71 protein-coding genes and 4 pseudogenes (1 of these 75 running past the window's edge) are annotated in these 81929 nt (G+C 69.2%); 35 read left to right on the forward strand and 40 right to left on the reverse strand.

Annotation, left to right across the window (positions count from 1 at the left end):
- Nucleotides 1-515: the 5' portion of a carboxymuconolactone decarboxylase family protein gene (locus ACIRPX_RS29485; RefSeq protein ID WP_404200972.1), read on the reverse strand. 55 nt of this gene lie to the left of the window's left edge; 515 of the gene's 570 nt are visible here — the first part of the coding sequence; the start codon lies at nucleotides 513-515; its stop codon lies off the left edge, out of view.
- A gap of 232 nt (nucleotides 516-747) precedes the next feature.
- Here ACIRPX_RS29485 and ACIRPX_RS29490 point away from each other — a divergent pair, with 232 nt between their 5' ends.
- Nucleotides 748-1152 carry a cupin domain-containing protein gene (locus tag ACIRPX_RS29490; protein ID WP_404200845.1) on the forward strand — a complete coding sequence of 135 codons (405 nt, stop codon included), beginning with the start codon at nucleotides 748-750 and terminating at the stop codon, nucleotides 1150-1152.
- Nucleotides 1153-1349: 197 nt separating this feature from the next.
- Here ACIRPX_RS29490 and ACIRPX_RS29495 read toward each other — a convergent pair whose 3' ends face one another.
- A complete protein-coding gene (locus tag ACIRPX_RS29495) occupies nucleotides 1350-1541 on the reverse strand; it encodes an Lrp/AsnC ligand binding domain-containing protein (RefSeq protein WP_404200974.1) in 192 nt (63 codons plus the stop codon).
- A gap of 130 nt (nucleotides 1542-1671) precedes the next feature.
- Nucleotides 1672-2615, reverse strand: a pseudogene (locus ACIRPX_RS29500) (MFS transporter); the annotation flags it as partial.
- 556 nt (nucleotides 2616-3171) lie between these two features.
- On the opposite strand from ACIRPX_RS29500, the gene ACIRPX_RS29505 reads away from it, so the two are divergent.
- The 5 genes from ACIRPX_RS29505 (at nucleotide 3172) to ACIRPX_RS29525 (ending at nucleotide 8864) form a co-directional block, all read left to right on the forward strand.
- Complete coding sequence (locus ACIRPX_RS29505) at nucleotides 3172-3798, forward strand: TetR/AcrR family transcriptional regulator (protein WP_404200847.1); 627 nt, start codon at nucleotides 3172-3174, stop codon at nucleotides 3796-3798.
- A gap of 781 nt (nucleotides 3799-4579) precedes the next feature.
- Entirely contained in the window at nucleotides 4580-5926 is a 1347-nt protein-coding gene (locus ACIRPX_RS29510) for an aminomethyl transferase family protein (RefSeq protein ID WP_404200849.1), read from the forward strand.
- A gap of 150 nt (nucleotides 5927-6076) precedes the next feature.
- Nucleotides 6077-6682 (forward strand): GTP cyclohydrolase I FolE, encoded by a 606-nt coding sequence (gene folE / locus ACIRPX_RS29515; protein ID WP_404200851.1) that lies wholly within the window; start codon nucleotides 6077-6079, stop codon nucleotides 6680-6682.
- A 46-nt stretch (nucleotides 6683-6728) separates the two neighbouring features.
- A complete protein-coding gene (locus tag ACIRPX_RS29520; RefSeq protein ID WP_404200853.1) occupies nucleotides 6729-7760 on the forward strand; it encodes a chorismate-binding protein in 1032 nt (343 codons plus the stop codon).
- A gap of 177 nt (nucleotides 7761-7937) precedes the next feature.
- Nucleotides 7938-8864 carry a LacI family DNA-binding transcriptional regulator gene (locus tag ACIRPX_RS29525; protein WP_404200976.1) on the forward strand — a complete coding sequence of 309 codons (927 nt, stop codon included), beginning with the start codon at nucleotides 7938-7940 and terminating at the stop codon, nucleotides 8862-8864.
- 169 nt (nucleotides 8865-9033) lie between these two features.
- Here the strand turns inward: ACIRPX_RS29525 and ACIRPX_RS29530 are convergent, their stop codons facing one another.
- Entirely contained in the window at nucleotides 9034-10191 is a 1158-nt protein-coding gene (locus ACIRPX_RS29530) for an MBL fold metallo-hydrolase (RefSeq protein ID WP_404200855.1), read from the reverse strand.
- 1506 nt (nucleotides 10192-11697) lie between these two features.
- Here ACIRPX_RS29530 and ACIRPX_RS29535 point away from each other — a divergent pair.
- Genes ACIRPX_RS29535 through ACIRPX_RS29550 form a run of 4 tightly spaced genes read left to right on the forward strand, consistent with a single transcriptional unit; the run spans nucleotide 11698 to nucleotide 15518 of the window.
- Entirely contained in the window at nucleotides 11698-14103 is a 2406-nt protein-coding gene (locus ACIRPX_RS29535; protein ID WP_404200857.1) for a nitrate- and nitrite sensing domain-containing protein, read from the forward strand.
- 2 nt (nucleotides 14104-14105) lie between these two features.
- Nucleotides 14106-14540 carry a roadblock/LC7 domain-containing protein gene (locus ACIRPX_RS29540; protein ID WP_404200859.1) on the forward strand — a complete coding sequence of 145 codons (435 nt, stop codon included), beginning with the start codon at nucleotides 14106-14108 and terminating at the stop codon, nucleotides 14538-14540.
- On the forward strand, nucleotides 14537-14932 hold the full coding sequence (locus tag ACIRPX_RS29545) for a DUF742 domain-containing protein (RefSeq protein ID WP_404200861.1): 396 nt from the start codon (nucleotides 14537-14539) through the stop codon (nucleotides 14930-14932). Before ACIRPX_RS29540 ends, ACIRPX_RS29545 begins: the two co-directional genes overlap by 4 nt.
- Nucleotides 14913-15518: a GTP-binding protein gene (locus ACIRPX_RS29550; protein WP_404200863.1), complete on the forward strand. Its 606-nt coding sequence runs from the start codon at nucleotides 14913-14915 to the stop codon at nucleotides 15516-15518. The genes ACIRPX_RS29545 and ACIRPX_RS29550 overlap by 20 nt, the downstream gene beginning before the upstream one ends.
- A gap of 249 nt (nucleotides 15519-15767) precedes the next feature.
- On the opposite strand, the gene ACIRPX_RS29555 is transcribed toward ACIRPX_RS29550, so the two are convergent.
- Complete coding sequence (locus ACIRPX_RS29555; protein WP_404200865.1) at nucleotides 15768-17219, reverse strand: IS4 family transposase; 1452 nt, start codon at nucleotides 17217-17219, stop codon at nucleotides 15768-15770.
- On the opposite strand from ACIRPX_RS29555, the gene ACIRPX_RS29560 reads away from it, so the two are divergent.
- From ACIRPX_RS29560 to ACIRPX_RS29575, 4 genes are all read left to right on the forward strand, one after another.
- Nucleotides 17202-17471, forward strand: coding sequence for a DUF5372 family protein (locus ACIRPX_RS29560; RefSeq protein ID WP_404200867.1), 270 nt, complete (start codon nucleotides 17202-17204; stop codon nucleotides 17469-17471). The genes ACIRPX_RS29555 and ACIRPX_RS29560 overlap by 18 nt on opposite strands.
- Nucleotides 17472-17645: 174 nt before the next feature.
- Complete coding sequence (locus ACIRPX_RS29565) at nucleotides 17646-18140, forward strand: helix-turn-helix domain-containing protein (protein WP_404200869.1); 495 nt, start codon at nucleotides 17646-17648, stop codon at nucleotides 18138-18140.
- 16 nt (nucleotides 18141-18156) lie between these two features.
- The gene (locus ACIRPX_RS29570; protein WP_404200871.1) at nucleotides 18157-18411 is read left to right on the forward strand and encodes a hypothetical protein; all 255 of its coding nucleotides are present in this window, start codon (nucleotides 18157-18159) and stop codon (nucleotides 18409-18411) included.
- A gap of 94 nt (nucleotides 18412-18505) precedes the next feature.
- Nucleotides 18506-20605: a recombinase family protein gene (locus ACIRPX_RS29575; protein WP_404200873.1), complete on the forward strand. Its 2100-nt coding sequence runs from the start codon at nucleotides 18506-18508 to the stop codon at nucleotides 20603-20605.
- Here the strand turns inward: ACIRPX_RS29575 and ACIRPX_RS29580 are convergent.
- The 4 genes and pseudogenes from ACIRPX_RS29580 to ACIRPX_RS29595 all read right to left on the reverse strand — a co-directional run bounded on the left by ACIRPX_RS29580 (nucleotide 20573) and on the right by ACIRPX_RS29595 (nucleotide 23244).
- Nucleotides 20573-21013 (reverse strand): DDE-type integrase/transposase/recombinase, encoded by a 441-nt coding sequence (locus ACIRPX_RS29580; RefSeq protein ID WP_404200875.1) that lies wholly within the window; start codon nucleotides 21011-21013, stop codon nucleotides 20573-20575. The genes ACIRPX_RS29575 and ACIRPX_RS29580 overlap by 33 nt on opposite strands.
- 16 nt (nucleotides 21014-21029) lie before the next feature.
- A pseudogene (locus ACIRPX_RS29585) lies at nucleotides 21030-21314 on the reverse strand (IS3 family transposase); the annotation flags it as partial.
- Nucleotides 21315-21432: 118 nt separating this feature from the next.
- The gene (locus ACIRPX_RS29590) at nucleotides 21433-22683 is read right to left on the reverse strand and encodes an IS110 family transposase (protein WP_404200877.1); all 1251 of its coding nucleotides are present in this window, start codon (nucleotides 22681-22683) and stop codon (nucleotides 21433-21435) included.
- 267 nt (nucleotides 22684-22950) lie between these two features.
- Nucleotides 22951-23244: a transposase gene (locus ACIRPX_RS29595; RefSeq protein WP_404200879.1), complete on the reverse strand. Its 294-nt coding sequence runs from the start codon at nucleotides 23242-23244 to the stop codon at nucleotides 22951-22953.
- Nucleotides 23245-23412: 168 nt separating this feature from the next.
- Here ACIRPX_RS29595 and ACIRPX_RS29600 point away from each other — a divergent pair, with 168 nt between their 5' ends.
- From ACIRPX_RS29600 to ACIRPX_RS29630, 7 genes are all read left to right on the forward strand, one after another.
- Entirely contained in the window at nucleotides 23413-23760 is a 348-nt protein-coding gene (locus tag ACIRPX_RS29600; RefSeq protein ID WP_404200881.1) for a group II intron maturase-specific domain-containing protein, read from the forward strand.
- Nucleotides 23761-23807: 47 nt separating this feature from the next.
- Nucleotides 23808-24575 (forward strand): hypothetical protein, encoded by a 768-nt coding sequence (locus ACIRPX_RS29605; protein WP_404200883.1) that lies wholly within the window; start codon nucleotides 23808-23810, stop codon nucleotides 24573-24575.
- Nucleotides 24559-25812, forward strand: coding sequence for an IS256 family transposase (locus tag ACIRPX_RS29610; protein WP_404200978.1), 1254 nt, complete (start codon nucleotides 24559-24561; stop codon nucleotides 25810-25812). Before ACIRPX_RS29605 ends, ACIRPX_RS29610 begins: the two co-directional genes overlap by 17 nt.
- Before the next feature lie 1092 nt (nucleotides 25813-26904).
- Nucleotides 26905-27912: a sugar ABC transporter substrate-binding protein gene (locus ACIRPX_RS29615; RefSeq protein ID WP_404200885.1), complete on the forward strand. Its 1008-nt coding sequence runs from the start codon at nucleotides 26905-26907 to the stop codon at nucleotides 27910-27912.
- Entirely contained in the window at nucleotides 27909-29549 is a 1641-nt protein-coding gene (locus ACIRPX_RS29620) for a sugar ABC transporter ATP-binding protein (RefSeq protein WP_404200887.1), read from the forward strand. Before ACIRPX_RS29615 ends, ACIRPX_RS29620 begins: the two co-directional genes overlap by 4 nt.
- A complete protein-coding gene (locus ACIRPX_RS29625) occupies nucleotides 29549-30586 on the forward strand; it encodes an ABC transporter permease (protein ID WP_404200889.1) in 1038 nt (345 codons plus the stop codon). The genes ACIRPX_RS29620 and ACIRPX_RS29625 overlap by 1 nt, the downstream gene beginning before the upstream one ends.
- Before the next feature lie 465 nt (nucleotides 30587-31051).
- Nucleotides 31052-32407: an aminomethyl transferase family protein gene (locus tag ACIRPX_RS29630; protein ID WP_404200891.1), complete on the forward strand. Its 1356-nt coding sequence runs from the start codon at nucleotides 31052-31054 to the stop codon at nucleotides 32405-32407.
- A gap of 485 nt (nucleotides 32408-32892) precedes the next feature.
- Here the strand turns inward: ACIRPX_RS29630 and ACIRPX_RS29635 are convergent, their stop codons facing one another.
- From ACIRPX_RS29635 to ACIRPX_RS29665, 7 genes are all read right to left on the reverse strand, one after another.
- On the reverse strand, nucleotides 32893-33819 hold the full coding sequence (locus ACIRPX_RS29635) for a LacI family DNA-binding transcriptional regulator (protein ID WP_404200893.1): 927 nt from the start codon (nucleotides 33817-33819) through the stop codon (nucleotides 32893-32895).
- Nucleotides 33820-34219: 400 nt separating this feature from the next.
- Entirely contained in the window at nucleotides 34220-35077 is an 858-nt protein-coding gene (locus ACIRPX_RS29640; protein ID WP_404200895.1) for a bifunctional 5,10-methylenetetrahydrofolate dehydrogenase/5,10-methenyltetrahydrofolate cyclohydrolase, read from the reverse strand.
- 18 nt (nucleotides 35078-35095) lie between these two features.
- The gene (gene purU / locus ACIRPX_RS29645) at nucleotides 35096-36001 is read right to left on the reverse strand and encodes a formyltetrahydrofolate deformylase (protein ID WP_404200897.1); all 906 of its coding nucleotides are present in this window, start codon (nucleotides 35999-36001) and stop codon (nucleotides 35096-35098) included.
- A complete protein-coding gene (locus ACIRPX_RS29650; protein ID WP_404200899.1) occupies nucleotides 35998-36870 on the reverse strand; it encodes a methylenetetrahydrofolate reductase in 873 nt (290 codons plus the stop codon). Before ACIRPX_RS29650 ends, purU begins: the two co-directional genes overlap by 4 nt.
- Before the next feature lie 29 nt (nucleotides 36871-36899).
- Nucleotides 36900-38243 carry an aminomethyl transferase family protein gene (locus ACIRPX_RS29655; protein WP_404200901.1) on the reverse strand — a complete coding sequence of 448 codons (1344 nt, stop codon included), beginning with the start codon at nucleotides 38241-38243 and terminating at the stop codon, nucleotides 36900-36902.
- A 163-nt stretch (nucleotides 38244-38406) separates the two neighbouring features.
- Entirely contained in the window at nucleotides 38407-39291 is an 885-nt protein-coding gene (folP, locus tag ACIRPX_RS29660) for a dihydropteroate synthase (RefSeq protein ID WP_404200980.1), read from the reverse strand.
- 153 nt (nucleotides 39292-39444) lie between these two features.
- On the reverse strand, nucleotides 39445-40842 hold the full coding sequence (locus tag ACIRPX_RS29665; protein ID WP_404200903.1) for a potassium channel family protein: 1398 nt from the start codon (nucleotides 40840-40842) through the stop codon (nucleotides 39445-39447).
- A 600-nt stretch (nucleotides 40843-41442) separates the two neighbouring features.
- Between ACIRPX_RS29665 and ACIRPX_RS29670 the strand changes: the two genes are divergently transcribed.
- The 5 genes and pseudogenes from ACIRPX_RS29670 to ACIRPX_RS29690 form a co-directional block, all read left to right on the forward strand.
- Complete coding sequence (locus ACIRPX_RS29670) at nucleotides 41443-42354, forward strand: LysR family transcriptional regulator (protein WP_404200905.1); 912 nt, start codon at nucleotides 41443-41445, stop codon at nucleotides 42352-42354.
- Nucleotides 42355-42717: 363 nt separating this feature from the next.
- Nucleotides 42718-42975, forward strand: a complete 258-nt coding sequence (locus tag ACIRPX_RS29675; protein ID WP_404200907.1) for an Arc family DNA-binding protein — start codon at nucleotides 42718-42720, stop codon at nucleotides 42973-42975.
- Nucleotides 42972-43355, forward strand: a complete 384-nt coding sequence (locus ACIRPX_RS29680) for a hypothetical protein (protein ID WP_404200909.1) — start codon at nucleotides 42972-42974, stop codon at nucleotides 43353-43355. The genes ACIRPX_RS29675 and ACIRPX_RS29680 overlap by 4 nt, the downstream gene beginning before the upstream one ends.
- Before the next feature lie 266 nt (nucleotides 43356-43621).
- Nucleotides 43622-44170 carry an MFS transporter gene (locus ACIRPX_RS29685; protein ID WP_404200911.1) on the forward strand — a complete coding sequence of 183 codons (549 nt, stop codon included), beginning with the start codon at nucleotides 43622-43624 and terminating at the stop codon, nucleotides 44168-44170.
- A 133-nt stretch (nucleotides 44171-44303) separates the two neighbouring features.
- Nucleotides 44304-45512 (forward strand): annotated as a pseudogene (locus tag ACIRPX_RS29690) (NF041680 family putative transposase); the annotation flags it as partial.
- Between the two features lie 189 nt (nucleotides 45513-45701).
- On the opposite strand, the gene ACIRPX_RS29695 reads toward ACIRPX_RS29690, so the two are convergent.
- Entirely contained in the window at nucleotides 45702-46319 is a 618-nt protein-coding gene (locus ACIRPX_RS29695; protein WP_404200913.1) for a TetR/AcrR family transcriptional regulator, read from the reverse strand.
- Between the two features lie 55 nt (nucleotides 46320-46374).
- Between ACIRPX_RS29695 and ACIRPX_RS29700 the strand changes: the two are divergent.
- Nucleotides 46375-46533 (forward strand): annotated as a pseudogene (locus ACIRPX_RS29700) (NADP-dependent oxidoreductase); the annotation flags it as partial.
- Nucleotides 46534-46573: 40 nt separating this feature from the next.
- On the forward strand, nucleotides 46574-46843 hold the full coding sequence (locus tag ACIRPX_RS29705) for a hypothetical protein (RefSeq protein WP_404200915.1): 270 nt from the start codon (nucleotides 46574-46576) through the stop codon (nucleotides 46841-46843).
- Here ACIRPX_RS29705 and ACIRPX_RS29710 read toward each other — a convergent pair.
- The 16 genes from ACIRPX_RS29710 to ACIRPX_RS29785 form a co-directional block, all read right to left on the reverse strand.
- Nucleotides 46765-48480, reverse strand: coding sequence for a carboxylesterase/lipase family protein (locus ACIRPX_RS29710; protein WP_404200917.1), 1716 nt, complete (start codon nucleotides 48478-48480; stop codon nucleotides 46765-46767). The genes ACIRPX_RS29705 and ACIRPX_RS29710 overlap by 79 nt on opposite strands.
- 224 nt (nucleotides 48481-48704) lie before the next feature.
- Nucleotides 48705-49982 carry an MFS transporter gene (locus tag ACIRPX_RS29715; RefSeq protein WP_404200919.1) on the reverse strand — a complete coding sequence of 426 codons (1278 nt, stop codon included), beginning with the start codon at nucleotides 49980-49982 and terminating at the stop codon, nucleotides 48705-48707.
- A 141-nt stretch (nucleotides 49983-50123) separates the two neighbouring features.
- Nucleotides 50124-50987, reverse strand: a complete 864-nt coding sequence (locus ACIRPX_RS29720) for an ABC transporter permease (protein ID WP_404200921.1) — start codon at nucleotides 50985-50987, stop codon at nucleotides 50124-50126.
- A 44-nt stretch (nucleotides 50988-51031) separates the two neighbouring features.
- Nucleotides 51032-52126 carry an ABC transporter substrate-binding protein gene (locus ACIRPX_RS29725; protein WP_404200923.1) on the reverse strand — a complete coding sequence of 365 codons (1095 nt, stop codon included), beginning with the start codon at nucleotides 52124-52126 and terminating at the stop codon, nucleotides 51032-51034.
- 13 nt (nucleotides 52127-52139) lie between these two features.
- Nucleotides 52140-53777, reverse strand: a complete 1638-nt coding sequence (locus tag ACIRPX_RS29730) for a carboxylesterase/lipase family protein (RefSeq protein WP_404200925.1) — start codon at nucleotides 53775-53777, stop codon at nucleotides 52140-52142.
- A gap of 2 nt (nucleotides 53778-53779) precedes the next feature.
- Nucleotides 53780-54487, reverse strand: a complete 708-nt coding sequence (locus tag ACIRPX_RS29735) for a GntR family transcriptional regulator (protein ID WP_404200927.1) — start codon at nucleotides 54485-54487, stop codon at nucleotides 53780-53782.
- 46 nt (nucleotides 54488-54533) lie between these two features.
- Entirely contained in the window at nucleotides 54534-55388 is an 855-nt protein-coding gene (locus ACIRPX_RS29740) for an amidohydrolase family protein (RefSeq protein WP_404200929.1), read from the reverse strand.
- 59 nt (nucleotides 55389-55447) lie between these two features.
- A complete protein-coding gene (locus tag ACIRPX_RS29745; RefSeq protein WP_404200931.1) occupies nucleotides 55448-56431 on the reverse strand; it encodes an ABC transporter substrate-binding protein in 984 nt (327 codons plus the stop codon).
- 63 nt (nucleotides 56432-56494) lie between these two features.
- Nucleotides 56495-57373, reverse strand: coding sequence for a hypothetical protein (locus ACIRPX_RS29750; RefSeq protein ID WP_404200933.1), 879 nt, complete (start codon nucleotides 57371-57373; stop codon nucleotides 56495-56497).
- Nucleotides 57374-57408: 35 nt separating this feature from the next.
- Nucleotides 57409-58587 (reverse strand): DUF3500 domain-containing protein, encoded by a 1179-nt coding sequence (locus ACIRPX_RS29755; RefSeq protein ID WP_404200935.1) that lies wholly within the window; start codon nucleotides 58585-58587, stop codon nucleotides 57409-57411.
- A 46-nt stretch (nucleotides 58588-58633) separates the two neighbouring features.
- Nucleotides 58634-59545: an ABC transporter substrate-binding protein gene (locus tag ACIRPX_RS29760; protein WP_404200937.1), complete on the reverse strand. Its 912-nt coding sequence runs from the start codon at nucleotides 59543-59545 to the stop codon at nucleotides 58634-58636.
- Nucleotides 59546-59550: 5 nt separating this feature from the next.
- Nucleotides 59551-61206 (reverse strand): thiamine pyrophosphate-binding protein, encoded by a 1656-nt coding sequence (locus ACIRPX_RS29765; RefSeq protein WP_404200939.1) that lies wholly within the window; start codon nucleotides 61204-61206, stop codon nucleotides 59551-59553.
- Nucleotides 61203-62297 (reverse strand): amidohydrolase family protein, encoded by a 1095-nt coding sequence (locus ACIRPX_RS29770; protein ID WP_404200941.1) that lies wholly within the window; start codon nucleotides 62295-62297, stop codon nucleotides 61203-61205. Before ACIRPX_RS29770 ends, ACIRPX_RS29765 begins: the two co-directional genes overlap by 4 nt.
- Before the next feature lie 63 nt (nucleotides 62298-62360).
- Entirely contained in the window at nucleotides 62361-63221 is an 861-nt protein-coding gene (locus ACIRPX_RS29775) for an HpcH/HpaI aldolase/citrate lyase family protein (RefSeq protein WP_404200943.1), read from the reverse strand.
- Nucleotides 63218-63874: an SRPBCC domain-containing protein gene (locus tag ACIRPX_RS29780; RefSeq protein WP_404200945.1), complete on the reverse strand. Its 657-nt coding sequence runs from the start codon at nucleotides 63872-63874 to the stop codon at nucleotides 63218-63220. Before ACIRPX_RS29780 ends, ACIRPX_RS29775 begins: the two co-directional genes overlap by 4 nt.
- 145 nt (nucleotides 63875-64019) lie before the next feature.
- Complete coding sequence (locus tag ACIRPX_RS29785; protein ID WP_404200947.1) at nucleotides 64020-64814, reverse strand: ABC transporter ATP-binding protein; 795 nt, start codon at nucleotides 64812-64814, stop codon at nucleotides 64020-64022.
- A 742-nt stretch (nucleotides 64815-65556) separates the two neighbouring features.
- Between ACIRPX_RS29785 and ACIRPX_RS29790 the strand changes: the two genes are divergently transcribed.
- The 3 genes from ACIRPX_RS29790 (at nucleotide 65557) to ACIRPX_RS29800 (ending at nucleotide 67955) form a co-directional block, all read left to right on the forward strand.
- Nucleotides 65557-66705, forward strand: a complete 1149-nt coding sequence (locus ACIRPX_RS29790) for a lactonase family protein (RefSeq protein WP_404200949.1) — start codon at nucleotides 65557-65559, stop codon at nucleotides 66703-66705.
- A 321-nt stretch (nucleotides 66706-67026) separates the two neighbouring features.
- Nucleotides 67027-67710, forward strand: coding sequence for a GntR family transcriptional regulator (locus ACIRPX_RS29795; protein ID WP_404200982.1), 684 nt, complete (start codon nucleotides 67027-67029; stop codon nucleotides 67708-67710).
- A gap of 41 nt (nucleotides 67711-67751) precedes the next feature.
- A complete protein-coding gene (locus tag ACIRPX_RS29800; RefSeq protein WP_404200951.1) occupies nucleotides 67752-67955 on the forward strand; it encodes a hypothetical protein in 204 nt (67 codons plus the stop codon).
- Between the two features lie 435 nt (nucleotides 67956-68390).
- On the opposite strand, the gene ACIRPX_RS29805 is transcribed toward ACIRPX_RS29800, so the two are convergent.
- The 5 genes from ACIRPX_RS29805 to ACIRPX_RS29825 form a co-directional block, all read right to left on the reverse strand.
- Entirely contained in the window at nucleotides 68391-69905 is a 1515-nt protein-coding gene (locus tag ACIRPX_RS29805) for a long-chain fatty acid--CoA ligase (protein ID WP_404200953.1), read from the reverse strand.
- 184 nt (nucleotides 69906-70089) lie between these two features.
- Nucleotides 70090-71349 (reverse strand): ABC transporter substrate-binding protein, encoded by a 1260-nt coding sequence (locus ACIRPX_RS29810; protein ID WP_404200955.1) that lies wholly within the window; start codon nucleotides 71347-71349, stop codon nucleotides 70090-70092.
- On the reverse strand, nucleotides 71346-72515 hold the full coding sequence (locus tag ACIRPX_RS29815; RefSeq protein WP_404200957.1) for a branched-chain amino acid ABC transporter permease: 1170 nt from the start codon (nucleotides 72513-72515) through the stop codon (nucleotides 71346-71348). Before ACIRPX_RS29815 ends, ACIRPX_RS29810 begins: the two co-directional genes overlap by 4 nt.
- Complete coding sequence (locus ACIRPX_RS29820) at nucleotides 72508-73398, reverse strand: branched-chain amino acid ABC transporter permease (protein ID WP_404200959.1); 891 nt, start codon at nucleotides 73396-73398, stop codon at nucleotides 72508-72510. The genes ACIRPX_RS29815 and ACIRPX_RS29820 overlap by 8 nt, the downstream gene beginning before the upstream one ends.
- Nucleotides 73395-74975: an ATP-binding cassette domain-containing protein gene (locus tag ACIRPX_RS29825; RefSeq protein ID WP_404200961.1), complete on the reverse strand. Its 1581-nt coding sequence runs from the start codon at nucleotides 74973-74975 to the stop codon at nucleotides 73395-73397. The genes ACIRPX_RS29820 and ACIRPX_RS29825 overlap by 4 nt, the downstream gene beginning before the upstream one ends.
- A gap of 630 nt (nucleotides 74976-75605) precedes the next feature.
- On the opposite strand from ACIRPX_RS29825, the gene ACIRPX_RS29830 reads away from it, so the two are divergent.
- On the forward strand, nucleotides 75606-76997 hold the full coding sequence (locus tag ACIRPX_RS29830) for an alpha/beta hydrolase family protein (RefSeq protein WP_404200963.1): 1392 nt from the start codon (nucleotides 75606-75608) through the stop codon (nucleotides 76995-76997).
- Between the two features lie 64 nt (nucleotides 76998-77061).
- Nucleotides 77062-77934, forward strand: a complete 873-nt coding sequence (locus ACIRPX_RS29835; protein WP_404200984.1) for a PaaX family transcriptional regulator C-terminal domain-containing protein — start codon at nucleotides 77062-77064, stop codon at nucleotides 77932-77934.
- A 47-nt stretch (nucleotides 77935-77981) separates the two neighbouring features.
- Here the strand turns inward: ACIRPX_RS29835 and ACIRPX_RS29840 are convergent, their stop codons facing one another.
- On the reverse strand, nucleotides 77982-78842 hold the full coding sequence (locus tag ACIRPX_RS29840) for a PaaX family transcriptional regulator C-terminal domain-containing protein (RefSeq protein WP_404200964.1): 861 nt from the start codon (nucleotides 78840-78842) through the stop codon (nucleotides 77982-77984).
- A gap of 168 nt (nucleotides 78843-79010) precedes the next feature.
- On the opposite strand from ACIRPX_RS29840, the gene ACIRPX_RS29845 reads away from it, so the two are divergent.
- Both ACIRPX_RS29845 and ACIRPX_RS29850 read left to right on the forward strand, forming a co-directional pair.
- A complete protein-coding gene (locus ACIRPX_RS29845) occupies nucleotides 79011-80159 on the forward strand; it encodes an acyl-CoA dehydrogenase family protein (RefSeq protein WP_404200966.1) in 1149 nt (382 codons plus the stop codon).
- A 109-nt stretch (nucleotides 80160-80268) separates the two neighbouring features.
- On the forward strand, nucleotides 80269-81168 hold the full coding sequence (locus tag ACIRPX_RS29850; protein WP_404200968.1) for an alpha/beta hydrolase: 900 nt from the start codon (nucleotides 80269-80271) through the stop codon (nucleotides 81166-81168).
- A 363-nt stretch (nucleotides 81169-81531) separates the two neighbouring features.
- Here ACIRPX_RS29850 and ACIRPX_RS29855 read toward each other — a convergent pair whose 3' ends face one another.
- Nucleotides 81532-81897 (reverse strand): hypothetical protein, encoded by a 366-nt coding sequence (locus tag ACIRPX_RS29855; RefSeq protein ID WP_404200985.1) that lies wholly within the window; start codon nucleotides 81895-81897, stop codon nucleotides 81532-81534.
- Nucleotides 81898-81929 lie beyond the last annotated feature (32 nt).

Here is an 81929-nt window from a genome sequence, read left to right on the forward strand (position 1 = left end):
ATGTCCGGGAACGGGGGCTCCTTGTCGGCCTGAAGGTCCACCTGGAAGGTGTTGAGGCACATGCCGAGCATGGTGAAGTTGCCGAGCGCGCCGATGGTGTCGACCAGGCCCTTCGAACCGAAGCGCGCCAGCGCGAGGGCGAAGGTCTCGTCGGTGACGAAGTGGTGCTCCAGGACCTCGCGGCAGAACTGGTAGAACGCCTGGTCCGCCTCCTCGTCGAAGACGGCCTCGCGCTTCTCGGCGATGGCCTTGACCGCGGACTCGGGGATGCCGGCCTCGATCGCCTGGTGCACATGGGCGTTCCAGGAGTACTGCGCATCCCAGTTTCGGGCGGCCATCAGCAGGCTGAGCTCACGCAGATGCTTGGGCAGGCTGCAGTCGAAGCGGGCGAACGCCCCCAGCGACTCGGCGCGTTCGCACATCTCGGGACTGTGCAGCCAGACCCGGAACGGGCCGCGCACGGCACCGCGCCGGCCGGCGATGCGCGCGGCCAACTCCTGCTGCCGCGCGTCCATTTCCTCGTCGCTGAGTACGGGGAGCCTCATCGGACCGATACCTGCCTCTTCTTGTCCGGCACGGCTCCTGCAACCGCGCAATGCCAGCGACGGTACCGGCGGGTTCCGTGTGCTCACCCCTCTCGGAATGCAAGGTAAAACTGCACGCCAGGAGGCAGCCACCCGCCGCCGGGCGACCTAGCGTCGTACGACGCAGTACCACGAGAGCCGCGAGATCCGAGAGGAACCCCGGATGACCACGATCATCAAGGCCGATTCTGTGCCCCTCCTCGACCGGGGTGGCTCCGTGATAACGACGCCGCTCATCACCACGGCGTCGGCAGGCGGGGAGAATCGGATCACGAGCGGCATGAGCGTCTATCCGGTCGGCTCCGGCGCACCCCTGCACTCGCACAACTGCGACGAGCACGTCACGATCCTCGACGGCGCGGCGGAGGTGGTGGTGGATGGCGTGGTGACGAAACTGGAGCAGTACGACACCACATATATCCCCTCCCCGACTCCGCATCTGTTCCGCAATATCGGTGACCGGCCCCTGCGCATCCTGTGGGTCTACTCGTCGGGGCACGTGACACGGACGTTCACGGAGACGGGCAGGACGGTGGAGCATCTCTCGACCGAAGACCAAATGGGCTGAAAAGCTGCAGGGCTGCCTGAATCGCAGACCGACGCGACGGCGCCGTCGATCGCCGCCATCTGGACCGGGCGCGGGCGCTGAGACCGCGCTGGTCCTTCCCCCGGCTGCGTTGCCGACGGCGGGTGCGGCCACCGTCGGATTGTGGGTCGACCTGAGTGGCCATCTTCCGTTCCGTATCGGAGGTCGGGGAATTCGCGTCAGCGGCCCGGCTCGTAGGTGAGCTGCTTGACCTGACGCAGAACAAAGGCGGTCTCCGCGGACTGGATGCCGTCCAGGGCGCCGATCTTGTCGTTGAGATAGGCGTAGACGTGCTTGGGGCTGCGGAAGAGGGCGAAGGCGACGAGGTTGGTCTGGCCGGTGGTGGCCCGAGGCGCACTGCACTTCGGGATGGTCCGCCAAGGCCCGTCCGGCTGCCGCTATGGCGTGGGGTGCGACGGTGAGCCACAGCATGGATCCCACCTCGTGGCCCATGAGGGCGTAGTCGTACTGGACGTCGAAGTACAGGACACCCGTGGACCGCCGTGCGGAGATCCGATGCATCGGACGTCCGGCCGGGATACCCACCAGGATCGCCATCAGGGTGACCATGAGCAGCCGGTAGCCGCCGGCGAGGGTGTCCAGTTGCTGCACAAGGCCGAAGCACAGGCTCAGGACGAAGAAGAAGCCGATCAGCCCGAGGAAGGTGATCGTCGCGATGAGGGTGGTCGCGGTGAACGCGGGGCAGCTGCGAAACAGAGACAGGTCCAGCAGGGGATCGGCGCTGTGGCGCTCCACCACCACGGAGGCCACCGCACTGAGCGCGGCCACCACGAGCGATACGACGACACGGGGTTCGGTGAAGGAGACCGCGCCGCCCTCGATCACGCCTTACACCAACGCGGTGATCGCGAGGGCAGCGGTGAGCTGGCCGGGCCAGTGCAGGCGCCCGGCGCACGGGAGTCGGTCACCAGTCGGCCCGCCAGCATCATGGCGGCGAGGCAGGCAGGGATGGGCAGGAGATAGATCCAGCGCCAGGCGGCATGGTCGAGGATGACGCCGGCGATCCGCGGTCCGACGGCGAGGGCGGACATGAGCGCGGTGGCCCACAACCCGACGTAATTGCCGCGCTCGCGCGGATCCGGGACCGCGTGGCTGATCAGCGCCAGCGTGGCGGGCAGCAGCGCCGCCGTGCCCAGCCCGGCGAACGTCTGACCCAACCACAGGACCTGCACGGACTGCGAGCACAGCGCGATCGCGGCGCCGACGGCGGCGAAGGCGAGGCCGGCCTGGAAGACCTTCTTGCGGCCGTGGACGTCGCCAAAGACGCGGGCGGTCAGGAGCAGCGCGGCCATGGGCAGGACGAAGGCGTCCGAGCCCCAGGACAGTTCGGCCGTCGATGTGTCCAGAGCCCGCTGGGTCGCCGGCAGGCTCACCGACACGGTGGTCACCGGCAGACAGGCGATGGACACGCCGACACAGGCCATCACGAGTGTCGCCGTTCGTCGTTCTATGGGCGGCTTCGCTTGGGAGGGGGCATTCACAGGACTCTCCCTTGCGGCGCGGGGCACCGCGATCAGATGGTTGAGGCCGTCATTCCCGGACAGGAACCGCCGTGAAACCAGCCCCCGGCTTCAGACGCCGGAGAAGCGACGCAACTACCCACCGGACTGCGGAGTACCGACATCCCGCCGCCTGCCGCCCCGCTCACGCGGGGCGGTGAAGGGGGAGAGGAGAGGTCCACAACCCGGGAGCCGGTGGCCGCCAGCGGGAGAACTCCTGTCGGTCTGAAGCGGTGCCAGGCAGGCGCATGGTTACCGGTTGTCCGGCAAGCCGAAGCCCGCGGCGGCCACGCCGATCACCCAAGGCCGCCAGCCCTCCTGGCCCGTTGATGGACAGCACGCGTCCATTGGCCATTGCCCCTGCTGGCGCTGCCAACGGCGTGTCTGCCGCTCCGGCGAGCATCAGCCGGACCGGCCCTGTGTGCCGATGCGGTCCGAGCCGCAAGAAACCGGTGATCAGGGGTCCCATAATATCCAGGACATGGCAAGCGAGCGGAGACTGACCGCGACGGACCGGCGGCGACTCATCGTGCGGGCAGCCAGCGAGCTGTTCATCGTACGCGGCTACAGCGGTGTCTCCATGGACGATGTCCTGGCCGCGGTGGGCGGGTCGAAGGGAACGCTCTACCGGTACTTCTGCGACAAGAGCGCGCTGTTCCGCGCCGCAGTGGAGTCGCTGTGCGATGAGTGGTCAGGCCCGTTGCACGCCTTCTCACCGGGCGGCGAGAGCCTCCCCGCTACCCTGACGGCCCTCGGAGAGCACTTCGCTTCGGTTGTCCTGAACCCCCAGGCCATCGCCCTGCACCGTCTGGTGACCGCCGAGGCCGGACGCATCCCGGGAATCGGCGACGCGTTCTTCGAGCACGGGCCCGCCGCAGGCTATGCGGTACTCGGGCGCTGCCTGCGCCAAGCCCGCGACGACGGCCTGATCAAGGTGGAGGACCCGGCCCGTGCAGCGGCGCAGCTGTACCAGGCCATGCTGGGCGATGCGCAGATGAGGCTGCTCACCGATGCCCCGCGCAAGCTGACGGAAGCAGAGGTGCGCGCGTCCATCCGCGAGGCGGTGCGGGTCTTTCTCCACGGGGTCGGCGTCCCTCGCGCTGATTGACCGGCGCTGAGGTCCTCCTGGGGGCTGCCCTCTCGCGGCCGACTGCGAGGTTCCTGCGGTCGGTTCACGAAGCGGCGTCGGCCGGGGCATGACACCGAGCGGCCTGTGCCTCACCGGCGGCGTGTGTGCGGACGATCGAGCCCCCGCTGATCGCAACCCGCCCGACGTATACCGGACATTGCCCGGTGAACCTGCCGACCGGCTGCCCCGGTGGCCTTGCGCGGCGCGGCCTTGCCGAAAAGGGAACCGGCCGATCTGCTGCGGGCCCGGCAGCGGCAGTACTGCCGCTGCCGGGCCCCGGATCGACTTGGCCCGCGTCGAACGCCTTCCGGCGGGTGGGCCGTGGCACCCGCGGGCCCTCCACGCATCCCTCGCGGGCAGGGCGTGGCTTCGCGCAGCGCCCTGACGCCGACCGGGACCTTGGGCGCAGCCCCTCCGGGAGCGCAAGGTAAGCATGCGATACGCAGACGCAGCTGTATCCGGGCAGGTCAGGGCGGAAAACAGCGCCGCCGACGGCACTGGTTCGGCGAGCCGGCGCCCAGCGTCGGCGCAGATGCCTTGTGACCCCAAGAACCGTACCGTACCGTACGGTTCACCACGCTGGCGCGGACACCCGCCGTCGGCGTGCCCCGCGCGTGGACCGGCGAGACCGCAGCCGGACCCCCTCCACGCCAGTCCATGCACGACACCAGGGCGCTCTGTCGGCCGACCCAATCGCACAGCGACGGCCGCCGCCTCCTGCCGCTCTTCCAGCGCACCGCGCGACGACATGGAGAACCCGATGGCACACCTCGAAGACCAGATCCAGGCGAGCGGAGGCCCGCTGGCTCTCATGCGCAGCGGCCGCTCCGGCGCGTATCCCTTCCCGATCAGGGCCGAGTTCACCAACTGGCGTGACGAGCAGGAGTCGTGGCGTAACACGGCGGCCCTGATGGACCTGTCGCACCACATGACCGATCTGACGGTCGAGGGCCCGGACTGCTACCGGCTGCTGTCGGATGTCGGCGCCAACACCTTCGTCGGATTCGGGCCGATGAAGGCCAAGCAGTTCATCGCCGTCAACTACGACGGCCACATGGTCGGCGACTGCATCCTGTTCTGCCTCGCCGAGAACGTGGTGCGTCTGGTGGGACGGCCGCCGGCTCTGAACTGGGTCCAGTTCCACGCCGAGACCGGCGGGTACGACGTCACGCTGCGCCGCGACGAGCGCACCGCGCAGAACCCGGACGGCCGCGAGTTCTTCCGCCTCCAACTCCAGGGCCCGCATGCGGCGGCCATCTTCGAGAAGGTCAACGGCGGCCCCATGCCCGACATCCCGTTCTTCTCGATGGGGAAGTTCAACATCGGAAAGCGTGAGGTCACCGCCCTCAACCACCGGATGTCCGGCTTCCCCGGCCTGGAGTTCTTCGGCCCCTACGAGTACCTCGACGATGTCCGCGACACCATCCTGGAAGTCGGTGCGTCCTTCGGAGTCCGACAGGTCGGCGGCCGCGCCTACGCGTCGGTGGCGACGGAATCCGGCTGGATCGCCAACACCGTCCCCGCGGTCTACTCCGGCGACAGGATGAAGCCCTACCGGGAGTGGGTGAACGCCAGGAGCTTCGAGGCCAACCTCTCCCTCGGCGGCAGCTTCGTCTCGGACCGGGTCGAGGACTACTACGTCACCCCCTGGGACCTCGGTTACGGCCACATCCTCAAGTTCGACCACGACTTCATCGGCCGTGAGGCCCTGGAGGCGATGCGCGGCCAGAAGCACCGCAAGAAGGCATGGCTGTCCTGGCACCGCGATGACGTCGCCCGGGTCTTCGCCAGTCAGTACGAGCAGGGTGAGCGGCGCTTCAAGCACATCGAGATGCCCGCCGCCTTTTACGCGGCCTCGCAGTTCGACCGCATCGAGCGCAACGGCCACCTCATCGGCCTGTCGACGCTGTGCAGCTACACCTCCAACGTCCGTGGCTGGATCTCCGTCTGCATGATCGACGAGGACGAGCTCACCTACGGCCAGGAGGTCGAGCTGGTGTGGGGCGAACCGAACGGCGGCTCCGCCAACCCCACCGTCGAGCGCCACTCCCAGACGACGATCCGCGCCACTGTCTCCCGCCGGCCCTTCGCCAGCGACAAGCACTGACGTCCTTTACCCGGCCGCGGTGAACAGCGGGGAATCACCAGGCGGATGGCCTCGGCCGCCCCGGTGATCCGCCCCCGCCGTACAAGGGTCCGCGACGTAACGCGGCACGCCGTCCGGCGTCGCGGACTCGACTGCAGAGACGAGACCCACATGACCGACCTCGTAATGCCCCTCATCGGCCCCCGCACCGGCGAGTTCGACGCCCAGCGGGCCGAGAACGCCGTGCGGGAGCTGCTCCTCGCCGTCGGCGAGGACCCAGACCGCGAAGGACTGCGCGAGACCCCGGCCCGCGTGGCACAGGCCTATCGGGAATTCCTGGCAGGGCTGCGGCAGGAGCCCGAAGACGTCCTGACCACGACATTCGAACTCAGCCACGACGAGATGGTGCTGGTCAAGGACATAGAGATCGTCAGTCTCTGCGAGCACCATCTTCTGCCGTTTCGTGGCACCGCCCACATCGGCTACATCCCCGCCGCGCATGGCAGGGTCACCGGACTGTCCAAACTGGCCCGGCTGGTGGAGGTGTACGCACGCCGCCTTCAAGTCCAGGAGCGGCTCACCGGACAGATCGCCGACGCCCTGATGCGCATACTCGACGCCCGCGGCGCCATCGTGGTCGTCGAGGCAGAGCACATGTGCATGTCCGCACGGGGTATCCGCAAGCCCGGTGCACGGACGACGACATCAGCCGTACGTGGACAGCTGCGCAGACCAGCGACGCGCGCGGAGGCGATGAGCCTGATTCTGGCACGCTGACATGAAGTCGAAACCGGCCGCTCCGGCGGGGCCGGGCCGTATCAGAATGGACGATCTTCCTCCACTGGCACTGCTCGGCGGGCATCTCGCCACCGGGCTCATGGACGTCACCAGCGATCCCTCGGCGCTGGACGCCGAGGGATTCTGGGCCGTCACGGCCGACTTCGAGGGCCGTCTGACGTGCGCGCGCTTCCGCGACGTGCGTCGGATCGCGGCCGGCGGTGTTCCTGCGGCCGTCTGGCACGGACCGAGCGCCCGCACCTGGTCCACCTCGCTGGACCGGAGTGCCTACATCACGGGCGTGGCACGCATCCGCGAACACATCGCGGCCGGCGAGGTCTACCAGGCGAACCTGTGCCGCATTCTGTCGGCGCCGGTCGGTGCGGGTGCCGACGTCCTCGCCCTGGCCGGCCTTCTCGGACGGCACAATCCGGCGCCGTACGCCGGCGTCATCCGGATTCCCCGCCAGGGCGTGGAGGTGGCCTCCGCCTCGCCGGAGCTCTTCCTCCGCAGAGACGGCAAAGACGTCCAGTCGGGTCCCATCAAGGGAACCGCCCGCACCGAGGCGGAGCTGCTGGAGAAGGATTACGCCGAGAATGTGATGATCGTCGACCTGGTCCGCAACGACTTGGGGCGGGTCTGCGATCCGGGCTCCGTGACCGTGCCGGATCTGTGTGTCGTGGAGAAACATCCAGGGCTCGTCCACCTCGTGTCCACGGTGCGGGGACGGCTGCGCGATGGCGCGGGGTGGCCCGAACTGCTGGCGGCGACCTTTCCGCCCGGTTCGGTGACCGGGGCGCCGAAACGGAGCGCCCTGCGCATCATCGACGCCCTGGAAACGGCCCCTCGCGGCCCCTACTGCGGTGGAATCGGCTGGGTCGACGCCGACCGGGGGCGCGGCGAGCTGGCAGTGGGCATCCGCACCTTCTGGATCGACCGGGCCGAAGAAGCCCTGAGGTTCGGCACGGGGGCCGGCATCACCTGGGGCTCGGATCCGGAGGGGGAGTGGCAGGAGACCGAACTGAAGGCAGGCCGATTGGTGGCCATAGCGTCGGCGGGAGAGTCGTACGCCGCGTAGTCGTATGCCGCGTAGCCGTGCGTCCTTCGGCCATGGTGGTGCGCCGTGCCGAGCAGAGTCCTGTAAAGCTTGAACGATCTAGTCACGTAGGCTGGACCACGAGACTTAGACGTTCAAAGCATCGGACAACGCTTCACGCAGCCGGATGCTGTGGTGCGACAAGAGGGGGATCCCGTGATGGGCCGTTCCGGCCGGGTGACGTTGAGCGACGTGGCCAAGGCGTCCGGAGTGTCGCGGGCGACGGTGAGTTTCGTCCTCAACGACGATCCGCGGCAGACGATCTCCGTCGCGACCCGGGAGCGGGTCCTCGAAGCCGCGCAGGATCTGGGGTACGTGGTGCACGGGATCGCCCGGGCCCTGCGCGAGGGGTCCTCCCGCGTCGTGGTGCTCAACGTCGACTGGGGCATGGAGGGCAACTTCTCCCGGAGCTACGTCCGCGGCCTGGACGAGGAACTCGCCGAGCACGACCACCTCCTGCTGGTCCGGCACGGACACGCGATCCCGGAGGCGACCCAGAAGGTCCTCGACACCATCACGCCGCGGGCGGTGCTGCGGCTCGGAGAGGTGTACATGCAGGGACACGAGCCTATCGAGGAGGACTGGGAGAGCGGGTTTGCCGCCAACGCCGCGCTGCAGATCGGTCACCTCGCGGAGCGCGGGCACACCCGGATCGCGATGACCCTGCCGGACTACGATTTCCCGTTGACCGAGACCCGGCTTGCCTTTGCCCAGGAGGCGGCTCGCCGGCTCGGGCTTCCACTCCTGGAGCGCTTCGTCGTGCCCCGGCCGCGGGAGGCCGGGGCCGCTGCCGTCGAGGCGTTCCTGACGGCCCACAAGGACGTGACCGCTTTGGCCGCTTTCGACGATGACATCGCGCTGCGCAGCCTGGTGGCCCTGCGAGACCTCGGGCATCGGGTGCCCGAGGACGTGGCCGTGATCGGATTCGACGAGGCCGAGTACGGCTCCCTGGCCACACCCGCGCTCACCACCATCCACATCGATGCCGAGATCCTCGGCCGCATCGCCGCCCGCAACGCGTTGGGCATCGACAGTGGGGGACTGGCGCCCGTGGCCGGCCGAGTCGTGGTCCGCGCGTCCGTGTGAGTCTCGTCGCCGGACGTCGGCCAAAAGGATCCCGGTCGACTTGGCGGCGCCGCAGATGTGGCCCGGGCCGGAGAAGAGCAGCGGCGACCCCCACCTCCGCGGCCGACGAGTCGCCTGCGCCATCGAACCCACCCGGGGGGCCATAGGGCAGTGGAAGTGAGGGGGCCGCTCACCTCTGGCGCTGCACGGGGAGGTGCAGTAGGTCGGTGCCCAGGAGCATGTGGCCGTGGTAGTCGGCGTGGCGGGCGCTGGTGCGCAGGAGGCGCCGCCAGGTGGTGTCGGGGACGACGGCGGTGTCTCCGGGGCCGAGGTGGGTGGCGACCAGGGTGCGTGCGTCCGATTCGGCGGCGATCTCGCCGAGCTTTGCCACGTCGGTGTGGGTGGTCAGGATGTGGTCGATGAGGGTCTGGGGCAGGCCGAGGCCCGCCAGGCCTGCGGGGTAGAGCGCTTCGTGGACCAGGACGTCCGCGTTCCGGGCCAGGGCGATGATGTTGGGGGAGGGGGCGGTGTCGCCGGAGAAGACGACGCTGCCGTAGTCGGTGTCGAAGCGGTAGGCGTAGGCGGGGAACACCGCGCCGTGCGGCACCAGGATGGCGGTGACCTTGACGTCGTCGTTCTCCATGACGGTGAAGGGCTGCATGGCTGGTGCGGTGTGTGTCGCGGAGGCGCCGGCGGTGGTCGGGGGGAGGACGTCGTGGACGTTGAGCAGGGTGGCCGGGTCGATGCCGGCGTGCTCGGTCATGAAGAAGGTGGGGGAGGCAGCGTAGGCCTGTCCGGCCAGCTTGGTCATCTCGACGGTGCCCGGTAGGGGGCCGGGGGCGCCGGTCACGGTGGAGGCGATCCCGGCCGGTCCGGGGCCGTACACGTCGATGGGCTTTTGGAAGCCCTGGGCGCCGGCCGCTCCCGCGGCCAGCAGCGGGAAGGCGAAGTAGTCGACGATGTGGTCGGAGTGCAGGTGGGTCAGGAAGATCCCGGCCAGCGACGGCAGCGACAGGTCGGCGCGCAGGTACTGGGTGAGTGCTCCACGGCCGCAATCGACCACGTAGGTACGGCCGTTGACGACCAGAGCGGAGGAGATGCCGTACCGGTTCGCCAGCGGCGGCGGCCCACCGTTCGTACCCAGCAACGTCAGCGCCAGGCCGGTGCCGGAACCGCTCGAAGATGTCGCGGCCGCGGTCTGTGAAGCTCCGATCAGCGGTGTGACGGCCAGGGCCGATGCCGTCACGGCACCCAGCAGCGCCCGGCGGGACGTGTGCTGCGACTGGCCCCCCGGTGAGGAGGCCGGAATGCCTGGGGCGGATTGCTCGTTCTCGTTGGCTCCGCACATGATGGGGTGACTCCTCTGAGTTGCGCAGGACGTTGTGTGGGCGAGCAGAAACGGCACACCGCGGGGTCGACTCGCCGTTCGTCCTCGCACCGCCTTGCTGCAGCCGCAGTCGTTGCGCGGCATGCTGCCCAGCGTCCTTGGAGGATGGGTAGTGCGCGGGACGCAATCTAAGATGCCGAAACGGTTGCCTGTGCCTGGGCCGCGATCACGCCCGGCTGTGAGACAGGCCGCCCGTGCATGAGGGTGACGCCGTGTTCGAACTTGCCCCTGGCTTCTGGCCGTTGGCCGAGGCGGGGGCAGCTCCTTCGGTTTTCCCACCCCGGACGGGCTGGTGGCGCTTACGGGTTCCAGACGTGGGACAAGCCGCATGGGTGACACCACTCGTGGGTCGGCCGCGCAGTTCTTCGGCGGCGGAGACTGCGGAGCGGTCAGATCGTGGAGCGGGCGTCTATGTGACCAGGTAGCGACCGACGCCGGGCGGTGCTCCGGCGCGCATCGTCCACCAGAGGAACTCGGTGACTGGCCGTCCCTGCACAAGACCGTCTCAAGGGGGCGTCACCCTTGGACTTCCTCGCCTGGCCGGGCATGAGGGATCTGATGCGCTTCGAGCTCGGACAGACTTCGGCGCAGCCGACTCGGTGGGGCGGCCATGCGGTCTTGGAGAGATCCACTGTCTGCCGGGCCGACTCGACCACTGCCCGTTGTTCCGGTGGGACGGTCGCCGGTGCCTGGCGGCAACTGTCGGCGCGGCGCTGAGGCCGTTGCAACCACGAACGACTTCCGCCGCCCGGCGGAAGTCAGGGTGATGGGGCCGGTGGTTTCCGTGGCTCAACCTGGCTGCCAGGGGCGGCGAGACCGCACGGGTGAGCCGTCAGGTCGTACGGGAGAGCTCCTGCATCTCCAGTCCGCGCCGGGTCGACCACGGCACTGCAGCGAACGGCTGCTACGCGCCGCGAATGAAGTGAGCGGGAGGCCCACCCTTACTGCTCCAGCAGTACTTCGCGGGGGGTCGTCGCCGACAGCATGCGGGGCCGGTGACAGCATGTCGGCATCATGCCAGGTGAGGGAGACGCGGGGCTTCCGTCAACTGACGCTGCATCAGTTTGACGGGCTTCCGGAGGTGACCCTGACCTGCGAAAACGCAGAAGTACTGCTGGAGTATTAGACGTTGACTTACGACCCGGGCGGCTGGGCGCCGGTACGGGGCGCGTACCGCCGCGGCAGATCCGGCGGCTCTTACTTCGTGAAACTACCCCGCAGTGAGTATCCGAGCGGCCCTGGCGACTGTAAGGTGATGATCGGTCAAGCACTAGATCGATCTTCTACGCACATATTTACATAATCCGCGTAAGTAGTATCATCTCGCCCCATCGAACGGACCGTAACGCGTCCGTCACTCCGAGCGCGCTGGGGATATCCGTGGCTGTGCATGCACGCGCGACGAAAAGACAGGCTCGTACGTACGGTGGGGGAAGTCGGCAACTATCGCTCCGCACAGCCTTGTTGGTGCTGGCGCTGGTGCCCTGTGTGGCGCTCGTGGCGCTGTGGTCGACGACGTCCGCGCAGTTGTACGCCGACTGGCGACAGCAGAAGCAGCGCAGCGACTCGGCGCAGCAGTCCTCGGTCAAGGTCGCGCAGGTCTGGTACAGCCTTCAGGAAGAACGGCGGCTCAGCGGCGCGGCACTGGCGGATCCCGGCAGGTATCGCACGCAGTTGGCGAAGCAGCGTGAGCGTACCGACGCGGTGGCGGACGAGGTCGAGGAACTGCCCAGCAGCGGGTGGGACGGTCCTGCCGATCTCGACCGTGATGTGACTCGGGTGATCAAGAGCCTGGGGAAGCTGGAGAGCTACCGGGAGGCCGTCGACCGGAAGACCTCCTCTCAACAGCAGACGTACGACGCCTACACCGGGCTCATCGCGGCCGACCTCAAGCTCTTTTCCACCATGAGCTACCTCGGCATGGCCGACATCGACTACCGCATCCGGCCGGCCAACGACGCCATCTGGGGCATGGAGATGATCGCGCGTGAGAACGCGATCGTCACACGGGCCGGCGTGACGGGGCGGTTGTCCTCCGACGAGCGCGGTCAACTGGCCGAACTGGTGGGCTCCCAACGGTTCATCTACGACAGCAAGGTCCTGCCCAACATGCCCTCCGACCAGGTGGCGCGCTACCGGGAACTGATGGCAGGCAGCGCCTGGAAACAGAAGAGCGCAGGCGAGCAGGACGTACTGCACGGATCGGCGTCCTCCGACGGCGCCATGTCCGCCACGCTCGCCAAGAAGTGGAGCGGTGGCATCAGTGAGATCGCCCCCTCGCTGCAGAAGTTCAACCAGGCGTACTGGGTCACCATCAACGCGTCCGTCGCGGACGAACTGCGCACGATGGAGATGAAGCTGATCACCACCAGCGCCCTGGACGCGGCAGCCGTCCTGCTGGTGGTCCTGATCAGCACACTGCTCACACGCATGCTGCGGCGGCGGATCTTCGCCCTGCGTCAGGCGGCACTGGATCTGCAGACGCGGATGCCGGACGTGGTGGAACGTATGCGGCAGGGCGAGGCGGTCGACCCCGACGCCGAACTGCCGCCGATCCAGCACAGCGGCGATGAACTCGGGCAGTTGGGGCAGGCCCTCAACCTCGCCCGGCGCAGCGCGCTGGACACCACGATTTCCCAGGTGGGGCAGTTCCGCGGCTTCGAGAAGCTGCTGCAGCGCATCGCCCGCAGGACGCAGTTGCTGATCGGGCTTCAGATGAAGAAGCTCAACGAACTCGAACGTCGGCACGAAGACCCCGAGGTGCTGGAGGGGCTGTTCGACCTCGACCACCTGACCGCCCGGCTGCGGCGGTACGAGGAGAACCTGGTCATTTTGGGCGGAGGGCAGCCGCAGCGGCGCTGGCGCAAGCCGGTGCTGATCGTGGACGTGCTGCGCTCGGCGCAGAGTGAGGTCCAGGACTACCGGCGCGTCCAGATCGAAGTGGCGAGTCGGGTCTGGCTGGCGGAACGGGTCGTGGGCCTGGTGGTCCATGTGCTGGCCGAGCTGATGGAGAACGCCGTGGCATTCTCGAAGCCGCCGACTCCCGTGGAGGTGTACGCGTCCAGGGTGGGGCACGGCCTCGCCGTGGAGATCGAGGACCGCGGCATGGGAATGGCGCCCGAGGAGTACGAGGAGGCGAATCGGCTGATGGCCGATCCGCCCCGCATGGACGTCATGTCGCGGGCCGAGGACGTCCGGCTGGGCCTGTACGTGGTGGCACGGCTGGCGCAGGGCCTCGACATCAAGGTGGAACTCAGGCCCTCGTCGTTCGGTGGCACCCGGGTGGTTGTCCTCATTCCCGAGGACTTCATCCTCGACGAGGCCGTGGCCGAGACGGTTCCCGCGCATGGCGGCGTCTCCTCCCACCGATTCGCACCCCCGGACCAGGTGGTGCAGCCCGTGCCCGATCCTGCGCCCGTGGCCGCCCCGCACACCGGTGCCTTCGCGATGAGCCCGGGTTCCGGCAGAGAAGCCCCGACCGGCGTACGACACACGCACGAGCGGCCCGGTCCGGCCCCCCGCCGCACCGACAGGCCGGAACCCGGCCTTCCCAGCACCGAGCCGCTGCCCAAGCGGGTACGCATGGCCAGCCTCGCCGATGAACTGCGCGACCCCGACGCGGACGTCCGGCCCGCTGCGGCCGAGCAGTGGTCACCGCCGGCCCACAGGGGTGGGCCGACCCGTTCGGGCGCGACGATCGGAGCCTTCCAGCGTCAGTCCAGGATCGCTCGCCAGGGAGCCGTCGCCAGCCACTCGGCCACGGCTGACCGTGGCACCTCCACCGATCGTGTTGGCACAGCAGACCACCGAGCCGGAGATCGGGATCGTACCGAGATCCTGCCGCATCGCAGACGGACCTCTACGGAAGATTGACCATGACACAGCGAACGACCGCCACGCATCAGGACCTCGATTGGTTGCTGGATGGCCTGGTCGAACAGGTTCCCGGCACGCAGCACGCGATCGTGCTGTCGGACGACGGGCTGGTGGTGAGCCAGTCCCGCTCCATCGCACGCAGGGACGCCGAGCGCCTGGCCGCGGTGGCCACGGGCCAGCAGAGCCTGGCCCGCGGTGCCGGGAAGCTGTTCAACGGGGGTCCTGTGCAGCAGGTCATCGTCGAGATGGCCGACCTGTGGCTGTTCATCTCCGCCGCGGGCCAGGGCACACACTTGGCCGTCGTGGCATCCCAAGAGGTCGAGGCCGAGGTGCTGGCCGTGGCCATGCACACGCTCATGCAGCAAGTGGGCCGCCGTCTGGGCACCGAGGCCCGAGTCGGATCGGTGAGCCTTGAGGGCGGTGTACGTGAGTGAGCCACTGGACGGACGACCTGGATGCCGACGGGGGTGACCCGGCGGAACTCTCTGTACGGCCGTACACGATCACTCAGGGCCGGACGGCGCCGTCCCGCGACGACCTCACCCTGATCACCATCGTCACAACCGTGGACCCTCCACCGGGCCGGGCAGCCGCCCGGGGCCTGCAGCCCGAGCATCTCGTGATCCTGCGGCAGTGCCGCGGCTCGGCGGCGGTGGCGGAGGTCTCCGCCGAACTGAACCTTCCGGTGTCGGTGACGAAGATTCTCATCGACGACCTGGTCGCCCGTGGCCAGGTCACGACCCGGCCACCGATCGCCATGGCGGTGGGAAGCGAATCGAACATGAACCTTCTACGAGCGGTGAGAGATGGTCTTCGCAGACTCTGAGCCAACCGGCGGTGTGCCTGTGAGCACGCCGCCCGCGGCCGTCAAGATCCTTGTGGCCGGTGGCTTCGGCGTGGGTAAGACGACCCTGGTCGGGGCGGTCAGCGAGGTAACGCCGCTACACACGGAGGAGTACCTGACCGTCGCGAGCGAAGGCGTCGACGACATGGGCGGGGTGGAGGAGAAGTCGACCACCACCGTGGCGATGGACTTCGGCCGTATCACCGTGAATCCCCAGCTGGTGGTCTACTTGTTCGGGACACCGGGCCAGGAGCGGTTCTGGTTCATGTGGAACGACCTGGTACAGGGCGCCCTCGGCGCCATTGTGCTGACTGACACCCGGCGCCTTGAAACCAGTTTCGCGTCCATCGACTTCTTCGAGAGCCGCGGCATCCCCTTCGTCATCGGGGTCAACTGCTTCCACGGTCATATGGACCGCAGCGAGCAGGAGATTCGTGGTGCTCTGACTCTTGGTCCCGAAGTACCTCTGGTGATGGGCGACATGAGGAGGAAGGAAGCCGGCCGGGACCTGCTGCTCGCCCTCGTCGAACATCTCATGGCGGTCATGTCGGCGGACTACCGCAGATGACACGGTCTGGTGGACCGCCTCCGGTGTGGCCGCAGTGCCCCTGTCCCCGCGCGGACCGTCCCAATGGCCGCGAGGGCGCCGGGCCCGGGTCGTAGCTCTCGACGACGAGAGTAAGGGGTGCCTCTGCGCCTTTCGTCGGGCGAGGTGTGCAGGGCACCGGGACCTCCGCGAATGCAGAAGCTCTGAGGGATGGCATGAGCTACGTCAGCACCTGCGGATGACGTCCCTCGTCGTGCAACACCGTTGCGTTTAGCCACTGTTGGTGGCGTCAAGACCGCCTTCCTTGATCATCTCGAAGTGAAGGGCGTATGCCTGGGCTCTTCTGGGGTGCTTGCCGGTAGTGAACGTGTACTTGCTGTTGCGCTTGCGGACTCGGGCCTTCAGCCGCCGGCGTCGGCCCTTCGGCAGGAGGCCAGCCAGGGCGACACGACCGATCGCCCCGACGAGGCCCACCGGACCGGCCGGGACGATGCCGCCGACGGCCACGATCTGGTCAGCGGCGGCGTTGAGCAGCACGATCAGGCTGACGCGCTCCGCCGACAGGCCCGGCTGGGCCGTAACCAGGTCGTCGGCGGTTCGCACCAGCGCCTGGTAGACCGTCAGCAGGGCATAGACCTCCTGCTCGAGCTCGGGGACTGTCCGTGAGCGCAGCACCCGTCCGTCGAGGACGGTCGACTTCAACGAGAAATAGCAGGTCTCTGCCTGCCACCTGCGGTGATACAACGTGATCAGCTCGCGGGCGGGGTAGCTCTCGGAGTCCAGGAGGCTGGTCATCAGCCGCCACAGCTCGGTGCGGCAGGTGCCGTCGGCCAGCTCGATGGTCATCCAGGCTTCGATGATCCGTACCTCGAGCCGCCCGTAACCGCGCCCGGCCTGGTATCTCCCGGCGCAGACGGTGGTCAGGTAGGAGCCGTCCGGCAGCGGGCGGCGCACCGTCGGGCGCCGCTTGCGGGTCGAGCGCAGCAGGAAGGATGCGCCGGTGCCGGTCACTGCCTCCAGGAAGTCGTATGCGTCGTAGTAGGCGTCGGCCAGCAGCACCATTGAGGCGTCCAGATGGGACAGCAGGCGACGCGCGTAGCCGAGTTCGCCGGTGGTGTCCGGGCCGAAGGCCGCGCCGAGCAGGGCGCGGGTGCCGCACTCGACCAGTGCCACCAGGCGCAGCAGGGGGTAGCCGAATTCGAGCACCTGACCACCGTGCTTGGGGAAGCGCCAGGTCACCGCCTCCTCGTCGGGGATGCTCAAAGTGGTGCCGTCCACCGCGACCGCCCGCAGACCGCGATAGAAGGAGCCGGACCGTGCCCGGGCGGCCACCGGACCCGCCAGGATCTCGAACAGGCGGCGCAGCGGAGCGCTGCCCAGTCGGCGCCGGGCTCGCGACAATGAGGAGGCGCACGGCCGCGCCACCGCGATCCCGTGCAGTCCCGCCCCGAGTTTGCTCCATACCGCCTGGTAGGACGAGCGCTCGAAGAAGGCGAGAGCGAGCACGAAGTACACCACCACCCGCGCAGGCAGCAACCGCACGCGCCGCTCACGCGAGCCTGTCTCCTCGAGGACGGCGTCAACCAGGTGCGGGTCGATGACCTGTGTCAACTCTCCCAGGTGGCCGGGAGCGTACACATCATGAGCTGGCGTGATCCGTCGACTGCTGGTGTTCCCGACTCTGGAGACGGAGGTCGGGTGCGGGTGACGCACCCCTTCCACCCGCTGTTCGGGCAGGAACTGGAGTTCATCGAGCGTCGGCAGTGCTGGCGAGGGGATCGGGTCTATTACTTCGACGAGGTCGGTGGCCGGTCCAGGATCCCGACGGAATGGACGTCGGAGGCTCCGGTGGACGCGTTCGTGGTGGCGGCCGAGGGGCGTTGCCCGTTCCGTACTCAGGATCTCCTCGAACTCGCCGCGCTCGTCGACCGGCTGCGGGGACCGGAGCCCGGTGTCGGGGAGATCGTGCCGTGAGCGTCGCGGGGTTCGTGCCGCTGGTGCGGGCGCTTGCTGGAGCGCTCGGGGGCGCGCGGTGGAGCAGTCTCTGCGCTGACCTGCTGCTTGTGCTCCTGCGTGTGCGGGGAAAGGTCTTGCCGGTGGTCGGGTGCGCCCGAATCCTGGGGACAGGGTTCGAGAGGGGAGGCGGCCATGGCCGCAGTGGCGGGCAACGCGGAGAAACTCCGTGTGCTGTGGGAGTCCCGGACGCTGAACCCACGCCCCGAGGCGGTGGCCGACGCGGCGTTCACGGCGTCGGTCTTCTTGGACCCGCACGATCTGGTGCAGGTCAAGTACGAGATGGTGCGCCGGGTGCGGGTCGACAACATGCCCGTGTCCCAGGCGACGCGGATGTTCGGATTCTGCCGGCAGAGCTTCTATGCGATCGCCGCCGCGCTCGACGCGCGGGGCCCGGCCGGGCTGGTGCCGGGCAAGCCGGGACCGAAGGGGCCACGGAAGCTGACCGAACCGGTGATGACGCACGTCGAGACGCTGCTGCGGGCCGAGCCGGGACTCAAGGCGCCCGCGCTGGCCGCGGCGGTGGCCGAGGAATTCGGCGTGGTGGTGCATCCGCGGTCCATCGAGCGGGCGCTGGCCCGCAGGCGCGAGGCTCGCAGCCAGGAGGAGAACATACGCGCCCGCGGCTGATCCACTCCCGGCCGACATGGGCGCCGCGGACCGATACGAAGAGTTGCGGGCCGCGGTCTTCGAAGGGCGCGGAGCGGGATGGCGGCACGGCTGGGCGGTGCTGGTCCGCTCGGGCATGGCCGCCTGGAGCAAGGCCGTGGCCGCCCTCGTCCCGCCGCCCCGGGCAACAGATGAAATGCCTGTTCAGGCTGTTGCCGTGGAGGGCGAGGCCGCCGATCAGCTCGTGCACGTCCTGGCCGGCCTGGTCCTCGGACGGCTCCAGCCGCCCTGAACCCGTCACCGTCACCGTCACCGTCACCGTCACCGTCACCGTCACCGTCACCGTCACCGTCACCGGGAGTATCGGGCCCGTCAGGGAGTGCGTCATGAGTGCAGAGCCGTCCGGGGCAGGCAAGGTCACGGCTGATCATCTTCGCCGGGGCGCCTATCTGTATGTGCGGCAGTCCTCGCTGAAGCAGGTCGTGAACAACACCGAGTCGACCGCCCGGCAGTACGCGCTTCGCGGCCGTGCCGTCGCGCTGGGCTGGGACGAGTCCCAGATCACCGTGATCGATTCGGATCAGGGGCAGTCGGGTGCCTCGGCGATGGGCCGGGACGGCTTCCAGCGTCTGGTCTCGGAGGTCTCGCTGGGGCGGGCGGGCATCGTGCTCGGTCTGGAGGTCTCGCGCCTGGCGCGGAACAATACCGACTGGCATCGGCTGCTGGAGATTTGCGGTCTGTCCGGCACCCTGATCCTGGACGAGGACGGTCTCTACGATCCCCGCTCCTTCAACGACCGCCTCGTCCTGGGCCTGAAGGGCACTATGTCCGAGGCCGAACTCCACGTGCTCAAGGCCAGGTTGCGAGGCGGACAGCTGTCCAAGGCCCGGCGAGGGGAGCTGAAGCAGGCGCTGCCGGTCGGCTATGTCTATGACACTGCCGACCATGTGGTCAAGGACCCCGACACCGCGGTGCGGGCGGCCGTCCAGCGGGTCTTCGACCTCTTCGAGACGACCGGCTCGGCCCGCCAGGTCGTCATCGCCTTCGCCGCCGACAAGCTGACCTTCCCCGCCCGGATCCGCACCGGCGAACACAAGGGCGAACTGGTCTGGGGGCCGCTGAAGCACTGGCGGGTGCTCTCGCTGCTGCACAACCCCTGTTTCGCCGGGGCGTTCGTCTACGGACGCCGACGCGGAATGACCACCCCTCAGGGCAAGGCCGCCTGGGCCGAGGTGCCGCGCGAGCAGTGGACGGTCCTGATCCCTGATCACCACGAGGGCTATGTGACGCTCGAGCAATGGGAGTCCAACGGCCTCACGCTGGCCGGTAACGCCGCCAGCCAGGGAGAGGACCGCAAGGCCGGACCGCCGCGCGAGGGCCCGGCCCTGCTGCAGGGCATGGTGATCTGCGGAAAGTGCGGGCGCCGTATGACGGTCGGCTACCGCCAGTACAGAAACGAGATCTTCCCCGACTACCGGTGCATGACCGCCGCGATCCAGGACGGCACCCGCATCTGCGAACGCCTGCCCGGCAAGAGCATCGACCAGGCCGTCACCCGCCTGCTCCTCGCCACCCTCACCCCGCTCGCGATCGACGCCGCGCTGAAGGTCAGCGATCAGATCACCGCCCGGGCCGCCGAGGCCGACCGGCTGCGGGCCACCCACGTCCAGCGAGCCCAGCACCGCGCGGACCTGGCCCGGCGCCGCTATCTCGCCGTCGACCCCGACAACCGGCTCGTCGCCGACGCCCTGAAAGCCGACTGGAACCACGCCCTGCGCGAGATCGCCACGGCGAAGGAGACATACGAACGGGCCAAGGCCGAAGCCGCCCCGGTGGACAGGGCCGTCCGGGACCGGCTGACCACCCTCGCCGCCGACGTCCAGTCCCTCTGGTCCGACCCGGCCACCCCGATGCGGGAACGCAAACGCATCGCCCGCCTGCTCATCACCGACGTCACCTTGACCCGCACCACCGAGATCACCGCGCAGGTGCGGCTGAACGGCGGCCAGCACCACACGCTGACCATCCCGATCCCGCTCTCCGGCGGCAAGTCCTGGCAGACCCAACCCGACACTGTCGCCCTCATCGACGAGTTGCTCGATCACCACACCCACCGGCAGGCCGCGGCGGTCCTCAACGAACGCGGACTGACCAGCGGCAAGGGCCAGCCCTTCACCGAACTGCTCGTCCGCGACATCCGCGACAGCTACGGCCTCGTCCACCGCTACGACCGCCTGCGCAGCCGAGGGCTACTGACGTTCGCCGAGTACGCCGACGCGATCGGCGTCAGCGAGAACACCGTGAAGATCTGGCGGCGGACCGGGCTCATCGAGGGCATCGCCTACAACGACAAGAACTGCTACCTCTTCCACCCGCCCGGCCCCGACCACCCGACTCCCGAGGTCGCCCAGGGCATCAAGATCAGCGACCGCATCGCAGCCCGCGAAGCAGCTCTATCCGCACAATCGCAAAGGAGCGCAGTGTGATGACAACGGTTTATCGTAACAAGAGCCGACACGGCCCATCGACTGCCTCATGCGCAACTTGCGTATTTCGCTGCGGAATTCGTCACTCGTGTACTCGCTGCCGCGATCCGTATGCATGACGCAACCCTGCTCCAGACCGCCACGCCCGGCCGCCATCCGCAAGGCGGCGACCGGCAGCTCAGCACGATGGTGGTCGGCCATCGCCCAGCCGACCACCTCCCGCGTCGCGAGATCGATACAGGTCGCCAGGTACAACTTCCCTTCCAGCGTGAGGAGTTCAGTCATGTCGCCGACGAGCCGCATCCCGGGCCGGGACGCGGTGAAGTCCCGGCCGATCAGGTCGCGCGCGAACACCGCCCGCTTCGCCTGCCGGGTCAGGCCCCGCCGCCGGCGGCGAGTGATCCCCACGATCGTGCTTGCGCATCAGCCGCTCGATCTTCTTGGAGTTCACCACCCGCCCGGCCCGCCGCAGGGCGGCGTGGACCCGCGGGGCCCCGTAGGCACCGCGAGATCCGGCGTGAAGCACCCGGATCTCGCCCACCAGCACCTCCTCGGCCCGCTCCCGCACCGCCCGGGCCGGCCGCGACGCCCGGTGCGCGTAGTAGGTGGAACGGGGCACTCCCAGCACACGGCACAGAAACGCAACGCTGTGACCTGCAGGATTACCCTCCGATGCCTTCTCCGCATCGATGAAACGACACCGTGCCACGGTGTCTACCTCATCTTGTCCTGAGCGAAGAAGGCGGTCGCTGAGATGTGAATCCAGAGTCTCGCGGGCATCGTTGAGTCCGGCCTCGCGGGGAGGCCGTGCGTGTCCCGGGCCCGGTTCAGACGGGATCGGTCCCTGCGGGTTCGATGGTGACCTCGAAGCCGAGTGCTTCGAGCTGGGCGGTCAGCCGCCTGGCGCGCTGACCGGGGCTGAACCGTCTCGCTGCCCAGTCGGGGCCCAACTCCCGGTAGGGCACCCGGTCGTGGACGATGTGCCAGTAGGCCACGACGATGTCGTGACGGGTCGCGCCGAGTGCCTTGAAGCCGCCTGCCCGGCCCTTGATCTGCATGTGATGCGCGTGCAGGTAGGTGCCCTTGGCCTTCACCGCGCCCCAGGCCGCCTCGGTCAGCGTGGCCTTCAGCCACTTCGGTCCGGGCCGGCTGCGGCCGCCCTTGCGCTTGCCGCCCGACGCATGATTGCCCGGGCAGACCCCCGCCCAGGAGGCGAGATGGGCCGAGGACGGGAAGGCGGACATGTCCAGACCGATCTCGGCGATCAGCACCTGGGCGACCTTCGCCCCGACCCCGGGGATGGTCTGGATCAGCTCCAGGACCTGCTCGTGCGGGGCAAGCCGGATCGCGATCTCCGCATCGTAGGCGTCGAGCCGCTGCTCCAGCCCGTCGATGTGCGCCAGCAGACCGCGCACGATGACGCCGTGGTGCTCGATGCGGAAGCGGTGCTCGAGGGCCTCCTCCAGAGCCTCCCGCTTCGAGCGGAGCCGTCCCTTGGCCAGCGCGGCCAGCTCCACCGGCGAGGTCACCCCGTCCAGCAGCGCCTCCAGCACGGCCCGCGCGGTCTTCGACCACACCTGCGAGGCCACCGAGGTCAGCTTGATCCCGGCGTCCTGCAGCACCTTCTCCAGCCGCTGGATTACCCGCACCCGCTCCTGAGACACCGCCGTACGCGCCCGCGTCAGATCCCGCAGCTCACGGAACTCCTGCACCGGCACGAACGACGGCCGCACCAGCCCGCACTCCAGAATCCGGGCGATCCACACCGAGTCGGCGACATCGGTCTTGCGGCCGGGCACGTTCCGCAGATGTGCCGCGTTCACCAGCCAGCAGGTGAACCGCCCCTCCAACGAGGCGAAGACGGGCTTCCAGTACACCCCGGTCGCCTCCATGCCGACCAAGTCCACCCCCTCGCAGGCCAGCCAGTCACCCAGAGCGGCCAGCGCCCGAACGGTCGTTTGGAACGTCCGGGTCTCCGTCGCCCGTGAACCCCTGCGCTGCCCCGGCGAGCGGACCGTCGCCACCACCGTGTCCCGATGCACATCCAGCCCGGCACACCGCTCGAAGAGCACCTGCATCCCCGGCCTCCTCCCTGACAGCACCCATCAACGTGCCGCCCGGAAGGGGCCTACTGATCCAAAGAGTCTGAGATTCGCGCTCGCAGCAGCAGTCAACAATCCCTCAAGCCCCAGCGTCATACTTTTCCCCGGACTCGTGGATACCAAGCGTCACCGACGTCTGCCCGGACCGCACCCCACCAGCATGCGAGCGGCGCCACAGAGCACTCAACCCGCGCACGGAAGCCAACCGACCACCGGCCAGAAGCCGTTTCGCGCCCCGGATTCTCATCCCGCCACGGTGCCGACGCGTAGCGCCGCCATGGGTACTTTTCCCAGAACCTCGATCGTGGCCTCCTGCTCGCGGACCTTCCGCCGCAGCCGGACCAACTCCTCACGCTCCGCAGTGGTCAACGCCCCGGCGGGCCCCTCACTGCGGTCGACCTTCGCCTGCTTCACCCACCCGCGCAGTCCTTCCGGACTCACGCCCAGATCCCTCGCGACCTCGGTGACCGTCTTCTCCGAGGACAACGCCAAGGCGACCGCGTCCCGCTTGAACTCAGCCGTGTACCGCTTACTCATGTTGCTCTTGCTACTCACTACCTGTGACTGCTTCCTCCGGGACCATCCGTCCCAGTATCAAGCTGTCCGGCCGGCAGGGGGGAACCTCACATCCAGCGCCACCGCCAACGCGGATCCAGCCGCAGCTACGTCTACACCTACCCCTCGCGCAAGGCCCTGACGGCCGCGATGGGCAAGGTCAAGACGATCCGCCGCAGAACGGCCACCGGCCTGCAACTGGACGAACTGCTCATCCAGATCAACCGGATGCTGTTCGGCTGGTGCATGTACTTCCGCCCCGGGGTGTCCAGCGCGACCTTCCAGTACCTGAGTTCGTACACGTGGAGCCAGGTCATGAAGTGGCTGCGCCGCAAGCACCCCCGGATCAACAGGAAGGATCTCCGCCGTCTTTACTGCGGTGGGGAATGGTGGCCAGCAGGGGAGGAACGGACACTGTTCGATCCCGGCAAGGTACGCACGACGCGCTACCGATACCGGGGAGCGGTCATCCCTTCCCCCTGGCCGACCACAGGATGAAGATCAACAGGGGTCAGTGAGACGGGACTTGTGGAGCGCCCGGTGCCATGAGAGTGGCACGCCGGGTGCGGGAAGAGGCCCGAAGAAACGGCTCGATCGAAAGGCGAGACCGCGCTTCGGGCCTACTTCACCACCGGCTGTTCTCCCGGATCACCTGCGCCTGGCGCGGCATCCCGCTGACCAGCCACGAGGTCGCCGTCAAGGCGATCGCCTCGGCTCACACCCGCACCGGACTTGTCGTCCGGGCCGAGCTGGACACCCACCGCTATCCCACCGGGCAGAACCCCGCCCCCTGGCAGGTCGCCGCCCTCCCGCTGAGCCGCGGCGCCTTCCACGGCGACTGGAACTACACCTTGTACCCGGCCCCGGAACCGCAGCGAACGCCGCCTCGCCGCACAGATCCCGCCGCCACTGCCTGGCTGTCGGACCCGGCCCTGACTGGCATGCCCCGCCAGGAGCTGGACTCCCTGGTCGAGTTGGTCGCCGACGACTGGCAGTGGCTCGCCGACCGTGACCTGACCCGCCGCACCGGCCAGCCCCGTCAGCGCCCTTCCGCCCACGGAATCGGTCAACTCGAACATCACATCCGTGTACTGGCCGCAGTGTTACGAGCCCGCCGGGTGGCCACGACCGTCCTGATCACCGAGATCCTCGGTTGCCACCGCACCTACCTGAACCGGTGCGCTGACGGGGCTGCCGAACTCCTCGCGCACCACGACATCTACATCGCCCCGGTCAAAGGCCCCAAGGCGCGCACCCGCGCGCAGCTGCAGGCCCGCATCGACGCGGCCCAGCAACATCAAGACGGACAGTAGTTGCCGCACCGGTTCCCTACTCCGGCTGCTTGAGTCACTACGTTCGGCAGACGGGCTCGAACTCGTCCGCAACGTGGCAGAGCGGATGCTCCAGGAACTGATCGAGGCCGAGGCGAGCGCGAGGATCGGCGCGGAGTGGAACGAGCACACCGAGACTCGCTCCAACTATCGCAACGGCCACCGGGACAAGACCCTGACCACACAGGCCGGCGACCTCGACCTGGTCATCCCCAAACTGCGGTCCGGGGGCTTCTTCCCCGTCCTGCTCGAGCGTCGGCGCCGCATCGACCAGGCCCTGTACGCCGTGATCGTGGAAGCCTACGTTCACGGTGTGTCCACCCGCTCGGTCGACGACCTGGTCCAAGCCCTGGGCGCGGACAGCGGTATCTCCAAGAGCGAGGTGTCGCGGATCTGCGGGGAGCTGGACGAGCCGCTGACCGCCTTCCGCACCCGCCCCCTGGACCACGTCCGGTTCCCCTACATCTACCTGGGCGCGACGTACTGCAAGGCGCGGGTGAACCACCAGATCGTCTCCCGCGCCGTGGTGATAGCCACCGGGATCACCGAGGACGGCGGTCGGGAGGTGCTGGGTGTCATGGTCGGCGACAGCGAGACCGAGGTGTTCTGGACCCAGTTCCTGCGCCATCTGCGCGAGCGCGGGCTGACCGGGGTCCGGCTCGTGATCGGCGACCACCACAGCGGCCTGGTCAAGGCCATCCGCAAGGTCATGCTCGGGGCCGCCTACCAGCGCTGTCGCGTCCACTTCCTACGCAACGTGTTCGGCGTGATCAGCAAAGACGCGGGCGAGATGGTCGCCGCGACGATCCGCACGATCTTCGCCCAGCCCACCGCGGAAGCGGTCCGGGCCCAGGTCGATACCGTGGCAGACCTGCTCGGCCAGCAGTTCCCACAGGCCAAGGCAATGCTGCTGGAGGCGAAGGACGACCTGACCGCTTTCGCCGCCTTCCCAGAACGACATTGGAAGAAGATCGCCTCGACCAACCCGCTGGAGCGGATCAACCGCGAGGTCAAGCGCCGCGTCGATGTCGTCCAGGTCTTCCCGAACGACGACGCGCTGCTGCGGCTGGTCACCGCCGTGCTCTTCGAACTGCACGACGAGTGGATCGCCTTCCCCCGCCGCTACCTGCCCGAGGGCAGCATGGACCAGATCTACCCCACCGGGCTCCCCGAAAGCACCCCCGCACTCCCCAACACCCCGAACGCGCCCACCGATTGATCCCCTACACCACCACGCGGGACGCCATCCACCTGCGCGTTTCCTGAGGCCACGAAGCGTCTCTGATCAGCTGAGCGAACGATGCGAACCGTAGGGTCCGGCACGGGTTCTGCCCCCTGTGGTGAGGCAGCATGAGCACGGAGATGGAATCCTGCACCGCGTGCTGGTCCGCGTGGCCAGTGGTGGGTGCGCTGATCGTGGCCACGCGCGGAGCCGGCACGGTCGCAGTGGGCTCGGCTGCAGGGGCAGGGGAGGTGCAGATGGCCTGCTGGGTGCTCACCAGGACGGTGTTGTCGTGCCGCAGTGCGGTCAACTGGGCCTGCAATGCTTCGATTTCACCGCTGAGGCGGGCCTGCTCCTTGAGGGGGGGCGCCGCCGATACGGCGGATCGGGACCTGATCCAGCACCACCTCGTTGAGCACCCGAAACCGCCTCCACGGCGGGATAAGGATCGGGCGCCGGTCGCATCGGCGGGCGTGACCCACGCGGGCGTCGTGGTGTCACCGATGCCCGCAATCTTAGGTTGCTGTCGCTGCGCTTCCGCCTGACTGCCGCTGTGCGGACACTTTGCGCCATTGACGGGAATGGCCGGCCACCCGGTCCTTTGCCGTAGGGCAGAGATTGACGATGCACTCGTGATCACTGTCCGTGTTGGGAGTCCACTGTGAGGTGCAGTTTGTGCGGTTCACGATGTCATCTCGAACCGAGCCGGAAGTCTTCGACTGTTGTGCCAACCGCGTGATCCGAACCGCGTCTCAGCACTCGTGATCTACGAGGGACATGGGGTCACGTTCGAGCCCCTTGTGCAGCCATGGCCTGCGAACGGCCCGCAGGCATTCCCCTCTCGCCCCTTTCTGCCCGCGCAGTAATCGTGGGCGATACCGGACAGAACCAGCGTTCGATCAAAGAAGTTCGGACGCTGGACATTGGAGGTATTGTCAAATGACACACGTCAGAAGGCCACTGGTCTCGTGTACGGCTCTGTTCGCTGCTTCGGTACTGCTGGCGGGATGCGGTGGCTCCGCCTCCGGTGATTCCAGCGCATCCGGCGGGGGTAGCTCCTCCTCTGGCCTCGCCACTGCCAAGAAAAAGGTGGCAGCCCTGCAGGCCACCACCAAGAGCTACTCCGTGCCCACCGCTGACGTGCCGGACGTCGGCAAGCTCAAGGGCCGCAAGATTTTCTACATCCCGATCGTCCAGCAGACCCCCGCCTTCGTCGCCACGGCTCAGGCAACAAAGGATGCGTTGTCCAAGGCTGGCCTTTCACAACAGGTATGCGACGGCAGGGCGCAGCCGACTGCGATCGCCTCATGCGTCCAGCAGGCGATCGCGGCGAACGCCGGCGGGATCATCATGGATGCAGTTCCCTACGGCATGGCGCAAAATGCCCTCGACGCCGCCAAGGCCAAGGGCATCCCGATTGTTATTGCGGACCAGAACCCGCCGCCCGGAGTCAAAAACAGCAACCAGGTGAGTTACGTGCCGGGGTCCGGCGGCCAGCCGAGTGCGATTGCCTGGTGGGTCATTGCCGCTTCCAAGGGCAAGGCCGACCTGATCATTGCTCAGAATGCCGACAGCCCCACGGCCAAGAAGATGGTGACCGACTCGCTGCCGATCTACGAGAAGTATTGCCCGGACTGCAAGGTGACCCTCAAGGAGATCACCTCCTCGACTCCGGCGCTGCTGGCTTCCAAGACGAGTTCCAACGTGTTGAGCCACCCGACCGCGAACTACTACTACACCGAGTTCGAGGACAGCCTCCAACCCACCATCCAGGGCATCCAGCAGTCGGGACGTTCTTCCGGCATCTCCGTGTCCACGGCAGCGGGCACGGTGAATGGACTGGGCCTTCTCAAGAGCGATTCGGCCGTCAAGGCCGTTGTGGCCGTGGACCTGCCCTACATGGGGTACGGCCTGACCGACGAACTCCTGCGCATGATGACCAAGTCCGGGCCGGTTGACGTGGTCCAGCCCATGCGCCTGTTCACCAAGGAGAACGTCGGCAGCATCGAGGTGACCACCGCGGCGCAGGCCTCAGGCGAGTGGTTCGGCGACGGCTCCTTCAAGGAGGAGTTCGCCAAACTCTGGGGCATCAAGTGAACAAGGAGGCGCCGTTCGCGAGCGCGCATTCTCAGACCGGCCCGCCGGATGCGGTGCGGCACCCACGTCTGGAAGTAGAAGCGCTGTCCAAGACATTCGGCACGACGCGGGCCCTGCGAGACGTGCAACTTGAGCTCGCCCCGGGCGAGTTGCACGGTCTCGTCGGACAGAATGGGTGCGGGAAGTCCACCCTGGTCAAGATCCTCACGGGCGTGTACGCGCCCGACCCGGGCGCATCCATCACAGTGGACGGGCAGCGGTTTGCACTGCCCGTCCACCCGATGCAGCAGCGCGAGGCGGGAGTCTCGGTGGTCCACCAGAGCAACAGTCTGGTGGACCACCTGACGGTGTGGGAGAACGTGCGGTTGGGGCACTACCGGGCAGGCCGGGTGTTGCGGCGGGTCAACCGCCGTGCGGAGCAGCGGGCGGCCGAGCAGATCCTGGACCGGCTGAGCTGCCCGCTGGACGCCGACCAGCCGGTGGGACACCTCTCCGCAGAGGACCGGGCCGTGGTCGCCATCGCTCGAGCGGTGCAGGACCACCGCCCCGGAGGCGGCCTGATTGTCTTCGACGAGACGACCCGGGCACTCGGCAGGCCAGCGAGGACCCGCTTCTTCCAGATGGTCCGATCGCTCGTCGAGGAGGGCACCTCGATCCTGCTGATCTCGCATCAGTTGGAGGAGGTCGTCGAAGTGACGGATCGAGTCACCGTTCTGCGCGACGGCACCGTCGTCGAGGCCGGCTTGTCCACGCCCGAAGTGGATGAGGTCGCACTCACCCGCATGATGCTCGGACGACACCTCGTCACACACGAGCGCGTCGGGAGCCACGTCCGGGACGAGGGCGTCGCCTCGGTCCGGGGTCTTTCGGTTGGTCCGGTAACCGGTCTCGACCTCGACATCCGGCGTGGCGAAATCCTCGGAGTGACCGGGCTGGTCGGCTCGGGCTTCGCCGAGGTGGCCGAGGCACTGGGCGGCGCGCGCACGGCACAGGCCGGCATGCTGTCGGTCGGCGGGCACGATCTGGCCCTGGACCGCAAACGCGGCTGCACCCGGGATTTCATCGACGCGGGCGTGGCATTCGTCCCCGAACGTCGCCTGGAGGCAGGGGTGGCGGGTGAACTCTCGGTGGCGGAGAACATGACGCTCCCTCGAATACGGCGCCGCAGCAGGCGGCTGCATACCGACTCGGTGTGGCAGGCCGAGGAAACCGCCACGATGATCGCGAAACTCGATGTCCGGCCGTCCGACCCGGATGCGCCGATCCACACACTGAGCGGCGGAAACCAGCAGAAGGTCCTGCTGGCCAAATGGCTGGCTGGCGTGCCCAATCTGCTGGTGCTGCACGAACCGACACAGGCTGTTGACGTCGGCGCCCGCCACAGCATCATCGACGCGATCCGGGAGGCCGCGTCGGACGGCTGCGGAATCGTCGTCGCCTCGATCGACCCAGTTGACCTGGCGGTGTTGTGCGACCGGGTGGTGGTGTTTCGTGACGGCCAGATCGCCAAGGAGCTGAGCGGCGAACTCGAGCCGGACACCATTGTGCGAGCGGTGTTCGACGACGCCCCACGGCCACAGGGGGAACCCCGGGAAGTACGGCAGGAACTAGCGCAGGGAAAGGGGCGGATCGACTGATGGACGTCACCAACAAGGGAGATCGACACGATGTCGACACCACTCCGGACGCGCCACAAGCGGCGCACGCGAGGAGGCCTCGGCCGGCCGCCGCCATGGCCACGCACTTCGCGGCGCGCTACTCAGTGATCGGCATCTGGTTGACCCTGATCGTGGTGTACGCCGTCGTGGAGCCAGGCGTATTCCTGGCCAAGGGAACCTTCCAGACGATCTTCGGCTCCCAGCAGGCGCTGGTATTCCTGACCATGGCCCTGCTGTGCACCATCTGCGTCGGCGAGTTCGTCGACCTGTCCGTCCCGGCAGTCTTCGGATTCTCCGCCACGATCCTGCCCGTTCTGGTCGTGGAGCATGGATGGGGAGTGTGGTCGGCGGCCGTCGTGGCAGTCCTGGGGGCACTCGCGGTCGGGGTGGTCAACGGCCTGCTCATCGTCGTGGTCGGGGTGAACACGATCGTGGTGACCCTGGGCATGGGCACCCTCCTCGGTGGCATCAGCCTTTGGCTGTCGCACCTGAACACCGTCAGCGGCCTGCCGGCCGGATTCAGCGAGATCGCCCTGTTCTCCGTGGCCGGCCTGCCGATCTCGTTCTACTACGGCGCGGTGTTGGTGGCCGGCTTCGCCTATCTGCTCGCGTTCACCCCTCTGGGCCGCCACATCCGTTTTGTCGGGGCCAACAGACAGGTCAGCAAGCTCTCCGGTATTCGCGTCGATCGGATCCGCTTCGGCTCCTTCGTCGCCTCCGGCACCCTGTGCGGTCTCGGCGCGGTCATCGCCGTCGCAGCACTGGGCGGCTACAACCCCGCCACCTCCGACTCCTTGCTCCTGCCGATTTTTGCCTCGGTCTTCCTCAGCACGGCGATCGTCGCGCCCGGACGCTTCAACCCGATCGGTACGTTCATCGGGATCTACTTCCTGGCTACCGGCATTCTCGGGCTCCAACTGCTGGGGCTGGATGCGTGGGTGTCCTCGGTCTTCTACGGCGGGGTGCTGGTCGTAGCAGTCACCGTCGCCACGCTGCTGCGTCGCCGAAGTGTGTGATCGGCCCCCAGGGCCCGCCGGAATTGTCGGGCGCCCAGGACGGCACCCCCGTGTCGGCGGCGGGTGCGTTCGGCCGTCGCCGACACACCCCATCGGCGTCCCGCTGAGCAGCGACGGAACACCATGTGCCTGCGTGCCGACGGACGCCGTCGCCCGGACGCCCTCCGGCGCGGACGTCCAATGACGGACATTCGCGCACCATGAGTGGCGCCGACATCCCGGCAATCATGGACGACGACATCCGCTTCCAATCTCCGTGTGGTGCGCATCGCCGCCAACCATGTGGAATGCAGAGCTCGTCGGGGGTCCGGCGGGATGGGTGCACCGTCCGTCCCGCCGGAGGCGGTTGCCTCTGCTAGCTTGCGCTAGACCGATCTAGTGCCCCGGCTGTCGAGCCTGCCCAGCACGGAAGCCGCATCAGCCACACTCGGCCCTCCTGGGCCGCCCAACAACTTACGGAGTCGCATGGCAATTCCCAGCCTCCAGGACGGCATCGACAAGGCCGGTTCGCCAGTGGCGCTGCTGTGGAAGCCCGGCGCCGAGCCGTGGACTCCCGAGGTCATCGTCCGCGAATACACCGGCTGGCGCCAGGAGCAGGCGGCGTGGCACGAGGGCGTCGCACTGCTGAACCTGTCGCACCACATGTACGACCTGTGGATCGAGGGCTCTGACGCCACCCAGCTCCTGGCCGACCACGGCGTCAACAACTTCGAGAGGTTCGCCATCGGCCAGGCCAAGCAGTACGTGCCGGTGACCCGGCACGGCCACATCGTCACCGACGGCGTCCTTGTCCGAGAAGCCGAGGACGCCTATGTGCTCAGCGGCATTCCGGCGGCCCAGCACTGGGTGCAGTTCCATGCCGAGAAGGGCGGCTACGACGTCACCTTCTCCACCGACTCCTCCAGCGCCTTCCGGCCCAACGGCGGCGACCCGAAACTGTTCCGTTACCAGATCCAGGGGCCGCTGGCGTTCGAGCTGATCGCAGGAGTCTTCGGTGCCCCGATCCCGAGGACGAAGTTCTTACACACCGCGCCGGTCACCCTGAACGGCCGGACCTTCAAGGCTCTGCGCCACGGCATGGCAGGACAAGCCGGCTACGAGTTCATCGGGCCCTGGGAGCACGCCGCCTACGTGCACGAAGCGTTCCTCAAGGCCGGCGAACCCCTCGGCCTGATCCAGGTCGGCGCCCTGGCATACACGACGCCGAGCGTGGAGAGCGGCTGGATCCCCTCACCCGTTCCCGGAATCTACTCGGACCCGGAGCTGGCGGAGTACCGCAAGTGGCTTCCGCTGTTCGGCATCGAGGGCAAGCGCCCGCTCAACGGCAGCTGCTTCTCCGCGGACATCGAAGACCACTACGTCTCCCCGTACGAACTCGGCTACGGAAAGATGATCCACTTCGGCCATGAGTTCGTGGGCCGGGACGCCCTGCTCAGGGCCAAGGACGACGAGGGGCTGCGCAGGAAGGTGACGCTGGTATTCCACCCGGACGACGTAGGCCGGGTGTTGGGCGGCGGAAAGGACACGGACCCCGGCTTCGTGCTCAGCTACGCCCGTCACCGGGTGGAAGGCGGCGACGGGGGCCTGGTCGGCGTCACCATGCAGACGGCCTCCATCGACCCGATCGGCGCCCTCCTGTCCCTGACGCTGATCGACGCCGCGCACGCCGAGCCCGGCACCGAGGTGACGGTGATCTGGGGTGAGCACCCTGGTATCGGTACAGACGCCGATGCCGACCTCGGCTTCCCGCGCATCCGCGCCACCGTCCAGCCCAGCCCGTACGACCGGCATGCCCGCACCGAGTACCGCCGCAACGCCTGATACGGAGTGGTGCCACGTGGCCCGGCGGGCCCCCGCACAGCTGCCGCTCGGACACGCCGGGCCGCCGTTATAAGCGCTCTCCTTCGTGGATACCCCCGGCTTCAGCCGGGGGAGGAGGTGAGCTCCTGCGGAGCAGGGCAAGGGGCGGGGTTTCGCCTTCAGGGCGACACCCGTCTCTACGGCGGCGTGAGCAGGCCCCCTTGATCAGGAGCTCTCAACTGTCAGACCTCCCAGATAGGTTCGGGTACATACGTTCAGCCTCAGGGTGTTGTGGCGACGGGCTCGGAACAGTTCCGCCGGTTCGCAGACAGGTACGGGAAGGAGAAGACCAAGGGCACGCCCCCTTCGGCCCGCTGATGGCTCCTCATGCCTGCCGCGGGCGTACGATCTTGCCCTCAAGATCTTCCAGGTGTCGCGGTGACCGTCCTTGAGTCCTCGGCGCCTACCGAGCTGCACCGTCCGCCTCAGGCAGCTGAGGCATCCGATCACACCGATGCCCGGGCCACGATGCGCCCCGGCACGGGTGCCAGGGCGCCGGTGCCGACGCCCAGGGCATCACGGGCGGCAATCCGTCCGAGCACCTCGGCGTCGATGTGCACGGTGGTGAGCGCGGGGGTGGTCAGGGCGCCGTGCTCGGTCTCATCGAAACCGATCACGGCCACGTCCTCGGGCACCCGCAGCCCGAGATCGCGCAGCGCCGTCAGGCTGCGCAACGCGATGATGTCGTCGAATGCGGCCAGGGCGGTGACCTCTGGGTGGGCCTGCAGAAACTCGCGGACGGCGGCAGCGCCGGCCCCTCGGGGCCTGGGCACGACGAATCGCTCCAGGGCGGGGAGTCCAAGACGCCGGGCCGTCTCCTCGGAAAAGCCGAGCCGGGCCTCGGTGAGCGGAAAGTCGTGGTCGGGCATCGCCATCGCGATGTGGGTGTGTCCCCGCTCGGCCAGATACCGGATCTGCACCGCGGCGTTGGCGGCGAAGCCGTTCTCCCAGTCCTCCTCGTTCGGCGCGTGTCCTTGCATGTAGGCCTCGCCGAGCCGCAGCACGGCCCGTGGTGCGATGGTGTCCAGGACCTTCTGCGTGGCTTCCGGGATTGAGTGCCCGTGCCGGACCAGCAGGATGTGATCGTGTTCGGCGAGCTCCTCGTCCAAGCCGCGGACGAAGCTGCGGGAGAAGTTGCCCTCGATGCCCCAGTCCACATTGAGTACAACGACACGCGAGGAGCCCTCGCGTAGCGCGCGGGCGATGCCGTGTGGAACATATCCCAGGTCCTGTGCCGCAGCCATGACCCGCTGCCGGGTGGTTGCGGAGATGGTCTGCCGGGGGTCGTTGTTCAGTACGAAGCTCACGGTCGCTCGTGATACTCCGGATGCTTTGGCCACGTCGCTCAGCGTGACCCGTCCCGAACGGCCCATGTTGGCACACTCCGTCCCTCATGCCGCGAACGCTCCGTGAGCAGGCCTCGGCCAGGACCGCCCCCGGGGGCCTTAGAACGTTTAAGCAGCTACGGGTAAGCCTATGCGGCTATATCGTTTCAGTTAAGTGTGCCCCTTCAGGTCTTCCGGCGGATGTTCTCTCCTAGCGCGACGGCCAGCCATCGGCGCACCTTGAGTTCGGTCGCCTGTGGCTTCCGCTCGGGCCCCTCAAGCCGGGTGATGCGGGCACCGGTGCCCGAACTTCAGGTGTTCTCCCGTACGGCCGATCCAGAGCACGCGGACCCAGACGGCTACGTCGTCGCATCCGTGGTCGGTGGCCAGGCGGCTGTCGGCAGGGCCGTGGGCGGGAACCGCTCCTCTCGTGGCTCCCGCCCGGTGCTCAGGCGGCTATGGCTGTGCGATCGGCATCCCACCGAGCCGCATGCAGGGTGTTGACCAGGAGCATCGCGATGGTCATGGGGCCCACTCCGCCCGGGACGGGGGTGATGCGTCCGGCGATCCCGTGGAGTTCGTCAGAACGGACGTCACCGGCCAGACCCGCGGGCGTGCGGTGGATGCCGACGTCGATGACGACGGCACCGGGCCGGACGTGTTCGGGGCCGATGAGGCCGCGGACGCCGGTGGCGACCACGATGATGTCGGCGGCTCGGGTGACGGTGGTGAGGTCGGTGGTGAATTCGTGGGCCACCGACACGGTCGCTCCGCGCCGCAGCAGCAGATGGGTCAGGGGCCTGCCGACGAGATTGCCCCATCCGACGATCGCGACGTTCGCGCCCTGGAGCGGGATGCCCTCGGCGTCCAGCAGCTCGACCACGCCGCTGGGCGTGCAGGGGCGCAGCCCTGGTTCGTCGCGGGCAAGGAGGCCAAGGCTGGCGGTGGTCAGGCCGTCGACGTCCTTGGCGGCGGGGATGTGGTCGATCAGGCCGGCCGCGTCCAGATGCCGGGGCAGGGGGAGTTGGAGCAGGATGCCGGAGACCTCTGGGTCGGCGACAAGCTGGTCCAGCACCGCAGCCACGTCGTCTTGGGTGGCGTGCTGAGGCAGGTGGCGGTGGAAGTCGCGCATACCGGCTTGCAGGATGGCGCGGCGCTTGGCAGCGACATACACGGCGCTGGCGGGGTCGTCGCCCACGAGGACCGTGGCGAGGCCGGGGACGGTCCCCGCGGACGCGGCGACCTCTGCGGCGACCTGGGCACGGATCCGCTGCGCAATGTGAGCACCGTTGATGATGGTGGTCATGGTGACGAACGCCTTTCGTCAGGCGAAGACGATGGTGTGGTTGCCATCCCGGATCACCCGGTCCTCGGCGTGCCACAGCACCGCACGGGAGAGCACCGCGCGTTCCACGTCAGCCCCGCGCCGGGTGAGGTCAGCAGCGGTGTCGGCGTGACTGACACGGACGACGTCCTGCTCGATGATCGGGCCCTCGTCGAGGTCCTCGGTGACGTAGTGGGCAGTGGCCCCGATCAGCTTCACCCCCCGCTCCTTGGCCTTGGCGTACGGCCCTGCGCCGATGAAGGCCGGCAGGAACGAGTGGTGGATGTTGATGATCGGCACTCCGGCCTGGCCGATGAAGTCGCCGGAGAGGATCTGCATGTAGCGGGCCAGGACCACAAAGTCGACGTTGCCCTTCAGCAGCCGCAGGTGCTCCGCCTCGGCGGCCGACTTGTCGGCGCCCTGGCACGGCACATGGAAGAAGGGAATGCCGAAGCCCCGGACCTCCTCGGCCACGTCCGGGTGATTGGAGACCACCATCGCCAGGGTCACCGGCAGCTGGCCCTGACGGTGACGCCACAGCAGGTCGAGCAGGCAGTGATCGGACTTGCTGGCGAAGATCGCCACCCGCTTGCGCACCGACATGTCGCGCAGGGTGTAGCGCAGTCCGAACTTCTCCACCAGGTTCTTGTCCAGGTCTGCCCGCAGCGCGGGCAGCGCGGCCTGGAGGCTGTCCAGGCCGAAGACGGTGCGCTGGAAGAACGCCCCGCCCTGTGGATTGTCGGAGTACTGGTCGAGGGAGACGATGTTTGCGTCGTGCCCGCTGAGGATGGAGGTCACGGCCGCGACGATGCCGGTCGCGTCGGCACCCTGCACGATGAGTGAGGCCTGCTGCGCGGAAGGCTTGCTCGTCGCGGCGCGGGCAGGGGTGTCTTGCGTGAGGGTCATGCCGGGCTTTCCTTCCAGAAGCGGGCGGCCCACTCGGAGGTGGCCTTGAGCCCGCCGAACGTATAGAAGTGGATCTTCAAGCCGCCGTGGCGGGCGGGATCGTGGGCCGCGGCGAGTTCGCGCAGGAAACGGTCCGGTCCCGCCGTGCCCATGAGGTTGGTCAGGGAGAACCCGTACTTCTTGACGACAGACGTGCTGGTGCCCACCCCGAAGCGGGCCGCGTACGACATGAGCCGCCGCACCCCGGCGGGCCCGGGCACTCCGACCCTGATCGGCAGGGTGATGCCGCGCGCCCGCACCTTTTCGACCCAGGCCAGTACCGGATCCACGTCGAACCCGAACTGCGTGATGACGCCGCCCTCCAGAGACTGCTCGCCGAGGGCGGCGTGCTTGTCCTGCAGCGCGGACCACAGCAGCCCGCTGTCGATCGCGGGATGGCCCTCCGGGTATCCGGTGATGCCGACGTTGCGCACGCCGTACTCCTGCAGCAGCCCCGTGTGGATCAGGGACAGGGAGTCGCCGTAGGGCCCCTTGGGGACGGCCGGGTCTCCCCCGATGAGAAACACGTTGTCCGACGTACCGTCGGCCTGCAGGCCGGCCAGGAACTGCTGGAGGTCCTCGCCCGACCCAAGGCGGCGGGCGGAGATGTGCGGAACGGGCACGAACCCGAGCCGCTTGACCGCCCGGGCCGCGTCCAGCCGCATCCGCAGGTCCTCGTTGCCGAGGAAGGTGACGTTGATACGGGTCCCCTGGGGAATGGTGTCGCAGGCTTCCTCCAGATTGGGGATGTCCTTCCCGGTCATCTCCAGGGAGAAGTCCTCAAGCAGCGAGGTGGCGACCGCCGTTCGTACCGTGCTCGCGGTGTTCATCGTCTTGCGTCTCGCTTTCTGAGTCGGCGTCAGTGCTCGCGGCGGTACAGCGTGCGCGCGTGTTCGTTGAACGGGGACGGCTGGACGGTGGCGCGGATGCGGGGGAAGCCGAGGTCGGCCTCGGGGCCGGTGCCCAGACCGGGGTGCTCGCCCCAGACCACCGTGACCTCGGTGCCCGGCACGGCGTGCTCGGCGTCGATCAGGGTCTGCGCCAGCACGGTGCCCACCGGGTCGATCGACGCGCTCTGCATCGTGACGCCGACCAGGACGGAGCCGTTCTCCACCCGGTGGCGGGCGTAGGACAGGACGAAGCCGGGGTCCTCGCCGCCCCCGATGACGGTGCGTACGTCATCCGGGTTGAGGACAAGAGTGACCTTGTTGCGCAGCGGCCCGTTCTTGGCCTTGAGCAGAGCGTCCCGGCCCACGAAGTCGTGCCCGAAGTGGATCAGTTTCCCGTAGCCGAGTTCGAACGGGGAGACGTAGTAGTCCTCGATGTCCGCGGAGAAGTAGCTGCCGTTGAGCGGGCGTTTGCCCTCGATGCCGAACAGGGGCAGGTACTTGCGGTATTCCAGCAGGTCGGGATCGGAGTAGATGGCGGGCACCGGCGAGGGGATCCAGCCGCTCTCCACGCTCGGCGTCGTGTACGCCAGGGCCCCGACCTGGATCAGGCCGAGCGGCTCGCCGGCCTTGAGGAACGCCTCGTGCACGTAGGCGGCGTGCTCCCAGGGACCGATGAACTCGAAGCCGGCCTGGCCGGCCATGCCGTGGCGCAGCGCGTGGAAGGTCCGCCCGTCGAGGGTGACCGGCGCGGAGTGGAAGAACTTGGTCTCCGGCAGCGGCACGCCGAACGTCTTCTCCACCAGCTCCGCCGCCAGCGGTCCCTGGATCTGGTAGCGGAAGAGCCTGGGGGTGCCGCCGCCGGGGCGGAAGGCGGAGGACGCGTCGGTGGCGAAGCCGACGTCGTAGCCGCCCTTCGCGGCGTGGTACTGCACCCAGTGCTGCGCGGCCGGGATCCCGCTGAGCAGGTACTTGTTCTCGCCCTCCCGGGCGAGGATGCCGTCGGTGACGATGTGGCCATGGCGGGTGACCGGCACGTACTGCTTGGCCTGGCCGATCGCGAACTTCTCGAAGTTGTTCACACCGTGGTCGGCCAGCACCCGGGTCGCATCCGGTCCCTCGATCCACATGTCGTACATGTGGTGCGAGAGGTTGAGGAGGGCCACACCGTCGTGCCAGGCGGCCTGCTCCTGCCGCCAGCCGGCGTATTCGCGCTCGACGACCTCCGGCGTCCACGGCTCGGCGTCCGGCTGCCACAGCAGGTTGATCGGCGAGCCGGCCTGGTTGATGCCGTCTTGGAGGGAGGGGGTGGGCATTGCGGCTCCTTCTTGGGTGACTACGCGAAACTAAATCGATCTAGTAACGGACGGGGAAGGGCCTGCGGTATGGACCCGGAGCGTGAATACCGCAGAGGTGCAACGATCTAGTGATTGCAGGCGGAGTGGGCTCCCCGCCGGAGGCGCTGGAGTGCGGGGCGGCCTACGGCCGCAGGCCGCACTCCGGGCCGGCCGGAACGCCGACCCGGATACTGCCGCGGTGGGCGACGTGGGCGGATGCGATGCGCACGGCGTCGAGACTGGCCCGGACGTCGTGGACGCGCACGCAGAACGCGCCGTCCCGTGCGGCCAGCGCGGAGATTGCGGACGTCGCCGCATCCCGTCCCCCGGGTGGCACCTGGTCGGCGCCGCCGTGCGTGAGGGCGGCGGCGATGAAGCGCTTCCTCGAGGCGCCGATGAGTACGGGGTGGCCCAGCTTGTGAAGGGACCCGAGGCCGGTCAGGAGCGTCCAGTCGTGCTCCGGTCGCTTGGAGAAGCCGAGCCCCGGGTCGACGATGATGCGGGCCGGGTCGACGCCGTGTTCCGTCAACTGCCAGATTCTGCTGTCCAGTTCGGCCGCGACCTCGGCGACGACATCGCCGTAGTCCGCATGCCGGTCCATCTCGGGGCTCGGTGCCCGCCAGTGCATGGCCACGTACGGGACGCCGGCGTCAGCGGCGGTCCGGGCCATGGCCGGATCGGCCAGTCCGCCGCTGACGTCGTTCACCATCCGCGCCCCCGCTTCGACGGCGGCCCGGGCGACGGGCGCGTGCATGGTGTCGATGCTCGTGCACACGCCGGCCCGGGCGAGTTCGCGCACCACCGGGACGGTCCGGGCCAGCTCCTCCTCCAGGCCCACGGGGCGCGCCCCCGGCCGGGTGGACTCTCCTCCCACGTCCACGATGTCCGCGCCCTGCACGGCGAGTTCCAGCCCCCGCTCGACCGCGCGGTGGGTGTCTGCGTACAGGCCGCCGTCGGAGAAGGAGTCGGGCGTGACGTTGAGGATCCCCATGACCAGGCAGCGGCCCGGGCTGGGGAGCCCCTCCATCTCGGCCGGCGTTCTGGGCGGTACGGCAGCGGCAGTGCTTTGCATGGTTGACATCGGCGGCAACCTCCTGGTTCCCGCGCCCGCCGCGGGAAGGAAGAACTAAATCGATTAGGCCGTCAGGGCCGTCAGGTTACAACGAGAAACTTAATCGTTCTAGTCCCTGTGGGTGATCGTTATGGGGATCGAGGCCAGGGGATCCGGCGGTTTCGTGGCCAGATGCCCGCAGCGCCCCTCGGCCGACAGCGCGCTGCGGCCGAAGGAGCTGTCGGGGTCCTGCAGGTAGACGCCACCGCCGTGGGCGACCACGCCAGCGGCCGGCTCGCCGAGGAGCCGGGCGACGACGTAGGCGGCGGCCATGCCGGTGACGTCTCTGATGATGCCCATGGGCAGCAGGGAGCGGGTCTCGGCGATGGCCTCGTGCTCACCCGCCCTGATCAGCACCCGGGTCTCGGCGGCGATCCCGAGCGCGGCGATGGCGACGGCGATGTTGTCGAGGTCGTCGGAGCCCACGGCGGCGAGAGCGCGGGCGTGGCGCAGGCGGAGTTGTTCCAGCAGGTGGCGGTCGCCGCCGTTGCCCGTCATGACGGGCACGCCCATGGTGCGGGCCAGCCGGGCGGCGGCTGCCTGCGGGTCGCGTTCGACGCCGACGACGGGGATGCCCAGGGCTCGCAGTTCGACGCACAGCCGCAGGCCCACCTGTCCCATGCCGACCACGATGACGTGTCCCGAGCGGGGCAGGGTCCGAGGGCCGATGAGGCTGATCAGCTTGGGGCCGAGCATGCGCTCAACCACTCCTGCGGTGAACAGCGCGCTGAAGGCGATGGTGCCGAGCATCGCCAGAGCTGCGAGTACCTGGTATGTGTGTGCCCGGGCCGGCGCCTGGGCGGGGCCGACGCCCGCGACCACCCGTGCGGCGTCGAAGAATGCCTCCGGGGCGGGGTGCCCGTGCCCGACCAGCCACACCCAGTCGCCCAGCAGAATGGCGAGGACGGCGAGCATGCCCACGACCAGCACGCGGGTGCCCGCATCGTGCGGACGCAGCTGGCGCAGCACCCAGCCGGCCCGGGTGCGCCACCGTCGCCGAGTGCGCGGACGCCAGTCCTCGGCATACAGTCTGTCTCCGTTCTCGCGGACCCCCCGGATCCGGTCCTGATTGCGCTGCACCGCAGCCAGAGCGGGATCCAGGCACGGTCCGGCCAGCGCGGGCGCGACCAGGTCCGCGAGCGAGGTCACCTCGCATCGCGGCAGCAGACGGCTGAGCTCGGCGGCCACGGTGCGGTCGAAGATCGTCGCGATCAAGGGTGTTTCGGGCGAGAGGTGCGCGACGGCGAGGGCGTAGCGCAGCGCGGCAACGTCGTCGTGCAGGAGCACGGACACTGCATGCGGGCGCCCGCCCAGCGCGGAGCGGAGCTCCTCGTCACGCGGCTGGGTGAGGTGCAGGGTGGTGTGCCGACGCGCGTGCAGCGTTGCGCACACCCGGCTGGCCAGGTGGGTCTCGCCGATCACGAGGTAGCGGTGGGTCGTCCTGACGGGGGGCGAGTGCGTGGTCATGATTCGGGTGTCCTGCCGTAAGAGGGCGTGGTCAGGGGGCCTCGCCGTGTCGGAGCCCGTCGGGGGTCGCCGCGTCGGCTGCCGTCCGGTTGACGACGGCCGCACCGGGCTGCTGCCGCGGGCGAGGTGATGCGATCACTCTTGCGGTGCGGCGATGGTATGGGACAGTTCAGGCGCGCCGGGCGAAGGCTAATGTTGCATCCCCAACAGGGCGCCAAGCGGACGGCGGACAGGCGCGGCGGGCGCAGCGACGGGGTGGGTGACCACCGGGAGGCGTCGGGGACACTCTGCGCGCAGCCCCGGACCGGTTGCGCGGCGGGCATGGTTCCATCGGCCGCCAGTGCAACTTCGTGCGGGCCGCAACCGGCAGCCGGGCCACTGGGCCGCCGTGTCCGCGCCCGGCCTCAGGCGCGGCGAGTCCACGGCCAGCCGTCAGGAACAACGATTGGCCCCACGGCCAAGGCTCGTACTGCGCACAATTGCCGACGAGGCGTCGGCTCGCTCATCTTGCCCTCGGGTGGGTCTTCCATCGCCAGTCCTCGCGTCCAGCGAGTTGCCTCTGTTAGCGTGAAGCGCTAGAACGATTTAGTGAGGTGGGTCATGGATCGCTTGCTCCTAATGCGCAGCTTCGTGACTGTCGCGCAGCTCGGCAGTTTCAGCGGAGCCGCAAGGACGCTGGGTTCCTCGGGTTCGCTCGTTTCCCGTCATGTCGCGGAACTGGAGCGGACCATCGGTGTCCGGCTCGTGAACCGTACGGCGCGTTCGGTCAGCCTGACCGAGCCCGGGCTGCGGTATGCGGAGTTCGCCACCCGCATCCTCGCCGAGGTCGAGGCGGAGGAAGCCGAGATCGCCCACCTGCACGACCGGGCGGAGGGGCAGCTGAGCGTCGTCTGCCCCAAGTGGATCGGTAGTTTCGATGTCGGCGACGCCATCGCCGCCTTCGCCGCCGAGCATCCGCGGATCGCTGTGCGGTTCGAGCTTGGCGGAGTGTCGGAGCGCACGTACGACTTTCTCGACAGCGGCTTTGACATCGCCCTGCACACCCGGGACCTGCGCGACTCCAGCGTGCACCTCAAAAAGATCGCGTCCTTGCCGTTTACGCTGTGCGCGGCCGAGGGCTACGTCAAGGAGCACGGATCCCTTGCCCACCCCAACGATCTGGCCGCTCGTGACTGCCTGGTGCACGTCAATGAGCCGGTCTGGCGTCTGGGGCTGGGGGCCGCCTCCACACTGCACAAAATCCGCAACGTGGCCTTCTCCTCCAACTCCTATATCGCCCTGCAGAAGGCCGCCGTGCAGGGCCGCGGCATTGCCTTGATTCCTCAGCGGTCGGCCTACAATGATCTCATCTCCGGCGCACTGCAGGTGCAGCTTCCGCATGTGGCCGTGCCCGACCGCCCGCTGTATGCGGTATACGGGCCGGGCCGGAGCGTGCCGCGCAAGATCACTACCCTGCTGGAGTTCCTCACGCAGTGGTTCAAGGACAATCCGATCCCGTTGATTGACGCGTGACGGCTTGTCAGCGTCGCATGGGGAGGTGTATGGGGTCGGCGCTCAGGAGCATGTGGCCGTGATGGTCGGCGTGGCGGGCGCTGGTGCGCAGGAGGCGTCGCCGGGGGGTGTCGGCTGGCAGGTCGGTCGCGTCTGGCAGGCTTCGCCTGGATCGACGACGCCGATTTCGGGGCGTGCGGCGCGAGCTCCAACGGATCGATGAGGTGCTGGCCTGGGCTCCGGAGTGGGTCGACGGCCTCGGCTGCCGTCTGTGTTCGTCCTGTCGGCGGGGGTGGCAAGGTGTGGAGCACCGCCGGGTCGTTGGCGACATGGTTGTGGGTACGGGTGCGTACCCGTACCCTGGAGGTGTGGAAGGAGTTCTCCGTGTCCGATGCCAATATCCGCATCCCGGAAGAAGCGCGCGATCGCCTCGCTGAGGTCGCTGCCGGCGAAGGGATGTCTCTGCGCGCGTACCTCGCCCGCCTCGCCGAGTCCCTTCTGACGCCTGCGGAGCGGGCTGAGCGGGCTGAGCGGGCGCGGGCAGTGCTGAAAGAATGGAACGGTTACGACCCTGATCCCGTCCAGCAGGCGGACCTCGACGCGGAGTTGGACCGTCGGCTGGGCAAGGCGGACGCTGCGTGAGTACTGCCGTTCACGTGATCCTCGACAGCTCCGCCATGGTGGCTGCGGGCCGCGGCAACAGTCTGGCGTCCCGGCTGATTCACCGCGCTCATGCCGAATCCGGCTGGTTCCTCTACGCCACAACATGTGCGCTGGTGGAAGCAGACCGGGAACGAAAGGGAACGGCCGAGCATATTGCCGCCCTGCCTGGCTTCACCTTTCTTGAGCTCGACCTTCCCGCCGCCCTCGCGGTGGCACACGGGCACGATGACTGGGCCGTGGCCCACACGCTGTATGCGGCGCAGCCCACTGCGGACCGTCCGGAGGGCAGCGTCGTCGCGACCACTGCAACCTCCCTGTGGGAGCCTCACCCGGTCCGCACCCTCGGCCTCAATCCCTAGTATTCCAGTTGCACTTCTCCATTTTTCCTGGCCACAGGGTCTTTTGTGAGCCTAGTGAGCTGACGCTCCGTCAAGGTGGTGGTGGTTCGTGACTCACTCGATCGGGGTGCGTGCGGCGCTGGTAGTGGCCGTGGCGGGCGATGGCCTGATGGCGTCGGCGCCAGTGGGACCAGCGGAGCCGCTGCGCGAGTGACCGATGCCAGGCCGCGGAGGGGTGGGCAAGGTCCAGGAGCCGCCGGACTTCTGCCACGGAGAGGGACTTCTCGGTGGTCTTCCTGGTCGACGTCCACGGCTGGCAGGCCGCCGCGGCCGGCCGGATCGTGGCCGCCGGTCAGCTCGGCGGGGCCGTGCTGCGGCTGGTCTCCGGCTGGTGGTCGGACCGGGCGGGCAGCCGGATGCGGCCGATGCGCACGCTGACCGTCGCCATCGCGCTCGCCCTGGCCGGACTGGCCGCCTGCGCCGCCGCGAGGAGCGCCACGGCCGGCGCCGTCGTGATGGTGGCCACGGTGGTCTCCGTCAGCACCAACGGGCTGGCGTACACCACGGTCGCCGAGTACGCGGGGAGCAGTTGGGCGGGCAAGGCGGGCATCCAGAACACCGCCCAGTACGTGGTCGCCACCGCCACACCGCCGGGGATGGCCACCCGCATCTCGGCGACCGGCTACCCGGCCGCCTTCACCGTGGGCGCCGTGGCCGCCCTGCTGGCCGTCGCCACAATCCCGGTCCGCGGCGAACACCGGGCCGCCGACCCGCCGCCGACCCCGGAAACGGTGGAACAGCACCCGGGGCAGGGCGCGATCCGGGCCTGCGGGTGAGCTTGTTCTTTTTCTTCTGGGCTCGAACGGTGTCCCGAACGAGGTCACTCACCTGGGCATTCGCCGGACATGAGGGTGGCCTTCGTCTGATCCTGTGCTCCGTCACGAGGAGAACCAGTCGAAGGCCGTTGTCATGAGCGTGGTGTGCCCGGATGTCCGACGGGAAGCGTTCGCGGAAGCGTCACGCTTCCCGAGCAGAGTTCTACGAGTGTCTGACCGCCCGGCGCGACGAACTGTTCGAACTGGCCGACGCGCTGTTGTGCGTCGACGGGCCGGTCACCTCGCCGGTGGACCTGACGATGGTGCCCGAGCACCGGCGTGGGCACGGCGCGTTGTACGGAGCTCTCAACCGGGGCCGGTTCGACGTCGAGAAGTTGCGGACCTTGCTCGCCGGGCTGCCGTTGCCCCGGTTCGAGGGCGGCCGCCTGGTGCTGGCGGTCGGCGTGTCGCCGTGGCTGCGCTCGGACGCGCCGTGCTCGGCAGACCGGCTGTTCTGCCACGTCTACGGCCGGGCGAAGTCCGCCGCCCAGTTCACCCCGGGCTGGCCGTATTCCTTCGTCGCCGTCCTCGAACCGGGAGCCACCTCGTGGACGTCGATCCTGGACGTGGTCCGACTCGGACCCGAAGATGATGCGACCGCCGTCACCGCCACCCAACTTCGGGCGGTGGCCGAGCGGCTCATCTCAGCCGGCCAGTGGGCGCCCGGCGATCCGGACATCACGATCGTCATGGACGCTGGTTACGACGTCACCCGCCTGGCCTGGGTCCTGCGGGACCTTCCTGTCGGACTGGTCGGGCGGATCCGCAGCGACCGGGTGATGCGGCTGCCGAAACCCTCGCTCAAGGAGTACGCGCTGGCCTGTCCCCAGGGCGGCAGGCCGCCGAAGCACGGCAGGGAGTTCCGCTTCGCCAACCCCGAGACCTGGCCCGAGGCGGCGATCACCACGGTCACCGACACCACCAACTACGGCAAGGCCCAAGCCCGGGCCTGGGACCGGTCCACCCGAGGCTGACCCACCGTTCGGCCTGGCTGGAGCACGACGGTGAACTCCCCGTCGTCGAGGGCACCTTGGTCCGGTTGAAGGTCGAGCACCTCTCGAAAGAGCGGGAAGCACCGCCGGTCTGGCTGTGGTCTTCCAAGACCGGCGCCGCCCCGGCAGACGTGGATCTGTGGTGGCAGGTGTTCCTCAGGAGATTCGATCTCGAGCACACCTTCAGGTTCGGAAAGCAGATCCTCGGCTGGACCACCCCGAAGGTCCGTACTCCCCAGGCCGCGGACCGGTGGACATGGCTCGTGGTCGTCGTCCACACCCAGCTCCGCCTCGCCCGGCCGCTGGCCGCTGGCTTTGTCCACGAGAACCGACAGCAGATGTTCACCACATCGGGAGGCGGCGCAGCCGGCAGCCGTTCGATTTCGGTCGTGGGATCAGCTGGGTGGAGTTCCTGGTGCTGTGACCGGGAGGTTCGACGGGGTGGTGGCTCCTGCGGCACTCCAAGGTGGTGGTGCCTATCCCGTGGGGCCCGATCGGATTCAGGACGGCTGGGCGGTGGGCCGGAGGCCGTCCATCAGCAGGTTCAGCAGGCGATTGGCCGTGGCTTCCTGCTCGGGCCGGGGGGCCACCGTGAAGATGCCGATGAGGGCGGTGGCGATGTCTTCGGCCGTGATGTCGGAGCGGAGGTCGCCCGCCGTGCGGCCTGCGTTGAGAATCGTGTTGATGGCCGTCAGTAGCTCGGTCCGGGTCTGCGCATGGGTGATCTGGCCCGATTCGATCGTTGCTCGCAGCGTGTCGAGCATGCCGTTCTTGGCTGCGATCCAGTCCCCGAACAGGTCCATCCAGCGCCGCATCGACGCTGCGGGGGGCAGATGGCCGAGCAACTCGTGGGCGCCGCTCGTCAGCCGCACGACCTGATCCTGATAGACCGCGTCGACCAGTGATTCGCGGGTCGGGAAGTGACGGTAGAGAGTGGCGATGCCGACCCCGGCCTCACGGGCGATCGCGCGCATCGAGGGCTCGCCGTCGGACGACACGAAGACGCGGGTCGCCACCGTGAGCAGCTGGTCGCGGTTGCGTGCTGCGTCCGCCCGCGGCGTACGGGCTTTCATCCCACCCGAAACGGATCGCGCTCCGTTTGTGCTATGGTCGTTCATGAAACGGAGCATAGTCCGTTTCGATGCCCTTACGGCCTCGCGGAGATAGACGCACATGCAGACAGAGAACGAGCAACCACTCGCAGCCGGCAGCAGGGCAGTCCGGATGGACTCCTTCGGCGGCCCCGAAGTCCTGGACGTTCAGGAAGTCCTGGAACCGCAGGCCGGACCGGGGCAGGTCCGCGTGCGGGTCACTGCTGCCGGACTGAACCCGTGCCCGAGCCACCCTGACCACCGCGTTCCCGCCGGCCTCGGTGACCGCGACGGACCTGCTCGAACGTCCCCTCGTCGATCCGGCCGGCCATCGGCATGCCGGTGACGGTGTGGAGGTGACGCTGCGTCCGTTCCAGATCCTGACGCTGCGGTCGCGGCCCGTCACGGGCACGGGTGAGCGACGGGCACGTCGACACGGTCGAGGCGACGGGCCCGGGCCCGTCGCGGGCTGCTACCAGGCGTCCTGCGTGGCGAAGTACCGCCTCCAGAAGTCGACTTTCGCGCGGGTCGCCACACGCATCGGTCCGTAGTGCTCGCCGACCTCCATCACCGTGGGCGAGGAAGGACTGTGGGCGGACCACATGGGCAGGCCGTGCCCGTTGGGGTCGCCGGTGCTGATGTAGTTCGCGAGGTACGAGGACAGGGTGTCGGCGATCTCGCGGTCCTGGTCGGTCCAGCCCTGGGTGGAGGGGTAGAGGTTGCCGAAGAAGTAGACGATCTCGGAGCCGTGGTAGGCGCCCCGGATGTCATGGTCAGGGCCCGGCGGACGGTGCGTCCAGAAGTACGTGTACACCGGCCGGTCGGTGCCCTTGGTCCACTCCTCGCTCCAAAGGTACGTGGAGACACGGGAGTTGTCGCGAATGGCGTCGTTGCTGGCGAGGGCCGCCTCGTCGTCCGTGGTGGCCGGGTAGAGCCGCAGGAAGTCGTCCACCATCGTGCCGAACTTCTGCTGCGCGGCGCTCACGTAGTCGTCGAGGGTGACATGGACGGGCGGGGCGCCGGGACGGTCTGGGTAGGGCGTGCTGCGCCAGTGGTCGAAGGCGGTCTCGGGTACGGCTCCGCTCTCGTCGAGGTTGTTGCCGGCGAGGTACCAGACGTCGTTCTGCGCGCGGGCCTCATAGGTGTCCATGTAGCCGGCCTGCAGCACCCAGCCGTCGACGACAGGCCTGAACAGGGGTGGTTTCGCGATGGACTTGGTGTCGACGGTCTCGTCCTTGAGCGTGGCGCCGTCCGTGAACTGCGACCAGGGCAGGGCGCGGAGCTCCGCCAGCGTGCTCGCGCCCTTCGTCCCGCCGTAGGCGGGCCCCTGTTCGAGGGCGGTGTCCATCCTGCGCAACGAGACGCCGAGGTAGCGCAGCTCCGGGTCGCTCGGGTAGCGCACATGACTCTCGGCGACGGAGCGCTTGAACAGGCCGGTGGCGAGCGGGGACATCGAGAGCATGTCGGTGGAGCCGGCGCCCGCGGACTGGCCGCCCACGGTCACCTGGCGTGGATCACCGCCGAACGCGGCGATGTTGCGCCGTACCCACTTCAGGGCCGCGATCTGGTCCAGCAGGCCGTAGTTGCCCGACACGCCGTGCGGGGACTCCGCGCTCAGTTCGGGGGTGGCGAGGAAACCCAGGGCTCCGAGACGGTAGTTGATGGTGACCACGACGACGCCCTTGCCCGCGAGGACGGACCCGTCGAAGCTCGGGTCGGAGCCGGTCCCGGCCGAGAACCCGCCGCCGTACAGCCAGACGTACACCGGCCGTCGCTCCCGGTCGCTCGTGGCGCCGGTCCAGATGTTGAGGTTGAGGCAGTCCTCGCTCATGGTGAGGGTGGTCGACGCCTGCGGGGGTGCGTCGCCGAACGTGTCGGCCTTGCGCACGCCCTTCCACGACGGGGCCGGCTGCGGCGGGCGCCAGCGGTTGCGCCCCGCGGTGGTGGCCGCGTAGGGGATGCCCTTGAAGACGGTGACGCCAAAGACCGCGGCGGCCACACCGGAGACCAGCCCGGACTCGGTGCGCACGGGCCGGCCCACGAGCGGTTCGGTCGCGGACGCGACCGACGTCCCGAGGGCGTCGAGGAACACCGCCCCGGCGGCGATGCCCGCGGAGCGACCGAGGAAGTCGCGGCGGCGCAACTCCGGCTCCACGCCGGTGAGTCGGCTGTTTTCAGGCACGTTCATACGAAAACTCCGTATCGCTCGGGGAAGGGCGCTGTGGCGCCGGAAGGGGGGAGGGGGCGGCCGAGAACGTAACGCGCGACAAGATTGCGGGCAATATGTGCGACAGAATTTCCCGAGATCCACAGGCTCGCATCGTCCGACAATCACTTGGGGCGGGGATCTCGGAACTGGCGTGAACTGCGGGCTTCTACGGCAGTTTTCTTGCAGTCATGGCCTCACGGCGTCTACCTTTCGTGAAGCTCCTGTCCGACAATTCTCCTCAGCATCGACAGTGTCAGGACGACCACGCCGACGCCCGTGGCGGCGAGGCCGCCGACCAGGAGCGCGCCGCGTGGCCCGAAGGAGGCGCCGACCGCGCCCACCGCGGGGGCGCCGACGACGGTGCCGCCCAGCCAGCCGATCGACCAGATCGACAGCACCCGACCCCGCATCTGGGGTGCGGCGCCCAGCTGCATCAGCGTCTTGGCCGAGGAGTTGAACGTGATGGAGGCCGAGCCGACGAACACCAGGGCCACCAGCGCCACCGCCAGAGCCGTGGCGCAGATCAGCGCTCCCCAGATCACCGCCGACACCGACAGGGAACGGGTGCTGAGCCCACGGCGGCGCACCGCGACGAAGCCGCCCAGGACCGCACCGACGCTCATCACGGCCATCGCGGCGCCGTAGCCGGCGGACCCGACGTGGAAGGCCTCGGTGGTCAGCAGCGGCAGGCTGACCGGGAACTCCCAGGTGAGGATGCCGGTCACGTACACCATGACCATGGGGTACAGCAGGTCGGGTGTACGGCGGACGTAGGCGACGGCGGCCCGGATCTGGCCCTTGGCGCGCGCCTCGCGCTCCGCGGGATACATCTCCGTCGTCCGCAGCATGCGCAGGCTGACGATGACCGCGAGGAACGAGACGGTGTCCAGGGCGAAGCAGGGCGTCACCCCGAGCACCGCGATGACGATGCCGGCCAGACCCGGTCCGACGAGCTTGGCGGTGTTGATGAAGGTGGAGTTGACGGCGATCGCGTTGGCCAGGTGCTCGCGGTCGACGAGTTCGCTGATCAGGCTCTGCCGGGCGGGGTTGTCGAAGACGTTGGTGAGACCGATCGCCAGCATGAGCAGGACGACCAGGGGCACGCTCATCAGATGGGCCCCGCTCAGGACGGTGAGCAGTGCGGCCTGGACCGCGAAACACACCTGAGTGACCGTCAGCAGCCTGCGGGTGTCATGGCGGTCCACCAGCAGCCCGCCCCACACTCCGAGCAGCAGGAGGGGCAGGTACCGGGCCCCGGTCACGATGCCCAGCGTCGTTCCGCTGTGCGTCAGTTGCAGGGTCAGCCAGCCGACGGCGATGTTCTGCATCCAGTTGCCGACCACGGACGTGCTCTGTCCGATCGCGTACAGCCGGTAGTTGCGTATCCGCAGCGACGCGAAGCTGCTGAGGCGAGCGGCACCCTCGTGCCGGGAGGCCGGGCGCCTGGCGGGGAACGGCCCCCGGCGGCGGACAGTCATCATCGGCGTAGCCGCCGCACTGCGTGCGCGGGAGGAAGGGCGAGGGCCCGCCACGACTGTGTCATGGGGCTCCGTCTCGAACCGGGTGGGGCCGGACGTGGGGATCCGGCCCGGGACGCGCGGCCGACGGCCGGCGGGTCCGACTCAGTTGCCCTTGGCCCTCGACCGCCGGTCACCCAGGCCGAGACGCTTCAGAGCCAGCGTGTCCAGCCCGGTGAGGATCCCGTTGAGGATGAGCGTCATCGCCACCAGGATGATCAGGCCGGCGAACTCGGTGGGTGCGTCGAGGTTCGTGGCCGCGGTGAACAGCTCGTGGCCGATGCCGTCGGTGGAGGCGATGAACTCACCGCCGATGACGCCGAGGATCGCCAGCGGCCCGCCCGTCTTGAGCGCAGCGAAGAAGGGCGCGGCCAGGGTGGGCAGGGTCACGTAGCTGAGCACGTGGTGCCGGCCCCCGCCCATCACCTGGACGATCTCCACCAGTTCGTGATCCCGCAGCCTGAGGCCCAGGTAGACGTTGTAGAAGACCACGAAGGCGACACCCGTCGCCGCGATCGTGATCTTCGACATCGGGCCGATGCCGAAGAACAGCAGGAACAGCGGCGCGAGGGCGATCTTGGGGATGCCGTTGACGGCCGCGATCAGCGGCTCGAACACCCTTCCGGCGAGCGGCACCGAGCCCAGCACCAGGCCCATCACGGTGCCTATCGCCACGCCGATCCCGAAGCCGGCCACGATCTCGAAGGCCGTCGTCCTGATGTCGGTCCAGCCGGCCGACGAGCCGAGCAGCTTCCACAGGGCGTGCGCCACGTCGGTCGGCTTGCTGACGGCGTACTCAGGCAGGACGGGACCGCTCATCACCTGCCACAGGACGACGGTCAGGGCGATCACCGCGATCCGCAGGACCACCACCAGCGCGGTGCCCCGCCACGCGCCGCCCCCGAGGCTCGCGGGCCGGGCCGCCTTCACCTCGGTCTTGCTCTCTGCACTGCTGGTAGCAGTCGCCATTGTCTGCTCCTTCCAGATTCACCGGTGCGGCTCGCCCGGTCGCCTCACGGCAGGTACTTGTTCGTCCAGTTGTCGGTGGTGACCTCGGCACCCGAGGGGAGCGTGCCCAGGCTGGTGAGGAACGCCATGGTCTTCTTCCAGCCGGCGGCGTCCATCGAGCCGCTGGTGGGCCACTCGACCTGCTGCAGGCTGGCCTGCACGACGCTGTTCGGCGCGCCCGTGAGGGACTTCTGGGCGGCCTTCGTCACCGTCTGGTCGTTGCTGTCCTTGAGGTGCGTGTTCATGTAGGCCGTCGCCTGCTGGACCGCTGTGGCGAACTTCTTGACGATGTCGGGGTGGGCGCTGGCGTAGCTCTTCTGGGTGACCACGAGCTGTCCGTACCCGGCGTCCTCGGCGGCCCACTCGGGAACCTTGGCCGGGTCGGCGACGACGACGCCGTCCCCATCGTCCTGGATCTGCAGCGGGATCGGTTCCGAGGTGAGGAACCAGTCGATCTGGCCGCTGTTGACGGCGGCCTTGTCGGCGGCCGGGCTCGGCAGCGTCACCCACTTGACCTTCTTGTCGGGATCGACGCCGTACTTCTTGAGGAAGATGCCGGCCTCGGCCCTGGTGTTGGCAGAGCTGGAGCCGCCGGTGGACCCCGACAGCGCCTTGGCGACCGTCGCGGCCGGGCTGCTCGCGGTCAGCTTGTGGGCGGTGGCGAACTTCTTGCTGACGACGAGGCCGAGCGGGTTGCCGAGACCGTCGGTGGAGACCGCGAGCTGTGGCAGCCCCTTGGCGAGGGCGGAGACGAACGCGGTGGGGCTGCTGTCGTAGAACTGAACCGAACCCGACTGGAGCGCCGAGGGGCCGGTGGCGGCGGTCAGCGTCACGAACTTCATCTTCAGGCCCTGCTTGCGGAAGTAGCCGTTGGCGTCGGCCACTTGGAGCGGGGTGTCGAAGATGCTGCCGCCGCCGCCGACGGTGACCTGGACGAGTCCGTCCGAGGCCGAGGTGGTGCTGGAGTCGTTGCCGCAGGCGGTGAGCAGCGCCGGGGCGAGGACCGTGGCCGAGGTGAGAGCCAGCATCCTGCGGCCGCCGCCGGGCCGCAGCCGCGTTCCTCTGCGGGCCGCGGGAGTGGTCGGGTGTGCGTGGGTCATGATCGTTCTCCTGTCACCAAGCATGCTGAGTAAGGAAGAAGCGTTTCCAGAAGTCGAGCCGGGGCTCGTCCGCCAGCGGGATCGGGCCGAAGCCCGCACCAACCTCCATGACGGCCGGTGTGTCGGGTGTCCACGCGGGCCAGTGCGGCAGGCCCGGTCCGTTGGGGTCGCCGGTGGCCGCGAAGTTGGCCCAGTAGCCGCTCATCGTCTCCGCGACGTCGCGGTCCTCGTCGGTCCACTCGGCGTGGTCGGGGTGCAGGTTGCCCCAGACGAAGTCGATCTCGGAGCCGTGCGAGGCGCGGCGCGCACTCTGTCCCGCCGGGGCGGCGTAGGTCCAGAAGTACGTGTACACCGGCCGGTCCGCGTGTGCGGCCCAGTCCTTCGCCCACAGCCAGGTGGAGATCCTGGCGTTGTCACGCACCGCGGCACAATGGGCGTGCGCCGCCTCGTCGTCGGTGCCGGCCGGGTAGAGCCGGAGGAACTCCTCGGCCAGCGCCCCGAACTTGAGCCGGGCGGCGTCGACGAAGTCCTTGCGCGTCAGGTGGACCGGCGGCGCGCCCGGTCTCCACGACTTCCTGCCGAGCGCCCGGAACTCCGCGAAGGCGCTCGCGGGCACCGCGCCGCTCTCGTCGTGGTTGTTCCCGGCCAGGTACCAGACGTCGTTCTGCAGTCCTTCGCGGTACGTCTGCTCGTAGCCCCTGGGCAGCACCCAGCCGTCGACGACGGGACGGAACGACGGCGGCTTGGCGGGGCCGCCCGTCTCCACGGCGCTGTCGACCACGGAGGCGTCCCCCTCCACCAGCTTCGGCCAGGGCAGAGCCCTGAGTTGGCGCAGGTTGCGTGCCCCGCGTTCCGCCGCGTACCGGGCGCCGGCGGCCTCGGCGTCGGCCAGGGTCCGGTAGGAGGTGCCCAGATAACGTAGGTCGGGGTCGCGGGAGTGCCGGGCGTGGCTCTGTGCGATCGCCCGGTGGAAGAGGCCCTCGGCCAGCGGGGACATGCCGAGGAAGTTCACCGATCCGGCGCCGGCCGACTGCCCGGCGATGGTGACCCGGTGGGGGTCGCCGCCGAAGTGCACGATGTTGCGCCGCACCCACTTCAGCACCGCGATCTGGTCGAGCAGCCCGTGGTTGCCGGAGGCGTGGTGCCCGGACTCCGCGCTGAGTTCGGGGGTGGCCAGGAAACCGAAGGCGCCCAGGCGGTAGTTGAAGGTGACCACCACGAGGCCCTTGCGGGCCAGGGCCTCACCGTCGTACCGGGGACTGGCTCCCGTGCCGACCCGGAAGCCGCCGCCGTGGATCCACACGAGCACCGGCCGCAGCTGTCCGTCCGAGGGGTCCGCCCCCGTCCAGACGTTGAGGCGCAGGCAGTCCTCGCTCATCGGCAGGTCGCTGCCGTGCAGCTCGGAGCCCGGCACCTGCGGGCACATGGGGCCGAACCGGACGGCCTCGTGCACCCCGCTCCAGGGCACTGGGGGCTGCGGCGGCCGCCAGCGCAGTTCGCCGACCGGGGGCGCCGCGTAGGGGATGCCGCGGAAGACGGTGACCGACCGGTCCCGTCCCGGTATGCCACCGGCCAGTCCCGCTTCGGTCTTCACCGGCCGGCGCATGGTCTCTCTCTTCTGGTCGCCGCGGTGCGCGGCGGCGGACGGCATCCTCACGCCTCCACGGCCGAGGCGGGGCGCTGCTCCCGGTGTGCCTGGAGCAGCAGCGCGCGGCGGGCGGAGGCGACGTGGTGGAGCATGGCGGCGACGGCGGCCGGGGAGTTGCGGGTGATGATGGCCAGGAGGATGGCCTGGTGCTCCTCCAGCGATCCGGTGCGCGGGTGCGGCGCCGAGAGGTTGCGGTACTGGCGCATCACCAGCGGGTAGAGCAGGGTGTCGTAGGCCCGGGCCAGGGTCTGCTGGTGCGCGGCCTCCGTCACCTGCTGGTGGAAGCGCCGGTTGCCGCGAGAGTAACCCGTCGCGTCTCCGCGGGACTTGCAGTCCTCCATCCCGTCCAGCGTGCTGCGCAGTTCGCGGATCTCGTCCTCGGTGGCCCGCTCCGCAGCCTTGCCCGCCAGCGCGGACTCCAGGGTCTCGCGGGCCTCCAGGATGTCCGCGGCCTCCTGGACGGAGAAGCTGCGGGTGCGCACCCCGCGGTTGACCTCGCTGGTGACGTAGCCCTCCTGGGTCAGCCGGACCAGGACCGCCCGCATGGTGCTGCGCGAGACGTTGAACATCCGGGTCAGGTCGGCCTCGGTGAGCCGGGTGCCCGGCTCGACACTGCCTGACAGCAGCAGCGAGCGCAGCCCTTCGTAGGCCTGGCTCTCCCGGGTCAGCAGCGTACGGCCCGCGTCGTCGTCGAAGCCGTTGGAATCCACCATGATCACCCTGTAGGTCTGCTCGGAGGGGTCGTCTGCGGTTGCACGGTCAGGCTCGGGCGAGCCCCGGATACAGCCGCCGGGCGGTGCCGGCGAAGATCTCCCGGCGGTCCTGCTCGGGCAGCTCGGCGACGACGCCCTCGGCCAGGGCGCGGAGTTCGGGCAGCGACTGCTCGGCCGCCGGCAGGTTCGAGCCCCAGGCGATCCGGCCCGCGCCGAACGCCTCGACGACCGGTCCGAGGAACTCGCCGGCCTGCTCGCCCGCGTCCCGCAGCCGCTCCAGGTTGCGGTGGGTGAGCTTGAGGTGCAGGCCCGGGTGGGTGCCGAGTGCCGCGACGTCGGCGCCGGCCTGTGCGGGCGAGGCGGTGATGTCGGGGTAGCCGATGTGGTCGAGGAGGACCTTCACGCCGGGGAACCGTTCCAGCAGTTCCACCAGTTGGCCGGTGGCGGCGCCCAGGCGCATCTGGAGGCAGACCGGCAGGTCCAGTTCGGCGGCCTGCTCCCAGAAGGGGAAGGTCTCCGGGGCGACGAACCACTCGCCCTGGGTGGGCACGGTGCTGCCGCTGGTGAACAGCCGCACGCCGGCCAACCCGCCGTCGCCGACCGCCGACTTGAGGGAGGTGGCGGCGTCCGGGCGCAGCGGGTCGACGGTGCCGACGGCGACGAAGCGGTCCGGCCAACGGCGGCTGCTGTCGAGGACGTAGGAGTTGTCGTAGCCGTAGTTCGTGGTGGCCTGCACCAGGACGGCCTGGGCGATGCCGGTGTCGTCCATGCGGGCGAGCATGCCCTCGGCGGTCACGGGCCGGGTGGCGGCCCACTCCGACTGCTTCCCGCCGATCGGTGCCTTGGGGTAGCGGGCCGTGTCCTCGGAGATGATGTGGCAGTGTGCGTCGACGAAGTCCACGTCGGGTGTGCTCCCTTGTTCTGTTTCCTGGTTCTTCGGTGGGTCCGGTTCGAGCCGGCTCAGGCGGCCGGGTACTCCCCGGTCGCGAACAGCGCGGGCAGGTCGGCGGGGAAGTCCGGGTCGAGCAGGCCCTGTTCCTTGGCGAACCGCACCATCGCGTTCAGGCTGGCCTCGTTGGCGTCGATGCCGTAAGGGACGGGGTCGCGGCCGATCTGCCGTCCCTGGCGGGCCAGTCGGGGCACGGCCGCCCAGTCGGGTTGGTCGGCGAGGTGGCGGCGCTTGCCGTCGGCGAACGCCGCGTAAAGTTTGGTCGCCAACTGCGAGTCGCGCTCGACGAGTTCGGAGCGCAGGGCGACCAGCGAGTGCAGTGGGTAGACGCCGGTGCGCAGGTAGTGGTCGACGGCGAGCGTGCCGGCCTCGGGGAAGAGCGGGTAGGGACTGCCGTCGCCGCCGGCCTCCGGTTCGGGTGTCGCCGTCCACCCTGCGCGGGGCGCGCCCGCCCGTCCGGTACCGGCGTTGCCGGTCAGTGCGGCGTCGATCTCGCCGGCGCGCAGCAGCTCGCCGAGCGAGCGGCCGTCCGTGACCCGTTCGACGTTGGCGGGGACCCGGCCCTCGACGTGGTCGTCGTCGTCGACCACCCAGGTGATCTTGTCGATGCCGACGCCGTACTCCTCGCGCAGCACACCGCGCACCCATACGCCGGTGCTGACCGAGTAGGCGCGCACGCCGACCCGGCGACCCTCCAGATCCTTGGGCACACGGATGCCGGAGTCGGCGGCGCACTGCACGTCGCCGTGGTGGAAGCGGCGGTTGAGGAACACCGGGACGGCGGTGAGCGCGATGCCCTCCTGGCGTGCCATCAGATAGGAGACCGGGGCGAGTTCGCAGACGTCGAACTCCAGGTCGCGGATCATCCTGCGGTAGGCGCCGATGACCGGTTTGACCTCGACCGGTTCGACCAGGTAGCCGTCGATGGCGACGTCGCCGTCCAGCAGTGGCTGCGCGTGCGGGTATGCGCCGACAACCACGGTGAGCTTGTCCATGCCTCGTCCTCTTGCTCGTGTGTCGTGTGTGGGGTGGGGGGTGGAGCGTCCGTGCCGCGGTCCTCAGCCGCCGAGCCGGGACGGCGGCACGCCGAGTGCCGTACAGGTCCGCTCGACGAGTTCGTCGTAGTCCACCGCCCGCGGGATCACGTCCTGCTCCAGCGCGTAGGCGGCGGCCTTGGTGAACGCGGCACGCAGGCCCGCGAAGCCCACGGGGTGCAGGGCGACCGTGCCGCCCTCCTCCTTGGCGGCGAGCACCGCCCGCATCGCGTCGTACGCGGCGAGGACGGCGGCCCCGTGCTCCGCGGCGGCCGACTCGGACACGCCGACGACGTGGTTGACCGGGATGAACCCCTGGTCCTTCGACCACTCTTCGGCGACCTGGTGGGCGTCATCGATCGCGGTGCGGATACGGTCGTCGGCGGGCAGTTCGTTGCCCATGATCCCGAAGTCGACGTTCCCCGCCAGGAAGTCGGCCGGCAGCTTGGTGCCTTCTGGTGCCCGCTTCACCCAGGACGGGTCCTCGGCTCCGTCCACGTGATGGCCCTCGTACGTCGTCCAGGCCGCCTTGCGCAGGTCGACGCCGTACTGCTCGGCGAGGAAGCCGCGTACCCACACACCGGTGGTCTGGCTCCAGGCGCGGACTCCCACGCTGTGTCCCTCGACGTCGGCGACCGAGAGGCCGCCGAGGGTCACCAGGGTCTGGTGCTGGTGGCGTCCCAGAGTGGTGACGGGCAGCAGCAGCACCGGCTTGCCGTGGGCGACGGCCTGCAGCACGGTGACGATGGCCAGTTCGCACAGGTCCACGTCCGACGCGTTCACGAAGCCGCGCGATGCCTTGTGCACCGGCTTGATGTCGACCCGCTCCGGCTCCGCGCCCGCCTCGCGGGCCGCCGACAGCGCGGCCGACGCGAGGTCGTCCCGGCCGAGCACCAACTTCATTTCTGTCTCCTCTTGTTGCATGGGAACGGGGCGTCTCACGCCTGTTGGGCGGGGTGCGCCGTACCGTGCCCGTGATGCCGTTCGTGGTGTTGGCGCAGCAGGTCGACGCCGAAGTCGTTGCCGTTGGGGGTGCGGACGACGGTGTGGATGTGCCGGCGCGAGGGGTAGTTGTTGTCGAAGAGCACGCCGGGCATGTGCTCGAACTCGACGAGGATCACCGGGCTGTGGAAGCGGTAGTAGAAGGTGCCGTCGGGGTCGCCGACCCACCCGAAGCGGGTGTCGCCCTCGTGGGCGCGGACCTCCTCCATGCGGAACCGCGCATGCTGGTCGGCGGCCCGGTCGACGTAGAGCCCGAGCAGTCGCAGTGCGGTGTCGCGCTGGCCGGGCGTCATCTCGCCCAACCGCAGTCCCTGGTAGTCGAGTTCGTAGTTGTCCCGGAAGGCCCCGACGAACAGCTCCGACGGCATGGTGTCCGCGATGACGGCCGCTTCCCGCTGCCGGCCGTCGAGTTGGGTGAACAGCTCGTGGCCGAGGGCCTCCTCGCCGCGGAAGGCCACGGTCCCGGCGTACTTCCCGGACCCGGCGATCACCGGCTCGGCGCCCAGGAAGGAGGGGGTGAGGACCATCTGGTCCCCGACGAACACGCAGTTGATGTTGACGTGGTGGCCGTCGAGCTGCCAGCCCCAGGGGCCGCCGTTCTCCGGCTCGCCGTAGACGGAGAACCAGTACAGCCACTCGTTGAGGCCGTAGGTGTTGTCGCTCAGTTCGCCGATGGTGAGGTTGAGGCGCATGAGGTCGACCATCTGGCGGTAGCCGTCCGCGCTGAGGCTCTCCCGGATGACGGCCAGGGCCCGTTCGCGCTGGGAGTCGTCGAAGTCCTCCAGCAGCATGCCGTGGCGCAGGAAGTACCGGGCGCCGTTGTTCCAGTGGCGCCAGCTGACGTCGTCCATCGGGAAGCGGCCCTCGGCGAGCTGCTTCCCGGTCAGGCCCGCCAGGTAGTCCTCGGCCGCCCGGTACACCTTGCGGACGTCCGCTCCGGTGTCGCGCAGCGGGAACAGTCCCGGCCGGATGCCGTCGGACGTGGCCACTCCGCGGAAGGGCTCGTTCGCCGCCTTCACCCGCCAGGCGACCTTTTCGAGCAGGTCGGGTGTCCATGTCTCCGGCTTGCGCGTGGGCGGGTTGCCCCGCTTGCGCAGCCCTACCGGTTCCCTCACCGCTGCTCCCTTCTCGATGTCCTGATGGGTCGAGTCACGTGTCGGGTCATGTGTCGAGGAAGGCCGTCTCGTGCTCGATCGCGGCCACGTCCACCGGCTGGCCGATGAGGTCCTGCTCCAGGGCGTACCGTCCGGCGATCTCCAGGCAGGCGGTCAGCGAGGGGCTCCACCCGGCCGTGACCGCGCGTCCGGCGGGCGAGTCGTCGCGCTGGTCCGCGGTGTCCGCGATCGCCTGTTTCAGGGCACGGTAGACGGCGAGCACGGCGTCGGGGCGCTCGCGCAGGACGTCGTCGCGCACCACCAGCAGGTGGTTGGCCGGGATCGTGCCGTGCCGCTGGATCCACGCCTGCCCGGCGTCCTCGGCGTCCGCGACGAGCGGAACCAGCCCGGCGCCCTGCCCGCCGATCGCCTTCGGCCCGAGCACGGCCGCGCTGACGTCCCCGGAGCGCAGCAGGTCCCCGACCCGCTCGGCAGCCGACCGCTGCACGTAAGGGGGGTTGACGTACTGGGAGACATGGACGTCCTCGGTGGTCACCCAGGTGATGTCGGAGGACTTGACGCCGTACTCCTCCTGGAGCCAGCCGCGCACCCACAGACCGGTCGTCTGGCCGTACGCGCGCACCCCCACACGCCGGCCCACGAGATCCCCGGGGCTCAGCTCCGGGCCCTCGGGCAGCCGGGTCAGGGAGCGGTGGTGGGTGCTTCCCACCAGCACCACCGGCAGCAGCGTCAGCGGGATGCCGGCCTCGCGGGCCTGGAGGTAGGTGGCCATCGGCATCTCGCTGATGTCGTAGGCCAGTTCACGGACCATGCGGGCGAACGCCGGGGGCAGCGGGGAGGACTCCAGGTGGCGGCACTCCACTCCGGCCACCGGAACCGTGCCGTCCTTCAGCGGCCTTGTGTGCGGGTAGTTGCCCAGCAGGACGGTCAGCGGCGTCGCCGAGGGGTTCTCGCTCATGCCGGTCACACGTCCTCGCCGTACTGGATGCGCCGGTACGGGGTGCTGAGCACCTCACGGGTGATGCGGACGTCGACGACGGTCGGGCGGGGGGCGCGCACGTACTCGGCGAGGGCATCGCGCAGTTCCTGCGGGGTGCGGACGGTGGCGCCGGCGCCGCCCAACGCCTGGGCCACGGCGCCCAGTTCAGGGGTGGGGATGGTCGCGAGATCCGGGTCCAGGCCCTTCGCCCTCGCCTTGTGGTACTCGGCGCCCAGACCCTGGTCGTTCATCACGACGACCAGCAGCGGGACGTCGTAGCGGCACGCCGTCTCGAACTCGGACAGGTGCATGAGGAAGCTGGCGTCGCCCTCCACCACGAAGCCGGGCCGGTTGCCCTGCGCGATCAGCTGGCCCATGGCGATCAGCGGGGCCTGGCCGATGGCGCCGAACATGCCGTAGTTGGAAAGCACGTCACGGGAGCGCTGGAAGAGCATGGTGCCGAAGTCGGTCTGGTGGCCGCTGCCCAGCACCAGGCCCATCTCGCCCGGGAGTTCGTGGTCGAGGATCCAGATCGCCTCGCGCGGGTCGAGCCGTCCGGGCTCGCGCACGTACTCCGCGGGCGGCTGGAGCCGGGCCGTCAGGTGCCGGTGAACGGCGTCGGTGTGGTAGCCCTCCAGCCGGACAGCACGCTCCTGGAGGGCGCGAGTCAGTGCGGTGAGGGCGGTGACCGCGTCGGCCTGGAGGTAGCAGTCGGCCGTCCTGCCGTTGCCCATCACCAGGTGCGGGGCCGTGTCGATCTGGATGTACTTCGCCTCGGGATAGAGGTAGCCGCTCTCGATGGTGTAGTGGTTCAGGCTGGCGCCCACCGCGATGACGCAGTCGGCCTCCTGCAGCAGTTCCATCGACGCCTTGTCGCCGAACAGTCCCGACAGGCCGACGTGGAAGTCGGTGCGGTCGCACAGCCAGTTCTTCGCCTGGAGGGTGGTCGCCAGCAGCGCGCCGGTCTGCTTCTGCAGGGCGAGGATCTGCTCACCGGCGTCCGCCCTGCGCGCGCCCCGCCCCGCGATGATCACCACGCGCTTGGCGTGGTGGACGAGGTCGCAGGCGGCGTCGACCGCGACCGGGTCGGGCAGCAGGCGCGGCGTGCGGATCAGGGCCGTGGAGGGGACGTAGTCCTCGTCGTAGTCGTCCAGTTCGGCCGTCTGGACGTCGAGGGGGGCGCTGATCATGACCGGCCTGGACTCGGTGCGGGCCAGGTAGAACGCCTGGCGTACGGCCTCCTGCGCGTTCTCGGGCCGGGTCACGTGGATGAACTCGCACTCGATGGCGGCGGCGAAGCGGCGCTGGTCGAGGTACTGGGTGGCGCCCTCGTCCCCGAGGGAGGTCTCGCCGCAGAAGGCGATCAGCGGGGTCTTCGCCCGGCTCGCCACGATCATCGAGGTGGCCAGCTGGGAGACGCCGGGGCCGCTGGTCGTGGTGACGACACCGGGCTGTCCCGCGCCGCGCGCCCAGCCGTCCGCCATACCGAGGCCGGAGCCTTCGTGCCGCACCTCGTACAGCCGTACCCCGCGATCGGCGAGGGCGGCCATCCAGTGCATGTTGGCGTCGCCCATCATGCCGAAGACGTCGCTGGTGCCCTCCCGGACAAACGCCTCGGCGAGTGCTTCGTAGACCTTCACTTCTGGGACTCCTTCACGTTCGCCGCGGCCGTCGCCGGTGCCTTCGCGCTTGCCTTCGTCCGCGCCTTCAGGACACCGTCGAGCCGGGCGAAGACCCGCAGCGCGTTGTCTCCGTAGACCGCCTGTCGGTCGGCGTCGCTCAGGGTGTCGATGGAGTCGAGGGTGTACTTGGTGTCGTCGAAGCGGCGCCCGGTCTCCGGGTCCACGCTGCGGACGGCGCCGATCATCTCCGAGGCGAACAGCACGTTGCGGGCCGGGATGATGTCCAGCAGCAGTTCCATGCCGCGCTTGTGGTACACGCAGGTGTCGAAGTACACGTTGCGCAGGACCGACTCCTCCAGCGGCGGCCGGCCGCGGTCCTGCATCATGCCGCGGTAGCGCCCCCAGTGGTACGGGACGGCGCCGCCGCCGTGCGGCAGGATCAGCTTCAGCGTCGGGAAGTCCCGGAACAGGTCCGACTCGCACAGCTGCATGAACGCCGCGGTGTCACCGGCGAGATAGTGGGCGCAGGTGCCCTGCAACGCGGGGTTCCTCGACATCGCGACATGGACCATCGCGGGGACGTCGAGCTCGACCAGCTTCTCGTAGAGCGGGTAGTAGACCCGGTCGGTCAGCGGCGGGGCCTGGTAGTAGCCGTCGGAGGGGTCGGGGTTGAGCAGGCAGCCGACGAAGCCCAACTCCTCGACGCAGCGCTCCAGTTCGGTGACGGAGTTGCGGACGGAGGCGGCCAGGGCGTCGCCCGGGGACTGCGGCAGCTGGCACACGCCCACGAACCGCTCGGGGAACAGGCCGCACACCCGGGCGATCAGGTCGTTGCTGACACGCGACCAGTCGAGGCTGGTGCGCTCGTCGCCGTAGTGGTGGGCCATCTTGCCCGCGCCCGGGGAGAAGAACGTGAGGTCGGTGCCCCGCTCGGTCTGCAGCTTCAGCTGCCCGTTCTCGATGGCACTGCGGATCTCGTCGTCGCCGATGTGCAGTTCGTCGGGCGGGACGCGGGCGCCCGACTCCTCGAACGCCTGGATCTGCCTCTCGCGCCACTTGCCCAGCGCGGGAGGCGCCGTGGTGAAGTGGCCATGGCAATCGATGATCATGAAATGCTCCGAGACTTGCGTAGCGGTGGGGGCGTGTGGTGCGCGCGGGCCTGCCGGGCGCCGTCAGTCGCGGCCGGTCAGCTCGCGGGCCCTGTCCAGGCCGGGGTAGGTGCGCACCGGCGCCGACATCAGGAAGCGGTAGCCGTCGTCGAGCACCTGCTTGACGTTGCCGGCCGTGACATGGGGGTGGCCGACGGCGACCCCGCGCTCCCCGCAGATGTCGAGGATCCGGCGCTTGCACTCCAGCACCCGGGGGTGCTCGTACTGGCGGGGGAAGCCCAGTTCCTGGCTCATGTCGCCCTCGCCGATGAGGATCAGCCCGATCCCCGGCACCTGGTCGAGGATGTCCGGCAGGTTCCTGATGCCGAGCTGGTCCTCGATCATGAGGCCGACGAGGATCTCCCCGTCCGGGGCGAGCGGCCACACGTCGGCGCGGGCGTAGTACTCGATGTTGGAGATGCCCCAGTAGCGCGTCGCCGCGTGCGGGCCGTCCCCGCGCAGGCCGGCGGGCTCGTAGCGCGGGGCCTCGGGCAACCGCGGGTAGCGGCAGGCGGCGACGGCGTTACGGGCCTCCTCCACCGTGGCGATGTGCGGCCAGATGACCCCGAACGCCCCCAGGTCGAGGGCCTGCTTGGCGTGCCACTGCGCCTTCTCCGCGCCGTTGGCGGGGATGCGCACCAGCGGCGTGACGGCCGGGGCGAGACTCTCCGCCTCGAAGATCTGACGCCGGCTCAGCAGGTACTGGAAGCTGTCCTTGAGGGCGTTGATGTCCCACGGTTTGTGTTCCATCTCGAACACCACCGCGTCGTAAGCCGAGGTGCTCAGTTCGGTCGCGGACGCCGGGTCGGCCCCCGAGAAGGTCGCGAAGACGTGCTGTCCCGCGTCCAGAGCGCCGATCACCTTGTTCAACCTGGACGTTGTCATCGCCGACTCCTCTGGCCGAGTGCTTCGCCTTCACCGGACTTGTCCACCGCGGGCGCCACCGTCCGCGGTGGCTGCCCCTGCCGTCCGGCCCGGCGCCCCGCCCACCACGCACGCAGGCGTGCGAGCAGACCGGCGCGGCGCGGCGCGGCCGTGGGCGCCGTGGCGTGCGCACCGGTGGCGAGCGCCGGGGCCGGCTCGCCAGGCCCCGCGCACACCTTGACCAGCTCGTCGGTGAATTCCTTCGTCATCCGCGCGACCACCATCCCCGCGCCCGACTCGATCAACTTGGCCAGCTTGCCGTTGAGTTTGATCTCTCCGTCGCAGTAGACCCGCGCGCTGCCGGAGGTCTCTCCCGCGGCGACGCGGAAGGTTGCACCGGCGCTGAAGCGGGTGGCGCCCTGCCCGTCCGCGCCCCGGGCCGACAGACGGCCCTCGTACTCGGGCTCGTCCAGGTCCAGGGCGACGCGGGCGGCGAACTTGACCCGGAGGCCGCCGAATCTGACGGCGAGGGTTCCGTCGAAGGAGCCGTCGTCGTGCGACGCCCCGAGCTCCGCGCCGCCGATGCACGACACGACGGCCGACGGGTCCGAGATGACCTCCCAGACGCGTCGGGGCGGACTCGGAACGGCGATCTCTTCCTTGATCGATATCAAAACTGTGAACCTAACTCGGCGGCGGACACGTCGTCATGGGAGACCTGAGGAAGGCATGACGGCATGACGGCATCGCTGTTTGACGGCATGACGGTCTGGCGGCATGGACACTTGGCGGCATGCCGGTCCGACGGTTCGGCTGTGCCTACGCGGCGGACTTCCGCTCGGCGGCGAAGAGACTCCAGAGGTCGTTGTAGAGCTCCGAGAACTCGGGAGACTCGACGAGCGAGCCGATCTGGCGCGGGCGTTCGAAGGGCACCGGGATGACGCGGCGGACCGTACCGGGGCCCTTCGACATCACGATGACCTCGTCGGCCAGGTAGATGGCCTCGTTGAGATCGTGCGTGACGAAGATGAGGGTCCCGTTCTGCTCGCGCCAGATGTTGAGCAGTTCCTGCTGCAACTCCAGTCGCGTGATGGCGTCCAGCGGCCCGAACGGCTCGTCCATCAGCACGATAGACGGGTTGTAGATCAGCGCACGCGCGATGGCGCAGCGCTTCTGCATGCCGCCGGACAGCTCCCGGGGGAAGTGGTTCTCGAAGCCGGTCAGTCCGACCAGCTCGACCCAGTGGGCGACGCGTTCCTCGCGTTCGTCCTTGGGAACCTTGCGGAACTTGAGCGCCAGGCCGATGTTGGCCTTGACGCTCAGCCAGGGCAGCAGATGCGAGTGCTGGGTCACGTACGCGGCATCGGAGTTGACGCTGGTGACGCGCTCGCCGGCGTAGTGGACCTCGCCCCGAGCGGGAGTGAGCAGCCCCGCGGCCAGGTTGAGGATGGTGCTCTTCCCGCACCCGCTGGGCCCGATCACGGCGACGACCTTGCCGCGGTCGACCGTGAACGACACACCGTGGATGGCCGGTTGATGAGTGCCGGGGAACTGCAGGGTGACGTCGTCGAGACGGAGTGCCTCCGGGTGGAAGGTGCGCTGGCTGGTCGACATGGCTGTCTCCTCGGCTCCCTCACCGCGAAGAGACGTAGCGGGGGCCGTGCGCTCGTGCCGGTTGGGGCGTTGGTGTGGTGTGGGACGTTAACGGGTGGCGGTGGGGGCGATCGACGCCTCGGAAAGTGGGCCGAGGTCGACTGGATCCCTGCGGCGAGGCCGTCTCGGCGACGCCACGCATCTTCGAGATTGTCCGACAAGCTTTGATGCGAACGTAACACCGTCGACTCGAGCGGACAAGAATCCTGCAGAAAAACGTCGTCTTCTCATGTGCGCCGACACTGCCACCTCGTCATTGTTGGACAAAATGAGTGCCGACGCCCCGCCGAGTCCTCTGCCGCGGCTGCCCCGAAGGCCAGCGGCGGCACCTATCGGGCCCCACTCGAGCCGCCGCTGGACGCGGAGCCGGCCCACTGGTGATCGCCGACACCCGGCGAGGCCTGGATTGTCAGGCAATCCACATTCACATCTAAACACCTGGAGTCGCGAAGCAGGTTTCTCGCGCGCGCTTCTTGTCGCCAGGGGCCCGACACGTTACGTTCCCGTGAAGTATTGTCGGACAACTCGCGGACCTCATCCTCCGCGACGCCGGCACGGCCCGAGGGCTGCGACGCCCGCATCCCGCCCATGAGAAAGGCGCAGCTCGATGAACGACGCTCCCCGGCCTAGGACTCGACCGCATCCCGCGGGGGACGACGGCCCCACTTCCCCGAGGCCCTCGCGGCGAACCGTGCTGACGGCCATGACGATGTCGGCCGCGGCCGCCGCTCCCCTGCTCTCCGGCACGCCGGCCGCCGCCGCGGGACGGGACCGGCCGGGCGACCTGCTCTACATCGGCACCTGGGGACAAGGTCAGGTGCATGCAGTGCGGTTCGACCCCGACCGCGGGACCATGACCTCGCTGGGATCCGTGGCCCAGGTCACCTCGAACTGGGTCACCACGCACCCCACCCGCCCGATCCTCTACGTCGCCGGCAGCGAGCAGGGCGGATACATCCGGGTCTTCCGGATCGACGACGCCTCGGGGGCGCTGCACCAACTCGACGAGATCACCGTCGAGTCGGTCCCGACGGGCAGTGGCGGGCTGTCGTACATGGGACTGACCAGGAACGCGGACACCCTGCTGGTCGCCGACTTCGCGGCCGGCTCGGCGGTGACCGTCCCGGTCGGCTCGGACGGCGGTCTGCGCGCCGTGGCCTCGGTCGTCCAGGACGTCGGGTCCGGCCCCAATCCACGCCAGGCGGGCCCGCACCCCCACTCCGTCGTCGTCGACCCGAGCCGCAGGTACGCGCTGGTCGCGGACTTCGGCGCGGACCGGGTGTTCGTATACGACTACGACCCGACCACCCACCGGATGTCGGCCGGCACCCCTGACGGACCCGGGTCCTTCGCGACCGCACCGGGTTCGGGCCCGCGCCGCTTGGCGTTCCACCCGAACGGACGGACCCTCTACCTGCTGAACGAACTCACCGCCGACCTACAGGTATTGGGATGGGACTCCAGGCAGGGTGAGTTGACGGGCCATCAGATTTTGACGACAGACTCCGCCGACCACACCGGGACCACGAGCGCAGCCGAGTTGGCCGTCAGCCGTGACGGCCGGTACCTGTACACGTCCAACCGCGGCGAGAACGCCCTGGTCGTCTTCTCCGTGGACCCCGCGACCGATCTGCTCACCGAGATCCAGCGCATTCCCTGCGCCGGCGTCACGCCGTGGAGTTTCGCGCTGCACCCCGGGGGGCGGTGGCTGTTCGTCGCGAACGAGGCGAGCGGAAGCCTGAACCTCTTCGCGGTCGACCGGGTGTCCGGGCATCTCACGGACACGGGCACCTCCCTCGCCGTGCCCAATCCCGACTGCGTCGCCTTCCGAACCCGGTCGGACCAGCACTGACCGGCGGCTCGGAGGTATCCGAAGGGAAATCCGCACGCTTCACAACGGCCTTGCCCCGCACCGGCGTTCACGGTCGACCGCGAACGCCTCGGTGCCCCGTGCGCCGCCACGCGAACACCGCCGGCCCGAGACCCTCGACGGGTGTGAGGCAAAGCCGTGACCCTGATGACCACTGTCGAGGTGGTCTCGCCCGGTACCCGTCGATGCCTGCGTGACACATCCTGAGCGAGGCGCCCGCCCCGGTTGCCGCCAGTCATACTGCTCGATACCGCCCGTCAGGCGGCAGACACTTCCCGAACCACAGGTGATCATGTGAACGCGATGCAGTACGACGACACGGCCGACGCCGAGCAGAGCCCGTCGACGCGGCACAGTCAGGCCTACGAAGGCCTGCGGTCGCTGCTGCAGTCGGGAAGCTTCGCGCCGGGCACCCGGCTCACCGAAGCGGACCTGACCCAGAGATTCGGCGTCTCGCGCAGCACCATGCGGTCGGTGCTCGTGCAGCTGGCGCTGGAGGGTTACGTCACCAGCGAGGTCAACAGGGGTGTCCGTACCCGGGACTTCACCGTCGAGGAAGCCCTGGACATCCTGGAGGCAAGGGAAACACTCGAATCCGCCCTGGCCGGCAAGGCCGCCGAACGCGCGACGGAGGAGGAGATCGAGGCGCTGCGCCGTACGCTGCAGATCATGGCGGACTGCCAGGCGAGCGGCGACCAGGCGGGCTACTCCCAAGGCAACCGGACGTTCCATCAGCAGATCAAGCGCGCCGCCCACCAGCAGACACTGGCCCGCGCCTACGACACCCTGCTCTATCCCCTCGTCATGAGACAGTACCGCGACCTCACCGCACCCCACCCCCGGACCGGATCGCTCGAAGAACACCAGGCCATCTTCCTGGCCGTGCTCACCCGCAACCCCGACGCGGCCGTCGCCGCGATGCGCCACCACGTCGGCGCCGCCCGCAGAGCCCTCCTGCTGCGATCGGCCCAGGACACCCTCGATTGACCGACGGCCGCCGTCCCTCAGGTTCTGTCAGGGTGGCGGGTGTGCCGCGACGCGTTCTTCCCGGTCTCGAACTGGCCCAGCCGTTCTGCCTGCAGGTCGTCGCCCCGGTTCTCGACACCGCGCTGCGAGGCATGCCGTACTCTGCCGCGCCGATCGGCTGCGGCTCGGAGGTGCAGGGCTTCGACACCGTCCGCTCGACCGACCACGCCTGGGGTCCACGCGTCCAGGTGTCCCTTCACCGGTGATGTGTTCCAAGCCTGTGCACACCGTATGGACGCGGAACTCGACCGGCGACTGCTGGCTCAGTTCCGCGGCCGCCCGGTCCCGTTTCCCTTTCCCGAGGACCGGCCCGGCACCAGGTACACCTCAAAGATCTGCAGGCCTTCTTCACGGATCAACTCGGCGCCGACCCCACCCAGGGGCTGTCGGGGCGCGCATGGCCGATGGTCCCGACGCAGTTGCTGCGGGAGCTGACCGGCGGCGCGGTCTTCCACAGCACCGACGTCACCGACCGGAACCACACCGCCCGCCGCATCCGCTGCATCACCGGACCGCGACTGTCCGCCCAGCCTGCCGGACCGGGTCCGCAGGTGGCGTCCCGCCATGTGCAACGCCGTTGCTTTAGCAGTTCGGGCTGGGGGAGTACCCGCGGTCTGGTACTCCCACGGAACCGGTGCGGTTCACGCCGGCGGGCTGGTGCTGTACAGCGCGCGGACCCGCGCTTTGAGCAGCTTTCCGGAGGCGTTGCGGGGCAGTTCGTCCGTGACCACGACGGCCGACTTGGGGATCTTGTACTTCGCCAGCCGTCCCGCCAAGGACGCGATCACCGCATCGGGCGTCAGGTCGGTCCCCGGCCGGCGTACGACGACCGCGTGCGGTACCTCGCCCCACCTCTCGTCCGGCACTCCGACGACCGCGCACTCGACGATGTCGGGATGGGCCAGCAGCCGGTCCTCGATCTCGGCGGGGTAGATGTTCTCGCCGCCGGAGATGATGAGGTCCTTCTTGCGGTCGACGATGTAGACGTAGCCGTCCTCGTCGAGGCGGGCCACGTCCCCGCTGCGGTACCAGCCGTCCGTGAGCACGGCGGCCGTCGCCTCCGGCAGTCCCCAGTAGCCGGGCATGACGTTCGGTCCGCTGACCGTGATCTCGCCGGGCTCGCCCGGATCGACCGGGGAGAGGTCCGGGCGGACGACACGCACGTCTGTGAAGAAGTGGGGCACTCCGGCGGATCCGGCCTTGGTGACGGAGTGCTCGGCGCTCAGGAAGCACGCGCCGGGTGTCGTCTCGGTCATGCCGTAGCCCTGCTGGAAGGTCAGTCCGCGTTCCTGGTAGGCCTCGATGAGGGGCTTCGGTACCGAGGCGCCCCCGCAGTTGAGGATGCGCAGCGAGGACAGGTCCGCCTCCTGCCAGCGGGGGTGACGTGCCATCAGATCGAACATGGTGGGTACACCGAACATGAAGGTGATGCCGTGCCGTTCGACCAGTTCCAGCGCGCCGCCGGCGTCGAAACCCTCGACCAGGACGCACGTGCCGCCTTTGAGCAGGGTCGGCATGGTGAGCATGTTCAGCGCCGCGCAGTGGAACAGCGGTGCCGCGACCAGCGCGCGTTCGTCGGACGTCAGGTCGGTGTCCACCAGGACGTTGACGGCGTTCCAGGTGAGGTTGCCGTGGGTGAGCATGGCGCCCTTGGGACGGCCCGTGGTCCCTGAGGTGTACATGATGATGCCGATGTCGTCGGCGGTCACCGGCTCGTCGATCGGCTCGTCGGCGTACGAGGCGATCAACTCCTCGTACGCGGGGCCGACTTCGATACGGGTACGGGTGTCCGTGCTGCCGGGCAGTTCCGCGACGAGCGTGCTGTGCGAAGGCGCGTGAACGAGGACCTTGGCGCCGGAGTCGGCCAGCTGGTAGGCGATCTCGGGTCCGGCGAGGCGGGTGTTGAGCGGCACGAAGACCGCGCCGAGGGTGCCTGCCGCGAAGAGTGTCTCCAGGTAGGAGGGGTGGTTGGGGCCGAGATGGGCGACCCGGTCGCCGCGCCCGACGCCGCGGGAGCGCAGCGCGTGGGCGAGGCGGGTGGTGCGCTCGTACAGCTGCTCGTACGTGACCGCGGTGTTCTCGTGGATCAGTGCCGTGCGGTGGGGTGTCTTGCGGGCCCGGCGTGCCGGCCAGGATCCCAGTCCCTCGTTGCGCATCGCGGGTTCCTTCAGAGGTGGAGGGCTGCGGTCGCGGTGCTGCCCGTCGGAGGCGGAGGTGGGGCCGCGCACGGTCCACCCGGGTCGGCCGGCCCGGCGCTGCGTCACCGATGGACGCCTTCCGCCGGGCCGACGGATGGAGGAGGTGGGGGACTCTGCTCGCGCCAGGGTGGGCGGAGGCGGCTCAGCCGAAGGTGTAGCCCTTCCCGCTGGGGCCCTCGAAGGTCTTCACCGGCTTGAGGCCGCCCGGCGCGGTGGCGTCCGCGCGGGAGATGAAGACGGTGCGCGTCGGCGGCTGCGACGGGTCGGTGTAGTCGAGAGACGTGGCGAACAGGCCGTCCAGGTCGAGGTCGGAGGTCTTCCGCATCGCCTCCACGACACCCTCAGGGGTGAGGTTCCCGGCCTCGCAGGCGCTCTTCATGGCGTCGGTGAGCAGTTCTGCCTGCGCGTAGGCCAGCGGCACCTCGAAGCCCTTGGCCCCCTTGGGGGCGGCGGCCTCGTAGAGGTCCACGGCCTTCTTGACGCCCGGTTCGTCCGAGGCGTACGGGGCCGTGCTGGTGAACGCGTAGTAGTTCTTCAGCAGAGCCGGGCCGGCCGGGCTGTCCAAGAGGGACGGGCTGAACGTCGGGGCGTGACCGATGACGGGGATGTTCAGTTTCTGGGAGGCGAGGACACCGGAGAGTGAGGCGAGCTGCGGGGGAGCGGCGGCGACGATCACCGCCTTCGCGCCGGCCTTCGCCAGCGCCGAGGCCTGGGCGGACATGTCGGTGTCCTTGGGGGTGATCTCCTGCGGCACGATCTCGAGGCCGCGTTGTTTCGCCGCGTACTGGGCACCGGCCAGGGAGTCGTTGCCGTAGTCCCCGGTGAAGTAGACGACACCCACCTTGGCGCCCTTCTTGACCCCGAGATCGTCGACCAGGTAGTCGACGGCGTTGGCGGCCTCGACGCTGTAGGTCGTGCCGGGTATCTGGGCGTTGTCGTACTTCAGGGCGTTGCCCGCCCAGCCGAAGCCGCCGAGGTAGAGATGGTCGGCCTGGGCCAGGGGCAGGACGGCGGCCGAGGTCGGGCCGCCCAGCACCTGCTGCAGCGCGAGGATGTCCGGCGACATGCTGCGGTAGAGCGTGACGGCCTTCTGCGGGTCGTAGCCGTGGTCCTGAACGTCCACCTTCACGTCGCGGTCGCAGACGCCGCCGTCCTTGTTGAGCTGCGCATAGTACGCCTTCGTCTCGGCCACCTGCACCGAAGCGCCGGCGGCGAAGGGCCCGGAGAGGTCGGTGAGCATGCCGACCGTGATCGTGTCGGCGGTGACACCGGCGCCCGTCTTGACGTCGCCCTGACCACTGGCTCCGTCGCTTGAGGCGTTCGGGTTCTGGGTGGAGCACGCGGCGAGCGTGGCGATGCAGCAGCCGGCGATGGCCAGCGTGGTGCGGGTCCGGTTTCTCATGACTTCTCCTCAACGCTGATGGAGACGGAGGGGTGCGAGGGTGGGGGGTCGGTCGTGCCGGACGGGTCCGGTGACCGTGTGGGGACAGGGGGCGGGCCGCTCGTGTCGCGCTGCTGTGCTGCGCGCCGGTGGCGGACGCGACGCGCGGCGCCGGCCAGGCCACCGCGCAGGAAGAGCAGGACGGCGACGATGGCCGCGCCGTAGAGCAGCCGGGCCAGGGTCGCCGCGTCCAGCCCCCCGGAGCCCGGAGCGGCGAGGAACGGCAGCTGGGAGCTGTACTGCGCGAGGACGAGCGGCAGCGCGACCACGAACACGGCGCCGGCCGTGGCGCCCGCGATCGACCCGAGGCCACCGAGCACGATCATCACCAGGAAGTCGATCGACAGTTGGACGCCGAAGATGTCGGGAGCGATCCGGCCGTACGCGAGGGCCATGAGCGCACCGGCGATACCGGCGTAGGCGGACGAGACGACGAACGCGGTGGCCTTGGCCCGGGCCACGTTGATGCCCATGGCGGCGGCTGCCACCTCGCTGTCGCGGACGTTGGCCAGAGCACGGCCGGTGCGGCCGGCGCGGATGTTGCGGCCCAGCCAGGCGGACAGCACAGCTATACCGAGGAACAGGTACCAGAGCCGGTGCAGCCCCCCGAACTCGACGCCGGCCACGGCTAGGTAGTCCGGGTCGGCGTTGCTGAAGCTGAAGCCGGGCACGGAGAACGGCTCGACGGTCCGGCCGTTGAAACCACCCGTCAGTGTGTCGAGGTTGACCATGAGATGCCGGGCGAGGAAGACCAGTCCGATCGTGGCCAGGCCCAGGTAGATGCCCTGCAGGCGGCCGGAGATCGGGCTGAAGAGGCCGCCGGCCACAGCGGCCACCACTCCGGCGAGGGCCAGTGCGACGAACGGCGGCAGCCCGAGGCCGGCTTCCCGCCCCGACGGATCACCGACCGTCCAGGCGTAGGTGTACGCGCCCACGGCGGCGAAGAAGGCGTGGCCCAGGGAGAGTTGGCCGGCGGCGCCGACCAGGAGTGTGAGGCCGATCGCTCCGACGATCGCGGCCATGGCGAACAGGCCGGTCTGCAGCCAGAAGTCGTCGAGGAGCAGCGGGAGCGAAAGGGCCACGAGCAGGCCCAGGACCACCGGGCCCCGGCGGATGAGGTCAGACACGGACGGCCTCCTTACGGCCGAACAGTCCGGACGGCCGCACGAGCAGGACGAGGATCATCACGGCATAGGGCACGACCTCGCCCAGTCCGCGCCCGAGGAAGTGCAGTTCGGCTTCGTAACCGACCGCCAGTGCCGTGACGACGCCGATGATCAGGCCGCTGACGATCGCGCCGACGACGGAGTCGAAGCCGCCGAGCACCCAGGCGGGGATGGCGGCGAAGGAACTGAGCGCGAGGCTCGGCGCCACACCGGGCGTGGGGAAGGACGCGAGGAAGATGCCGGCGACCGCCGCGAGTGCTCCGGCCAGTGCCCAGCCGGCGGCTCCCGTGCGGGACGGCCGGATCCCCATCAGCTCCGCGGTGTCGCTGTCCGCGGCCGCCGCCCGCATGGCGACGCCGGCGCCGGTACGGGCGAACAGGAACCACAGCAGCCCGAACACGACGACGGCCAGTCCGGCGGCGACCACCCGACCGGTCGGCAGGGTGACGCCACCGACGGACACCACGTCCGCCCCCCAGGGGGCGCCGATGGGAAGCACCTGGTTGCCGATACGACGGGTGAGCTCGGTGAGCAGCAGGATGTCGACCCCGAGCATCAGGATGGCCGCCGTCCCGGGATTCGCCTCGGCCAGGTTGCGCACGAGGACCGCGTTGATGAGTACTCCGAGGACGGCCGCGCCGAGAACGCCGACGGCGGCTGCCGCCCAGAAGCCGATCGGATCGTGCAAGGTGGCGACGATGTACGCGCCGCTCAGGAGTACGGATCCGTGCGCGAAGTTCAGCACGCCGGTCGAGGTGTAGACGATGACGAAGCCGACGGCGATCAGGCCCAGGATCAGCCCGTAGGACAGGCCGTTGGCCAGTTGGGTGAGGAAGTAGGTCATGCTGCCGCCGTTCCGAGGTAGGCGCGCAGGACCGTGGGGTCCTGCTGTACCTCCTGTGGTGATCCCTCGGCGATGCGTTTGCCGAAGTCGAGTACGGTGATGCGTTCGGCCAGGCCCATGACGAAGGGCATGTCGTGCTCCACGAGCAGGATGGACAGCCCCAGTTCCCGCTGGACCGCCCGGATGGCGTCCGCCATGGCCATGGACTCTCCGTGGGCCATACCGGCGACCGGCTCGTCGAGCAGCAGCAGCGTGGGCTCGGCGGCGAGTGCGCGGCCCATCTCGACCCGCTTGCGGTCGCCGTACGAGAGGGCGTGCACCTCATGGCCGAGGAGTCGCTCGATACCGAGCAGGGCGGCGATCCGGCGCACGGTCTCGCGTTCGGCGCGCTCCTCCTTCCTCGCGCGGGGGAGCCGCAAGGCCTGCGCGGCGGTACCGGCGCGCATGAGGCGGTGCCGGCCGACAAGCAGGTTGTCCTCGACCGTGGCCTCCAGCGACAGTGAGATGTTCTGGAAGGTGCGGGCGACACCCAGGTCGGCGATCCGGTGCGAGGGCAGGGCGGTGACGGTGGCGTCGCCGTAGTGCACCGTGCCGCTGGTGGCGCGGTAGGCGCCCCCGAGGACGTTGATGCAGGTCGACTTGCCGGCGCCGTTGGGGCCGATGAGCGCGTGGATCGTTCCGGCCTCGACGGTGAAGGACACGTCCGAGAGCGCGGTGAGGCCGCCGAAGCGGACGGTCAGGTTCTCGACCCGCAGCTGCCGGGCCTCTCTTGACGGGCGCTCCAGGTGCACCGGCACCTCGACCGGCTCCTTCACCGGGGTCGTCCGCTGGGGGGAGGTGGAGCCCACGCCGAGGTAGCGGTCGCGGATCTCGTCGGTCGCCGCCAGCTCGGCCGAGGGCCCTTCGGCGGCGATCGCCCCGACCTCCAGCACATAGGCGCGGTCGGCGACCCGCAGACCCATCGCGGCGTTCTGCTCGATGAGCAGCACCGAGGTGCCCTGCGCATGGATCTGCTGGATGATGTCGCCGATCTGCTCGACCATCTGCGGGGCCAGGCCCAGCGACGGCTCGTCGAGCAGCAGTAGCTTGGGCGACGTCATCAGCGCCCGGCCCATCGCGAGCATCTGCTGCTGCCCTCCGGAGAGCAGTCCGCCGCGCGCGTCGCGACGTTCCGCGAGGGCCGGGAAGAGGTCGAAGACCCGGTCGGACGCTTCCTTGCGAGCACGCTTGTCGCGGACGGTGGCGCTGCCCGCGCGCAGGTTCTCCTCGACGGTGAGGTCGCGGAAGATGCGCCGTCCTTCGGGGACCATGACGAGCCCCGAGCGGACCACCCAGGAGGCGTCCCGCCGGGCGAGGTCCTGGCCCTCGAAGCGGATGGAGCCGCCGGTGACGGCGCCGTTGACGCTCCGCAGTGAGCGGGAGATCGCCCGCAGCAAGGTCGTCTTTCCGGCGCCGTTGCTGCCGAGTACCGCCACGACGGAGCCGCTGTCCACGCGTAGGGAGACCCCACGCAGTGCCTGAACGGCGCTGTCGTAGGCGACGGCGAGGTCGTCCACGGTGAGGAGTGGATCGGGCACGAGAGGCCTTTCCGTCAGGGGGAAGTAGGGCTCGGGACCTGGCGCGGGGCGTCGGCAGGTCGCGGCTGATGCGCTTGACGTCAGGCAGAAGTTAGATGTGCTCGTGACGCACGTCAATCATCTGTCGAATATCAAAATGGGGGCGGAATCGAGACGGACCGGTGTCAAATGCGCGAGGCGGTGGCGGCCAGAAGGTCGCGGTGCGTCGGCGGGTGCCTTGCCGCGCTCCTGCCGGGCGGTCGGCGGTGTTCGGTCACGCGACCGTGGACGGGCCCGTGCCCTGTGGGCGCCTCGTGTCCCGCCCGTGAGTCCTGAGTCGAGCGACGTCCCGTCCTCGCCCCCGCCGTCGGTCGCCATACATCCGCCGGTTGCTGTCCGCCCCACCGGGCGGGAAGCCGGGGCGAAGCCGCCGATGACGCGACCGCCCGAAATGCTGTGCAACTTCTTGACGGTCGCAGAATCTGCGCCTACCTTCGCGGTGTCATTCTCCGGACGACAAAGGCCGTGCAGGCGCATGCCTCTGGCCGCGAACCTCTGGCCGGCCTCGTGTGCCGAGCGACCGCGCAGTCCGATCCGGGTGTGCGGCCCGCTGCCGACCGCCGCGCAGCTCCAGGACAAGGAGTCCGCTTCGTGAAGCCCCGCATCCGCAGACATACGTTCATCGCCCTGGTGGCACTCCTGCTCGCCGCACCTCTTGCCCCCGCCGCCCGCGCGACCGGGACCGGCGCCCACGTCGAAGGCGCTCTGCCGTCCGGCGCGACCTACGTGATGGACAAGCCGGACTCCTGGAACGGCACGGTCCTGCTCTACAGCCACGGCTACAACCCGGCCGGGCTGCCCAACCCCGCGCGCAACGCCCCCGACGACGCCACCAAGTCCCTCCTGCTGGAGGAGGGTTACGCGCTCATCGGCTCCTCGTACGCGAGCAACGGGTGGGCGGTGAGCGAGGCGGTGCCGGACCAGCTCGCCACGCTGGACGCCTTCACCTCCCGCTTCGGCGCGGCCCGGCGCACCATCGCCTGGGGCACCTCCTACGGCGGGCTGGTGACCTCGATGATCGCCGAACGTCATCCCGAACGCATCAGCGGATCACTGTCGATGTGCGGTCTGCTCCAGGGCGGCGTGGCCAACTGGAACAACACCCTCGACCCGGTCTTCGCGTTGAGGACACTGCTCGCACCGGACTCGGACATCCCTCTGACCGGCCTGGCCGGCCAGGCGGCCGCCGCCGCGGCGGCCGACGCGCTGGCCTCGGCCGTCACCGAGGCGCAGCAGACGGCCTCCGGTCGGGCCCGTATCGCGCTGGCCGCGGCCCTGCAGGACATCCCCGGCTGGAACGACCCCTCCCAGACCCGGCCGGGACCGACGGACTGGGACACCCAGCAGACCAACCAGTACCAGGCGCTCATGCTCCAGGTGGGATTCCCCGCCTTCTCCTGGCGGCAGGAGGCCGAGAGCCGGGTCGGGGGCAACATGTCCTGGAACACCGGCGTCGACTACGCCGCGATGGTCCACCGCTCGCCCCTCTACAAGGAGGTCGGCGAGCTCTACCGCAAGGCCGGTCTGTCCCTGCGGAGGGACCTCACCACACTGAACCGTGCCCCCCGGGTCGCCGCCGACTCCGAAGCCGTCGAACGGATGGGCCTCACCAGCTCCTTCACCGGCCGGCTGACCAAGCCGCAACTGACCGTGCACACCACGGGTGACGGACTGATCCCGGTATCGGCGGAGAGCGCCTACCGCCGAGCGGTCACCGCGGCGGGCGCCGCCCCCTTGCTGCGCCAGGCGTTCGTCGAGAACGCGGGCCACTGCACGTTCAGCAGCGCCGAGCAGGCCGCCGCCCTCGACGCCCTGGAGACCCGCATCACCACCGGCCGCTGGCAGGGCACCGACCCCGTCGGCCTCAACGCCCGCGCCACGCAGGCCGACCCTTCCGCGCCTGCGCGCTATGTGACCTACCGCCCCGCACCCTACCCGCGCCCTTATGACCTCGCCCATCCCGCCGACCAGTCGCGGTCCTGAGGCTGCGCCGCCCGTCGTGCCCACGGCGGACGGCCGTACCCTTACCGACGTGACACTCTCCGAGATGTTCTCCTTCGACACGCATGACGGGCACCCCGGGGACGCTGCCCCGGAAGCTCCCGGCGGTCCGCAGCCGCGCCCGCAGTCGCTGCTGCTCGCCTTCTTCGGCGACCACGTCCTGGAAGAGGGTCCCCTGTGTGTCTACTCGGGCAGCATCATCGACGTCCTCGGGCGGGTGGGGGTCGGCGAACACGCCGTCCGCTCCACCCTCACCCGCATGGTGAACCGGGGCCTGCTGCAGCGCCGGCGGCAGGGGCGCCGTATGTACTTCGGCCTGACCCCGCACGCGACGCAGATCCTCCAGAAAGGGCGGACACGTGTCTGGCACACCAGCGCGGTCAACGACGACTGGGACGGAACCTGGACCCTGCTCGGTTTCTCGCTGCCCGAAGTCTGGCGGCACCGGCGCCATGACCTGCGTTCGCGGCTCACGTGGGCCGGCTTCGGCCCCCTGTACAGCGGCCTGTGGATCGCCCCGGGCGACGTCGACATCTCGGAGATCGTCGCCGAGCTGGACATCGCCGCCCACGTCAAGATCTTCCACGCGCGCGCCGACCCCGCGACCGACATCGATGTGATGATCCGCGACACCTGGGACCTGGAATCCGTCGCCGCCCGCTACGCCGCCTTCGAGAAGCGCTGGATCACTCACCTCGGCGATCGCTCCGCCGATCCGCTGGCCACCCACCTTTCTCTGGTCGCCGAGTGGCTGGGGACCATCCGCACGGATCCCCGGTTGCCGGCCCGGCACCTGCCGCCCAACTGGCCCGCCCGTTCGGCGGAAGAGGTCTTCCGGCGTATCGCGGAGCAGACGGGGGAATCCGCTCGAAGGGTGGCCGCCGAGCTTCTGGAAACGACGCCTCTGGACCCTTCCTGAGCTGTGGGCGAGTGGCCTGTGGCTGTTCCGCGGTTCATGCCCGCGCATCAGCGCTCGGCAGGGTCTCCGACGACGGAGGCGACGTGTTCGAAGGCCAGGGCCTCCAGGAGCCCGCGGAGTTCGTGGGCGAGTTGCTGGGCGGCTTCGCCGTGCCAGCCGGTCGGCAGGAGTTCCGCCGGCAGGCCCGGGTCCAGGTAAGGGAAGCGCATCCACTGCTCCAGGGCCAGCGTGTAGACGGCGAACGCGTCGCCGGCGTCGAAGCCGGCGTCCGGCTGTTTGACGGCGGCCAGCACTGGGGACCATGAGCGCAGGTACTTGTCGTAGGCGGCGGCGAGTTCTTCGAGGTTCCACGCCCGGCGGACCAGTGCGGCGGTGTCGCCGAGACCTTCGTGGTGCGCGGTGAACGCGTCGACGTACTGTTCCAGTCCGAGCCTGCGCACCCACTTCAGGACAGCGGGAAGAACGCGCGCGGGAGCGATCCACAGTCCGCTGTCGAGCTGGCCCATACCGAGCCAGACCAGCCGCTTGCGCAGGGTGTACCGCTTCTCCCGCTCGGCCTCGGGGACCGAGAACGACACTATGGCCCAGCCGTCCTCCAGCCGGGCCGGCTTCAGCGGGGCGTAGACGACGTCGTCACCCTCCTCGAAGATGAGCCGCGCCTTGGCGGTCGCCGCATAACCGCGGGTTGTTCCGCGTCGCTCGGGGATCAGCAGGTCGCGGCGGGTCATCCGGGTCACGGCCGAGCGGGTGGCCTGGGCCGGAACGCCCAGCCGCTCCAGGAGCGTGATCAGGTCGGCCACCGAGGACCACCCCCGTATCAGCCGTGAGTAGTGCCCGTAGATCGCCAGGATCAGCAGCTGGGTGCTGTTCTTCGCCTCGTCCTGCGGCAGGTCCACGCGCAGTCTCATCACTCGCCTCTCGTTCCGCGGGCTTCGGTCCCCATTCTCGCCCGGGTCGCGGTGCCGCCGGTCGCGCCCCCGAGGCCATTTTGTGTCGGACTACTTCCGGTCGGATTGGATCCGACATACTCTGCTTCTGGGGCCACTGCCCGCCGCACGATCGAGGAGGCATCCCGTATGAAGCGCGATCTCTACGACACCGACCACGAGGACTTCCGGGCCATGGCCCGGGCCTTCGTCGCGAAAGAGGTCGCCCCACATCTCGACGCCTGGGAGGCCGCGGGCGAAGTCGACCGGTCGTTGTACCGGGCAGCGGGCGCCGCCGGGCTGCTCGGGCTGGGCGTGGAGGAGGAGTACGGCGGCAGCGGCGTGGACGACTTCCGTTACAACGCTGTTCTCATCGAGGAGTTGTGCCGCGCGGGTGCCACCTCGGTCTCCATGAACCTGAACGGCTTCACCGATCTGATCGCCCCCTACTTCCGGGAGCTGGCCGCCCCCGAGCAGAAGGCGCGCTGGCTGCCGGGGCTCGCCGACGGCAGCTTGGTCGCGGCGATCGCCATGACCGAGCCCGCCGCCGGCAGCGATCTGCGGGGGATGCGCTCCCGGGCCGAACGGCAGGCGGACGGCTACCTGCTGAACGGAGCGAAGACCTTCATCAGCAACGGCATGCTCGCCGACCTCGCGATCGTGGTGGCCCGTACGGTGGCCGACGACGGGCAGGAGGGGCTCAGTCTCTTCGTCGTGGAGCGGGAGATGCCCGGCTTCGAGCGCGGTCGCAAGCTCCACAAGCTCGGCCTGTCCGCCCAGGACACCGCCGAACTGTCCTTCACCGACGTGCTCGTCCCGGCCGCGAACCTGCTCGGCGAGGAAGGGCGGGGCATGGAGTACCTGAAGCGGAACCTGCCGCAGGAACGCATCAGCGTCGCCGTGACGGCGGTCGCCACCATGCGGCGGGTCCTGGAGCAGGCGATCGCCTACACCCGGGAGCGGACCGTCTTCGGGCGCCCGCTGTCCGAGTTGCAGGCGACCCGGTTCACCCTGGCCGAGCTGGCGACCGAGACGGAGATCGCCCAGACCTTCACCGACCGCTGCGTGGGCGAACTGGTGGCCGGCCGGCTGACGCCCACCGAGGCGGCCATGGCCAAGTGGTGGGTGACCGAGCACCAGCAGCAGATCGTGTCGCGATGCCTTCAACTGCACGGCGGATACGGCTACATGACGGAGTATCCGATCGCCAAGGACTTCGTCGACAGCCGCGCCAGCACCCTGTTCGCCGGCACCACCGAGATCATGAAGGAGATCATCGGCAAGTCACTCGTGCGTTGACCCGCACACCGAGCGGTGAGGCGTGGCGCCGTCGCGTCTTGCGCGGCCCGCCCCAAGGGCCCATTATCAGGATTCCTGCTATTTGAACGTTACACATGCGAGGCGGGTCATGCCCTTCAGCTCAAGACTCCAGGCCAGAAGTATCCAGCTCCTGCTCGGCCGAGCGATGGCCCGGGTGCACAAGGACCTCCGCTTCACCGACATCCCGGCGCGCACCGAAACCCTTCGGGTGGAGACCGGCGCCGGACCGGTCACCTGCACCGTCTACCGCCCCCCGGCCGCGACCGAGGCGCCCGTCCCGGTGTACGTCAACTTCCACGGTGGCGGTTTCGTGGTCGGCCGCCCGGAGCAGGACGACCACATCTGCCGCTACATAGCCGCCGCGGCCGACTGCGTCGTGGTCAACGTGGACTACGCCGTCGCCCCGCAGCGGCCCTATCCCGCCGCCGTCACCCAGGCGTACGACGTCACGGCATGGTTCGCGGAGAACGGTCCGGGCGGTGGCTGGGACGGTTCCCGGCTCGCCGTGGGCGGGCACAGTGCCGGAGCGAACCTGACCGCCGCCGTCTGCCGCCTGGCCCGGGACCGCGGCACCTTCACGCCCCGCCTCCAGATCCTCGACTCCGCCCCGCTCGACCAGCTCGCCGACCCGGCCACCAAGCAGTCCCTTGTCGCCAAGCCGCTCCTCAGCCCTCGGCTCATGCGCGTCTTCACCGACGCCTACGTCCCCGATCCGGCCGACCGCGCGCATCCTCTCGTCTCGCCCGGGCTGGCCGAGGGCCTCGCCGGACTGCCTGCGGCCCTGGTCATCACCGCCGAGAACGATCGCCTGCGCGACGAGGGCGATGCCTATGCCAAGGCTCTGGACGCGGCGGGCGTGCCGGTCACCCACCGCGTCTTCGAGGGCGCCGACCACTACTTCACCCACACCGGCCCGGTGCCGGCGGCCGAAGAGGCCATCGAGCTGATGGCCGCGACTCTGCGCTCCGCGCTCGGCGACCGTCCCTGACGCTGCCACTCCGGCGCATCGGGCGGGCCGCTACCTGCCCGCTCGGTGAAGGGTGGTCCGTCGGAGTGCGTACGATCCGTACCCCCAACCGTGGCAGGCCGGCGGCCGGGGCCCTGCGGAGCGGGTCGGGGGCGGACGGGCGGCCGCGGCCGGCCGGGATGCCGAACGAGGGGCCTATCGCAGGAGAAGCGGCTCGCGCGGACACCCACGGGGAGGGCGACGGCAACGCGCCACGTGGCGGCAGTGGTGCGCAGGCTACAGGCGACAACAAAACCCCGGGACACCGACTATGCACCCAGAGGTCTGCTGGCATGCGGATGGGAGCGGAGCGATCAAGCAACGGGAGCTGATCAGACGTCCCGGTCAGCGCAAGGAGCTGCCGGATGAGCGAGTGGAGCGCAGTTGATCGTGTTGCCCGGTCATGGCATTTCCAACCCGGTCGAGGCCCGGGCCGGGAGGGTAGCCCTTTGCACGGAGCCAGGTGTCCAGGGCGAGGGCGACGATGTCGCCGTGGGGGAGGTCGGTGTCGGCGTTGTAGCGCCGGATCCGGCGCTGGAGTTGAAGGACTTCGGGGACCGCGTGGTTGAGTTGTCCGCGCTTGGTGCGCCGGTTTCTGATGATGTCCAGGGTGTCCGGATGCGGCGCAAGGGCGTCGTCGGTTGGCTGAGAAGCCGTTGTCTTTCCGGATGTGGTCGTTGAGTTTCCGCTGATCAGGCATGGTGTCGGCATTGTTGCGGGAGAGTTCGGGCGTCTGGTTCGGT

Origin of the sequence: Streptomyces sp. NPDC101225 (assembly GCF_044767585.1) — a bacterium.
Taxonomy (GTDB): domain Bacteria; phylum Actinomycetota; class Actinomycetes; order Streptomycetales; family Streptomycetaceae; genus Streptomyces.

Excerpts from the sequence above, each read along its gene's own strand:
- ACIRPX_RS29795 (WP_404200982.1), top strand. The coding sequence starts at position 67,027 with ATGCAGTACGACGACACGGCCGACGCCGAGCAGAGCCCGTCGACGCGG.
- ACIRPX_RS29725 (WP_404200923.1), bottom strand. The coding sequence starts at position 52,126 with ATGACCCACGCACACCCGACCACTCCCGCGGCCCGCAGAGGAACGCGG.
- ACIRPX_RS29735 (WP_404200927.1), bottom strand. The coding sequence starts at position 54,487 with ATGGTGGATTCCAACGGCTTCGACGACGACGCGGGCCGTACGCTGCTG.
- ACIRPX_RS29785 (WP_404200947.1), bottom strand. The coding sequence starts at position 64,814 with ATGTCGACCAGCCAGCGCACCTTCCACCCGGAGGCACTCCGTCTCGAC.
- ACIRPX_RS29775 (WP_404200943.1), bottom strand. The coding sequence starts at position 63,221 with ATGACAACGTCCAGGTTGAACAAGGTGATCGGCGCTCTGGACGCGGGA.
- ACIRPX_RS29490 (WP_404200845.1), top strand. The coding sequence starts at position 748 with ATGACCACGATCATCAAGGCCGATTCTGTGCCCCTCCTCGACCGGGGT.
- ACIRPX_RS29695 (WP_404200913.1), bottom strand. The coding sequence starts at position 46,319 with ATGAACGACCATAGCACAAACGGAGCGCGATCCGTTTCGGGTGGGATG.
- ACIRPX_RS29510 (WP_404200849.1), top strand. The coding sequence starts at position 4,580 with ATGGCACACCTCGAAGACCAGATCCAGGCGAGCGGAGGCCCGCTGGCT.
- ACIRPX_RS29540 (WP_404200859.1), top strand. The coding sequence starts at position 14,106 with ATGACACAGCGAACGACCGCCACGCATCAGGACCTCGATTGGTTGCTG.
- ACIRPX_RS29575 (WP_404200873.1), top strand. The coding sequence starts at position 18,506 with ATGAGTGCAGAGCCGTCCGGGGCAGGCAAGGTCACGGCTGATCATCTT.
- ACIRPX_RS29550 (WP_404200863.1), top strand. The coding sequence starts at position 14,913 with ATGGTCTTCGCAGACTCTGAGCCAACCGGCGGTGTGCCTGTGAGCACG.
- ACIRPX_RS29840 (WP_404200964.1), bottom strand. The coding sequence starts at position 78,842 with ATGAGACTGCGCGTGGACCTGCCGCAGGACGAGGCGAAGAACAGCACC.
- ACIRPX_RS29760 (WP_404200937.1), bottom strand. The coding sequence starts at position 59,545 with ATGAGCGAGAACCCCTCGGCGACGCCGCTGACCGTCCTGCTGGGCAAC.
- ACIRPX_RS29635 (WP_404200893.1), bottom strand. The coding sequence starts at position 33,819 with ATGGGCCGTTCGGGACGGGTCACGCTGAGCGACGTGGCCAAAGCATCC.
- ACIRPX_RS29730 (WP_404200925.1), bottom strand. The coding sequence starts at position 53,777 with ATGCCGTCCGCCGCCGCGCACCGCGGCGACCAGAAGAGAGAGACCATG.
- ACIRPX_RS29590 (WP_404200877.1), bottom strand. The coding sequence starts at position 22,683 with ATGCAGGTGCTCTTCGAGCGGTGTGCCGGGCTGGATGTGCATCGGGAC.
- ACIRPX_RS29710 (WP_404200917.1), bottom strand. The coding sequence starts at position 48,480 with ATGAACGTGCCTGAAAACAGCCGACTCACCGGCGTGGAGCCGGAGTTG.
- ACIRPX_RS29820 (WP_404200959.1), bottom strand. The coding sequence starts at position 73,398 with ATGACCTACTTCCTCACCCAACTGGCCAACGGCCTGTCCTACGGGCTG.
- ACIRPX_RS29750 (WP_404200933.1), bottom strand. The coding sequence starts at position 57,373 with ATGAAGTTGGTGCTCGGCCGGGACGACCTCGCGTCGGCCGCGCTGTCG.
- ACIRPX_RS29745 (WP_404200931.1), bottom strand. The coding sequence starts at position 56,431 with ATGGACAAGCTCACCGTGGTTGTCGGCGCATACCCGCACGCGCAGCCA.
- ACIRPX_RS29850 (WP_404200968.1), top strand. The coding sequence starts at position 80,269 with ATGCCCTTCAGCTCAAGACTCCAGGCCAGAAGTATCCAGCTCCTGCTC.
- ACIRPX_RS29520 (WP_404200853.1), top strand. The coding sequence starts at position 6,729 with ATGGACGATCTTCCTCCACTGGCACTGCTCGGCGGGCATCTCGCCACC.
- ACIRPX_RS29640 (WP_404200895.1), bottom strand. The coding sequence starts at position 35,077 with ATGACCACCATCATCAACGGTGCTCACATTGCGCAGCGGATCCGTGCC.
- ACIRPX_RS29600 (WP_404200881.1), top strand. The coding sequence starts at position 23,413 with ATGGGCAAGGTCAAGACGATCCGCCGCAGAACGGCCACCGGCCTGCAA.
- ACIRPX_RS29530 (WP_404200855.1), bottom strand. The coding sequence starts at position 10,191 with ATGTGCGGAGCCAACGAGAACGAGCAATCCGCCCCAGGCATTCCGGCC.
- ACIRPX_RS29625 (WP_404200889.1), top strand. The coding sequence starts at position 29,549 with ATGGACGTCACCAACAAGGGAGATCGACACGATGTCGACACCACTCCG.
- ACIRPX_RS29670 (WP_404200905.1), top strand. The coding sequence starts at position 41,443 with ATGGATCGCTTGCTCCTAATGCGCAGCTTCGTGACTGTCGCGCAGCTC.
- ACIRPX_RS29855 (WP_404200985.1), bottom strand. The coding sequence starts at position 81,897 with ATGCCGACACCATGCCTGATCAGCGGAAACTCAACGACCACATCCGGA.
- ACIRPX_RS29845 (WP_404200966.1), top strand. The coding sequence starts at position 79,011 with ATGAAGCGCGATCTCTACGACACCGACCACGAGGACTTCCGGGCCATG.
- ACIRPX_RS29650 (WP_404200899.1), bottom strand. The coding sequence starts at position 36,870 with ATGAACACCGCGAGCACGGTACGAACGGCGGTCGCCACCTCGCTGCTT.
- ACIRPX_RS29655 (WP_404200901.1), bottom strand. The coding sequence starts at position 38,243 with ATGCCCACCCCCTCCCTCCAAGACGGCATCAACCAGGCCGGCTCGCCG.
- ACIRPX_RS29565 (WP_404200869.1), top strand. The coding sequence starts at position 17,646 with ATGGCCGCAGTGGCGGGCAACGCGGAGAAACTCCGTGTGCTGTGGGAG.
- ACIRPX_RS29720 (WP_404200921.1), bottom strand. The coding sequence starts at position 50,987 with ATGGCGACTGCTACCAGCAGTGCAGAGAGCAAGACCGAGGTGAAGGCG.
- ACIRPX_RS29770 (WP_404200941.1), bottom strand. The coding sequence starts at position 62,297 with ATGATCATCGATTGCCATGGCCACTTCACCACGGCGCCTCCCGCGCTG.
- ACIRPX_RS29810 (WP_404200955.1), bottom strand. The coding sequence starts at position 71,349 with ATGAGAAACCGGACCCGCACCACGCTGGCCATCGCCGGCTGCTGCATC.
- ACIRPX_RS29790 (WP_404200949.1), top strand. The coding sequence starts at position 65,557 with ATGACGATGTCGGCCGCGGCCGCCGCTCCCCTGCTCTCCGGCACGCCG.
- folE (WP_404200851.1), top strand. The coding sequence starts at position 6,077 with ATGACCGACCTCGTAATGCCCCTCATCGGCCCCCGCACCGGCGAGTTC.
- ACIRPX_RS29595 (WP_404200879.1), bottom strand. The coding sequence starts at position 23,244 with ATGAGTAAGCGGTACACGGCTGAGTTCAAGCGGGACGCGGTCGCCTTG.
- ACIRPX_RS29715 (WP_404200919.1), bottom strand. The coding sequence starts at position 49,982 with ATGATGACTGTCCGCCGCCGGGGGCCGTTCCCCGCCAGGCGCCCGGCC.
- ACIRPX_RS29505 (WP_404200847.1), top strand. The coding sequence starts at position 3,172 with ATGGCAAGCGAGCGGAGACTGACCGCGACGGACCGGCGGCGACTCATC.
- folP (WP_404200980.1), bottom strand. The coding sequence starts at position 39,291 with ATGGAGGGGCTCCCCAGCCCGGGCCGCTGCCTGGTCATGGGGATCCTC.
- ACIRPX_RS29835 (WP_404200984.1), top strand. The coding sequence starts at position 77,062 with ATGTTCTCCTTCGACACGCATGACGGGCACCCCGGGGACGCTGCCCCG.
- ACIRPX_RS29605 (WP_404200883.1), top strand. The coding sequence starts at position 23,808 with ATGAGAGTGGCACGCCGGGTGCGGGAAGAGGCCCGAAGAAACGGCTCG.
- ACIRPX_RS29630 (WP_404200891.1), top strand. The coding sequence starts at position 31,052 with ATGGCAATTCCCAGCCTCCAGGACGGCATCGACAAGGCCGGTTCGCCA.
- ACIRPX_RS29665 (WP_404200903.1), bottom strand. The coding sequence starts at position 40,842 with ATGACCACGCACTCGCCCCCCGTCAGGACGACCCACCGCTACCTCGTG.
- purU (WP_404200897.1), bottom strand. The coding sequence starts at position 36,001 with ATGACCCTCACGCAAGACACCCCTGCCCGCGCCGCGACGAGCAAGCCT.
- ACIRPX_RS29805 (WP_404200953.1), bottom strand. The coding sequence starts at position 69,905 with ATGCGCAACGAGGGACTGGGATCCTGGCCGGCACGCCGGGCCCGCAAG.
- ACIRPX_RS29570 (WP_404200871.1), top strand. The coding sequence starts at position 18,157 with ATGGGCGCCGCGGACCGATACGAAGAGTTGCGGGCCGCGGTCTTCGAA.
- ACIRPX_RS29525 (WP_404200976.1), top strand. The coding sequence starts at position 7,938 with ATGGGCCGTTCCGGCCGGGTGACGTTGAGCGACGTGGCCAAGGCGTCC.